Consider the following 115343-nt stretch of genomic DNA (forward strand, 5'->3'; position numbering starts at 1 on the left):
CTCGAGGCTGGCGTTCATGTTCTTCGCGACGGCGGCGGCCGGGCCGCGCAGCGTGACGTCCTCCGGGCCGGCGGCCGGAGCGGCCGGCTCGGCGGCCTTGGCGGGCGCGGCCTTCGCGGGCGCGGCCTCGGCCAGGGCCTCGGCGGCCAGCTCCTGGGCGGCGGGCTTGGCCTCGGCCGCGGGCTTCGCCGGGGCCGGGGCGGCCTGCGGCGCGGCCTGGGCGGCGGGCTTCGCGGGCGCCGGGGCCGGCGCGGAGCCGTTGCTCACCGCCGTCGGCCGGTCGGCGCCGGGACCGGCCGCCCCCGCGGCGGACGGGCCCGGCGGAGCCGCGGCGGACTCGGCCACCGCGGAGCCGGTGTCCTGGCCCGGCTTGTAGTCGGCGAAGAAGTCCCACCAGGCTCGGTCGACCGAGTTCGGGTCCTGGAGGTACTGCTGGTAGATCTCGTCGACGAGCCACTCGTTGGGACCGAACGCGGCGGCAGGGTTACTCCCCTGCCCGTCCTGCTGGTCGGTCGAGACGCTCGAACTGTTGGGGGACTGTGGCGACACGGCGGCAACCGCCCTCTTCCGCTTCCTAAGGTGGTGGACAGCGGGAATAAAGGCTACGCCTCTTGGCCCCTTACGTGCAGGCCGCACTGGTCATCGTCGCGCAAGTCACATTGATCGGCTGGTTTCGCCGCTACGAGTGGCGGGAATCACCGCATGTTCTGCCCGGGTACGGGAACGCGAAAACGCGCCCACACCCCCGGGGATGTGCGCGTCTCACGCCCTCATCCGCTCGGATGTGCGCGACCCTCGACGTCTGTGCGCCGTTGGCGACGACTTTACGTCAATTTTGATCTACCCGGCAGGCTGACCTTGATCCGGCAGCCCCGCGGCGACTCGGCCACACCGATGCGCCCCCCGTGCAGATCGACCGCCCACCGCGCGATGGCCAGACCCAGACCCGTACCGCCGTCGCTGCCCTGCCCCGACCGGCGGCGCGCCCCCGGCTCCCCGCCCTGCGCGGACGGGCCGCCCCGGTTGAAGCGCTCGAAGACCCGGTGCCGCTCGGCCTCCGGGATCCCCGGGCCCTCGTCCAGCACCTCCAGCTCCAGGCTCTCCGGGCCCTCGCCGCGCCGCGCCCGCACCGTCACCCGGCCGTGCGCCGGGGAGTGCTTCATCGCGTTGTCGATCAGATTCGCGACCACCTGGTGGAGCCGCTCCGCGTCGGCGTACGCCGCCAGGTCGGACGGGAACACGTCCAGATTGAGGTGGACGTCCTTGCGGGCGTGCGAGCCGGAGCTGCCGTCCGCGTACGCGCCCTTGGCCATGCTGGCCTCCTTGAGGATCCCGGCCAGATACGGCCAGACCTCGAAGCGCCGCGCGTACAGCGGCACCACACCCTTGTCCAGCCGGGACAGGTCCAGCAGCTGCTCCACCAGCCGGCCCAGCCGCTCGGTCTGGCGCAGCGCGACCCGCATCGTCTCCGGATCGGCCTCCGAGACCCCGTCCACCACGTTCTCCAGGACCGCCCGGAGCGCCGCGATCGGGGTGCGCAGCTCATGGGAGACATTGGCCACCATCTCCTTGCGCTGGGTGTCCACCGCCTCCAGGTCGGCGGCCATCCGGTTGAAGGAGGTCGCCAGGGCGCCGAACTCGTCCCGCCGCTGGGCGGCGCTCACCCGCCGGGTGTAGTCGCCGTGCGCCATCGCCCGCGTGACCTCGGTCATCTCGTCCAGCGGGGCGGTCAGGCCGTGCGCCACGAACTGGGTGATCAGCAGCGAGGCGATGATCGAGAAGATGGTGATCACCCGCAGCTCGGTGTTCGAGTGCATCGCCGCGAACACCAGCAGCGTGGTGATGATCACCGAGCCGATGACCAGCGCGCCGAGCGCCGCCTTCACCGACCGGTACGGGTCGAAGGGCTTCAGCGCCTCCCACAGCCGGTCCCAGTGGCGGTCCCAGCGGCGATTCCAGTGCCGGTCCCAGGCGGCGCGCAAGGTCGCCTGCCAGCTCGCCCGCCGGCTCGCCCATCGGCCCGCGCGGCTCCATACGGCCGTCCAGCGGCCGGACGGCCTCATGCCGCCGGGGTCTCCAGGGCGTAGCCCACCCCGTGCACCGTACGGATCCGCTCCGCGCCGATCTTCCGGCGCAGCGCCTTGATGTGGCTGTCCACGGTCCGGGTGCCCGAGGCGTCGGCCCAGTCCCACACCTCCGCGAGCAGCTGCTCACGGGAGAGCACCGCGCGCGGCGTGTTGGCCAGGCACACCAGCAGGTCGAACTCGGTCGGGGTGAGGTGCACGTCCGTGCCGCGCACCCGCACCCGGCGCTGCGCGTGGTCGATCTCCAGCTCCCCCAGCCGCAGGATGCCGCTGCGCGGGGTGTGCGCGGCCAGGGCCGCCCGCTCCACCCGTCTGAGCAGCACATGCACCCGCGCCGCCAGCTCCCGCATGGAGAACGGCTTGGTCATGTAGTCGTCGGCGCCGACCCCCAGACCCACCAGCATGTCGGTCTCGTCGTCCCGCGCGGTGAGCATCAGCACCGGCACCGGGCGCCTGGCCTGCACCCGGCGGCACACCTCCAGGCCGTCGAACCCGGGCAGCATCACATCGAGCACGAGCAGATCCGGCTGCCACGCCTCGGCCGTGTCCACGGCCGCCGGGCCGTCCCCGGCCGTCTGCACCTGGAATCCCTCGGCGCGCAGCCGGGCCGCGATGGCGTCCACGATGGTCGGATCGTCCTCGACGACCAGGACCCGGCGCTGTGCCCCCGGAGTGGTCGTGGCGGCCCCGTTGTGGCTGCTGTGAGTCTGCTCCATGCGCCCGCCCCTGCTTTGTTCCGTAAACCGCGGCCCCCGGCTGGTCGATCGCCCGGCCGCGTGCGCTGGCAAGCAGCGTAAAGGCAGCGTACGCGGCTCGGCTACGCGCCTCGAACCGCGAGGTGAACCACGTCGGGGACACCTCGGGCAACGCTGATCTCTTCCGTCCGCACCCCCGTGAAACCGGCATTCCGTAGCGCTTCCTCGAAGGCCGGGGAGGGCTGGGCGGACCACACGGCGAGGACCCCGCCCGGCGAGAGGCGGTCCCGGCAGGCGGCGAGGCCGGCGGGGGAGTACAGGCCGCCGTTGTCCTCGGTGACCGTCCAGTCCGGGCCGTTGTCGATGTCCAGGCACAGCGCGTCGTAGGTGGCCGCGGACCCGCCCGGGCGCAGATGGGCGACCAGATCGGCCCGGACCACCTCCGTGCGCGGGTCGGCGAGCGCGGCCCCGGAGATCCGCCCCAGCGGGCCCGAGCGGTGCCAGTCGATGACCGCCTCCTCGCGCTCCACCACCACGATCCGGCCCCACCGCGGCTCGGCCGCCGCCTCCGCCAGCGAGAAGCCGACGCCCAGCCCCCCGATCAGCAGCGCGGGCGCCGGCCGGGCGGCGGGCAGCGCGTCCAGCGCGGCGTGGATCAGGAGACGCTCGGAGCGGCCGTCGGAGGTGTCCATCAGGAAGCACCCATTGGCGATGATCTCGAAGACGGGCGCCCCGGCGGCCGCCTCACCCTCCCGGCCCGCCCCGTCCCCGCCGCGCCGGCGCAGCACCACCTCGCCGTACGGACCCTCGCGGCGGTCGAGGGTCACGGGGCGGTCCCGGTCGGCGGCGGTGTCGTACGGCGGGTGCACGGGTCTCGAGGTCCTTCCGGTGCGCTGGGTCGGGCTCGTGGCCCCGAATCTACCGGGCGGGACGGCCGCGCTCCCCGGGCACGTCGGTCGCGGCTGTGGTGCCATTCACACATGCGGCGCCGGTGACATGGAGCGAGGCCCGGCCGTTGTTGTGGCCGTAAGCGGGCAGAAGAGCGGCGGGGGGCCGACGAGGAAGGAGCCCCGGCGTGACGTGGACGCGAGCGGTCGGCACGGGTGCCGCGGCGGGCGCCGACCCGGCGGTGCGGTCTTCCCATGTGGCGGAAGGCAGCCGCGCCGGGCGGGGCGGGCGCGCGGGGTGGTTGCCGGCCAGGGGGCCGGCGCGGGTGGTGCCCGGTCCGCGGGCGACGCCGTTCACCCTCTGCTACGCCCTGGTGCTGCTGGGCACCGGGCTGTTCTCCCACCTCGCCGATCCCGACCTGGTACGCGACCTGCTGGCCCACTCCAGCACCGACGTCGTGAACCTCGCCCACCGCCCGCTGCTGTCGCTCGTCGCCAGCGGGGTGTGGGTCGCGGGCGGGCTGCTGTCGCCCTACATCGTCGCGTTCCTCGTCGTCGTCGGCGCGCTGGAGCGGCGGCTGGGCGGGCTGCGGACCGCCGGGATCTTCCTGCTCGGCCACGTCCTGGCGACCCTGATGACCGAGCTGCCCGTGGCCGCCTCCGTGGCCGTCGGGCAACTGCCCGACAGCTCACTCCGGCGGCTCGACTACGGCATCAGCTACGGGCTGCTCGCGTGCGCCGGCGCGCTCGCCGGGCTGGTCCGGCCCTGGCTGCGCTGGACGCTGCTCGGCGGGATCACGGCGGCGCTCCTCGCCGACCTGGCGGAGTTCACCGATCCGCTCACCGACTGGGGCCACCTGCTCGCCCTCGCGATCGGCGTCCTCGCCTGGCCGTACGTCCGGCGGGCCGCTCAGCGGCGCGTGCCCGGGCCCTCCGGGCGGGCGCCGCGCAGCGCGTAGAGGCAGGTGCCCGCGGCGAACAGCGCCACCGCCGTCCACCACGCCGCCCGCTGCGCCCCCGGCTGCACCGACCAGGCCCACACCGCGCCGGCGCCGCCGGGCTCGGCCCGCCCGGCGAGGAACACCGCGCTGGTGTGCACCAGCATCGGCAGCCAGCTCAGCCGGGCCCCGATGAGCGCGGCGCCGAGCGCCGTCACCCCCACGGCGCCCAGGACGTTGCGGGCCATGGCGGCCGCCCCGTACGCCTGCGGCTCGCCCGGGACGGCCACCGCGAGCAGCCCCGCCGCCAGCGCGGTGAGCAGCAGCAGATGACAGCCGCGCCGGGACCACCAGGGGCGTACGGCGGTCCGGTCCAGCTCGTCGCCGTGGCTGTACAGGCCCACCCCGATCGCGGCGGCGACGAGCACCGGCGCGAGGACGAGGACGGGCAGCCGGGCCCGCGGCCCGGGGTCGGACCGGGTCAGGAGCCAGTCGGCGCACCAGGCGGTGCCGGGCGCGGCGGCGACCAGGACGGCGATCGTCATGGGCAGGGCGCGGGAGCGCGCGTACAGCAGCAGATTCGAGTTCAGGGGGCTGTTCGGGTTCAGGGGGCTGTTCGAGTGGCGGGGGCTCATGGGGCGCTCACCTCGTTCAGCCGGCAGGAGCGCGCGGCGGCGAAGTACTCGCCCAACCAGCGGGTGCGCTCACCGTCGGGCATGGTCTTCAGCCTCTTCAGCGTGCGGGTGAAGCCCGGTTCGGTCTCGCCGCGGGGCACGTTCTCGGGCCGGGGCATCGGCGCCAGCCACTCGGCCACGGCCTCGCTCAGGTCGCTGTAGCGGTCCGCGTCCGAGACGCCCCGGCAGTGCCGCGCCGTCGCGCCGAGGGCCGCGTTGGCCGCGAACATCTCCGGCTCGGCGATCCGGTTGCGCCGGAAGTACATGTCCCAGCCGGTGAGCGCCGCGTCGGCGCGGCGCGCCTGGGTGTCGACCGGGGCCTCGACGATGCGGGCGGGGGCGTTCGGCACGTCGCGCAGCTTCGCGGTCAGCCCGGCCAGCGCGCGGGAGGCGTCCGGCAGCATCCGGCTGTGCACCCGTGTCGCGCACACGCGCGGCGTCCCCTCGTCGCAGACCAGCGCCTCGTTCGCCGGGTCCGGGCGCCACAGGCCGTCGCCGGTCTGCGCGAGCAGGACGGCGGCGGTGGCCGCCGCGGCCAGCGGAGCGAGGGCCAGGGCGCGGGCGCGGCGGCGGGCGGCGTAGGCCAGCAGCGCGGCGGCCGCGAGGCCGGCCGTCCAGACCATCGAGACGGGCCCGAACCACCACACCGGCCGACCCCAGGTGGAGACGTGCTCCTTGCCGGGACTGAGCCAGGAGACGCCGGATTCCTGGTTGGAGAGGAGGAGTTCGACGTTGTACATGACCAGGGCCACCACGGGCGGGGCGAGACGCCAGGGCACGACCCGGCCCACCACGAACCCCAGCGCGGCGAGCGAACCGATCCCCGTCGCGTCGGCGACGATCAGCGACAGGTGGGGGCCGTCGCCGCCCGCGTACTGCCAGGTCCACGCCAGGCACACCACGGCCGTGAGCAGATACCCGGCCACCGGCCACACGACGGCGGGGGCCGCGGCCAGCAGGGCCTGCCGGAGCGGCGGGCGCGCCACGGTGGCCAGCAGCTCCTCCGTCCGCCGGCGCCGCTCCCGCCCGCCCTGCCAGCAGGCGACCGCGGCTGCCAGCGGCGCGCCGAGCACCAGCCCCGCGACGCGCAGCATGTTGGCGGTCTCCGTCCAGCCCGACAGCCAGTCGTCGGCCTTCGTGTACATGGTGAACAGCAGGACGGCCAGGGTCGCGGCGCCGGCGGGCAGACCGGCGCCGCGGCGGAGTTCGGTGAGCAGCGGGCGGGCGCGGCGCGGGGAGTGCGCGTGGCCCGGGCGCCGCGGCGCGCCGGCCGGGCTCAAGGGCTCGGCGGCTCGCCCCGTGCGGCCGTCGGTGTGGCTCGTGCGGCCGTCGGTGTGGCCCGTACGGCCGTCGGTGTGGCTCGTGCGGCCGTCGGTGTGGCTCGTGCGGCCGTCGGTGTGGCTCGTGCGGCCGTCGGTGTGGCCCGTACGGCCGTCGGCGTGGCCCCCACGGCCGTCGGCGCGGCTCATACGGTGGGTGGTCCGGCTCATCGGCCGACCCCCCATCCGGCGGAGCCGCCCAGCCCGGACCGGTGGTGGCGCAGTGCCACGGCGTACCCGCGCTCGATCGGGTTGTCGCCGAAGTCCTCCGCCCCCGCCTCGGCGGCGAGCGCGGCCAGCGCGTGCGGGGTGCCCCGGTAGGCCACCCGGCCCCCGCCGATGACCGTGACCTCGCTGCACGCCGCGGCGACGTCCTCCACCAGGTGGGTGGAGACGATCACCGTCGCGGTACGGCCAAGCTCCCGCAGCAGCGCCCGGAAGTCCACCCGCTGTTCCGGGTCCAGACCGGCCGTCGGCTCGTCCAGGAGCAGCAGCTCCGGGTCGTTGACGATCGCCTGGGCGATGCCGGCGCGCCGCACCATGCCGCCCGACAGGGTGCGGACCTTCGCGTCGATGCGGTCCGCGAGCCCGACCCGCGCGACCGCGCGTTCGACGGCGGCGGGGGCCTTGGCGCGCGGCACCTCCTTGAGCCACGCCATGTAGGCGACGAATTCGCGGACCGTGAACCCCGGGTAGTAGCCGAACTCCTGCGGCAGATAGCCCAGCCTGCGGCGCACGGAGGTCCGGTGCGCGGGGGCCGAGATGTCCCCGCCGAGCAGCTCCACCCGCCCGGCGGTCGGCGGGGCGACCGTCGCGAGGACGCGGATCAGGGAGGTCTTGCCCGCCCCGTTGGGGCCGAGCAGGCCGTGGACGCCGGTGCCGAAGGAGAGGTCCACGGCGTCGAGGGCGGTGGTCCTGCGGTGCCGGACGGTCAGCCCGTGTGCGGAGACGGGGTGGACGGAGACGGCGCTGGTCATATGCGCTCCAGGTGGTCGAAGGACGTGCGGCGCAGGGCCAGCAGCCCCGCGCAGACGGCCGCCGCGGCCGCCCAGCAGCTCTGGGCGGCGGGGCCGGAGAGGACGGTGGCGAGGGAGTCGGACAAGGCGTCCGCGAGCGAGGACTCCCCGCTCTCACCCGGGCCCGCGAGCAGCGCGGGGGCGCCGACGGCCAGCAGCCAGCCCGCGGTGACCGCGCAGGTGGCGATCCGGCAGCCGACGTACGAGGCGAGGGCGAGCGCGGCGAGCGTGAGCGCGAGCCCCGGCAACAGCCACGCCGGGGTGGCGGGCGCCCCGGCGGCCGCGGGCAGGAGCTGCCCGGCGAGGGTCAGCAGCGGCACGGACACGGCGAGCACCGACGCGGTACGGGTCAGCAGCAGCCGCAGCCCGCCGGACGGGGTGGACGCGGCCAGCTCGTGCATCGGGTCGGCGTGCCGCCCGTACGAGACGGCCACCCCGGCCGACGGCAGCACGGGCGCGAGCGCCAGCAGCAGCGGCCGCACGCCGGACATCCCGGCGGCCCGCGCGGCCCCGGCCGCGACCAGGCCCGTCACAAGCAGCGCGACCAGCCAAGGCCCCCGCACCGCGGGCCCCGCGGCCCACACCATCCACGCCCGGGGGTCCCGGAACGCCCCGCGGCGGCGTGCGCGGACACCGCCCGCGCCGCCGGGTTCCGGCCCGGCGTGCCGTGCCGCGACGGCTGTGCGGCCGTCGGCCGCCGGGGCCGGGGTTGGTCCGCTGTGCCGTGCCGCGGGCGTGTCGGCGTGCGCGGTCGGGGCCGGGGACAGGTCCCCGGCCAACTGGGGGGCAGGGGCTCGCCCGGCACGCCCGGCCGCCGCCGTGTCGGCGGGGGCTGCCGGGAGCCGGGGCACGGCCGGGGCGGGGCGGGGGGCCGAGGCCTCGGCCCCGGCGCCCGGGGCCTCCGCGGGTGCCGTCGCCTCCACCGGCGCGTCCGCCGTCGCGAAGGCGAGCAGTGCCGCGCGGACGTCCGCAAGGGCCGGGGCCGCCGCGCCCGCGCGTACGGCCGCGGAGACGCGGGCCGCGCAGGGCGCGCAGGCCTCGACGTGCTTCTCGACCGACCACGTGTCGGTCTCCGGCAGCGAGCCGTCGGCGTACGCGGCCGCCTGGGGCTGGGTCACGTGCCAGGCGGCGGCGGGCCCGCCGCGCCGGGTGGGTCGGGGGCGCTTCATGCGGTGCCTCCGAGGGCGTCCAGGAGGTGCGGGGGTGTGGCGCGCAGCTGGCTGAGCGCGGCGCGGAGTTCCCGGCGGGCCCGCTGGGCGCGGGTCTTGACCGTGCCTTCGGGGATGCCGAGGAACTGCGCGGCCTCGCGGGTGGTGAGCCCGTCGACGACCGTGGCGCGCAGGACGGCGCGCAGCTCGGGGGAGAGCCGGTCGAGGGCCGAGCCGACGTCGCCGTACTCCAGCGCGTCGAGCGCCCGCTCCTCCGCGGAGGGAGCGGTGGCGCGGGCCGGGTCCGGCTGGTGGCGGGCGTGGGCGGCCTGGGCCTCGGCGGTGCGGGCGGCGGCGCGCTGGGCGTCGACGAGGCGCCGGGCCGCGATGGTCCACAGCCAGCCGCCCGCCTCGCCGCCGCGGTGCGCGCCGGCCGTCCGCCAGGCCGTCACGAAGGTGTCCTGGAGGACCTCCCGTACCGTCTCGGGGTCCTGGCAGCGGCGCGTGAGGCGGGCGTGCAGCCAGCCGGCGTGCCGGTCGTAGAGCGCGGCGAGCGCCTGCGTGTCTCCCGTCGCGACGGCGCGCAGCAGCTCGCCATCGCTTCGGTCTGCCCCCATGGGGCGGAACAGTCTCACGCCCCTCTATCGCTTACCGAGGGGGTGTCGGTTCGCGTTCCCGCGAAATCCCCGCCGCCGGCTGATCGCTCAGAGCGAACACGGGCCCGGGAACATCCGCAGGCGCTCGTGCATTGAGCCTGTACAGCTCAACTTGCCTGCCGAAGGGGAGATCATGGCTTCGACGTCCACACCGCTCACCCTGCCCGTGCTGCCTCTCGATGACGAGGTGGTGCTGCCCGGCATGGTGGTGCCGCTGGACCTGTCCGACAGCGAGGTACGGGCCGCGGTGGAGGCCGCCCAGGCCGCCGCGCGATCAAGCGGGAGCGGCGGCGGGAAGCCGCGGGTGCTGCTGGTGCCGCGCATCGACGGGACGTACGCGGGCGTCGGCACGCTCGGCACCGTCGAGCAGGTGGGCCGGCTCTCCGACGGCGACCCGGGCGCGCTGATCCGCGGTGTGCGCCGGGTGCGCATAGGGGCCGGGACGACCGGCCCGGGGGCCGCTCTGTGGGTGGAGGGCACCCAGGTCGAGGAGATCGTCCCCGACCCGCTGCCCGGTGCCGTCGCCGAGCTGGTCAAGGAGTACAAGGCGCTGGCCACCAGCTGGCTGCGCAAGCGCGGCGCCTGGCAGGTCGTGGACCGGGTGCAGCAGATCGACGACGTCGGCCAGCTGGCCGACAACTCCGGCTACTCGCCCTTCCTGACCGTCAAGCAGCGCGTGGAGCTGCTGGAGACGGCCGACCCGGTGGCGCGGCTGAAGCTGGCCGTGGGCTGGCTCAGCGACCACCTCGCCGAGCAGGACGTCGCCGAGGCGATCGCCAAGGACGTCCAGGAGGGCGTGGACAAGCAGCAGCGCGAGTTCCTGCTGCGGCGGCAGCTCGAGGCGGTCCGCAAGGAGCTGGCCGAGCTCAACGGCGACCCGGAGGACGAGAGCGACGACTACCGGGCCCGGGTGGAGGCCGCCGACCTGCCGGAAAAGGTGCGCGAGGCCGCGCTCAAGGAGGTCGACAAGCTGGAGCGGGCCTCCGACCAGAGCCCCGAGGGCAGCTGGATCCGCACCTGGCTGGACACCGTCCTGGAGCTTCCCTGGAACGAGCACACCGAGGACGCGTACGACATCGCCGGTGCCAAGGCCGTCCTCGACGCGGACCACGCGGGCCTGGAGGACGTCAAGGAGCGGATCACCGAATACCTCGCGGTGCGCAAGCGCCGCGCCGACCGCGGCCTGGGCGTGATCGGCGGCCGCCGGGGCGGCGCGGTGCTGGCCCTGGTAGGGCCGCCGGGGGTCGGAAAGACCTCGCTCGGGGAATCGGTCGCCCGCGCGATGGGGCGGAAGTTCGTGCGCGTCGCGCTCGGCGGCGTCCGCGACGAGGCGGAGATCCGCGGCCACCGCCGTACGTACGTCGGCGCGCTGCCCGGCCGGATCGTCCGGGCGATCAAGGAGGCGGGCTCGATGAACCCGGTCGTCCTCCTCGACGAGATCGACAAGGTCGGCTCCGACTTCCGCGGCGACCCGGCCGCTGCCCTGCTCGAGGTCCTGGACCCGGCGCAGAACCACACCTTCCGCGACCACTACCTGGAGGTCGAGCTCGACCTGAGCGACGTGGTCTTCCTCGCCACGGCCAACGTCCTGGAGGCCATCCCCGAGGCGCTGCTGGACCGCATGGAGCTGGTGCGCCTGGACGGCTACACCGAGGACGAGAAGGTCACCATCGCCCGCGACCACCTGCTGCCCCGCCAGCTGGAGCGGGCCGGCCTGGAGCCGGGCGAGGTGGTCCTGGAGGAGGACGCGCTGCGCAAGCTGGCCGGGGAGTACACCCGGGAGGCGGGCGTGCGGACCCTGGAGCGGTCCATCGCCCGGCTGCTGCGCAAGGTCGCGGCCCAGCACGAGCTGGGCGAGCGGGAGCTGCCGTTCACGGTCGGCGTGGCCGAGCTGCGGCCGCTGATCGGCCGCCCGCACCACACCCCCGAGTCCGCCCAGGACCCGGCCGAGCGGCGCACCGCCGTGCCGGGCGTGGCGACCGGGCTCGCGGTCACCGGCGCGGGCGGGGACGTGCTGTTCGTCGAGGCGTCCCTCGCCGACCCGGAGACGGGCGGCGCGGGGCTGACCCTCACCGGGCAGCTGGGCGACGTCATGAAGGAGTCCGCCCAGATCGCGCTCTCCTTCCTGCGCTCGCACGGCGCGGAGCTGGAGCTGCCGGTCGGTGACCTGAAGGAGCGCGGCATCCACCTGCACGTCCCGGCGGGCGCGGTCCCGAAGGACGGCCCGAGCGCGGGCATCACCATGACCACGGCCCTGGCCTCGCTGCTCTCCGGCCGCCAGGTGCGCCCGGACGTGGCGATGACCGGCGAGGTCTCGCTGACCGGGCGGGTGCTGCCCATCGGCGGCGTCAAGCAGAAGCTGCTGGCGGCGCACCGGGCCGGGGTGACCACGGTGATCATCCCCAAGCGCAACGAGCCCGACCTCGACGACGTCCCCGCCGAGGTCCTGGAGAAGCTGGAGGTCCACCCGGTCTCGGACGTCCGCCGCGTCCTGGAACTGGCCCTCACCCCGGCGGCCGCCCCGGCCGCCCCGGAGGTCCCCCTGGCGGCGTGACGGACGCCATCGGGGCGATGGCCCGGGACTCCTGTTCGCACGGGAGTTCCGGGCCGTCCGTGTCCTGGGGGCCGTCGTATCGTTGTACCAACCGGTCGCGTGCATTCGAGCCGCGGCGGGGAGGAGCGGCACGGTGACCGTCATGGAGATTGACAGGATCGAGATGGCCGACAGCAGCGACGAGCTCACCTTGGACATGATGTTCGAGGCGCTCGAGAAGATGCCCGTCCCCGAGGGAATCAAGGTCGAGATTGTCGAGGGAAACATCTTCATGTCGCCGCAGCGGGACACCCACTGGGAGATCACCCTGGATATTGTCGAACAGTTGCGGACGCGGTATCCGCGAAAGCGGATCAAGTCGGACGTGCGGATCGACTACCCCGGTTGTCTCAACGGCTTCGCGACCGATGTAACGCTGGTCGCCGAGGACGCGGTCAAGGACTCCAAGGGCCATTGGCGCTATGAGGACGTGGAGTTCGTGGCCGAGGTGATCTCGAGGCGCACGAGCATGAATGATTACGGTCCCAAGAAGACTGCGTACGCCACCGCCGGAGTGCCCGTCTACCTGATCGCCGACCCGTACACCGGCCGGTGCCGGCTGTTCACCCAGCCCAAGGACGGCGAGTACCGGGCCGAGATGACCATCGATTTCGGCAGTGAGCTGGACCTGACCGACACCGTCGTCGGAATGACGCTCAAGACCGACGAATTCCCCCGGGACTGAGCGGCCCGAACGCCCGACGCCCCTCGCCGTACGGACAGCCGGATCCGTACGGCGGGGGGCGAAGCGCCTGGGTGGGGCAGGGGCGTCAGCCGTTGGCGAGGGCCTGGACCCGGTCCAGTGCGCCGTTGAACTTGTTGTGGTCGCCGACGGTCGCGCCCGAGGAGGTGTACTGCCAGATGGTGTGGAAGCCCCAGCCGGCCGGGAGTTCACCGACGGAGTCGCCGTAGCGCGGGATCCACAGCGGGTTGATGCTGCCGAAGGCGCTGGAGTTGCCCGTGCAGCTCTTCCACCAGCTCGTGGAGGTGTAGATCACCGCGTCGCGGCCGGTCAGTGACTTGTAGGTGTTGGTGAAGTCCTTGATCCAGCTCACCATCGAGCTGGCGCTCTTGCCGTAGCAGGTCGAACCGTAGGGGTTGTACTCCATGTCGAGCGCGCCGGGGAGCGTCTTGCCGTCCCGCGACCAGCCGCCGCCGTGGTTGACGAAGTACGTGGCCTGTGCGGCGCCGCTGGAGTTGTCCGGCAGGGCGAAGTGGTACGAGCCGCGGATCATGCCGACGTTGTACGACCCGGTGTACTGCTGCGAGAAGTACGGGTTGGTGTAGCTGGTGCCCTCCGTCGCCTTGACGTAGGCGAAGCGGACCCCGCTGTTCCAGAGCGTCGACCAGGCGACATTGCCCTGGTGGCTGCTGACGTCCACGCCCTCCGTCGTGGCGAGCAGCCCGGGCGGCTCGTCGCCGGTCGTGGAACCGCCTTCGTGCTTGAGTATCTGGGAGCCCGCCCAGTGGTCCTCCGGGTGGGGGACTTTCTTCCCGCTCTCGGCGGCCGAAGCCGTACCGGAGAGCGAGAAGCTCATGGTGAGGAGACCGGTGAGAATGCCGATGAGCGCGGTGAGGGCGCGCCGGGTCGTGCCAGGTCTGTGCTTGGGCATGGCTGCCTCCGAGGGCCTCGTGTGGGGAGAGGTGCACATGTCATTGGTATGGCCATGTCATGCATGACGCTACGGGCGTAGATACGCGGCGCGGAAGGGGGATGGGTTGCCGCCGTTGGTCTAATCCTGCGAAATACTGACGGAGCTGCGGCGACGAGCGCGCCTGGCAGAAACTTTCACGCCGTGAAAATCCGGAGAGGGCTCTGACGTGCACGACAACGGGGCATTGCCCCCCGAGGGGGGTGAGGGACGCACCATGGGCGGAATTGGTGTAGACCATGCATTCCTGGCTCTGGAGCGCGAATTGGCGGTTTTCCTGCGCCGAGCCCGCGCCTCTTCGGGCGAATTGGCCCGGGAAGTCCACCCGGACCTGGAATCCGCCGCGTACGGGCTGCTGATGCGGCTGGAAGACGCCGGCCGGCAGCGCGCCACTGATCTCGCGGCCTACTTCGGGGTCGGCAAGGCGACGATGAGCCGCCAGCTGCGCGCGCTGGAGGACCTGGGTCTGGTGGCGCGCACCCCCGACCCCGCCGACGGGCGGGCCTTCCTGGTTCAGTTGACGGAAGAAGGGCGGGCCCGGTTCCGTCGGGTGCGAGGCGCCCGGCGGGCGCGGTACGCGCGCCGCCTCGCGGCGTGGGAGCGCAGCGAGGTGGCCGAACTCGCCCGGCTGCTGCACCGGTTGAACTCGGTACAGCTCGCCGAGGAGCCCGGCCAGGGCACACGTCCGCCGCAGGAGTAGGGCTCTCATGTACGTCAGGATCGGCGAGCCGGGCCGATCCGGCGACGCGGGTGTGGCGACCGTGGTACGCGGCCCGGAACCCCGGCCGGACCCCGGTGGGTGTCCGGGCCGGACCCCCGGCGGGTGCCCGGGCTAGAACTCCGCGAAGACGACCGCCGCGTCGTCGTGGGTCTTGCCGCGCGGGAAGGCGGCCCGCTCCGGGTCGGCGTCCTCCGCAGCCCGGACCCGGTCGATCAGCTCCTGCGGGCCCTCCTTGCGCAGCAGTGCGAAGCACTCGGTCCAGTCGCCCTCACGGAACACCTCCACCCAGCGCGCCGCCCCGTCGCTGAGCGCGGCCACCGCCCGGATCCCCGCCCGGGGGAGGGTGCCGGTCACGGCCCGGCCGGAGACGGCGGGGTCGGCGGCGGCGGTGAAGAAGCCGCCCTCGACATTGCGCAGGGCGGCCAGCGGGCGCCTCCCCGCGGCGCGCAGCCGGTCGATCCGGTCGTCGAGCACGGGCGTCACCGTGCCGTCCGTCCGCTCGATCAGCAACGCCGAGTCGGAGAGCACCAGATGCTCGACCCGCTCCGCGTCCCAGCGCACCGCGACCACCGTCGCCTGGGGCGTTCTCGCGTGAGAAAGGTCACATGTGGTGCCGTGCGCGTCGGCGGTGCGCTCGATCGCCTGGGAGAGGCAGCCTGTCAGCGGCATGTCCCAGCGCGAACCGGACAGTTCGAGCAGCGCCCCGCCCAGGCGGGCGGTGAACCAGGGCACGCCGTGGGCGCATCCGTAGTCCTCCTCGGGGGGCGTCACCCCGTCGAGGAGCACCAGTGCGCCGCCCTGGCCTGACGCGGGCAGCGCTACTGACGCGTAGTCCTCGTTGGGAACTTGGTGATCACCGGGCGCGGTGGCGAGTTCGATGCGCATCCGGCCAGTCTGCCGGACCGGTCCCCGTCACCCCTGGCCGGTCAATTGCCGGATTCGCCGGAATTGACGGTTAGGGGAAGTGGTGAGGGAGTATCTTGCCAGGGGGTCGGGCGATTTCCAACCCGTGAAAGGTTGGAGAAGGGTATGGCCCGCGGCCGAAGTTTGGTGGTCAACTACGCAATGCGGTTCACTCGTTCGGGTGGCGGGGTGGGTGATGCATGCCCGTCCCAAAGCCGTCCTGAAAGGGTCGGGACCCCTGCCAGAGGTGGGGAAACACAATTGTTGAACCGTCGTCACCTCTGGAACCACAGCGGGTCGGGCGAGAAAAGATTGTGAGCACCGGTGCGGAAGAAGCGGCTTCGGGGCGGCAACCACGAGCAGGGCGGCGAGCCACGCGCGCAGCAGGCGGCGCCGCAGCGCAGCACCGCACGCGTCCGTAACCGGCTGGCCGTGTCCGTCGCCGTCGTCTCCCTCGCCGTCCTCGGCGCCGGAGCCCCGGCCGTGCTGGGCGCGCTGGACGACACCACCGACGCCCAGGAGCTCGTCGACCTCGCCAAGACCAACCGCGGCGCGGTGACCCTCGCCCACGCCCTCGCCGACGAGCGCGACGCCATGACCGAGTACGTCGCGGCCGGGCGCAACTCCGCCTCCGGTGCCGGAGTGTCCGAGAGCCAGCGGGCCCGGGTGGACCGCCAGGTCAAGGAGGTCGGCCCGGGCACCCCGGCCGAGGTGCGGCGGCTGCTGGACGCGCTGCCCAAGGTCCGGCAGCAGGCGCTGACCGGCCACGGCTCGGCGCTGGACGTGTACGAGAGCTACACCGAGACCATCCAGGCCCTCGGCGGCCTCGCCGACACCCTGGCCCGCAGGCTCCGGGCGGGCGCCGACGACGGCTCCGCCGCCGCCCTGGCCCCGCTCGGCCGCGCCACCGAAGAGGCCTCCGCCACCCGTGGACTGCTGCTCGGCGCGCTCGCCGCGGGCGGCGCCCAGCCCAAGCTGACCTCGGCCGCCCAGCGCACCAACGTCAGCGAGCAGTCCGCGCTCGCCGACTTCAACCAGCTCGCCCCCGGCTCCGTACGCGACCGCTTCGCCCGCACGGTCAACGGCACCGAGGTCACCACCGCCGAGCGCTACATCGCCCGCCTCACCGACCAGCCCCAGCTCTCCGACACCGACCTGTTCCTCGACGACGAGCGGGTCGAGTCCAGCCTCTCCGCCCGCATCGACCGGATGCGCGGCGTCGAGTCCTCCCTGGCCACCGCCGAGATCGCGCACCTGGAGCAGCTGCGCGACGACGAGGTCACCGACCTCGAGGTGGGCCTCGGCATCCTCGGGGCCTGCCTGCTGCTGGCCATCGGCGCCGGCGTCCAGGCCGCCCGCTCGATGACCCGGCCGCTGGCCGCGCTGCGGCTCGGCGCGCGGCGGGTGGCCGCCGACCCGCTGGCCGAGGAGCCGATCGCCTTCAAGGGACGGAACGACGAGTTCGCGGAGGCCGTACGGTCCGTCAACCAGGTGCACCAGGCCGCGGTGCGCGAGCACGAGCGCGCCGTGAAACTGGAGGCGGAACGGGTCCGCCTGGTCGAGGAGCGGCGGAAGCTGGCCGACGAGCGGTCCGAGCTCCGCCGCGAGCGGGACGAGGTCGCCACCCGCCTCGACGGTCTGCGGGCCCGCGTCCACGGCAGCTTCGTCAGCCTGGCGCTGCGCACCCTCGGCCTGATCGAGCGCCAGCTGACCATCATCGAGCAGATGGAGGAGCGGGAGCAGGACCCGGACCGCCTGCAGACCCTCTTCCAGCTCGACCACCTGGCCACCGGAATGCGCCGCTACGGCGAGAACCTGCTGGTCATCGCGGGCTCCGAGAACAAGGCCGCGCACCCGGGCCCGGTGCCGCTGCTGGATGTGCTGCGCGCCTCGATCAGCGAGGTCGAGCGGTACGACCGGGTGCAGATCCAGGCCCTGCCGCAGCACGCCCAGGTCGCCGGGTACGCCGCGGACAGCATCAGCCACCTGGTCGCCGAGCTGCTGGAGAACGCGACCACCTTCTCCCCGCCGGACACCATGGTGCAGATCTCCGGCTGGCTGCTGGAGAGCGGCGAGGTCATGCTCTCCGTCCAGGACGAGGGCATCGGTATGACGGCCGAGCGCTTCGCCGAGCTCAACAACCGGCTGGCCGACCCGGTGCCGGAGTACTGCCAGGGCCCGCAGCCCGAGGACCCGCTGGGGCTCGGTCTGTACGTGGTGACCCGGCTGGCCGCGCGCCACGGCGTCCGGGTGCAACTGCGCGAGCAGAAGCCGGGCGGGGTCGCGGCCGTGGTGGTCCTCCCGACGAAGATCCTGCCCGCCGGCCCGCCCGGCGCCGGGCTGCCGCCCGCCGCGCCCGCCGGCGCCTCGTACGGCGGCACCTCGGTCCCGTCCTTCCCCGGCTCGGAGGCCGAGGCCAACTCCAACGCGCTCCCGGCGCAGTCCCGCCCGGCCCTCGCCGGCGGATACCCCGCGCCCTCCGCCTCGGGGGCCTCCTCCGCGACCGCCTCCGGGTCCTCCGGGGCGTCGTCCGCGCCCGCCTCCGCGACCTCCGCCGCCGACCTGGAGTCGCCCCGTACGCTCTCGCACCGGCGCGGCGGGCGCATGGGCCTGCCGCGCCCGGGCGCGGAGGAAGGCTCCACCGGCCCGGCCCGTACGGCCGCGACCCCCGGGTCGTCCGCGCCCGGCATCGAGCAGGCCCACGAGCCGACCCCGCCGCGGGGCCACCCGGCCCCCACCGACGGCGGGACGCTGCCCATGCTTCCGCGGCGCACCCCGAAGCAGGCCTCCGACCCGCTGGTGGAGGCCGCCGAGCGGACCATCCAACTCTCCGGGCAGCGGGACGAGTCGGTCCCCGACCCGCGCCGGCCGGTCCGGCCGGCCGGCGGCGAGACGATCGGCGGCGAGACGATCGGCGGCCACGGCATGCGCCCGGTCGGCGCCGACGCCTGGGGCCCGGCCGGCGGCCCGGCACCGGCCGGCGGCCCGGCACCGGCCGGCGGCCCGGCACCGGCCGGCGGCCCCACACCGGCGGGCGGTCCCACACCGGCCGGCGGCTCGGCCCCGACCGGAGGCCTGGCACCCGCCGAGCCCGCCGACGACACGCGGTCGGTCACCGGTCCGTATTCGACCGAGCCCGCCGAACACACGCGGCCCGCGGCGGCGGGCGAGAGGCGCCTCGCCGAAAGGCGCCTCACCGACAAGGGACTTCCCAAGCGCACCCCGAAGAACGTGGCCCTGCCGGAGACCGACCCCCAGGAGCGCACGGGCGCGGTGAACGCCGAGGAACTGCGGCGCAGGCTCGGTGGTTTCCAGAAGGGCGCACGCGACGGGCGCCGCGACGCCGAGGCCGAGATCGCGAATCGCCGCGCGGCGGGGGAGCGGCAGCGGGGACAATCGGGGGCGCAGGACGAGGGTGGCACGGTTGAGGAGGCACGCAGGTGAAGGCGCCCACTAGTACCTATGGGTTGAGTTCCGAGGCCCGCAATCTGCATTGGCTGCTGTCGAACCTGGTCGAGGAGGTGCCCGGCGTCCGCTCGGTCGCCGTCGTCTCCTCCGACGGGCTGATGCTGCTGTCCTCGGACGCGCGGCACCACACCGCGGCGGCCGCCGACCCCACGAGCCAGGACGGCCCGAAGGGGTCGAGCGCGGACCTGGCCACCATCGTCTCCGGCCTCGGCAGCCTCACGCTGGGCGCGGCCAAGCTGATGGACGGCGGTACGGTCAAGCAGACGATGGTCGCGATGGACCAGGGCAGCCTGTTCGTCATGTCGATCAGCGACGGCTCGCTGCTGGGCGTGCACGCCACGCCGGACTGCGACATGACCGTGGTCGCCTACCACATGGCGCTGTTCGTCGGCCGGGCCGGGCATGTGCTCACCCCTGAACTCCGTACCGAGCTGCGCCGGTCCCTGGAGTCCGCACAGTGACGTCCGCGTCCCCCAAGGCCGCCCGCGTACGCCCGTATTCGCTCACCGGCGGCCGGACCCGCTCCGGCCATGTGCTGCTGGTCGAGACCTTCGTGGCCACGCTGGAGACCCCGGACGGGGCGGTCGAGCCCGCGCTGAGCGGGCCGGCCTCCCGGATGGTGCCGGAGATCCGCGCCATCATCGACCTCTGCCGTCGGATGCGTTCGGTCGCGGAGGTCTCCGCGCTGCTCAAGATTCCGCTCGGTGTGGTGCGCGTGCTGCTCAGCGACCTCGCGGACCAGGGAAAGATCCGCGTGTACGGCACCGGGCGCGGCCCCGGGCAGCCGGATCGCGCGTTGCTCGAAAGGGTGCTCAGTGGACTTCGCAGACTCTGAGACGATGACGGCGGCACCGGTGCGGGTGCCGGAGATACCGGGCGCCGACGAGGGGCTCCAGGGGTGGCAGGAGGACCGTTCGCGGGCGCCCATCGCCACCAAGATCGTCGTCGCGGGGGGTTTCGGCGTCGGCAAGACGACATTCGTCGGCTCGGTCTCGGAGATCACACCGCTGCAGACCGAGGCGCTGATGACCCGGGCCAGCGAGGCCGTGGACGACCTCGCCGCGACCCCGCAGAAGCTGACCACGACGGTCGCCATGGACTTCGGCCGGATCACGCTCGACTCCGACCTGGTCCTGTATCTGTTCGGCACGCCGGGCCAGCAGCGGTTCTGGTTCATGTGGGACGACCTGATGCGCGGCGCGATCGGCGCGGTGGTGATGGTCGACACCCGCCGCCTGGAGGACAGCTTCCCGGCGCTGGACTACTTCGAGAGCTGCGGGCTGCCGTACGTCATCGCGGTCAACCACTTCCAGGGCACCCCGCTGTACGAGCCGGAGGACGTGCGGGACGCGCTGTCCGTGCCGGCGAAGGTGCCCGTGGTGATCATGGACGCCCGCGACCGCATCTCGGTGGTCGACGCACTGCTCGCGCTGGTGAGGTTCGCCGTGGACGTCTCGCCCGAGTGAGTCGGGCCGGCCATGCGCAGGATGCTCATCGTCGGGGCCGGCCAGTCCGGCCTCCAGCTCGCCCTGGGGCTCCAGACCCACGGGTACGACGTCACCTTGATGTCCAACCGTACGGCCGACGAGATCCGCACCGGCCGGGTCATGTCCACCCAGTGCATGTTCCGCACCGCGCTGCAGCACGAGCGTGATCTGGAGATCAACTTCTGGGAGGAGCAGGCCCCGCGCATCCAGGGCCTCGGCGTTTCGGTCGCCGGCCCCGTCACCCCGCTGGGGCACCCGCGCCTGGTCGACTGGCTGGGCCGGCTGAACGGCTACGCCCAGTCCGTCGACCAGCGGCTGAAGATGGCCGGCTGGATGGAGGCCTTCGAGCGGCGCGGCGGCCGGCTGGTCGTCCACGGCGCGGCCGTCTCCGACCTGAACTTCCTCGCCGAGCGGTACGACCTGGTGCTGGTCGCCGCGGGCAAGGGCGAGCTGGGCTCCCTCTTCATGCGCGACGCGGCCCGCTCCCCGTACACCACCCCGCAGCGCGCCCTCGCCGTCGCCTACGTCCACGGCCTCGCCCCCCGGCTGGAACACCCCGACATCGAGGCGGTGCGCTGCAATCTGGTGCCCGGCGTGGGCGAGCTGTACATCATGCCCGCCCTCACCACCTCCGGGCGCGCCGACATCCTCTTCTGGGAGGCCATCCCGGGCGGCCCGGCCGATGTCTTCCAGGGCGTCACCGACCCCTCCGAACACCTCGCGCTGACCCTCGAGCTGATGGAGTGGTTCACGCCCTGGGAGTACGGGCGGGCCACCCGGGTCGAGCTGACGGACGCGGGCGGCACCCTGTCCGGGCGGTACACCCCGACCGTCCGCGACCCCGTCGGCCGGCTGCCGGGCGGCGGGCTGGTCCTCGGTGTCGCCGATGTGGTGGTCACCAACGACCCGCTCACCGGCCAGGGCTCCAACTCCGCCGCGAAGTGCGCCGCCTCGTACCTGGCGAGCATCGTCGAGCACGGCGACCGGCCCTTCGACGAGGCGTGGATGCGGCGGGCGTTCCAGCGCTTCTGGGCCATGGCGCGGCATGTGACGAAGTGGACCAACGCGATGCTGGCCCCGCCGCCCGAACACATCGTGCGGCTGCTCGGCGCGGCGGGCCAACTGCCCGCGGTCGCCCACCGCTTCGTCAACGGCTTCGACGACCCGGCCGACTTCGAGAACTACTTCTACGAACCGGACAAGACCGCGGCGTTTCTCGAGGAGGCGGAGGCCGGCGCCACCGGGAACCCCGAGGCCCCCGAGGCCCTGGGGACCGGCCCGGCCGATGACCCGGCTGACGACCCTGCCGAGGAGACGGCCGGCGAGGCCGCCGGGCAGGTGGGCTAGCCACGGAGCGAGTCAGCCCTTGGTCGGGCGCACGGCGCCGCGCAGCGGGTTGGACGCGAGCGGCGACAGCTTGACCCGGGTGCCCGGGCGCGGGGCCTGCACCACCATGCCGTTGCCCGCGTAGATCGCCACATGGCTCGCGCCCTTGAAGTAGACCACCAGGTCGCCGGGGCGCAGCCGGTTGAGCTTCACATGCGGAAGCCGGCGCCACTGCTCCTGGCTGGTGCGCGGAATGGGCCGCCCCGCGTGCGCCCACGCCTGGGAGGTCAGCCCCGAGCAGTCGAAGGAGCCCGGCCCCTCCGCACCCCAGACGTACGGCTTGCCGATCTGGTTCATCGCGTACCGCAGCGCCCGCTGCCCGGCCGCGGCGGAGGCGAGGGGGCGGCGGGGGGCACGGTGGGGGGCGGCCGTGGTCCGGGGGGTGGGCTCCTTGGGCCGCGGCGACACGTGCTCCGGTTCCTCGGGCCCGTCGGTGCCCGTGCCGGTGGCTTCCGGGTCGGGGGCGGAGGTGTCGCGCGCCTCGGGCGAGGGGCCCTCGCCATCGGTGCCGCGGTCCGAATCGGTGGCGGCATCGGGTCCGGCATGGGCGCGGGCCGCCGGAGGGTCGAGGGCTCCGGAGGCGAGCAGATCGCGCTGCGCCTTCTCGGTGTCCCGGCGCTCCCGCTCCTCGATCGCCCTGAGCTGACGCCGGCTCAGCGAGGCCAGGGTCTTCTCGATGGCGGTGAGCCGTTTCTCGACCTTGTCCCGCTGTTTCTTCCGTTTCATGGCGAGGGTCAGCTGTTTCCTGAGCGCGGCCCGGGCCCGTTTGGCGAGCCCTTCCGCGTGCGCCTCACCTCTGGTCAGCCGTTCCACCACGATCGCCTGGCGGTCGGCGGCCCGGCTGAGCTCCCGCGACTGCTCGGCCGCCTGGTCGGGGCTGGGGGCCAGCAGCGCCAGCAGGAAGGAGTACGAGGACAGCGGGGTGCGGTCCTGGTACTGCTCTCGGGCGAGCCGCCCCGCGTCGTCGTGGCTGATGGCGAGCCGGCCGCGGGTGCGGGCCAGGGCGGCGGTCAGCGCCCGGGTCCTGGCGCGCTGTCTGCGCAGCTTCTCCTCGGTGGCGTTGTACTCCTCGGTCGACTCCTCGGCCTTGCGGTACAGCGTCTTGAGCTGCGTCAGCAGCTCCGCGACGGACCGCTCGGCGGGGGGAGCGGCGGCCGCGGGCGCCGACGGAACGGGCGCTGCCAGCGCGGCGGCCGCGGTCAGCGCCACCGCGCAGACCGATCCCACGATACGTCCTGACACGGTCTCACCTCCGGGCTCGACGACCTCGGGGCGATCGTGACATGACCAGTCGTATATTCAGGAGAATTATCCGCGAGTCGGGCCAATACGGTCACCCGTCCGGCGGCCGTCCGCCTGCCCGTTCTGTCGCATGTCCGTACGAGCCGTACGCGCTCGGTGTCCTGCCGTACCGTCAGCCGGGCTTCGACCAGGGCCACTTCGGCCCGGCGTGCGCCCGGCCCTCCGGGTCGTACTCGTACCGCCACCCGCGCACCAGCCCCAGTCGGCGCGAGGTGGCGGCCGGAACCCGGCGGTAGACGTACACCGTCGGCGGCCCTCCGCCCTCGTCCGGGACCGGCACCTCGTACGTCTTCGGCGGCTGCCCGGTCAGTCCGACCAGCACCGGCAGCACCCGGCCGTCCAGCGGCCCGCCCACGAAGGGCGTCTCCTCGCTTCTCACCGCACCAGTGTCACAGCGCTTCTCGCCGCACCGGCGTCACAGCAGGTGGGAGGCGTCGCCGAGCACCGGCAGCAGACGCCGCGCCAGCGCCCCCACCTGGCCCTCCGCGGTCTCCAGCGCCAGCGCCGCCCGCAGCACCCGGGCCGTTCGCGGGTCGCCCGCGGCGGTGGCGGCCATCAGCGCGACGAAGTGGTCGACGAGCCAGTCGCGCAGCTCGGCCACCGGCGGCTGCTTCTCCTCGTCCAGCCACATCAGCGAGGCGGCCTCGACCGCGGTGATCCACGTGCGCACCATCATCCGCAGCCGCGGGCCCGGTTCCGCCACCTCCAGGTGGAGCAGGATCTGGTCGGCCGCGGCCCGCCGGACCTCGTCCACGATCGCGTTGGTCCGCGAGGTCTCCGCGACGCTGCCGCTCTGCAGCAGCGCGCTGAACCCCGCGTCGTGCTCGTCCACGAACGCGAGATAGCGGTCGAGACCCCGGCGCAGCCGTACGGTGAGCGGGCCGCTCCGCGGCTCGGCGAAGCACAGTTCCAGCTCGTCGGCGGCGCTGCGCAGCGCGGCCTCGTACAACTGCTGCTTGCCGCCGGGGAAGTAGCGGTAGACCAGTGGGCGGGAGGCCCCGGCGGCGGTGGCCACATCGTCAAGCGAGACGTCCTCCGGCGCGCGGTGGGCGAACAGCGTGAGCGCGGCGGCGATCAGCTGCGCGCGCCGCTCCTCCACGCTCAGCCTGCGGTAGGCGCCGCGGCGCGCGGGGCGCGTGGCGGCGCCCGCCGCGGTGGCGGCCACCGGCGCGGCGGGTGCCGCGGGGGACGCCACGGCGCGGGTCGCTGCCGCCGGCTGCGCCGGTGCGGTGCCGCTGCCTGTCGTCATGCCTGGCAGCGTAACCGGCCCTGCGTTCGGTTTGCTTCCAGGGGCCCGCGCACCCTCGCTCCCGGCGGCGGCGTGCCGCTTCGGCCACTCCCCGGCAGGCCCGCCCGGCGGCGGCGTGCCGCTTCGGCCACTCCCCGGCAGGCCCGCCCCGCGGCTACGCCAGCAGGCCGGAGCTCTGCCACAACCGGCGCCCCGCGCCGCGCAGCACGCCGATGTCGTCGAGGAAGTCCGTCAGCCGCTTCGCGCCCGCCCGCATCACCTCGCGCCGGTGGCCGCTCGCCCGCACCTGCTCGACCGCCGCGCGCCGGTCGAGCCCCACCTCCGTGTACACGCGCGGGTTGACGAAGGCGCGCGCGAAGATCCGGGCGAACTCGCCCGAGCCGATCCGGGTCAGCTCCGCCTCCCAGCGCGGCGCCGACACCATCTGGCGGCGCAACTCCTCGCGCGCGTACCGCACATGCCGCGCCTCCTCCACGACATGGATCCGGGTGACCCCGCGCACCAGCGGCTGGACCCGCTCGTCGGGGAAGGTCAGCCGCTGCATCCAGTCCAGGACCTCCTCGCCGAGGAGGGTCGCGGTGAACGAGCCGGGGGTCGTGGAGACCGTCTTGAAGAAGCGGCCGAGGTTGTGGTGCAGCCGGGCGGGCGGGTAGGCGGGGGTGCCGCCCTTGGCGATCAGCCGGGCGAACATCTTCGAGTGGCGGCACTCGTCCGCGATTTCGGTGAGCGCGTAGCGCACATGCGCGCTGGTCGCGGGCTTGTCGTAGATATGGCGGGTGAGCAGCTGGATCAGGATGACCTCGAACCATATGCCGAGCGAGGCCAGCGCCGCCGCCTCGTGCCGCGACAGCAGCACGCGCTGCTCCTCGGACATCCGCCGCCACATGGGCGTGTCGTAGAGGGAGACCAGCTCCGGCGGCCAGAACCACTTGCCCGGCTCGTACGGCGCGTCCCAGTCGAGTTCGGTGTCCGGGTCGAAGGAGTGCCGGGCGGAGGACTTCAGCAGCCGCTCGGCCACCGCCTCGCGGTCCTTGAGCGGCCCGAGCGCGTCGCGCGGCGCGGTGGGCCGGATGGTCGTCGTCATGCTTGGCACCTCGGTCATGGCGGGGCCGCCGGGGGGTTACCGGCGGATACATCTTATGAGACGACGTGTCAGCAAGCGCGTCAATCCCCCGCGTACGACCGCCCGACCCGCACCTGGGAAAACCGCGATGCGCACACCTCCCCCCACTGGCACGATGCCCACCATGACCGCGACCCCCGCTCCGAACCCCTCGGCCGCCCGCCGCAGCATGGAGGCCCTCGCCCTCGGCGACGCCTTCGGCGAGCGCTGGTTCCCGCTCTTCCGCGACCGCCGGCGGGCGCACGCCGAGATCCGGGCGCGGGCGGTCCCGGAGGAGTCGCCGTGGCCCTGGACGGACGACACGGCGATGGCGCTCCGCGTGCTGAGCGTGCTGGGCGACCACGGGCGGATCGACCAGACCCGCCTGGCCCGGACCCTGGCCGACACCTTCCTGTCCGACCCCGGCCGCGGCTACGGCAGCGGCATGCACGAACTCCTGCCCTCGCTCGCCGCCGCCCCCGCCTCCTGGCCCACCGCCACCCGCGCCCTCTTCCGCGGCGAGGGCAGCCTCGGCAACGGCGCGGCGATGCGGGTCGCCCCGCTCGGCGCCTGGTTCAGCGCGGACCCGGACCACGCCGCGGAACAGGCCCGCCGCTCGGCCGAGGTCACCCACGCCCACCCCCAGGGCATCGCCGGCGCGATCGCGGTCGCCGTCGCCGCGGCCCTCACCGCCCGCCGCGCCCCCATCCCCGACCTCCTGCGCGAGGTCGCCGACCGCACCCCGCCCGGCCCGGTCCACGACGGTCTCACCCACGCCACCTCCCTGCCCCCCGCCACCACCCCACGCCAAGCCGCCGACCTGCTGGGCAGCGGCCGCCGCATCCGCGCCGACGACACCGTCCCCTTCGCCCTGTGGTGCGCCGCCCGCCACCAGGACGACCTGATCGCCGCCCTGTGGACCACGGCGGAGGGCCTCGGCGACGTCGACACCACCTGCGCCATCGTGGGCGGCGTCGTCGGAGCCGCCACCGGCGTGTCGGCCGTCCCCCCGTCCTGGCTCGACCGCCGCGAACCCCTGCCCGCGTGGGTGGCGGCGCTGCCCTGATGCACGGGATGGAGAGGGGCCTGTCTACGGGATGGACAGGGGCCTGCCGCCCAGGCCGCCCACCTTGTCGAGCAGGCCACCCGCGTTCAGCTTGTCCAGGCCCGGCAGCTTGTCGAGGCCGGGAAGCTTGTCCAGCTGATTCAGGGGGGACAGGGCGGGTGACTGGGGCGAGAGGCCATCGTCGATCCGCAGGTCGAACTGTGCCCACGCCTTGTCGGTCGTCCTCGGGTCGGTGGTGCCGGGCTGGGCGTCGTTGAGCAGCTCGGCCGTCTGCTGCAGAGGCCGGCCGGGAGCGAGGGAGTAGTCCCTGTCCACCTCGCCCTTCTTGCCCATCGTCTGCGCGGTCTCGCCCTCGAACAGCACTCCGTGGACGTGGACATTGACCTGGTTCTCCCGGGCGCCGGCCAGGTTGGAGTTCTGCGCCGGGCTCACATACCGGTAGGTGACGTACCACTCGACGCGCATGGACTCGCCGCAGCGGTCGACGTACTGGCGCTCCAGGGGCGGCGTGTCCAGGACGAGCGTCAGGTCGATCGGGTGGTTCATCATCGGGCAGTCGACGTAGCCGCCGCCGCCCTTGTAGTCGGCGGACCACAGGCTGAGCGTTCCGGCCACATGCCCGGGCGTGGCGGCCGGTGCGGGGGCCGCCGAGGCGGTTCCGACTGTCGCCGCGCAGAGGCCGAACAGGGTGGCGGTACAGGCTGTCAGCAGACGCGGTCGACGCACGGCGAACTCCGATCACTCCAACGCCAGGACAACCACCTTGAGCGATTCACGGGGGAGCGAAGAGCTGTACGCGGCGGCGATGCGATGGATTCACCCGATTGACGGGGTCGGTGCGAGGGGGCCGGGCGTGGACCCCAGCGCGCGCAGAGCCTTGGTCGTGAACTCGTCGAGCGGGTAGAACAGCTCGATCGCCAGCTCGGAGAGCGTCACATCCGCCGGCGCCCCGAACGTGGCCATCGTGCTGAACATCGACAGCTCGCCCATCGGGGTGCGCACCCACAGCGGCACCTGGAAGGTGCCAGGCCGCGTGGCCGGGGTGTCGGGACCGGGGCCGGGGGCGAGGGCCGGGGCTGGAGCCGGGGCGTCCTGGGGCGGGGGCGCGGGCGCCGGGTAGTCGCGCACCTCCTCGTACAGCGCCCGCAGCTCCGCGTCGCCGGTGGCGTCGGCCTGGCGGCGCAGCCGTTGGAGGGCGAGGGCGCGGAACTGGCCGAGGTTGACCAGGCGGGGGGCCAGGCCGTCGGGGTGGAGGGTCAGGCGGTAGACGTTGGGGCGGGAGTCCAGCAGATGGGGCGGCACGCCGTCGGTCAGGACCGCCATGGCGCGGTTGCCCGTGACCACATTCCACAGCCGGTCCACCACGACGGCCGGATACGGCTCGTGGGCGGACAGCATCGTGTCGAGCGCGGCGCGGACGGACGCCATCTCCTCGTCGTCCAGGCTGCTCTCCCGGTACGCCGGAGCCTAGCCGCGGGCGGATCAGCGCGGCCATGACCTCGGAGGGCATTGAGTCCATGACCGCGCGATGTCACGGTTTCCGCACACCAGGGGCCGGGCCGGGCCCGGCCACGCACACGGAGGGGACCCGTATGAGCATTCAGGCCACGCGCCAGTCCACGACCGTGACCCCGGACCTGCTGCGCACCAGCCTGCGCGTGGACAGCTGGGCCACCGCCGCCTTCGGGGCCGTCATGCTGGCCGGGGCCAAGTGGCTCAGGGATCCGCTGGGGCTGCCGGTGGCCCTGTCGGTCGTGTTCGGGATCGTCATGCCGGCCGGGGGCGCCGTGCTCGCGCTGATCGCCAGGTATCCGCGGATCCCGGTGGGGGCGGCGGCGGCCGTGGTCGTGGTCAACTCCCTGTCCTGCCTGGGGATGGTGACGCTGGCCTGCACGGACGTGGTGGCGCTCACCGGGTTCGGGCGGGCGTTCATGGTCGTCGGGGCGGTGGCGGTCGCGGTGTTCGGCGAGTTGGAGTTCGTGGGCCTGCGGCGGGCGCGGCGCATGAGTGGCCGGCCCGCGTAAGGATCCGAGGGGCCCGGGACATAGAGCGGGTGTGGAGAAGATACACACGGGGGACGAGCGCGGGCGCTCGGCTCGGTTCACCGACCTGTACGCCCGCGAACACCCACGCGTCGTCGCCTTCGTGCACCGGCGGGTGGGCGTTCGCGGCGCGGCCGAGGAACTGGCCGCGGAGGTGTTCCGCATCGCGTGGGAGCACACCCTCACCAAGGAAGGCGAGGTCACGGCCGGCTGGCTGTTCGTCACCGCCCGCAATCTCGTACGCAACCACTACCGCGCCGAGGCCCGTCTGAGCGAGCTGCACCGGCGGATCACGGACGAGCTGGGCCGCGCGGCGGCGACCGGCCAGGACTCAGCGGTGCTCGACACGCTCGACCGGCTGCCCGCCCACCACCGCGAGGTGCTGGTGCTGAGCTACTGGGACGGGCTGAGCGCGGCCGAGGCCGGCGCGGTGCTGGGGTGTGGTGCCCCGGCGGTGTGGGTGCGGCTGCACCGCGCCCGCAAAGCGTTCCGTGACCTGTACCGGACCCCGGCCCCCTCGACCATGGAGTCAGCATGATCCGCGTGAAGTCCCTGATGCAGCAGGCCAATCCGGTCCCGGACACAACCCCGGACCAGGCCTCGGACCCGGCCTCGCACACGACCCCGGACACCCCGGCGGCGTCGGCCCGGTGGGGGGTGCGCCGCGCCGGGCTGGCCCTGGGCGGGCTCGCCGCCCTCGCCGCCGCCGTCGTCGCCGTACCCGCGGTGTTCGGCCCCCGGGGCAAGGGGCCCGGCGGCGACCCCGCCCCGCCACCCGCCGCCGACGAGCCGTACTACACGACCACCGCGGACCTGGAGCGGTCCGCCGACCTGATCGTCCGCGCGCGCCTCGACGCCACCCGCGAGACCGAGGAGGACGGGATCCAGGAGACCGTCGCCACGGTGAGCGTGGCGGCCATCGCCCGGGGCGAGACCCCTGACCGCACCCTCCGGGTGTCGTACCCCGCCCCCGGGAGCGGGCAGCCCGACGGGCCTGGGCTCACCGTCTCGCACGAGTACGTCCTGCTCCTGGACCGCACGGACGACGGCGGCTACACCCTGGTGAACACCGACCAGGGCTACTACGGCGTCGACGCCGGCCATGCCGAGGCCGGCCCCGACAACGACGTGGCCCTCAGCGGCGGGGTGCTGGCGGCGCTCGGCCTGAAGCGGTGAGGACCGGCGGCGGTAACGGCTCGAGGTAACGGCTGGACTCTCCCCCCGTGGGAGAGGCCATGCTGAGGCGCGTGAACGACGACGACCCGCTGTCCATCGGACAGTTCGCCCGCCTGGTGCGACTCAGCGTGAAACAGCTGCGCCACTACGCCGACCTCGGCCTGCTGCCGCCCGCCTGGGTGGACCCCGACACCGGATACCGGTACTACCGCGCGCACCAGGCGCGGGACGCCATGTCCATCGGTCTGCTGCGCTCGCTCGACGTGCCGCTGACCGCCATCAAGGACGTGCTCTCCGGGCAGGACCCCGCCCGCGCCCTGGGCGACGTACGCGACCGGCTCGACGAGGAACTCGCCCGGCGCCGCCGGTCCCTCGCCGCCCTGGAGCGGATCCTGGCGCGCGGGCTGCCCACCGCCGAGGTGACGCTGTGGCGGGAGGAGCCGCAACGGGCGGCCGTCGTCCGCGATGTGGCCGACTCGCCGCAGGACATCGGGCGGGTCACGAGCGCGGGTATGCGCAGGCTGCTGGAGCTGGCGGGGCCGCCGGGGGAGGGCGTCCGGCTGATCGGGCTCTTCCCGGCCGACCTGGGCGAGCACGTCCCGATCACCCTCGCGGCCACGCTCCCCGACGGCCGCCCCGCGCCGCCCGGTACCACCCTGGACCTGCTCCCCGGCGGCACATTCGCCCGAGCGGTCCACACGGGCCCGTACGACCAGATCTCCCTGACCGCCCACGCCCTCCTGGCCTGGTGCGTCGAACGCGGCCACACCCCCGCCGGACCCATCCGGGAGGTCTACATCGACGACCCCGCCACCACGGCCCCCGACGACCTGGTCACCCATCTGCTGATCCCCCTGGAGGAGACGTCGTGAATCCCACCGACGCCGGGTACACCGACGCCTGGTACACCGCCGCCGACACGCCCGAGCTCGCCACCTTCGGACCGGTCCACGTCCTGTGCGCGAGCGGGCGGGGCGAACCGGGCGGGGCCGAGTACGGCGTCGGTGTCGAGGCCCTGTACGCCGTGGCCGGCGCGCTGCCCACGCCCCACCTGGCGCCGCTGGAGGGCCGCTGGTGGGTGGAGGACTCCCGCCCGTACCTGGACGTGCCGCGTGACCAGTGGCACTGGCACCTGTTCCTCCGGCTGCCGGACGACCTGGATCCGGCCGCCGTCGACCAAGCCCGCGAAACCGCCCGGCCGTCGGGCGCGGCGGTGGACCGGGTGCAGCGGGTCGTCCTCACCGAGGGGCGGTGCGTGCAGATGACCCACCACGGCCACTACGCCGACGAGCCCGCGTCCCTCGCCCTGCTGGACGCATACATGGCCGAGCAGGGCCTGGCGCGGGCGGGCACGCATCACGAGATCTATCTCTCCGATGTCCGCGAGACCGACCCGGCGAAGATGCGCACGATCCTGCGGCAGCCCGTACGCCCCGCCTGACGCGCGCGCGTTTCGCGTGAGGCCCGTGTGTCCCGCGTGACGCGCGTGCGTTCCCGGGACGCCTCGGGAGGATGATGGGCGCGTGCGGATACGACAGAGCACCATCGAAGAGCTTCCCGTGCTGCAGGACATCGAGCGGGCCGCGGGCCTGTGCTTCCGGGACATCGGCATGGACGAGATCGCCGACGACGAGCCGCTGAGCCTGGAGGAGCTGGCCGGGTACCAGCGCGCCGGGCGGGCGTGGGTCGCGGTGAACGGCGACGACCGGGCCGTGGCCTATCTGATCACCGACCCGGTGGACGGCAACATGCACATCGAGCAGGTCTCCGTGCACCCCGACAGCGCCCGGCGCGGCCTCGGCCGGGCGCTGATCGAACACGCGGCGGGGCGGGCGGCCGCCGAGGGCGCGCGGGCGCTGACGCTGACCACGTTCGTCGACGTGGCCTGGAACGCCCCGTACTACGCGGCGCGGTGCGGCTTCCGGACCCTGGGGGAGGACGAACTCACCCCCGGGCTGCGGGAGATCCGGCGGCACGAGGCCGCGCACGGGCTGGACCGGTGGCCGAGGGTGTGCATGCGGCGCGACGTGGGCTGACGGCCCCCGCCGCCAGTGGATTCGCGGTGAGTACCGGACAGCGACACGCCGACGCCACGGCGTGTCGCTGTCCCGTACTCACCGCGAATCCCGCTGATCACCCGGAGGCGTACAGCTCGGCCACGGCCCGGCCGAACGCCCGTACCCGCGCGGTGTCCCCGCCCCGCCGCCACACCAGCCCGAGGGTCGACTCCGGCAGGCCCTCGACCGGTACGAAGGCGATGTCGCGGCGGCCGTGGAGCGCGGCGGTCGGCGCGCACAGCAGCATCGCGCCCCGGCCCGCCGCCGTCGCCACCAGGCCCTCCTGGAGGGTGGACACGCGCGGGCCGCGCGGGACCGGACGGCCGCCGGGGGTGGTGGCGGGCGCCATGACGTCCCGCCAGTAGCGCGGCGCGGGCTCGCCGGGCCCGATGACCGCGCAGCCGGCCAGCTCCTCGGCCCCGACCACCGCGCCGGCGGCGGCCCGGCGCGCGAGCGGATGCCGGGCGGACACCGCGAGCGTCAGCGGCTGCCGGGAGAAGACCGGGCCGAGGGCGAGGTCGGGTTCGGCCATCGGCAGGCAGACGATCGCGGCGTCCACCTCGCCGCCGCGCACCGCGCCGAACGGGTCCGCCAGCGGGATCTCCACGGTCTCCAGCTCACAGCCGGGGTGCCGGTCCCGGAAGGCGGCGACCGCGTCCATCACCCGCTCGTCGGCGGTCCCCTGGAAGCCGATCCGCAGGACACCCTCAAGCCCCCGCGCGGCGTCGCGCGCCGCCGCCAAGGCGCCGTGCAGCGAGGCGAACGCGGGCCGTACGTCGGCCAGGAACCGCTCGCCGAGCGGGGTCAGCCGCACCCGGCGGCTGGTGCGCTCCAGCAGCCGGGCGCCGATGCGCCCCTCGAGCGAGCGCAGGAGCTGGCTCACCCGACTCTGGGACACGTACAGCCGCTCCGCCGCCCGGCCGAAGTGCAACTCCTCGCTGAGCGCCAGGAAACACTCCACCTCGCGGATGTCCAGACCGCCCGTCCCCACCCCCGCGCTCGTCCCCACCCTCCGGCCGCCTCCTCGCTCACGTGCGTCGATAAGCCCGGCTCATAAAAGGGTGAGCACTTCGCCGTTGTTCCCGCCCGGGACCGGCTGTTCGCTTGAGACATGTCCAACACCACGGAACTCACCACCCCGGAAGGCATGTCCGGGTCCGGATCCGTGCGCTCGCCGCTCAGGAACTGGCTCGCCGTCGCCGCCGTGGCGCTCGGCACCTTCTCCGTCGTCACCAGCGAAATGCTGCCGGTCGGCCTGCTCACCTCGATCGGCTCGGCGCTCGAGGTCTCCGACGGCACCGTTGGCCTGGCCATGACGGTGCCCGCCCTCGTCGCCGCCGTCGCCGCGCCCCTGCTGACCGTCACCGTCGGCCGGCTCGACCGGCGGCTGCTGCTCATCGGCCTGATGGGGCTGCTGGCCGCCGCCAACGTGGCCTCGGCGCTCGCGCCCGGCTTCGCCGTCCTGCTGTCCGCCCGGGTCCTGGTGGGGGTGAGCATGGGCGGGGTGTGGTCCCTCGCGGCCGGCGTGGCCGCGCGGCTGGTGCCGGAGAAGTCCGTCGGCCGCGCCACGTCCGTCGTCTTCAGCGGCATCGCCGTGGCGTCCGTCCTCGGCGTGCCGGCCGGGACGCTCATCGGCGATCTGATGCACTGGCGTGTCGCGTTCGCGGTGGTGGGCGCGGTGTCGCTGGCCGTCGCGGCCGCCATGGCCCTCACCCTGCCGCCGCTGCCCGCCGAGCGGACCATCCGGCTGGGCGAGGTGCCCGGCCTGTTCCGCAACGCCCGGCTGCGCACCGCGCTGATCACCACCCTGCTGCTGGTGACCGGCCACTTCGGCGCGTACACCTACGTACGTCCGGTGCTGGAGGACGTCGCGGGCGTCGGCGCCGGGCTGATCAGCACGCTGCTGCTCGCGTACGGCGTGGCGGGCATCGCCGGGAACTTCCTGGCCGGCGCCACCGCCCACCGCGATCCGCGCCGCACCCTCGTGGTCATCTTCGTCTTGCTGGCCGCCGCCGAACTGCTGGTGCCGGTGTTCGGCGGGACGACGCCGGGGGCCACGGTGCTGCTGGTGGTGTGGGGGCTGGCGTACGGAGGGGTGTCGGTCACCTCGCAGACGTGGGTGCTGCAGGCGGTGCCGGAGGCACGCGAGGCGGCCTCGGCGCTGCTCGTCGGGGTGTTCAACGTGGGGATCTCGCTGGGCGCGCTGCTCGGCGGCCGGGCGGCGGACGGGATCGCCGTGTCGAGCGTGATGTGGTTCGGGGGCGCGCTCGTGGCGCTGGCCCTGGTGAACCTCGTGGTCGCGCGCCCACGGTGAGGCGGGGCCCGGGACCGGGCCCGGGACGCGGCGGGGCGTCGCCGCGTCCCGGGCAGCCGGTCTCAGGAGCGGTTCGCCGGCAGCAGCCGCTCCGAGATCATCTCGAGTACGTGGGGCACGTGGTCGTTGAGGAAGAAGTGCCCGCCGCTGAGCACCGTGAGGTCCATCTCCCCGGTGGTGTGGTTCGCCCAGTCGCGCACCTCCTCGAGCGTCGCCCTCGGGTCGGCGTCCCCCGTCAGCGCGGTGATCGGGCAGCTGATCCGACGCCCGGGCTCGCAGCGGTACGACTCGATGGCGCGGTAGTCGCTGCGGATGGCCGGCAGCGCCATGCGCAGCAGCTCCTCGTTCTCCAGCACCTCGCCACTGGTCCCGTTCAGCAGGCGCAGCTCCCGCAGCACCCCCGCGTCGTCGCGCACGTGCACGGACTCCTCGCGCACCCGGGACGGCGCCCGCCGCCCGGAGACGAACAGCCTGACGGGCTTCACCCCCCGCTCCTCCAGGCGCAGCGCCACCTCGTACGAGAGCGTGGCGCCCATGCTGTGGCCGAACAGCGCGAGCGGCTTGTCGTTCAGCCCGCCCGGTCCCTCCTGCCCGCCCAGGTCCTCCAGGGCGCCGACGATGGCGTCGGCGAGCTTGCCTATGTCGTCGATGCACGGCTCACGGTGCCGGTCCTGGCGGCCGGGGTACTGGATCGCGAGCACCTCGATTAAGGGCGCCAGCGCCTTCGCCACCGGGAAGAAGTAGCTGGCCGACCCCCCGGCGTACGGCAGGCACACCAGCCGTACCGCGCTGTCCGGGGACTTCTCGTACCGCCTGATCCACGCCTCCGCGTCCGCCGCGATGCTCGTCATCGTCCTGTGCTTCCTTCCTCTACCCCTGCCGGTTCCGGGGAAGGTGCGGTCCCGGCCTGTCGCCAACACCCTCGCACAGCCGCCTGATTCCGGGCTTGCTTCGCCCAACTCGGGGAGTGGACCTTGCCGCCTCGGTGAAGACCAGGTCCGCAGGTGAGACCCTGATACCAGGGGGCTCGTCTTCCGGAGTGTCCGATGGCAGTGAGCATGCACGTGGTCTGGAGCACGGCCGAGCCGGGACGCGTCATCTACCAGACGCACGCGATCGAAACGATCACCGACGGCGAAGGCGTCCACGCGACGGTCAACAGCCACACCTATGAGGTCCCCCTCCACAGCCGCGCCGAGGCGGAGTCGATCGCGGAGGAGGAAGGGTACGAGCTGTTCAGGAAGGGGGAGGCCTGGGAGAGCCTCCCGGAGGAGGAGAGCCTTCCGGCAGAGGAGGGCGCCATGGAGGAGTAGCGCTTCCGGGATGGGCGCCGGGCGCTGAGCGCGCCGGCGCCCGGGTCGGCTTCGGGCTCCCTCAGCCGTGACTCAGCAGGAAGTCGACGTCCCGCGCCTCACCGCCCCCGGCGCCGCCGAGCGTGACCGGGGCGGTCGCCGGTGCGTAACCGCCGGCGACCACGGTGTAGCGCTCGCCGGTGAGCCCCTCGAAGCGGAACGCACCGTCCGCGCCGGTCACACACTGCCCGACGACATCGCCGGCCGCGTCCAGCAGCGTCACCCGCGCGTCCTCCACCGGCCGCCCGCCCCGGGCGCGTACGGTGCCGCCCACCTTGGCCGCGGGCCGCAGCTCGGCGTCGATCCGCGGCGGCTGCCCCTGGCCGGTGACCTCCAGCGGCGTGGCGTGCGGACGGTGGCCCTCGGCGGCGAGGGTCAGCGTGTACGAGCCGGGGGCCAGCTCGGGCAGCGCGAAGGCGCCGTGCTCGTCGGCGGTGGCCATGGCGGCGACCGCGCCGTCGGGGCCGGTCGCGGTGGCCGTGGCCCCCGCCAGCGGCTCCCCGCCGAGCGCGCGCACGGTGCCGGCCGGCCCGCCGCCCCCGGCCAGACGTATGTCGCAGGTGACGGGGGCGTCGGACACCAGCAGCGTGGCCGCCTGCGGTCGGCGGCCGGGGGCCGAGCCGATCAGGACGAAGCTCCCGGCGCCGGGCGCCGCGAGCGAGTACCGGCCGTCGGGGCCGCTGATCGTACGGCCGAGCTGGCGGCCGGTGTTGTCGATCAGGGTGACGGCGGCATCCGGCAGCGGGGCGTCGCCGTGGCCGAGCACCCGGCCCTGGACGCCGCCGCCGATGAGCGGCGCGGCGGCGGGCTCCGGGTCGGCGGGCGCGGCGGCCTGCGTCGGCTCGGCGGGCGCGGTGGGCGCGGCGGGCGCAGGGGACCGCGTGGCCTCCGGGGCCTCCGGGGCCTCCGGAACCTCCGGAACCTCCGGAACCTCCGGGGCCTTCGTGGGCCCGGCGACCTGACCCGTGGCACTCTGCGATGCCGGCGGCTGGGCCGTCAGCGGCGCACGGCGCGGGTTGGGCAGGAAGAGCGCGATCAGCAGACCCACCGCGGCGGCCCCGCACGCCACGGCGAACGAGGTCTTGAACCCGTCCATGTTCGGCAGCTCCAGCGGACCGAGGGCCGTGGTCCGGTGCGCGAGGATCACCCCGACCACCGCGCTGGAGGTGGACATGCCGATCGACCGCATCAGGGTGTTCAGCCCGTTCGCCGCGCCCGTCTCCGCGGCCGGCACGGCGCTGATGATCAAGGTCGGCATCGCCGAGTACGCGATGCCGACGCCGACCCCGAGCGCGGTCGAGAGCACGACGACCTGCCAGACGTGGTCCATCATCACGATGCCGCCGCCGTAGGTCCCGCCGATCACGACGAGCCCCAGCATCAGCGAGACCTTCGGCCCGCTCGTGGCGTTGATGCGCGCCGACAGCGGCGAGACCAGCATCATCGCCACGCCCATCGGCGCGACGAGCAGACCCGCCATGACCATGGACTGGCCGAGGCCGTAGCCGGTGGCCTTCGGCAGCTGGAGCAGCTGGGGGAGGATCAGCGACATCGCGTAGAAGGAGAACCCGACCATGATCGAGGCGAGGTTCGTCAGCAGCACCTGGCGGCGCGCGGTGGTCCGCAGGTCCACCAGCGGCTCGGCGGTCCGCAGCTCGACAAACCCCCAGACCACCAGGATCACCGCGGCCGCGCCGAACAGCCCGAGGGTGGTGCCGCTCGACCAGCCCCAGTCGCCGCCCTTGGTGATGGGCAGCAGCAGACACACCAGCCCGGCCGAGAGCCCGAGCGCGCCGACGGCGTCGAAGCGGCTGGGGGTGCGTACGGAGGACTCGGGGACGACGATCAGCACGAGGGCGACCGCGAGCGCGCCGAGCCCGGCGGCCCCGTAGAACAGCACGTGCCAGTTGGTGTGCTGGGCGACGAACGCGGCGGCCGGCAGGCCGAAGGCGCCGCCGATGCCCAGCGAGGAACTCATCAGGGCCATCGCGGAGCCCAGCTTCTTCGGCGGCAGCTCGTCGCGCATGATGCTGATGCCGAGCGGTATCGCGCCCATCGCGCCGCCCTGGATGGCCCGGCCGATCACCATGACCACCAGCTCGGAGGTGACGGCGCACACCAGCGAGCCGACGACCAGCAGCCCGATCGCCACCACCAGCATCCTGCGCTTGCCGAACATGTCGCCGAGCCGCCCCATGACCGGGGTGGACACGGCGCCCGCCAGGAGCGTGGCGGTGATCACCCAGGAGGCGTTGGAGCTGGAGGTGTGCAGCAGTTGCGGCAGCTCGCCCACCAGCGGGACGACGAGCGTCTGCATCACCGAGACGGCGATGCCGCAGAACGCGAGCACGGCCACGAAACCGCCGCCGACCTCGCGCGGGGGCGTTCGGTCGGGCGGTGCGGCGCTCAGGGGCTCGACGCGGGCTGCTGGGGCTGACGGGGACATTCTGCTGCCGCCTCCAAGCGGGTGTCCTGGCAGAGGTGGAGAAGGAGTATGAAGGGGACAAGGATAGGTGAGATGTGCATCCTACACATGATGTGTATCGTGCACATTTCCTAGGGTGGGCGGTCGGGCGACGAGGAGGAAGCGTGCTGGAGAGGCTGGAACGCGAGCTGATGCTGGTGGCCAGGTGCACTCTGCTCACGCCCCGGGACCGCAAGGGGCAGGGCGGGCAGGGCGGCCAGAGCGGCCAGGTCGGGCAAGGCACTGACGGTGCTCAGGCCGGCCAGGGCGGGCAAGGCACGCACGGTGCTCAGGCCGGCCAAGGCGGTCAGGGCGCCGGCGACCGGCTCGACCGCTCCGCGTACTTCCTCCTCTCCTACCTGGACACCGCCGGCCCGATGTCCATCGGCGGGCTCGCCGACGCCTTCGGCCTCGACGTCTCGACCGTCAACCGGCAGACCGGCGCCCTGCTCCGCGCCGGCCTGCTCGAACGCATCCCGGACCCCCAGGGCGGACTCGCGCGCAAACTGCGCGCCACCCCCCTCGGCGCCGACGCCCTCGCCGCCGACCGCGAGCGCCGCCGCGCGGGGTTGGCGCGGGTGCTCGCCGACTGGACGCCCGAGGAGGTGGCGCGGTTCGAGGAGGCGCTGACCCGGTTCAACCGCGAGGTGGAGGCGGACGAGGGACGCTCCTGGCCGCGCCCGGAGGAGGGCGTACGGGAGGACGTACGGGAGGGATGCGACGCAAGGGAGGAATCCGCGGTCCGGAAGACGCGTTGACGCAAGAACGAGCTCCCGCAGGAGGTTCCCATGACGCCCCATTCCCCCGGCACCAGCACCGGCAGCAGCACGGGCACCGGCGCCCACCGCGTGGAGGTGGTCCCCGGCACGCAGCACGTCACGGTCACGATCGACGGCCGGGTCGTCGCCGAGTCGCGCCGCCCGCTGCTCCTCTTCGAGACCGGTCTGCCCGTCCGCTACTACCTGCCCCCGCAGGACGTGGACCTCTCCCTCTTCGAGCCGACCGACACGCACACCACCTGCCCCTTCAAGGGCGAGGCGGCGTACTGGACGTACCGGGGCACGGAGGGCGGCGGCGGCCCGCGGCCCGATGTGGTGTGGGCCTACCCGGACCCGCTCGACACCGTCGCCGAGATCAAGGACCACCTGTCGTTCTACGACACCGTTGCCGACATCTCGGTGAAGGAGACCGACTGAGCGAAACGGATGGCGCGGCGGCGGGAACAGCTGCCGCGTGCACATCCACGCGTACTCCTGGCTGGGCGAGAAGGAGCTGTTCGACCGGGACGCGGCCCGCCGCCTCCCGGACCGCCCCAGACCACCCGTCACCCCGGAGGAGCAGGAGCGCCACCGGCAGCTCGTCGAGGCCTTCAGGCGTTCGGAGCTGCCCCCGATGGAGACCGCCCACTGGCTGCTGAAGTCGCCCCGCCTCATCCGCCGGACCTTCGAGGAGCCGAAGGACGCCGCCGCGTGGCTGGGCGGCCGGCTCACCGAGCACGCCCCGGGCTTCCACTCCCAGCAGGAGGCCAACACGGCCCGGCTGGCCCGCCTGGTCGCCTCGGCCGCGGACACGCTGGCCCACGGGGGAGACGTGTCGCTCGGCTTCTACGTCGGCCGGACGTCCTTTCTGTCCCTGGCCCTGGTGGCGTGCTCGCCGAATCGTTTCGCCCCCGGGGTGCCGTGCCCCCGGGCGTCGCTCAACGGTCGCCCTGCCGGACCTCCGCGCTGACGAGCGCGGGCCGTATGGGGTCGACGACGACGGTCTGCCACTCCTGTCCGTGCTCCGCCTTCCCCTCGGTGCGGAGCCCCGTGCCGTCCTGGCTGCCGCAGACGGCCACGGTCAGGGCGGCCGCCGTGACCAGGGTGAGGGCCGTGATCTGCGCCGCGTGGGCACGGCATTCGGCGAGGCTGAGAGCACGCATGGCGGATCTCCTGCGGGCGGTCGAAGAAGGTCGATCGGTACGACAACCACCCTCGCCCCGGCCGTTGCCGCGCCGCTGCCGCCCGGCTAACGCTCCGCTAACGCCCCCGCCGGCGGCCAACGGCCCGCCGTACTCCTGGCGGGCCGTTGGCCGCTTCCTGATCGTCCCTGGGGCCGGTCAGCCGGTCTTTCCCGTGATCGCCCCTGGGGCGGGTCAGCTTGTCTTTCCGGTCGGCCCGGTGGCCTTGTCCGTCAGGTCGGCGGTCTGGCCGGCCGGGGGCGCTTCGGCGTCGACCTCGGTGCCGAAGTCGGAGAACTCGATGCGGGTGCGCACCTTCGCCTTCCGCGGGGTGTCCCCACTGTCCGACTGACCGGCGGGCGCCTTGATGGTCATGTCGACCTGCTGGCGGCGGATGCGGCCCTTGTCGTCCAGCCACAGATCCATCGGCAGAGTGGGACCGACCTGCCGCTTCAGCTTCTCTCCGGTGGACAGCTTGTCGACATCGACGGTGACCCGGTAGTGGGTGGTGTTGACGCCGCCGATCTTCTCCGTGCCGAGCTTCCGGGTGTCCTTGTCGGTGATGCCCTTGGCGAACGCCGCGGACTCCGCCGGGTCGTTGATCTGATTGCCGCCCTGCCCGTTCTGCTGGGCGGCGGCCTTCTTCAGGTCGATCTTGACCCACGGCTTCTTGCCCGGTACCTGGGCCCGCTGCCGTTCGGGGACCTTCTGGTAGATGACCTGGTCGACGACGCGCTGCTCGATCTTCTGGCCGCCGGCGGTGAGGGTCATGGTGCTCTCGCCGTCCGACAGGTCGATGACGCCCCTACCGGCGGCGGTGGCGCTCTGCCCGGCGGCCGAGGTCTCGGTCCGCAGCGTCATGCGGGCCGTATCGGCCTCGGCGGTCTTGTCGAACGCGGCACGGACGGCCGAACCCTCGTCGCCCCCGCCGCTCGACGTGGTCCCGCCGGCCTTGCGCTCGGGCTCGTCGTCGCTTCCGCACGCCGTCAGCACGGTGCACGCCAGGAGACACGCGACACCGGCCGCCGTGGCCCGACCACCACTCGGTAACTGAGCCATGGATCCTCAACTCCTCCTTCGACGACTGGTTCACCGACAGGGGCGGCAACCGCGCAACCGCGCCCCGGTGTCGAGTGCCCCGCTTCTCGCCGAACACCCCTCCGAGTCATTCGGGGATGCGGGGGTACGCGCAGGAACACCCCGACCCACAAGAACACCCAGACCCAGAAGAACACCCAGACACGCAGAGGAGCCGAGACCTTGTCGTCTTCCCTGGTGGAAACCGTGGACGTCAACGCGCCTGTCGAGCTGAGCTGGTCGCTGTGGAGCGATGTGACGAAGTGGCCGTCATTCCTGAGCCACGTGGAGCGTGTCGATCCGCTCGACGGGCGCTGCTTCACGTGGTGGCTGTCGCTGCCCGGCGCGGACAAGTACTTCACCGCGGAACTGACCGAGGTCATCGAGGAGGAGCGGATCGCCTGGAAGACCGTGGCCGGTGTCCATCACGCGGGCGTGGTCACGTTTCACCGGCTGAGCGACACCACCAGCCGGGTCACGCTCCAGATCGAGTACGACCCCCAGGGCTTCGTGGAACACCTTGGTGCCCTGACCAACCTGGACAAGGCCCTGACCAACTACGACCTGGGCCAGTTCCAGCGCCTGGCCGAGGAACTGGCCGCGCAGTAACCCCCGGGGTTCGCCCCGGCGGGGAGGGCGGCCGGGGGTGAGTCCCCGCGGCCCGCCTCGGTGAGGAGGACGGCCGGGGGTGAGTGCCGGCCGTCCTCCTCACCGGGGCGGGCCTCAGGTGAAGGCCTCATGCGAACACCCCCGCCGTCCTCCCGGCGGCCCTCCCCGAGGTCAGCGCTTCGAGCGCCGAGCAGAGCCGCTCCACCTCCTCCTCCGTGTTGTAGTAGTGCACGGAGACGCGGAGCAGCCGGGAAAGCCCCCTGAGCTGCATGTCATGGCATGCGGCGTTGTCCAGGCACACCCAGGTGTTGATGCCGCGCCGCAGCAACTCCGCCCGGACGTCGAAGGGATCGAGGTCCCGGAAGGTGACGGCCACGTTGCCGCACCGCTCCACCCCCCGGTCCTCCACCCGCACCCCGGGCACCGCGGCCAGCCGCTCGCGCAGCCCGGCCGCGAGGTGGCGAACACGCCGCCATGTGCGCTCCACCCCCCACTGGAGCGCGTAGTCGACCGCCACCCCGAGGCCGATCCGGGCGGCGGCGTCGACCTCCCACGTCTCGAAGCGCGGGGCACCGGGCGCGAGATGGTACGTGCCGGAATGCCAGCTGACCCCGTCGAGACCGAGCACCGCCGGGGTGAGCCGGCTCGCCACCGCCTGACGTACGTACAGGAAGCCGGTGCCGCGCGGCCCGCGCAGGAACTTGCGTCCGCTGCCGACCAGCAGATCGCACCCGATGCGCCGGACATCCACCGGCAGATGCCCGGCCGACTGGCACGCGTCCACGATGAACAGCGCACCGGACCCACGGGCCAGCGCGCCGACCTCGGCCACCGGATTGACGAGCCCGTCGTGCATCGGGACGTGCGCCATCGCTATGAGCTTGACCCGCTCGTCGAGCCGGTTCTCCAGTTCCGCGACGTCCACCAGCCCGTTCGCGTCGAGAGGTAAGAACTCCAGCGACACCCCGAGCCGTTCGGCGAGATGCACCAGCAGGATGTGATTGCTGCCGTATTCGACGGGCGAGGCCAGAATGCGGTCGCCCGCCCGGAAGGGAATGCCGGCCACGGCCATGCCCCAGGCCCGGGTGGCGCTGTCCAATATGGCGATTTCCTGGCGCTTCGCATTGATGAGTGTCGCGATGGCCTCGTGCGCGTGGTCGATGGAGTCCTGAGCCCGCTCGGCGGCCTCGTACGCGCCGATTCTGCTTTCCAGCTCCAGGTGCCGGGTCATCGCCTCGGTCACCACGCGGGGTGTGAGACTGGCGCCCGCGTTGTTCAAATGCACGACATGTGCCACGCCCGGCGTATCGGCGCGGGCCCTTACAAGATCGAATTCCATCGGGACTCTATTCGCCCGGCGCCCGGGGCGGACGCGTGTGTCTTTTGCCAAATGGCGAGATCCTCGGTTGGCGGGGACAAGCGAAGATCGGTTGTGGCCGCCACAGCGTAGACGCTGCCGTTCGGAAGGAATGCCCGGGGGCGGATAGTCCTGATAGCCCTGTTGGGCCTGATAGGCCTATTGGGTCGGATAGATCTATTGGGCCTGATGGGCCGAATAGCGGGGCGCGGTGGGTGCGTTCAGGCCGTGGGGCGGGCCAGCGGAGGAAGCAGACCCCCTGCCACAGCGGCGGCAGGGGTTCACCGGGCGTGGAGGCGCCCTCTGCCTCAGTCTGCCAGAAACGCCGAGACGAGGGCGCTCGCCTCGGGCCGGCACTCCTCGAAGTAGGCGTGCCGGGCGCCGGCGAAGAGGTGCGTACGGGCGCCGGGGATGCGGGCGGCGAGCAGGGCGAGGTTGTCCGGCGGGGCCATCCGGTCCTGGTCGCCGTGGAGGACGAGGGTGGGCGCGCTGATCGTCGGGAGGGCGTCCCAGGCGTCGTGCCGGTTGCTGGCCAGCAGGTGGCCGCGGCGGGCGTGCGGGGGCATGGCGGGGTCGCCGAGGGTGGTGTACGGGCCGGGGTGTTCCGCCCGCCAGGCGGGGGAGTACATGAGGTCGATCAGCGCCTGCCGGGCGGCTTCCGGGTCGGGCTGGGCGAGGGCCCGCCGTACCGACGCGTCCCGCTCGACGGCGTGCGGCCCGCCGGGCGTCGTACAGCCGAGCACCAGGCGCCGGACCCGCCCGGGATGCCGGGCGGCGACCCATTGGGCGACCCGTCCGCCCATGGAGGTGCCGTAGACGTCGGCGCGCTCGATGCCCAGGTGGTCGAGCACGGCGATCGCGTCCTCGGCGAACTCCGGTGTGGAGTAGCCCGCTTCGGGCTTGTCGCTGGCTCCGGTGCCCCGGTAGTCGAGGGTGACGGTGCTGTGGGTGGCGTGGAAGTCCTCGCGTATGCCGTCCCACCAGCGGTGGTTGTTCGCCTGCCCGGCGAGGAGCAGGAGCGGGAAGCCGCGGCCCCGGAGCTGGCAGGCGAGCGCGGTGCCGTCCGCGGCGCGGGCGAAGGTGTGCGGCGGCGGGTCGGTGTCGGTCAAGGCGGTCCTTCGGAGGTGCGGGCGTACAGGTGTGAGGGTACGTACGGGGCCGGCGCGGCTCACCCGGTCTCGGCGGTGGCGGTCTCGGCGGGCTGGGCGGACTGGGCAGGCTCGGCGGGCTGGGGCCGGGCGGAGAGCCAGTCGCCCCGGGCCACCGCCGCGCGGACCTGGCGCTCCAGCTCGCGGGCGACGACCTCCACGGCGGGTGGGGTCCGGCCCGAACGGGGGTGCACTCCGCTCGCCATGATTATCCATGATGGATTTCCGGCACCGGCCGCCGCGTGCGCACCAACGAGATCCGGCGCGACGTCGTCGCGAGCCGGCTCGTGAAGTGGGGAGGACTCGACGCGTGAACGTGCGGCGGGGCGCGCACGGTGGGCTCCGTCGGTTGCCGATCAGCTGTCCGACGGGGTGGTGCTGCCCGCGTCCTGGTCCCGCCAGAAGGCCGGGCACTCGGTCTTCGCCGCCTTGGGCAGTTCGCGCTTGAAGAGGTCCCGCACCATCTTGACGTCGGCACCCCGGTCGGCGACCACCTCCCCATCGGGACGGCCCATGTCCACGAGCACCAGATGTTCGCCCGCCCTGAAGGGCTTCTCTTCCAACCACTCGGGGTCGACGGTGTTGATGTCGACCTCCTTCGCTCCCTGCGCGGGTTTGATCCAGTCCCATACGGCCAAGGTCACGACGACCTGGTGGGGCCGCGAGGTGTCCCGTACCGCGACCACCTCACCCTCGACGGCGAACCGGGCGCAGGCGACTGTCTCGACACCCGTCAGGCCCTGCCCGTCGGCGCCGCCGGCCGACCTGGCCGAGCGACCGTCCGTCGACACGAGCGTCAGCACCCCGATGGTCAGCGCCCCGATGGCCACCGCCGCCGCGGTCGCGAGGACACCTCCGACCGTGGCGCGGCGCCGCCACCCCACAGTGCGAGGGGCGGGCCCCGGAGGTGTGTCGGCCCGGCCGGCCTCCTCCCCGATCATTCTCAGCGCCACCCGCAGGTCGCTCTCCTCCGATTCGGTCAGCTCTGTCGCGTCAGTGGTGTCGGCCATCTCAGATCACCTCCAGGTCCCGGAGTTGCTTCCGCAGCGCGGCCACCGCGCTGTGCAGTCGGCTCTTCACAGTGCCCTCCGGCACGTCCAGCAGCCTCGCGATGTCACGCACGGGCAGATCCGCGTAGTAACGCAGCGTCAGCACCTGCCGCTGCACGGCGGACAGCCCTTCGAGCCCGTTGGCCACCGCCAGCGCGAGGACGCGACGCTCTTCGGGGTGTTCCACCGGAGGACGCCGCGACCAGCGCGCGGCCAGCCGCGCGCGCAGGCCGGCGTCCCTGGTCCTGGCCCGGTGCCAGTCGACCGCGACCCGGGACGCGACCGCCGTCAGCCAAGCCATCGGCTCGCGGATCTCCGGCTGCCCGGGCTTGGCCCGCTCCTCCAGCAGCTTCAGCCTGACTTGCTGCACCCCGTCGTCGAGCTGATCCCAGGGCACCCCGCCCAGAACGAGCATCGCGCGCACCCGCTGGACGTACTCCGGCTCGGTCAGTGGCGACGACTCGTCCGGCCCGACCGGTCTCGCTCTGCGCCATCCAGGCATGCGCGGCCCCCTCCTCGTTTCCCTGGTGACGGAGCAGCCGCGGTAAACGTTCGCCCGGAGCCGGAGGAACCTTCGAGCAAACCGCGTCGGCGGCTCCCGGAGGTGAGTGCCTGCGCTACTCGCCGGACCCCTTCGAGGCCGGCGGCGTCACACCGGGCTCGATCGTCGAACGGACGTAGACGCGTGTGCTGCCCGGGGTGAACTCATGGGCGAAGAGGTCGACGCAGTAGCGGAGGTGCTTCCCCTCGGGGGAGGTCAGGCCGTCGGGGCAGAGACCGATCCGCCGCACGCCCTTGACCAGGGTCTCGGGCTCCGGGAGTCCCAGATGCCCGAAGGGCGCCATCGGTTCGTACCCCTTCCGCGCAGGATGGAGGTTGGCGACCATCTCCTCGTCCTCCGGCACCAGCCGGGAGAGGTACGCGTCCGCCTCCCGGCTGGGCAGCGTGAAGGCCAGGACCCCGACGTCGTAACGCGAACCCGCCTTGTACCCGGCCCGCCGGTCCGAGGCCGCCGCCGGGATGCGCAGGCCCATCGTCCCGCTCATCCAGCCGGGCGTGGCGCCCCGCTTCCAGCAGCACTTCCTGTCCTGCTCCGCCCGGTCGGACAGCGCGTCGCTCCCGAGGAAGGCGAACGCCGCGACGGCCGCGGCGACGGCCGCGAGAACCGCTCCTCCGGCCACGAGAAGTCGATGGCGCACTGCTGGCTCCCGATGGGGTCTGAGGGGTGCGGCTCAACGGCCATTGTTGCGCTGCTGCTCCCGTCCCGGGTCCGTGCGTCCGCCCTCGCGCCCCGGCTCATCGGGGCCCGGGAGCGGCTCGTTGTTCGGGACCGACGCGCCCAGATCGTAGTGCTTGACCGAGCTGCTGCCCGACATGTCGAACTCCTGGGCGAGCCCCGTCTTGTGCAGGCGGGCGGGCTGGCCGTCGGGGATGTCCAAGGGGCCGATACTCACGCCCTTGCCCTCGTCCCAGTTGTACCGGTCCCAGGCGTTGACCTGGTAGTCGAGGCCCACCTTGGGCCGGCCGTCGGCGTCCGGCACGACCGTGACCACCCCGGTGACATTCGACCTGGTGGAGCCCACCGCGTAGAACCAGTTCGGGTCTGTGCCCTGGTCGAAGCTGTAGTCGTGGTTTCTGCTCTCCACGGGCATGGCGACCGGCCTGCCGCCGTTTCTCTTGAACTCCTCCAGCGCCTGCTTGCGCCATTCGTCCTGGTTCTGCCTGATGCTCTGATCGATGTGATTCCTGAACCCCTCGTCGTCCCAGAGCATCTTGTCCACCGGAAGTTTCACCGGGTCGCCGCTATTGCCCAGATAATGTGCCATGTGGCGCGAGGCGTCATTCATCCCCTGCCAGTCCGCGCCCTCGGCCAGCAGGTTCATCTTCTCCCTGGTACGCCGCTCCGCCGCACCGGGGGACTCGGCACCGTGCGGCCCCGACCCCACATCCGGCGCCGCCCGCTTGACCGTAGGACTCAGCAGCCCCGCCGCCAGCAGATCATCCTTGTGCCCCTGCCACAGCGTGGCCCGCGCCTCCGGGCTCAGCGACTCCCACAGCCTCCGCAACTCGGCCCGCTGCTTGTCGTTCGCGTCCTTGCCGAGCGAGGCCAACTGGGTGGCACGCGGCAGCTGTTCCTCGTCGAGCGATGTGTAGGTGGCGTGACCCGCGTTGTTCGGATCCCCACCGTGGCTCTTCCGCAGCGCCTGCGTGACGGCGGCATCGATCTCCGAGGCGTGCGACACCAGACCGGTGAGTGTGTCGGCGTACCACTTCATCAGGTCCAGCGTGCGCTGCGGAGTGTCCTTCGTGGTGCACATGTTCGCGATCTGCACCTTCACCGTCCCCTCGCCCCCGTCCGACGCGACCAGCCCGGGATCCGGCGGCTCCATCGACGGGTTTCCCCGGCGCGCCTCCTCCGTCAGCGCCTTGGCCCGCTTCTGGATGCCCGTCAACTCGGTGTGCGCGTCCTGGAGGACGTTGTAGATGCTCTGCGCCTCCGCGTGCAGATCGAGGAACTCCTTGGCCGTGCTGCGTACGAACTCCTTGGTGACCCCGGCGTTGACCCCCTGCCATCGGGCCGCGTCGGATTTCTGCACCAAGCCGCTGTAGACGCTGGTCCTGAGCGTGTCCAGGTCACCGACCATCGTCTTCCAGTCGCTGACGGCGGTGCCCAGCTTCCCCGGATCCAACGACATGAGGTCCGAGTACGAGAACCCTCCCACGGTTTACGTCCCCCCGTTATTTGACGTACTTCGCTATCTCCGACACCGACACCGCTGCCCCGTTCCGATGGCGCAGCGACGCCGCGATCTCCTCGTCGTCTTTCGCGTGGGCCTTCTTCGAGTAGTCCAGATGGTTGGAGATGTGCGCGCACATCTGCAGAACCGTCTTGACCTGCGTCCCCCAGACCTCGAGCGTGGTGTACAGCTCATCGCCCATGGTGAGCCGGTGCCCCGACATCTCTTTGGCGGCCTGAGCGGTCGAGCCCGCCCCGCTCTTGTCGATGCCCGCCCCGGCGATGTCGGCCTTCTTGCGCAGCACCCCATGCAATTCGAAGGCCTCGTGCCCCACCGCTCCGAGATCGTCTTGATGGACCACAAGATCGTGATCCTTCCCAGAGCCCCCCGACCCCGGCTCGGCCCGATTGAGCCGCATCCCGACCGACTGCTGTTCCTTCGCGGCGGATACGAGCTCCGCCCATTCGCTGTCGAATGTCATCGTTACCCCCCGGATCCGACTGATTCGACCCCTCGCCTCACGCCCGCGAGAGCCGGCCCCCCAGCCAGCCAGGAACACGCCAAGACCCGCCCGGACGGTTCCCGTTCGTCTGTTCTGAACCCTCACCGGGTGCCCCGGGCCGACGGCACGTGCTGGCCCTGCTGCGGACGCGTGAGGCGGTTGCCAGGTGGCCGAGGTGCGGTGCCGCGGAGGAGGCGGGCCGGGCCGCAGCACCTTCGGGACGACGGCGACGCGCTCCTTCAGTCATGGCCTGCGCAACGCACTCACCTTTGCGTACATCCCTGGCTACACTGTGCATCCGGCAGCTCGACCGCGTCGACCGGAGGCATACATGGCCCGTGCCTGGGAGGCTGACCCATCCGCGTTATTCGAGCGTCGGCTGGGGAGATCGGCCGAAGAGCTGGGCAACTCCGACGGCAATGACGAGTGCCCGGACCTCTGGCAGCTCGACAATGGCGATGTCGCTGTGATCGGCAGGGATCTGACAGCCGCCTACCGCGCCCGACTGCCGCACGGCGTGAACCTCGCTCCGGACGAACGGCTGGTCGTCATCCCAGGGAACATGCTCAGCGCGGCCAAGAAGGACATCCCCGATGCTTGATCTCCTCGCCCCTGCCCCTCGTGCCCGAGCAGGGCGAACGACTCACCCGGACCGCCTACAAGCAGGATTTCCGGGAACGGGAGGACGCGGTCCGCAACGGGAGTTCCTGGAAGCTGGAGCGTCGGCAACTCTTCGAGGAGCAGGGCAGCCCGAGTCGGGACGCCCTGCGCCGGGGCGACTGGGACGAGGCGCTGCGCCTACTCGCCGACCGGCGCGACACCCTTGCCGCGGCCGCTGAGGAGGAGGCGCGCAGGGGTTATGCCTTTCACCGTGTGCGGGTGGTCGAGCAGCCGCTGACACCGTATGTGCAGTGGGAACTCCACTCCCAGCGGCAGCGCGCACAGTACGGCCAACGGATCAGGATCGTCCCCGCCGAACAGGTGGCCCCTTCGGAGAGCACCCACCCGCTCCCCGAAGTGGTCGTCCTCGGCGGCCGCCCCCTCTTCCAGGTCCTGTACACCGAGACAGGAGCCGCGAACGGCGCGATCCGCTACACCGACCCTGATCTTGTGACGCGCTGGGAGAACTAGATCAAGGCGCTCTACGCGGTGGGTGAAGACGTGATCTCCTACTTCGACCGTGAGGTGGCGCCCCTGGTCCCCCCACGTCGAGCCCAGGAAGGGAGTAGGCCGATCACAGCGCCAGGCGGAGGGGACGAGCACTCCGGCAGCACCCATTCCGAGCTGTCGGGGTCCTCACGGGACGTCGTCCAGGCGAGGAATGTCCATGGAGGCATCCACTTCCACACGCAGGGCGGCCCGGATCGGGGCGGCTCCTCCAGCCCCACTCCACGCCAGTTACCGGCCGACGTACGCGGATTCGTCAACCGCACCGATGAACTCGGCGAGCTGAACGCCGTTCTCACCAGCGAGGACGGCGGTCCGCTCGTCGTCTGCGTATACGTGATAGCCGGCACCGCCGGCGCCGGCCGAAAATGCCACGCGGCCTCTCGGCGTGACGCCGGAGAGTCGGCATAGCAGCCGAAGGGCCCCTTAAGAGACGGCATCCCGCCGGACCAGAGCGGTGATTCCGCCCAGGCGTGACGGCCGGGGCCGCCCTTGACGCCGCCGACTCAAGCGAGTACGTCGACAGATGACGGCATCGTCGAGGTGTCCTGGACGCAGTACCTGCGCAGAGCGCCGACTGATCTGGGTCAGGGCTTTTCGCCTACCCGATCGGATCGTGAGTCGCAGGCCCGGACACACCGCCTCACCGACTCGCTGTCTTGAATCCCAAACAACGTGCACTCGATGAAAGTGCTGGAACTCCGGGCGCGTTCCCACGGAAATCCCAAACGGCGTGCACCCCGCAGCGCGTGGCCTACGTCTTCTACTGTCCTTCCTGAAGCCCGGGATCACCGGCTCGCTCGTCCACTGGGAGATCCCCCGACCTCAGGAAGGAAACCCGTGCAGCTGAGGCTGATGTACGTGATCATCGCGGTCCTCGCGGCGCTTGTCGCCGCTCTGGCCGGCAGCGTCGTGACCGTCGTCGAGGGAGGGCGTCCCACGGCGGCCTTCAAGGCCGGAGCATTGACCTTCGCCGGCTCCCTGACGCTCCTTATCGTGGTCATGGGCGCCCTGGGTGTGGTGGGCTCGTGAGTGACGTGGGTGCCCTTGGAGGACACGTGCAGGCCGAGAGTCCCTCCTCTCTCGACGAAGTGCTCGCGAAGGTGCGCCGACACCGCACGCATCTCTCGCGACTGATGAACACCCATGATGCGACTCGCCTCGTCCTCGGGCTGCTGTACCTGAGCCGGACCGCGCACGCCACTCCCGGCACCGGCGTACCGACATGGTCGTGGTTGCTGGGTCAGCCGGCAGGGCGCGGTTCGGGTATCCGCGCGGCCGTGAGCAAGTGTCTGAGCCACTGGCTTCCCGCGGCCGACGAACAGAGCGCGGACGTGGACACGAGGAGCCTGATGCCCGTTCCGCCCCCTGGTTCCGAAGGACCACTGCACGCTCTCGTCCAGGCCATCGGCTCCATCCAGCGGGTCGGGCCCCTGCTCGACCACTGCCTCCGTGATCTCTCGGCGGGCCAGGCAGACGGCAGCCACTACTTCACACCGGGTGACATGGCGCGTCTGATGGTCGGTGCGGCCGTCCCCCGCGACGGGCACAGGGTGCTGGACCCGGTCTGCGGTTCAGGGGGGCTGCTCGTCGAGAGTCACCGCTATGTCCGCGAACGCGTCGAGCTGAACCCGGCCATGTCCTTGCATGGAAAGGAACAGCACGCCCACACCTCGCAGGTGGCCCGCATGAACTTCGCCGTGCGGGGGATCACGGCTCACGTCTTCCCGCCCGGGGACAGCCTGGCGGAGCCCGAACCCGAGCCCTACGACATCATCCTGGCCAACCTTCCCTTCAACCAGCGCGACTGGGCGCCGGAGGACAAGACGGATCAGGGCTCCCGCTGGTCGGGCCGCCCGGTCCCTGTCGATCCCCGGTGGCCGGAAGGACCGCCATCCCGAGGGTCCGGCAACTCCGCGTGGATTCAGCACATCGCGCACGCGCTGGCTCCAGCCGGACGGGCTGTCTTCCTGATGGCCGACAGCGTGGCCACCAGCAGACAGCCCGTCCCCCGAAGGCTCCGCGAACGCCTCCTTCGCGACGATCTCGTCGAGTGCGTGATCGCTCTGCCACCTCGCGTGTTCGGTCACGCCAAAGCCCCCGCCTGTCTGTGGGTGCTCAACAGGGACAAGAGCGCGCGCCCCGGTTGGGGTGCCCTGGACCGTCGCCGGCAGGTGCTGTTCGTCAACGCGCGGCGAGCCTTCGAACCGGTCCCGGATTCGAGAGCACGGAGGCTGGGCGACAAGAACACGGCATCGATCCTGGCCACCCTGGCGGCCTGGCGTGGCCTCTCCGAGAACGGTGCTGCGGTCGCGCCGTACCACGACGCGGCCGGCTGGTCCCGAAGCTGCTCCACCGAGGAGATCGCCGATCGCGAGTACAGCCTGATGCCGACCTCGTACGCTGTGGAGCCTCCCAGGCCCGAGCGGGACACACGGAGCCGGGTCGAGCAGCTCAAGCTCGAACTGGCCGATCAGTTCGAGCAGATGCGCGACCTGGAACTCCGACTGCTGGACGTCTTGGAGGAGATCTGATGGAAGCCAATGCCGACCAGGTCGCCTCGGGTAAAACGGCTTGGCAGACGACCTCCGTCAAAATCGAGCGGTTCCGCGGGCGCATCTCCACCACTTCCGGTTTCCTCGACGACGCGGCCGCCGAACAGACCGCAGGAGTCGTCAGCTCGACGTTCGTCCAGAACGGCAGGATCCTCTCGCCCAGGGCCAAGGAGGGTCGGCCGGGCAATTCCGCGCCCAGCAGGGCAACCCTCAAGGAGGGCGACCTGGCCGTCGTACTCGTCCGGCGGGTGGGCGATTCCGCACTGGTCACTGCCGAGCACGCGGGATGTACAGCAACCAGGTCGATCGGCATCATCCGAGCTGAGCCGCACATAGCGCGGTGGCTGCGTATCTGGCTACAGACACCCACGGCGAAGGCTCATATCGACGAGGACGTGACGGCACATGTCGAGCCCACCATCAGCCTCGGCACCCTCGACCGCATGCTGTTTCCGCTGCCTCCGCCAGACGTCGTCACCACATACCACCGGGCCTTCGGCCTCATCGAGGGGATGACCGCCCTCTATCAGGAGACCGCCCGCAAGGCGGTGGAACTGGCCGACGCTCTCCATGACGACTGGGCGTCGGCGCTTCCGCCGTGGGAGACACGACCGCTTGCGAAGGTCGCCACACCAAAGACGGGCAAAGGTTCCGAACGCTCGCTTCCCCCGTTGCCCACAGAACCCACCACCGAGGTAACCGATGTAATCGCCCCCAGAGATCTCTACGACCTCCCTGTGCCCCACGTCCACACGTTCCGTCTGAGTAGGCCGGCGGGCGGCGGCGACGCACATCCGCCCGGCACCCTGATGCTGAGTACTCGCTCCGACGGCGCACACATCGCTGTGCCGAGCCGACCAGCAACACCTCTCAGAGGCGTCGTGGCCGTACGACCTCATGAGGACGAGGACGGTTGGTGGCTGCTCCACGAACTCAGGAGCAGGAGCAGCGACATCACGCGGCTGGCGCAGGGCCAGAACGGCAGGGAAATCTCCGCCCGCGCCCTCAAGCGCCTGGAGGTCACCTGGCCGGACCGGTTCACGCGCACCGACTTCCACACGATGGCCGATCCCCTGCACGCCTTGGCGCGACTCCTTGTCGCCAAGATCGCGACGCTGCACACCCTGCGGGACGCGCTCCTGCGCGACATCTCCGCGAAGGCCGGCGTCCTCAGGGAACCGACAACCGAGCCGGAAGAGCAGGGCACCTTTGCTCCTCGTCCCACTGCGGGCCCCGCACCACGGGGTATGACCGGCGAGGATCGGCCTGATCCGTGAACTTCGGCAGGAAGACGGCGGGGATATCCAGTGGTGGGACGCTGTTGTGCCCTCTTGCGGTATTTTGGTCAGATCATCGCGTTTCATTGGCGAATGCGGCGGCGATTCGTGACATGGCGGTGAGTGCGGCGGGCGGCGAAGAACCCCGTACATCGCGGGCGAAGCGACCCATTGGTGGGCGGGGAACTGGTGATCCAAAGGGTCGTCCCGGTGAATCGAGCGAGCGCGTAGCCGATCGGTGCTTCGACCGCTGCGTACGGGAGCCGCCCCTCGCGGCTCCCCTGCCCGCCCTGGCGTTTCTCGATTTCAGGGGCAGGGTGCCTGTCGGACCCCCGACCGATGCTGGAGTCGCCTGCGGCGCCCGAAGACGCGAGCTAGCATCTAAGTAAGATTCAATCTACGTAAGATCGAATCTATGTTTGATACCGGTCGGTCGGAGGTACGGCAGGGATGGACTTCAAGGGCAGGGCTACTGACCTCGATCTCCTGACCAGGCAACTTGGCGTTGTGACCGGGGGCGCGGGAGCCACCCGGGGCCAGGCTGTGATCATGACGGGGCGGCGTCGGGTGGGGAAGTCTCGGCTGGTCCAGGAGTTCTGCGACCGGTCCGGCGTTCCGTACGTGGTCTTCCAGGCGACCCGGGGCCGTAACGCCGTCGCCGAGCGGGCGGACTTCTCCGCGGCGCTCGCGCAGTCCGCGCTGCCCGGGGCGGAACTGGTGGCCGGGCTGCACGCCGCGGACTGGAACCAGGCGCTGCGGTCCCTGGCCGTCGCGGTTCCGGACGATGCCCCGAGCGTCGCGGTGATCGACGAAGTGCCGTGGCTGGTGGAGCAGGACCAGGAATTCGAAGGGGCGCTCCAGACGGTCTGGGACCGTCACCTGTCCGCCAAGCCGGTGCTGCTGATCCTGGTGGGCAGCGACATGTCGGTGATGGAGGCGCTGCAGTCGTACGGCCGTCCGTTCTTCGGCCGGGCCGCGAAGATGACCGTACGTCCGCTGCACCTGGCCGATGTGCAGGCCATGACCTCTCTGGGCGCGGCGGACGCGGTGGACGCGCTCCTGATCACGGGGGGCTTCCCCGAGATCGTCCAGTCGTGGCGACCGGGAATGGGCCGTACGGACTTTCTGCGCGAGGCCGTGGCCAACCCTCTGTCGCCGCTCCTGGTGGCAGGCGAACTCTCACTCCTGGGCGAGTTCCCCGAAGCCTCGCATTCGCGAGCGGTGCTGGAGGCGGTCGGCAGCGGCGAGCGGACTTTCTCCACCATCGCCGCGCAGGCCGGAGGCGCGGGTGCCCTGCCCTCCGGGACCCTGTCGCCCTTGCTGCACACCCTGCAGGCCAAGCGCATCCTGGCCACCGACCTGCCGCTCTCCGTCAAGGCCGAAACCAAGAACAAGCGCTACCGGATCGCCGACCCGTACCTTCGTTTCTGGCTGGCCTTCCTGCAGCGGGGAATCCCGCTCATCGAACGCGGCCGCGGCGATCTGGCCCTGGAGCGCATCGAGCGGTCCTGGACCACGTGGCGAGGACGTGCGGTCGAGCCGGTCATCCGCGAGTCGCTGCTGCGCCTGCTCCCTGATGGCAGATGGCCCCACACGGAAGCGGTCGGCGGCTGGTGGAACCGGCAGAACAACCCCGAGATCGACCTGATCGGTGCCGACCGCGAACCGGTCGCGGGGGCGGTCCACTTCATCGGCTCCATCAAGTGGCTGGAGTCTCATCCGTTCGGCCGCCGCGAGTACGACGCCCTGGCCCGGGACATGCTCGCGGTACCCGGCGCCGAACCGGACACCCCGCTCGTCGCTGTCTCACGCTGCGGCACCGAGGACAACCTGCCGCTCGCGGCGCACTGGGGCCCGGAGGACCTGGTCCGCGCGTGGCAGTAACCGGGGGAGCGGTGGGCAGGCGACCCAGAGGGCGGATGCCGGGGTCGGCAGACGGCACGAGAGCAGAAGGAAGGCCATGAAAGGGTTCAGCGAGTCGACTCTGCGGACGTTGGCCGGCCCCCGTTCCTACCAGCGCGGGCTCGGCTACCTGGACGCGGTGTCCGGAGTCGAGGTCGGTGACGGCTGGGTTACCGCGAGTGTCCACGGCACGGAGCGGTACGAGGTGGAGTTGGCGCTGGACGGGCCTGGCGGGCTTTCCGGTGAGTGTGACTGCCCGTACGGCATGGAGGGCAACTTCTGCAAGCATCTGGTCGCCCTCGGTCTGACCGTGCTCGCCCAACGGGAGAGCCTTCCGCGGCAGCGGAAGGCGGCCCGGGACCGTGCGCAGAACCTTGACGGGTGGCTGGCCGGCCTGACCAAGGACGAGTTGCTCGCTCTGGTGCGGGAACAAGTCGGCGAGGACCGGCAGTTACGGCGCCGTCTGGAGCTTCGGGCCGCGAGCGCTCGCGGCGACCTCGCCGGGGTCCGGGCCCGTATCCGCGATCTGCTGGACATCTCACCGTTCGCGCAGTACGGGTACGTCGAGTATGCCGATGCCCGCGCCTATGCCGACCAGGCCGGGCAGGCGGTGTCCGCGATCGGCGCTCTCACCGGATCCGGCCGGGCCGAGGACGCGGTCACCTTGGCGCGCGAGGCGATGAGGCTGCTGGCCGACGCGGTGGAGAGCGTCGACGACTCGGACGGATGGCTTGGGGAGGTCGGTGCGGACCTTGCCCAGGTCCACCTGGAAGCGTGCCGTGCGGCACGCCCCGGGCCGGAGGAGCTCGCGCGCTGGCTGGTCGGCCATGCGCTGGGCAACTGTGATGACGGCCTTACGGACATCGATCCGCTCGACTACGAGGACCTCCTCGGCGAAGAGGGGATGGCCGTCCTACGGAAGCTGGTGGTCGAGGCGTGGCGGGGCAACCGCCGCGGCTGGGCGGAGAAGTACCTCATGGAGCGTCTGGCCAAGGCGGGCGGCGACGTCGAGGCGGTGATCGCCGTGCATGCGGCCGACCTCTCACCGAACGGACACACGCACCTGGTCATCGCCCACGAGCTGGACACCGCGCGGCGCCCCGACGAGGCCCTGCGCTGGGCGGAACGCGGCATCCACGACGCCCGCGACCTCGCCGCCGTCGACACTGCCCTCGTCGACTACCTCTGCGACCGCTACGCGCAGGCGGACCGGCTCCCCGACGCCGTGGCCCTGCGCCGCGACCACTTCGGCGCCCGCCGCACCCTGCTCACGTACCAGCAACTGCGAGCCGCCGCCCGAGCCGCGGACTGCTGGGCGGCCGAGCGTGAGGCGGCGCTGGCCCTCCTGCGTGCCGACGCGGAGCAGCAACAGCACTCTCGGCACGGCGGATCGGCCCTGATCGCCGCCCTGCTCGACGACAAGGACACCGACGCCGCCTGGGAGGCCGCCACCGAGACCGGCGCCGACGACCAACAGTGGCTCACGCTCGCCGACCAGGCCCGCCCCACCCGCCCCGCCGACGCGCTTCGTGTCTATCTGCGCCTGATCGAACCGCTCACGGAGCAGACAGGCAACGCGGTCTACGAGCAGTTGACCAGCCTGCTGCTGAGCATCCGCGACTGCCACCGCCGCCTGGGCACCCAGAACGAGTTCACCACGTACCTCACCGCCCTCCGCGCCGACCAGAAGCGCAAACGCAACCTGATGCGACTCCTCGACCAGCACGGTCTGTGAAGCACGCCCGGTCCCCGAAAGCCGCGCCCGTACGACCGGAACCGGATCCGGTGGTGGGGCAGCCGCCGCGTGGCGTGGACCCCCTGCTCGCGCCATCTCCTGGCATGGAGGACCGAGCCGCTTCCTGCGACGGCTGAGGCCGCAACTGGAGTATTAGCTCGGGGGCGACTGACGCGTCGTGAACCTGCTGGGTTCGCGAAGCGACGCGGCCGCTCCTTCGAGATCGGCCAGCCGGGAGGCGAGCGTCGCTTCCGCCAGGCGCTGTGGCAGAGTCGCGCTGAACTTCAGTCCGGCCAGGGCACGTGGGTCCACAGCGGGAAGACACAGATGCTCCGCGCCCTCCGCAACGGCCTTCTTCCACTCCTGCGGGGTGATGTCCTCACGCAGCCGCACATACGCGTCCGTGGGCCGCTGGAAAGGGTCGGCAACGGACGTGAGCGTGGCAGCAAGGGTGGCATTGGCCCGATAGCCGGCCCAAGTCCACCAGCGCACGTTCGTATCACGCCCGCCCCGGACGATCACCGTGCCACCTGGGTGGACCACCTCCGCGCTTCCTTCACGGGACTGAGCGAGGGCACCCTCGGCGCGCCGGGTCAGTGTGACCGGCGGTGTCGCGCCGAGCAGCACTTCTCGCGCTGCTCGCATCAGCTCGTACGAGGCGGCTCGGAGGAGGCCGGCCCCGCCCCAGCGAGCCCTTCCGCCACCGTCTACCGGCTCGACGAAACAGCGGCGCCGCGACCAGTCGATGTAGGTGACCTGCCAACTTCGCCCGGCAAGCAGTAGGCGCCGCGGTCCGACGACCTCGTCGGTGAGCAATGCCGGGTCGGTGGTGCCGATCTGGGTACGGCCGGAGAGCACGGTGAACTCGGGTGCCGCGGTGAACACCGCGGTGAGGTCCATGAAGTGCCGAAAGCCAAAACGCCGTTCCGCCTCAGGACCGATGAACATCAGCCCACCATCCAGATCCAGATAGCCTTCGTCGATCAGATGGCGCACGATCGGCTCCGCCGAAGCGCCGAACGGTCCGAGGCCATGCCACCACTCCCGCCACAAGCGTTCGCCGACCCGGTGTTCCTGAAGGCAGAGGGCGAGGATCTGCTGGGCCGCGATGTGACGGGGCTCCGGCGGAGCGACGACCGGCTCCACCCAGCCGCGAGACCACAGCAGGAGGAGGGCGGCCGCCGACAGCAGGCCTGCTTCGTCCACCGCCAGGAAGAGGCAGTTGCGCTGTGAGCCGGGTCGGCGCCCGGTGCGGCCGAGACGCTGCAGGAACGAGGCGACCGTGGCGGGGGCATCGATCTGGATGACCCGATCCAAGTCACCGACATCGATACCCAGCTCCAGCGTGCTGGTGGAGACGATGACGCAGTCACGGGCCTCGGCGAAGGCTTCTTCCGCCCGGCGTCGCTCGTCGACGGACAGCGAGGCGTGCGAAAGAAAGGTGGTTACCCCTTTCGCGCGCAGCGCCTCGCCGAGCTTCTCGACGTACCCGCGTGACTCGCAGAAGACCAGGCGCTTCTCTCCCCGGTGCAGAGCGGCGATCACCGTCGCGGCATTGGCCAGGGAACCCACATAGTCGAGCTCTATGTCCCCGGGAGGAGGCAGAGCCGGAGCCTGCTCCCTCAGATGCGGAGCGACGACCCGCGCCGTGCGTTTGCCCGCCCCCGAGCCCTGCAGCCACGTCAGCAGCTCCTGTGGGTTCCCCACCGTCGCGGAGAGCCCGACCCGCTGGACCGGCCGACCGGCCACACGCTCCAACCGCTCCAACACCGCCAGCAGATGCCAGCCCCGATCGTCACCGGCGAAAGCGTGAACCTCGTCGACCACGATGGTGCGCAGCCCCGAGAAGAACGCCCGGTGGTCCACGTTCGCGCTGACCAGCATGGCTTCCAGGGATTCCGGAGTGGTCAGCAGCACATCCGGCCGCTCGCGCAGGATGCGCTTGCGGCGGGTCTGGGGGACGTCGCCGTGCCAGAGCGCGGCGGTGCGTCCCAGCCACGATGTGTAGGTCTCAAGGCGGGGCAGCAGATTGTTCAGCAGTGCCTTGAGGGGACAGACGTAGAGCACAGAGGTGCCGGTCCAGTTCTCCTCGGCCATCCGCGACAGCACGGGGAAGCACGCCGCCTCTGTCTTCCCGCCGGCGGTGGGCGCGAGCAGGATGGCGTCCGAACCGTCCATCAGCGGTGCGATCGCTTCCTGCTGGAGGGGCCGCAAGCCGGGCCAGCCCAGCGAGTTCACGATGTGATGGACCAGGCCCCGGTGCAGTCGGTCCAACGGATCGGACAACTCTGACGACTCGGTCATGGAAGGTCCAGCGCGATGTCATCGGCGGTCGCTGCTGCCGCCGCGTTGCGTTCGACCTCGCTCAGCTCCGCCGCGTTCACGGTGAGCGCGTAATGCGCCCGCGGGTCGAAGTCCTCGAACTGATCGATACGGTCCAGAACGTCGCCGACGAGTTTCTTCAGGAACAGCCGGGGTGCGACCCCCACCTTTCCACCGAGCGCTCCACCCACGGCCTTCGCGAGATCGGCGATGTACGTTTCGTCCGCGACGCTCTTGACGCGGTCGGGGTTCGAAGAGCCGCCGGCGTACAGATCGCGGATGGTCAGCCCCAGGCCGATGAGCGAGTCGAGGGTGAAGCCGGAGAGCCGCAGCTGCACCGCGCGCGGATTGTCGAAACGGGGATCTGTGGTGAAGTCCGTGGCCAGCCGTTGGGCCAGGGGAGCAAGCCGCTGAACGCCCTGCTGGCCGTCAAAGAAAGCAGGCGTCCCGGTGATCAACAGATACAGGCCGGGGAAGCGCCCGGAATGCACCTCGTCAATGAGCTGGCGCAGCGCGTTCAGGGCCTTGTCACGTGCGTCGGAGCGAACCCGCTGCAGTGTCTCGACCTCGTCCAGTACGACGAAGAGCCCCGCGTGCCCGGAGTCCCGCAGCACGGTCAGCAGGCCCTGGAGAAAACCAAGGGCGCCGAAGTGGTCCAGATCACCGCGCACTCCGGCGGCCTTGCGGGCTGCGGCGGCCACGTGTGGCTGCCCGCCGAGCCAGGCCATGACCGCGGACGCGGTGACCTCGTCGCCGGCCGCGAGGGCGGCCCGGTATCCCCGTAGGGCCATGGCGAACGACGGAGCGTGTCGCGAGACCTCGGCAAGCCGGGCCGTCATCAGCCGTTCGACCTCGTCGGGCAGCTCCTCCTCAGAGGCTCCGGCGGCGAGGGCGTCCTCTTCCAAGGCGTAGGACCACGCGTCCACCACAGGGCGCAGTGCGCTCGGCGGAAATCCAGGAGTGGTCAGCCGCTCGGTGAGCCGACGGTAGACGGTCTCCAGTTTGTGCAGCGGTGTCTCGTTCTCGGAGATCTGGATCTCCGCGACCGCGAAACGACGTCGCTTGGCGCGTTCGCCCAGCCACCGGGTGAAGAACGTCTTGCCGGAACCGTACTCGCCGCGAACCGCCTTGAAGACGGACGCTCCCGACGCGACGGCGTCGAGTTCCGCGGCGAGGGCCTGCTCGAACCGATCGAGGCCCGTTGCCAGAAGGTCGAGCCCGCTTTCGGGCACGGCTCCCCGTCGAAGGGCGTCGATCACATCACGGCGCCGGGCCGCACTGACGGGGGCGGTTCGGTCGGGGCTGTCTGTACTCACCCCGCCAGTCTCGCACCGCGACGGGCGCCTCTGACCGCTCCGCTACGGCACTTGACGCACGAGTGGCTACTTGGTGCAATCGTCTGTTCACCGTTCAGCTTCAATACGGGAGAAGACCCAGCGTGGCGCTCGACGGCCTCAATCTAGGCAATGTTCTCAAAGACGTCGCATCCGGAGATCTGCAGCTACCCGATTTCCAACGTGAATGGGTATGGGATGACGAACGCATCAGGGCCCTGGTCGCCACGGTGACGCTCGACTATCCGCTCGGCGTCGTGATGGCGCTGCAGACCGGCGGCGCCCCCAAGTTCAAGCCTCGCACGCTCAGCGGCGCGGAGAGCGCGGAAGGCACCGTCCCCGAGTTACTGCTCCTCGACGGGCAGCAGCGTATGACCTCCCTCTTCCAGGCGCTGTACCGGGACGCTCCGGTGGAGACGGTCGACGGGCGCGACAAGCCGCTCAAGCGCTGGTACTACATCGACATCGCCAAGGCCATCGGGGCGCCCGCGGATCGTGACGACGCAATCGTCTCCGTCCCCGAGGACCGGATTCTCAGGGCTGACTTCGCCCGCAGGGTCGTGCTCGACCTGAGCACGACCGAGCGGGAGTGTGCGGCCGGCTTCTTCCCGCTCCACATCGCGTTCGACCCGCATCGTGTGAATCAGTGGCTCCAGGAGTTCGTGAAGGTCGATCCGGCGAACTGGGGTGTCTGGAGCGAGTTCCAGCAGCACGTCCTCAACCATGTGCAGCAGTTCCAGGTGCCGATGATCAAGCTCCCGGCGTCCACCACCATGGACGCCGTGTGCGCCGTGTTCGAGCGGGTGAACACCGGTGGCGTGTCGCTCAACGTCTTCGAACTGCTGACGGCCACGTACGCGGGCAACCAGGAGCACATGGCGGAGCACGGTGACTACTACCGCCTTCCGGTCGAATGGGAGCAGATCAAGAAGGACCTGACCGCCTCCTACCCGGTGTTCGGCCGTATGGAGGCCGGTGTCGAGGACGGCCTGAGCAGCAGCGACTTCCTGCAGGCAGTCGCCCTGGTCCGCACCTGGGAGGAGAAGGAGGCCAGGCTCCGCAGCTCGGTGTCCTGCAAGCGCCGTGATCTGCTGGGCCTGCCGCTGGCGGACTTCCGGCGCCTGGCACCGCGGGTGGCGGAAGCGTTCAAATGGGTGGGCGCCTTCCTGGAGCAGCAGTGCATCGTGCGTGGAGCTGACCTCCCGTACCGCACCCAGCTCGTGCCGCTGGCCGCTGTCCGGGCCATCCTCGGCGAGGCGATGGACACTCCCGGTGCGGGCGAGCGGATCGCTCAGTGGTACTGGTGCGGTGTGCTCGGTGAGATGTACGGCGGATCGACCGAGAGCCGGTTCACCCGCGACGTGGAACAGCTCATCGGCTGGATCGTGGACCCAGGGGAGACCACCCCCGACACGGTCACCGAAGCGGTCTTCCTGGACGACCGGCTGGACAGCCTGACCACGCGCAACAGCGCGGCCTACAAGGGGATCTACGCGCTGCTGGTCAAGCAGGGCGCGGTGGACTGGTACTTCACCGAGGCACCCCTCACCGCCGGCCGACTGATCGAGCACAACGTGGACGTACGGCAGATCTTCCCCAAGGGGTGGATTGCCAAGAATGCCCCCAGCAGTGCCGCGAGGGCGAACTCGATCGTCAACAAGACGCCGTTGTCGTATCGGGCGAGCCGGAGCCTCGTGGGGTCTCCCGCTGTGTACCTCAAGTCGCTCACGTTGGAGTCGGGGATGCGTCCCGAGTGGTTCGACGATGTCCTCGCCACCCATCTCGTCGATCCGGCGGCGCTGCATGAAGCGGACTTCGAGCGCTTCTACGAGAACCGCGCCCGGCAGCTCCTCGACCTCGTGAAGACCGCCATGGGCAAGCGCACCGTCTTCCGTGACACGGCGGGTTGGTGAGTGTGGCGATGACCCAGACGCCGTCCGAAGAACAGCTTCGTGCGCTCAAGGGCGAGAAAATCCCTGTGAAAGACCTCCTCGCGCTCTTCGGGACACGGGTGCGAAGCGATCAGGCCGTGCTGTTCATCACGGAGACGCTGAAGGACGCCGGCCTCTCCACCGTTCCCTACTTCGCCAACTGCAACGGCCGGGCCGATGTCCACATCGTGCCGATCGAAACCGTCGCGGCTTCGGAGGAGGAGCCGGACGATCAGGAGGAAGAGGAGGAGACGGATGGGCTGACGCCCGGAGCACTGCCTCCGCACTCCTTCCGGATCGGGGATCTCCCGGCCGCGTCCGGCGGGGTCGACTGCGTGCCGTCGAACGCACAGGTCACCACAGCCACCTATCTCATGCGCACCAAGAACTACTCGCAGGTGCCCGTCATCGACGGCAGGACGACTCTGCACGGCGTCGTCACCTGGAGCTCGGTGGCCAAGATGTATGAGACCAACAGAGCCATCACCCTGGCCAACGCCTTAGTGGACGACCCGCCGATCGCCGGCCCCCGTCAGGACTTCTTCTCCCTCCTGCCGATCATCTGCGAGTACGGCTATGTGCTCGTGAGGGACAACAGCGGCCAGTTCACCGGAATCGTCACAGGCGCTGATATCACCGAGCGTTTCGACGCGACGGCATGGCCCTTCTTCGTGGTGGGAGAGATCGAGTTCCGGCTCCGCAAGTGCCTGGGGGCGGCCCTCGAGCCCGACAACATCCGCGCGGTGCAGCGGAAGGGCAAGAAGACCGGTCAGATAACCGACTTGATGTTCAACGGCTATGTGAAACTCCTCGACGGCCACCAGCAGGACCCGGCTCTTTGCCCCCTCGCCGACCAGAACTGGCAGGCCCTTGGGTGGACCGGGGTGGATCGCACCCAGTTCGTGCACCAGCTCGACCGGGTGCGGGCGGTCCGTAACATGATCGCGCACTTCGATCCCGAACCGCTGTCCAAGCGGCTGAGCGACGAACTGCGCCAGTTCGTAGGGCTGCTCCGGCAGCTCACCTGACGCCGGTCGCCGCGGGGCCGGTTACGCCAGCTCGAACTGGTCCCGCAGCAGACCCGCGTGCAGCCGTAGCGTCCGCCCGTCCGGCAAGGTCTCCAGGACCTGCACACCGTCGTGGTTGAGCAGCTGCCGCAGCACGGCGGCGAAGCCGTCGGCCGCCCTGGTGGCGGGCAGCCCGATGCGCTGGGCGAGAGCCGTCACGGGGAGCGTGCCTCCCGCCTCCAGCAGCGCCCGTACGGCCTTCTCCACCCGAACCAGCTCCGGCGGGCGGGGCCTGCGGGCGAGCAGCTCCACCTGGGCCTCGAAGATTTCGGAGGACATCAGGCCGCTGACCAGCGCTTCGTCCGGCGAGACCGGCTTGGCGGAGAGCAGGGCGTCGTCCCCTTCCGCGGGGACCAGCACCACGTCGAAGAGCGAGTCGTGGCTCTTGGCCAGCTCGGCCTCCTTCTTGGCCCGGCCGGCCGGCTTCTTCGTGGGCGCGGCGGCCGGGACAGGCCGCGCGGGTGCCGACTCGACAGCGTCCGGGGTGAGCGACCACCACGGCGGCTGCTGGCTGCCCAGTTCTCGCCAGCCGCTCGGCGGCTCGGCGCCGAAGGGGAGAAAAGCGAGCACCGGGATGGCCACCTCGGCCAACGCGGCCCCACCGTGATAGCCGGCCTTCTGCGAGGTGTAGCGGGAGTCGGCGTCCCAGAGCGCCACGATCCGGCCGTCAGGCTCCGGGGCGGCCACGCGCGGCCCCGAGAGCAGGATCTCCGTATCCGCGAGCGGGCCCCCCACCGCACGGTGCCGGGCCGATTCCACCCGGTCGGGGTCGGTGTCGACCCGCACCCCGTGCCTGTCGACGACATGGCCGTGATCGCTGGTGAGAATCACCGCCCGGCCTTGGGTGGCGGCGAAACGCAGGAGGTCCAGGAGCCCTCCTATCTCGCCCAGCCGCCAGGCGCCGTCACCGAGCTTCTGCTCTGTGGCGAGCCGGTCGTCGATGGTGTTGAGCACCACGGCGACATGCGTACGGTCACTGACCAGGGCCTCGTGCAACGCGGGGCCGAAGGGAGCGCCGCTGGTCTCGCCGCGCAGGTCGTCCTTGTGGAAGACGGCGGCCTCCTCCTCACCCCAGAAGCGGTGCTCGGGGAAGAGCCTTCTCTCGTCGGCCTGGGTGCCCCTCATGAGCCGGGCGGCGAACAGGGAGGTCCGCGACACGGCCGTGACGGTGGGCAGCGCGGCGGCCATCGCCCGGCGCCGCGGAGTGTCCTTCGCCTTGGGCAGCGGGTCGTACTCCACCCAGTGGTCGCGCAGTTCCTCGCCGAGCTGGGCGGCGATGGCGGCGCTCATCCCGTCGAGGACGAGAAGCAGCACCCGGCGCTTCCCCGCCTTCACGACGGGAGCGACGACCTTGGGCAGGAAGGTCTCCACCGTCAGCATGTCCTCCGGGGGCCTGCCGCCCGCCGTCCAGGCGGCGAGCGACCGGGCGAAATGCCGGTCGATATCCCGGCGGACGGCCCGCACGGAATCGCCGAGGGCGTCGTAGGCCGACTTCAGCGTCGGGTCCGGGTCCCCACCCGCCTCGATGTGATCGAGTGCCAGGTCCACCCAGCCGGTGTCCGCGACATGCCGACCGATGCCCGCCCGCACACTCTCGCTCTCCAGCTCACTCCCCACCGTCGGTTTCGTGGCGAGCCACTGGGTGAGCCGCTGCGCCATGCGCGTTCGCTCGATGCGGGGACGGGCAGCGGGGTCGGAGGCCAGCCGGTGGTCCTCCAGCGCCTTCACCGCCTGCGCCAGCCGCGCGGGCTGGCCCGCCACAAGCGCCTCCCCGACGGCGGTGAAGCGGGCCTCGAGACCCGCGTCCAGCAAGGGACTCTTGCGGATGGCCTGCTCCGCCCCGAGCTGTCGGGCAAGCGTGGCCGCCCGGTCGCGTACGGAACCGGAGAGGCGGCGCGCGGTCGCCGCCGACTCTTCTTGGACCGACCGCCCGGTCAGCAGTAGCCCCGTGACGAATTCCTCGCAGGACCGCCCGAAGGCTGCCACCAGCGCGTCGAGGGCCCGCTCCTGAGCGGGCGGCTCCTCCCCGAACCAGCGCTCCGCGCGCCCTCGGGCCCGGTAGTTCTCCGCGCCCGCCGCCGCGTCGTCATGCCCCCACAGCGAGGCGCAGACAAGACCGAAGGCAACGGCATCCGGCCCGTGTTCGGCCTCGACCAGGGCCAGCAGCGCCCGCCCTGCCTGCCCCGCCTGGTCCGACTCGCCGAGGAATTCCCGGATACCGGCACGCTCGGGCGCGCGCAGCGCCAGATAGCGGTCCGGGCCGCCGGACGCGAGCGACCACCTCAGCAGGGTGTGGATGTCGAGTGCGTCGCTGTTCGCCGAAGGGGTGTGCTGGTCACGGTCCGGGTCGTAGCGGCCGATGCCGAGCCGGCGGAGCGTGAGTTCGCTGAGTGCCTTGTCCCGCGACAGCACACCACCCGGCAGGTGAGGCCAGCCACCCGGCGGGGTGGCGTCCAACAGCGCCTCGGCGGCCCAGTTCTCGTGGACCAGCCGACGGTCGGTGCTGATCGCCCGGAAGGTCTCCCGGACGACGTCCCAGGTGTCCACCGCGTTGACACGGTGCCGGTGCACCTTGGCCAGCAGATCCGGCCCGAGTTCGGCCTCCTCCCGGTCGGTGAGGACCACCAGCACGTCGGGGCCTGACGCCGAGGGCGTCTGGTGCGCCAGCACCAGCTCGTACGCGGCGAGCGGCGAGGGCGCGACGGCGACGGACGCCTGCCGCCGTTCGCCCCACGTCAGCTCGGCCGGGCCGTCCCACGTCGGCGCGGCGCGCAGCAGCACGGCCCGGCGCTTGTCCGGGGTCAGACCGCGCTGCGATGCCAGGTACTGGGTGATGGTGGCGGCGTTGAGCCGTACCGCGCTCGTGGTCGTCACCGAGCTTGTGGTCGTCACCGCGCTCGTGCTGGTGGTCACCGCGCACTCCTCATTCCGCTCATTCCACGACCCGCCAGGTGATCTCGATGGTCGCGTCGGGCTCGGTGGCCGTCAGTTCGTCCAGCTCGGCCCGAAGCTGGGCGATCGCCTGGGACGCCTTCGCCCGCCCGCCGCCCGAGCGGCGCACCGCGCGCTGGCCGGGCAGCGGGTGGTTGGTGGACACGGGCGGCCGGGCGGTGTCGCTGCTCAGACTCACCTCATCGGGCGTGGTGAGCTGGGCGGCCGGGGGCGTGGGGGCGGGCGTGGCCACGGGCGGCTGCGGCCGGGCGGACGCCTGGCTGCGCTCGATGACGGCGACGATGGACTTCCGCGCGTTCCGCAGCGCGTCCTCGAGCCGCATCGTGTGCTGATCCGCACGTGCCGCGCCGCGCAGCTCCTCCAGCACCGCCTCGCCATGGGGCCCGTAGTTGGGCGCGAGCTTCAGCATGTCCCAGGCCGCAACGACCAGCGCGTCCGCGACGGCCTTCGCCTGCTTGATCGAGGCCCCGTAGCGGCCGGGGGACGCCTCTCCCAGGTCGAAGCTGGCGAAGGCGGTGATGACCTGCTTGGCCGCCGCCGTACCCCCGACCGAGCCCTGGGAGATGCCGTACAGCTGGGCCAGCAGGTCACGTGAGCGACGAGCGAGGGTGAGCCTGCTCGTCGCGGATTCCTCGGCTCCGTCCAGGCCGAGCAGCCCCGCGTGCTTCTCCAGCTCCTCGACGAGGGTGTCCACATGCGGCTTGTAGTCGCGGGCCTTGGTCGTGATCTGCCGGGCGAAGTGGCTGACCAGCCGGCCTCGGCGCAGCTTCGGGGGCTGCTCGCCGAAGATGTCCCAGAACCGGCGTCCCGCCTCCTCCCAGACGGATTCCTCCGGCAGCGGCTGGGAGCGCAGGGCGTCCTGGGGCTTGATCGCCGACAGCTCGGGCGCGGGGTCGAGCAGTGAGCCGGCGCGCACCCATACCCGGTCGTCCATCTCCGCGTAGGAGGCGATGACCAGGTTGGCCAGGAAGGGCTCCAGGCCCATCGGCTCGGGCCGGTCGATCCACTCGGCGAGCTTCACCACGCTCAGGTCGCCCGGGCCCCCGTCGGTGCGCGCCTGCAGGTTGAAGTGGTCCACCCAGCGGCTGGAGAGCCGGAAGTAGACCTCCTTCTGCTGGCCGAGCCCGAGCGGGGCGGCGATCCGCCGCATCCACACCCGGTCCTTGGAGGGGACCTCGACCTGTCGCTCGGCGGACTCCGCCGCCGTCCGGATGTGGGTGAAGACCGTACGGGCGTTGGCGGGCGTCACTGCGATGTTGGTGCCCTCGGGGTCGAGGTCGGGGTGCGCGGGGAACTGGTGCGCCAGCAGCTTCTTCACGATGTGCCGGGCGCCGTCGGCCAGCGTCTGGCCGATGGAGACCTTGAGCTCGGGAACATCGCGCAGCGACTCGAAGTGGTCGTCGAAGGACACGTCGACATCGGTCGCCTTCTTGTCCGCGCAGCCGTACGCCTGCTTGAAGGCGGCCTTCACCGCCTTGGTCAGGGACTCCCGCTGCTCTTCGAGGAGCACCCTGGCCCGTGCCCGGTTGTCGGCGTTGAGGTGCTGGGCGTAGTGGGTGTCGAAGCGACGCTGATCGGCCAGCGCGTAGTCGATGACGACCAGCTTCTGGAAGTCCTTGTACCGGGCGGCCGACAGGTAGGAGGGGATCCAGCCCACGGTCCGGGGCCCGGTGCCGAACTGCTCCCGCAGGCCGCGCAGGCGGTTGACCGCCTCGACGGAACCGTGCTCGCTCTCGTGGTACGGCAGGTCGATCACCAGCCGCCACAGACCGTCCTGGCTCGGGGAGAACTCATGGTCGGCCATGTTCTCCTGGTCGTTGACATCCCCGATGACGACCTCGGCCGTGCGGTTCGACCCGCGCCAGACGAGCGTCAGCTCGTCCGAGCCCAGCCGCTCGTGCACTTCCAGACCCAGTTCCTTGGCGAGCAGCCGCTTGGCGAGGGCCCGCCGGTTGGAACGGTTGTTGTTGACGTTGGCGTTGGCGATGACGGAGTCGACGTCCACCCCCGCCAGTTCGAGGCGTACGCCCGGGTTGGCCTTGGTGCCGGTCGCCTTGATCTCGACGAAGCGCGTGGCCCACTCGTCCACCTTCGCCTGGATGAGGCCGACCTCGGCCCCGGGGATGGGGGAGAGGACCGAGCCGTGGTTCAGCGCGCCGAGCCGCCGGATGGTGAGATCGCGGAGGGCGGGCACACCGGGGGCGAGGGCGGACAGCAGCAGCGTGCACATCAGTCGGTTGTCGCCGACGAAGCCCCTGCAGCGGCCGAGGAGCTGCTGGTCGGTGATCGTCTCGCGGCGGTGCTGGTAGCGCTCGATGTCCTCCTCGGTGATCTCGTACGTCGCGAGGAGGTGGGGCCGCAGTTTGGTCCGGTACAGCTTGTCCGCGACCTTGAACTCGACCTTAAGGCTGTCCACGAAGGGCTTGTCGCCGCCGTCGGCGATGACCGGGTAGAGGTCGCCGAGGGGGATCAGGTTCTCCAGCGTCGCGTCGTCCCGGTGGTTGGCGAGCAACTGGCCCATGAGCTTGAGGCCGGTGCGGGAGCGCTGGAGGGCGGAGGAGATGTGGACCAGGGTGTCCATGAAGGCGGGGGAGAAGGGATACGTCAGCCGGAACGACTCCTCGTCCGCCCCGGTCGTCGCCTCGTCCGAGCCGAGCAGCACGTCCCAGATCTGCGGCCCGACCCGCTTGATCTTCGCGAAGGCCGCGTCCAGCTTGGCGGCGGCCTCCGCGTCCTTGGGCTTCAGGAGGCGCGCGTGGGCGATCTGGGGGAGGTTGCGGTCCTCCAGCGTGATCTTGTCGAAGCGGCCGGAGGCCAGGTTCAGGCTGTCCTGGATCGCGGTCTCGGCCGCGCCGGAGGTCTCCTCGCCGACCAGTTCCCGCAGGTCGCGCTGGCGGGCGATGAAGGAAACGATGGGGATGGCGCGGCGCGAGTCGGCGCCCTCGACGAAGTTGGTGATCTTGTCGGTCTCGCGGGAAACGAACTTCTGGTCGTGGATCCGGTTGGCGAGCCACAGGATCAGCTCGTCCATGAAGAGGATCAGTCCGTCGTAGCCGAGCGACTTCGCGTGCTCGGCGATGACGGCCAGACCGGCGTCGAGGGAGATGAAGCCGTGCTCGTCCTCGGCGGCGTTCCTGGCGAACCCGGGGAACCAGGTGACGCTGGCATCGTGCACCAGCTTCGCGCGTAGCTCGGCCGGGGTGCTGGGGTTGACGAGGTTGAGGTTCACCTCGCCGCCGTCCAGCTCCTCGGCGGCCAGAGCGGTGTCGAGAAGCTCCGGGGTCCAGGCGAACGGCTCGCCCCACTCGTCGTCGTCCTCGTCGTCGGCGGTGGCCCCGGGGGTGGGGGCGTCGGCCAGGCCGGCGATGAAGGTTTCGTCGCCGACGCGGCGGCGGTGGGAGCGGATGTCCTCGAAGAGGGCGTCGGTCCGGTAGACCTGCGGGGTCGGGGCGTCTTTGTGTAGGGCCTTGACGTGGCTGACGTATCCGCCGAGGACGCGCTGCTCCAGGGACTTCGCGCCGAGCATGTGGTACGGGACCAGGAGGAATCGCTTGCCCTCGGTGGACAGCCACTCGTGCTTGGCGAGCACCGGGTCGAAGTCCCCGCGGCTGCGGACGGCCGGGTCGCCTCGGAGGAGGGCGTGCAGCACGGCCATGAAGTGGGACTTACCGGAACCGAAGGAGCCGTGGAGATAGGCGGCCTTTGAGGTGTGGCCGTCGAGGGATGCCTTGATGAGGCTGAGGGCCTCGTCGAAGTTCTCCAGGAGGCGCTCGGTGACGACGTAGTCGCGGAGGGCGCGGGCCGCCCCCTCCTCGGTGACGGCCTCGGCGAGCTTCAGAACGAAGTCGGAGGTCGAGATCGACGGCTTGATGTCGATCACGTCGCGGAGCAGTGGGGCCGTGCCGGTGGCGTTCGGGGCCATCTGTGTCTCGCTTCTCCTGGTTCCTGCGTCCTGTTGTTACGTGGGCCTGGACAGCAGGGTCCTCCCCCCTGGCCGGGTGCCGTGATGGTCACGGATTGATTCCATGTGGTCCCGGTGTGTTGTCGTCAGTCGTCGCGCGGACGGCTGTGGCCCGCCCCCGATCGTAATGGTTTGCGTATGGGAGAGGGTGAGCGTGCGCGGTGAGCTGGATGCGACTGGGGGGAGCGGCGGGATGGACGACTACAGGTTGTCGAAGTCGCCGGCGGCCATTCCGGCCTTGAAGGCCTTCCACTCGCCGCAGGTGAAGCAGAGGTGGGGGTTGGAGGGGTTCTTGGAGTCGCGGACGGCTACGCCTCCATCAGGAAGGGCGGCCAGTTCGAAGCACTGGCCGTTGTTGGCGGTGAAGCTGCTCTTCTGCCAGGAGAGCGAGGCGGGGTCGATCGCGTAGAGGTCTGCCTTCTCCATCAGTCAGAGTTCCTCCGTCCGTGGGTGGCCCTTGCGGGCGGGATGGTGCGGGCTCTGGGCTGTACCGACGAGGATGGGGTGGGGGGCTGGCTCAGCGCAGGTGTGTGATGAATGCGGACCAGGCCGCTCGATTGACGCGTATGACGGGCCCGGCTGGGCGCTTGCTGTCCCGGACATGGACGAGTTCGGGGAGGTTGTCCGCGATCTCAACGCACTCATTGTTGCCACCGCTGTACGTGCTCCTACGCCATCTCGCGCTAGATGAGTTCGCTGCTATGTGGTGGGCGCTCTTCACGCTCTGTGCTCCTTGGCCCTGCGACGGATGATGGCACGGGACTCCATCGGAGAGAGCGCAGATGTGCGTGCAGCGCCGAAAAGGTCTTGGTAGCGGGCGACCTCGGCCTCCTGCTCGAACCACGTGGAGCCGGTTGGGTTGTCCGCCAGCACGACGTCGAGTGCCCCCTCCTCGGGAAAACCGAGCACTACGTACGGCCCGAACATACTCGCATGTGCTCCCCGCGCGAACGGCAGCACCTGAATGGTCACGTTGCTGTTCTCGGAGAGGTCCAGTAGGTGCTGTAGCTGTGCCTTCATCACCTCAGCCCCGCCGACCTGTTGGAGAAGCACGGCCTCTGAGAGAACCGCCCAGACTTGCAGAGGGGTGTCGCCAGTAAGGCGTTCCTGCCGAGCCAGACGCACCTGGACGAAGGCTTCGATCTCGTCTGCGGTCTGCCACTGCTGCGATGCAACGGTGACAGCTCGGATGTACTCCGGGGTCTGAAGCAGGCCGGGAACGAGCTGAGCCTGAAACGTGCGGATGGAACTGGCCATGGCCTCCAAGGCGATGTAATCGCGGTAGGTGTCGGCGAGGACTGAGCCGTACTGGTTCCACCAACCCTGCCTGCGTCGGCGATTGGCCTTGCGCGCCAGCGCAGCCAGCCGCCCTCTCACCCCGGCATCAGTCACGCCGTACGCCTGCAGCATCGCCGTCAGATCCGGGAGCCGCACCGCCACCCGTCCGTTCTCGATGCGGCTGATCTTGCCCTTGGTGCAGTCGAGGGCCTCGGCGGCTTGGGCCGTGGTGAGGCCCGACGCGTCTCGCAACCGCTTCAGTTCATCCCCAAGCTGGCGGCCGAGAACGGTGGATGGGGTCGGGCTGGTGCTCTTCGCAGGCATGTGTACAGCTCTAGCAAATCGGCGGTGACGGCGGGCTGAGATTAACCCGGAAGAGGGAAGATTAGCATGATGCCGGTTGGCAACGTTGCAGATTCGCGTGGCGCCTTGTCATTCTGCTGGGTATGGACATCGGCGTCCTGAGGCTGTCAGCCCTGGGATTCCGGGCGAACTTGACCTCCTGGGGGCCGACATGGCTGCACCGAACGAAGTCACCTTCCGGCTGTCCCGTCGTCGCAGCAGCGTTGGACGGGCGCGGGCCCTGTTGTACGCCGCACTGGGCGAGTGGGGCGTCGGGCAAGATGCGAGGGAGACGGGTGAGTTAGTCCTCTCCGAGTTGGTGACCAACGCGCTGCGGGTGCGTGTACCGCGTGACCGACTGGTGGGCGTACGGATCGCATGGCTGGCGGAAGAAGGCTTGCTGCGCCTGGAGGTCAGTGATGCTGGCGAAGGAAAACCCGAGGTGCGGGCGCCTTGCGAGGACGAGACAGGCGGACGTGGACTGCTTCTGGTGGAGGCGCTGGCTCATCGCTGGGGGTTTGAGCAACGCGCCTGTGGGATCGGTAAAACGGTCTGGGCAGAACTGAAGGCCCCGCACCTCGCGCCGGAACGCGACGGGACCGAGATCGCTGCGGTGGCGGTCCGTCCAGGTCAGTGCGTGCGGGTGCGAGACGCGTGGCAGGTGGTCCGGAGCGTGGGCACTGAGCGGTCCGCGTCGGACTGCGGGCAGACCGTCGTGCTTGGGCTGGATGACGGCTCTGCGCTGCGGATCGATACCACCGCGCCGCTGACTGTGCGGGACGCCGGTGTCTCCTCCCCGCAGGGAGGCGGGGAGGAGACACCGGGGTAACGATCAGCTCTTGGCCGCGCGCCGGCCACGGGTGGCCGGGGCGGGCCGCCAGGCCCGCAGGTCGTCGTCGGTGAGACCATGTTCACCCTGCTGGGTTGCGCGGTAGCCCGCGAAGAAGGCTGCGGGAGAGCTGCCGTAGAGCGGATCGAAGTCGTTGTGCCATTGATCGAGCCACCGCTGCAGTTCCAGCAGGCCCGCGAGCAGCGGCGTCATCTCCTCGGAGGACAGCCCGTCGTGGTTGGTGAAGTACGTGGCGAGCGCCTGCGCCTGCTCCCGGTGATCCCAACCCGCCCAGCCGAACAGCTTGGGCGTCCCGGAGATCGCACCGGTCGCGTACGAGATAAACCGCTCCTTGGGCACGTCCAGCTTGCCTCGGGCACGCCAGTAGGACGGCTTGAGGAAGTCTGCTGAGGTGTACTTGGGCGGCACGGGGATCGAGTCCCGGATCTTCCGCTTGGTGGGCTCATCCGGGGCGGCGTCTTCTTGCCGCTGGAGGTCCCAGACATGCTCCCAGTCGGCACGTTTCTTGAGCGCGGCGGGCTTGTAGCGGAGCGCGGCGAGGAACGGCACGTGCTCGTCAGCGAGGAGGTCAGCGACGACGGTCGCCAGCTCGGTGCGGGGCGCGTACAGCTCCGCGACGGATACGAAGTCCTCATCGAGGGAGAGGGCGGAGGTGAGCTGGTCGCGGGTGAGGATGGTCGGCTGCCCGTCCGGGAACCACAGCTCGCGGTTCTCCATTCGGTCCAGCAGCCAGGACTTGAGCGCGCGCTCCTGGAGTACGTCCCACCCCTCGGTCGCCCAACGGCGCTTGTATTCGGGGCGCTCGATCATCCCGATTGCGCGGGAGGTCTCAATAACGTCTATGCGCTTTTGGACGACGGCCTTGTAGGCATCCGGCCAGTGGGCAGGCAGTTCAGTGATAGGTGTGGAGTTGTGGCGCTTAAACCACTCGCCGGACGCTTCTCCCTTCTCGACCCGCCGAGCCAACACGATCTCGAAGGCACGCTCGCCAAGGGCGAGTTCGGGAACTTCGGTTTCTGGGGCGCGTAGGTCCTCAGCGTGCAGTGCGTAGAGATAGTAGACTTGCCAGTCCAGTTCCTCCTGCAATGCGATCATCTGGGAACGGATGGATGCCCAGTTGGTGCGAAATTCGCGGAGGGAAGAAGCATCCGGTGCGGGTGTCCCAGATGCAGTCAGTGCTGAGGGGCTAACGATGCCAAGATTTCGGGCGAGAGTGTCCATGGCAGAGCCAAGCGCGGTGGGATAGCTTGCGGGAAGGGGGAACCCCTCCAGCTTGGTTCCGGTGAACTCGAATCGGTGCTCCCAAAGTTCATCAGAGATGCCGCCACCGATGCCGCCGTTTCCTTTAGACTGGCTAACCTGCTTAAGCCAGAAGCATGCGGTGGAGCTGTTGAGCAGTCCTAGTAGCTGCAGGTGGTCCTCCTGGCTCGATTCCTTGCTTAGCTTGATGACAGGGGCAGATTGTTTGAATACCTTTCCCCCTCTATCCAACACGAACTGATTATGTGTGGAAACGGTCGCGAATGCGATGGAAAGTGGAACCCGATATCTCTCGGTGAAGAACATGGAGTACTCGAACCAGGAGAGGCCTCTTGCGATTTGCGTTTTGCCGAACGCTACACGGGTGCGAAGTTGGACTTTGAAGGGCCACAATGTGCGTTCAACGGCCGTGGGGGCCTCGGCGGTGAGGTCCTTGCTGGAGTAAGGCCAAAGCGACATCGATGGATCCAAGATGAGGTAGTCTCGGATCTCGGCGCCTGCCACAATGGGGCGTTGGTGCGTGGACGGTACACCTTGGCGACGGAGTGCTCCACCGCCAAGTTCGTAGGCTTCGTGTTCACGCGGTACCGCGCCAGCCCCGATATCGTCTATGGTGTCACCCAGTCGATTCTGTTTAACTGATTCGATCTGCTCGATGAGTTCGAGCCCGCCGTCAAGGAGAATCCAAGGGTGTTTCTCAAAATAGCGATGACGGGCGAGGTTGTCTACCGATACCCATTGGCTAAATGAACCCGGCTTGTCGATCTGGTCGACAATGGCTCTCCAGACGAATCCCTCGCTGGCCCTATCCGGTACCTTCGGCTCGCCTTGAATGCTACGCACTGTGCGGACCATCTCCGGGCGCCCGCTACCCGCGCGGCGTCTGCCGATCAAAATGACTGTCGGAGTTCCATGATCGGGGATGTAAGCGCCTGAGGTGTCGATAACCTCGTTCAGTTCAATCTTGTGTGCAAAGTACTCTTCGATCAATTTCGCGCCGAACCCTTGCTTCATGAAGGAGTTCGCTGTAATTTGGCCAACCATTCCATACCCGCGCCCATCGGCTCTTCCCGCCTTTGCCAGTTGAAAGAAGCGCTCAGCGAACGGCACTGACAAGGCGTATGTGCCCGCGCAGGATGCGTACAGCTCTCTATACAACGCGTTCAGCTTCTTATCCTTGACCGTGATGTAGGGCGGGTTACCCACCACCACGTCATACCGCCCCTGCTCGAGAATCCCCGGATACTCGTGCACGTCCTCCGTCGCATACGAGAACTCCGCCAGCGGGTCCCCCGACTCCTCACCCAACAGCGTCAGCTCAAGCTGTCGCGCCTTGATAAGCGAGTCCCCCACCGCCAGGTGAATCGGCCACTCGTACCTACCCGCCTCCGCCAGCGTCCGCATCCCCGCCGCCGCCATCCCAGCCACCAGCAACCGGAACCGCGCAATAGCCACCGCAAACGGGTTGATGTCCACCCCGTGCACCGCGTTCAGCGCATCCCGCACCCGCTCATGCACATCCCGCCCCGGCTCCCGCTCCGCGAACAGCCGCACCATCCGCCGGAACGCACCCAGCACAAAGTGCCCCGAGCCACACGTCGGGTCGATCATCTTCAGCTCGCCGAACTTGCCGCCCAGCTCCCGCACCACCGGGTCCATCGTCCGGTCGAGGATGAACTCCTCCACGAACTCCGGCGTCTGAAGCAGCGCATACGTCTTCCGCGCCGACTCCGACAGCCACTGGTACAGGTCACCCAGGAACCGGGTGTCCCACCCCTCCGTACCGTCCTCATTCAACGGATCCGTGAAGTCATGGGCCAGCCGATCCCCGTCGTCCCCCTCACCCCGCTCACGCCAGAACTCGACCAGCGCCCGAGCAGCGTCATGCGACAACGGAATCTGGTACAGGGGATTGCGCCGCTTGTCGAACAGCAGCTTCCCGGCCTGCCCGGCCCCCAGCTCCTCGAACGCCCGCTCCAGCCAACCCCGGTACGTCGGGTCCGGATCCTCCTCCACGTACTGTGCGTACCGCGCCTCTGCCAGGTCCCGCCGCTCCGCGTCAGGCCCCGTGAGGTACGGCTCCGCAATCAGCCGGTTGTCCTCGCAGAACCGCACGAACACCGTGCCCAGTACCCACGCCACCGCGACCTGCGTGACCCGCTCGTCCAGCCACGCGTTCCACGTCGCCGCCGTACGCCCCAGCTTGCGCGCCTCGTCGTACTCCGCCCGCAGCCGGCCCGCGACCGAGTCCGCCGCGCGCAACTGCTCCACTCGGTCCGCCGACAGGTCATCCTCAGCCAGACGCGCATCCAGCCACGCACTCCACCTCGGAGTCGCCGGATCTGCTTTGCTCGCCTTCTCGTACTCCTGCCGCAGCGGCTTGAGGACCGACTCCCCCTCCTTGACCTGCTTGGCGAGGTCCACCTCGATCGCCTTGACCTGCTTGATCAGGTCGGCTCGCAGCGCGGCAGCATCAATCACTTAGTCTCGTCTCCCCTGATCCCCGTTGTCCCCATTGCCTCAACAGCATCAGCATCAGCATCAGCGCCAGCACCGGCGCCGAAGCCCCCACTCGCGCCACCACCCGCCGCCGACCACTCGGCCCGGTGCGCGTTCGCCACCCACGAATCCGGCAGCTCGACCCATTCTCCCAACCCCGCCTGGTACGGAACAGCCACCGCGCCCAGCCGAGGCGGTCGCGCCGGGTCGTTCTGCGGGCACAGGAGCCACAGCCCGCGCCCCCCGTCCCGCGCGACCTCGGCGAGCCGCTCCAGCACCGCCATCGCGTCGTACCGCGCGAACGCGCCCGCGTCCGTGAGCAGCACAGGAGTCCCAGCCGCCCCCCGGGCCCCCGACACCAGCTCCCGCAGCCGGGGCTCCACCGCTCCCCAACTGGTCCGCGCGTACTCGGCGAACCGCATGGCCGCCTTCGATCCCGGCTCCGCGCCGTCCGCGCGCAGGATCGTCTCCCACGTCGGCTTCGGTCGCGGGTCGACCTGCTCGTGTAGGGCCCGCAGGAAGAGATCGGTCACCGATACCACCTCGGCGCCGAAGCGGTCCGAGGCCAGCTCGCGCACCGCCTGGCCGGCCACCACGGTCCGTACGGTCAGCACCCGGAAGCCGTCCCGGCGGGCGGAGGCCAGCAGCCGCTCCTCGGTGACCGCCGCGTCCGCGAGCTGCGGGTCGTCGGAGTAGCGGTGCGCGGTGAGGGTGCCGGTGGCCTGGCGGGCGGCGTCCGACGAGAGGTAGGAGGAGTCACCGTCCGGCTGGCGCGGGATGTAGCGGAGCGTGCCGTGGCCCTCGCGGGTCTTCAGCTCCAGGTCGAAGCCGGCGTCCCGCAGCGCCCGTGTCAGGGGGCCGCCGGTCGGCAGCGCGTGCCCGCGCCGCTCGTTCAGCAGCTCCGGGAAGCGCGACCGTACCCGCTCATGGATGTCCTTGGGCGTGAGCCCCGGCTGCCGCTCATCAGGCAGACCCGGGATGAGCGGTACCAGTCCTGCCTGGGTGAGGCGCAGCGCCCGCACGAGCGGGAGATTACGGGGGTAGATCTCCAAACGGGGCGTCGCTGCGGCGTGGCGCGAGGCGGCGGCGGCGATCTCGACGATGCGCCGTTCGTCCCACTCCACAGTCGTGCTCGGAGGAGGAACGGCGCCCAGCTCCGCGAGCACCGTAGTCGCGGTCGGCAGGGTGTCCAGTTTCGCCAGCCGGTCGGCGACCTTGCCCAGCTTTTGGGCGTAGTTGAGCAGGCCGGGCCCGGACGGGGTCTCGGGGGCGTCGTCCGGGCCGACTTCGAGGGCCAGCAGGCCGGCGCCCATGCCCTCGTCCGCCGCGTTGCGGTTCGGCGCGTGCTGGAACTCGGCCTCGTCCGGTACGAGTTGCTCGACCTCCACCACCGCTCGCACGGCGGCCAGCGCCAGCGCCCGGCGCTGCTCGCGCTCGGGAAGCTCGGTGCCGCGGCGCAGCGCGAGGGCGTCCGCGATCTCCGCCGCGGAGGCGACCCGGCCGAGGTTACGGAGAAGCTCCAGGATCTCGGTGCGCAGCACCTGGACGGCGGGATGCCGCTTCCAGCGGGTGCGCTGGGTCTTCAGCATCTGGGGGATGCGGCCCGCCGACAGTCCCAGGGCGCTCGCCACGTCCTTCTGCTTGGGCCAGACACCGATGTCGGGCAGCGCGCCCCGGTCGTCGGGGATCCGGAGCAGCAGCCGTACCATCTCGCACTCGTTGCGATTCGTCCCGTCCTTCTTCAGCTCCGGGACGAAGATCGTGGCCAGTGTGTCGAGGCTGACCCTGCGCAGGGCACGCTCGGGTAGCCCTTCCGCGCCGCCGCTTTCCGCCATCGCGTTCGCGAGCGCGGCTTCGGCAACCGACAGTTCATCCTTGGCGGCCTTGCGCCCCTCGGGAGTGAGGGGGGTGGCGGGCTGCTCGGCGAGCCGCTGCCGCCACTCCTTGATGCGGCGGAGGACTTCCTTGCGGGTCTTGGCGCCCAAGCCGGGCGCGTTGACGAGCTGATGGCGGCTGTAGTCGAGCAGACCACCGACATCGTTGACGCGCAGGCCGTAGACGAAGGACTGGGCGGCGGGGCTGAGCCCCGAGGCCGAGATGGGGGTTTCGCGGTCGGCCTGGGCCGCCAGCCGATCGCGCTGCTGCTCGGCGCTCTCCTCCTCAGCGGCGGGGATCGGGGCGTCCTGCGCTTGCGCCGCTGCCTCTCCGGGCGCGTCCGTGCCGCCGGGCGCAACAGCGGCGGGCTGGCGGGAGCGGCGCGACGACGGCTTCGCCTCGTCCATGGCCAGGAAGATCCTCTTCCAGGCGTCGCGCATCGGCTTGAGGTCGGGGAAGCGCTGTGCCGCGTCCCGGTGCAGTGCCCGCCGGAAGAAGTCGACCAGGCCGTCCCTCACCGCCGGGTCGAAGGCGTCGGCCGCGATCTTCGGGTACGGCTCCTTCTTGGCGTCGGTCTGGCGCGGCGACACCTTTCCGTCGCCCCACACCGGAAGCTCGCGCGAGGCCATCTCGTGCAGGGTGACGGCAAGGGCGTACCGCTCGGCGTGGCTGTCGTACACCGAGCGCTCGGTGAGGGTGCCGATGAAAGGGTCCAGATAGCCGTCCGTCCCGGCTCCGGTCTCCTGGACGGGGTAGCCGGCCAGGGAGAAGTCGATCAGCACCAGCTCACGGGTGCGGTTCGGGCGGATGCGGATCGCGATGTTGTCGGGCTTGATGTCGCGGTGCCACACCCCCTCGCCCTCGAGGAAGTCCACGGCGCCGAACAGGTAGTCGCCGTACGCCTCGAGCTGGTCCACGGACAGGCGGCCGAACTCCCGGAGCTGCCGGGCCACGGTTTCCTCGCGGCGCCTGCTCTTCCGCTCGCCGGGCGCGGGGGGCTCGCCGTCGGCCTCGCGCTCATCACCGACGTACTCCATGACGAGGACCGTGCGGCCGCCGATGCGCTGCGGCTCCGGCTCGATGAGACGGATGATGCGTGAATCGGGGCGCAGCCGTCCCATCACCTCGGCCTCGCGGGCCAGCATCTCGCCACGGCTGTCGGAGATGGCGACCTTCAGCACCGCCAGGGTCTTCGAGAAGCGCACGTCCGGGCCCGCAGCCAGGTCCCGGACGAGGAACGCGCGACTGGTGGACCCGGTGCCGAGGCGGCGCCGGACCTCCCAGCGGCCGGCCAGCACGTCGCCCGCGACCGCTTCCAGGGGGTCCTTCTCGGGCGCGGCCGGCCGTATGGGCTCCGCGGGGGCGGGCTCGGTCAGGACCGACTCGACGACCTCGAGCATCTCCAGGAAGTCGTCGACCGAGTCCAGGCGGTCGTTGACGTGGTAGGCGGTGGCCGCCTGGACCAGCTCGTCGATGTACTCCGACAGCCCGTCCACCACCGCGCTGGGGCGCAGCCCCTCGCCCGCCTCATAGCGGGCCAGCAGCTCGGCCTGGCTGGCGGCCGGGGCCTTGCCGGTGGCCAGTAGGTAGGTGAGGACGCCGAGCCCGTAGATGTCCAGTGCGACGGGGTCGGCCTTCAGCGCGGTCAGTTCCGGGGCGAGGTACGGATCCGCGCCTTCCGCGAGGTGGGCGCCCGCACGGGAGAGTGTGGTGGGCGCGAAGCGCTCGCCGCCGCTCGGCGCGCCGGTCCCCGGGCCGCGCTGGACGGCGACCTGCCAGTCCGAGATCTGCAAGTACGGGCTGAGCCAGCCGGCCTCCTCACCGTCCGTGCCCGCCGCGCGCCCCCGGGGGCGGGGCAGTACGTGGATGGCGCGGGCGGCGAGGGTGCGGTGGTAGATCCGCCGGCCGTGTGCGGAACGCACGGTCTCGGCCAGTTGCCGAACCAGGGCCATGCGGCTCAGGATGTCCAGCTTCTCGCCGTACTGCGCCAGATACTCATCCAGGCGCAGGGTGCGCGGATCGAAGTCGAAGATCAGCGCCGGCCCGGCCGAGTGCCCGGAGGGGTCGTACTGCTTCAGCTGTACGACACCGGGGTGCCGGAAGCGCCGCAGCACGGCGGCCTCGCGCCGCGCCGCGCGCTCCACGGAGGCCCGCAGCTCGGCGTCCGAACCGCGCTCGCGCAGATAGACGCGGATGCGGGCGGCCTCCGGCAGCTCGCTGTGCCGGGCCAGATAGTCGGCCCAGGTCGGGCCGGAGTCGAAGGACTTGCGGTGCAGCAGATAGGGGCCGACCTTGTACTCGGCGTCACTGCGCGCGATGCCCACCCGCTCCAGGGCGGACGCGATGCGGCGCGACCGCGTCCTGTCGATCCGCCGGCGCTCCTCGCGCGGGGGCTCGGCCAGCATCTGCGCCAGTTGGTGGACGGTGTAGAGGCCGTGCTGGTCGTGGGCGGGCAGTCGGTTCCGGAGCGAGGAGTCGGTGAAGCACACGGCCTCCGACACGTACACCCGCTCGCCCTCCTGGGCCAGAAGCCCGGCGAGTTCCTTGGCCTTCTTGTTCGCCAGGTGGAGCGGGTTGCCATGGGTGATCTGCCGTCCGCTGGGCTGGGTCTGCAGCCAGGTGCCGTTACGGGCCTCGACGGAGCCGTGCCAGTCCTTCAGCTCGATCAGGTACACGCCGCCGGGGGCGACGACGAGCAGGTCCACTTCCCGCACGTGGCCGCTGTGCGCGGTGAAGGTGAAGTTCGACCAGGCACGCCACGGATCGTTGTCGGGGAGCTTCTCGCGGATGGCCTCCAGCCCGCGGCGCTCGTGCTGGAACTCGGATTCGGTGACCGTGACCCACCGGCCGTCCCGCATGCGCCATCCCCGCTTCGCGTCGATCTGTACTGATTGGGGCTGCTCGGCAGCAATATTCCCGGCTCAGATCGTATCGGGTACCGGAGCTGGGTTCGGAGGCTTCGTGGCATGGGGGGCTGGGCCGGTTCCATTTCGGGGAGCGGTGGGGCATCGGATCGCCGAAGGCCGAGACGTATGGGGTTGCTCGTCCCGTTCGTGGCGGTATCTCGCTGGCGCGCTTTCGGTGGTGACTCAAAGATGTTTGGATCGCACGCACAGTGGTCGCACGGGCGGTGGGAGAAGCGGGGGCGTGTGCATGACGGGGATCAAGCAGCCGTATCCGGTGGCGGAGCTGCTCGCAGCGGTTCGCGCGGAGATCCGGGCCGAGCGGCGCGGCGACGGCAACGACGCGCAGAAGGTGTCCCTCTCCAGTGGTCGGCCTGTCTCGTCCTCCGCGGGGCGATTCGAATACATCTTCACGTGCAGGCGGTGGAACGAGTCGCTCGACGGTACGTCCGTGCTTGTGAGGGCCGCCCGCTCCCGCGGCCCCTGGGCGACGGCGGAAGTGTCCCGTATGCCTGACGGCAAAGTGCGGCTCATCGCCACCGAGGCCCTGGGGAAGCCCGTGCCCAACGTCCAGATCCGGCAGGACGACACGGCCGGCCTGACCTTGGTGGCCGAGCGACTCGAAGCGGTGGGGCAGGCCGACAGCCCGGTGCGCGTGGAGAGTGCCGGCTGGATCATCGGGCAGGGCAACCCTGTCGTCGTCCGGGAAACCGATGCGGCCCGTTGGGTGTCCAACTGGCAGGGCCTGAAGCTCAACCCCCGCCAGCGGCTCGCCGTCGAGCAGGCCCTCGCGAGTCAGATTCTCTTCCTTTGGGGACCGCCCGGCACGGGAAAGACCGATGTCGTCGGGCACATCGTGGAGGGCTGTTTCCGGCAGGGGCACACCATCTTGTTCCTGGCACCGACGAAGGTCGCCGTCGACCAGGCGCTGGAGCGTATGTGCGATCTCCTCAAAGCGCAGGACGGCTTCGCGGAAGGGCTGGTGCAACGCGCGGGGGACATCGAAGTGCCGTCCCTGCGTGACCGGTACGGCGAATTCGTCGACACCGCCCAGATCACCGCCCGGATCGCCGTTCAGCTGGATGAGGGCCTCACCCAGGCGACAGAGGCGTTGAAGACCGTGCGGACCGCGATCGCCCTGCATGACGACGTCCAGTCCTTGGAGCAGGCGCTCGCGGCGGCCCGTACGGCTCGCTCCGCGGCCGTGACATCGAAGGAGGCTGCCGGAAAGGACGGGCTGCGAGCTGAAGCCGACGCGGCGCGGCTCCGCCTCAAGATCGGCCAATTGGGGGCCCCGAGCGGACTGTTCGCAAAGCGGAAGGAAGCCCAGCTCGCCACCCTGCGCGGCGAACTCGCCCAGGCTGAGGCGTCGGCCCGGAGCGCCGCCACGCAGGTCGCGGACGCGGAACAAGAGGCGGGGCAGGCAGCGGCGGCCATTGGTGAGCTGACCGGGCAGCTGGCCGGCGCTCGGGCCAGGCTGGCCGGGGTGGCGGCGCGCCCGGTGCTCTCCCGGCAGGCCGAAGCCCTGCAGAAGCAGATCGACGACCTCGACCAGCAGCGCAGGAAGATCCACGACACCGTGCGTTCGCGGTGCCGTGTGATGGGTGCCACCGTCGCCAAGGCGGTCCAGTCGCGGAAGCTTCTGGATCGTGTGGATGTCGTCGTCATCGACGAAGCGGGAATGGTCGATCTTCCTTCCGCCTGGCTCGCCGCCGGCCTGGCGGGTAAGCGCGTCGTCGTCGCCGGAGACTTCCGGCAACTGCCCGCCGTGACCAAGGGGGAGGGCGACCAGAAGGCGACGGAGCAGGAGCGCGCGCACTCCCGGCAATGGGCGGCCCGCGACGCCTTCCACGCGGCCGGTCTCGTGACCGCGTCCGGGGCGGTCTGCCAGGATCCGCGGCTTGTCGCTCTGGACACGCAGTACCGCATGCGCGAGCCGATCTGTGCCCTGGTGAACGTCGTCGCCTATCCGGACGCGCCCCTCGCCACGGGTCGTGACGACCGCAGCCGCATCCCCTTCAACCCGCTTGTCGACGCGCCCGTCATCCTCGTCGACACCTCCAAACAGCGCATCCCCGGCCCCGACCACAAGGCCAACACGGTGAACGAGGCCGTCGTGCACGAACTCGTACGCGGACTTCAGTACGAGGGGGTGCTCCCGGGCCGGAAGTGGGAGAACGTCGCGCCGGGCGAGCGCGCGACCGACAGGCTGGGCGTCATCGCTCCCTACCGGGCGCAGGTCCAGGCCCTGCGGGGCAGCCTCAAGTACCGGTTCGGTGAGGAGTACGAGGGGCTGGTCGACACCGTCCACCGGTTCCAGGGCAGCCAGCGCCCGATCGTCGTACTCGACACCGCGGTCGGCGCGGGCAGGGACCCGGGCTTCTTCTACCGAGGGACGGGCCTGTCATCCCATACGTGCCGTCTTCTCAATGTCGCCCTCAGCCGGGCCCAGGACCATCTGATCGTGGTGGCCGACGTCGACCACCTGCGGCAGCACCTCGCACCGCACAGCGAGGCCCGGGCCATGCTCGACCACCTGGAAAGTCACGCGCAGCTGATGTCGGCCGATCAGCTCGTGCCCACAAGGGACGCCGCCCAGCTCTCCGCCCTGTCCGAGGAGGAACTGGCACGGCCCGCCTTCTTTCCGGCGGACGAGGTGTACCAGGCGGTGGAATGGGACATCACACGCGCGGTCAGGAGCATCGAGCTGTACTGTCCGTTTCTCGATCCGCAGCCGGTCCGTAAATGGTCGGCTCTGCTGGGACAGCGCGTCGCTGAGGGCGTCAAGGTCGTCGTGTACACAAGGGCCGCCGAAGAGCAGCGGGAGGAAGCCGCCGCTCAGCGTCATCAGCAGCGGATCGACCAGCTCAGGGCGGTGGGCTGTGAGGTGGACTTCCGGGAGCGCATGCACGAGAAGGTCCTCATCCTCGACGGCTCGGTGCTCTGGCACGGGTCGCTCAACCTGCTCGCCAACACCGGCCCGACGGATCTGATGATGCGGTTCACAGACCCCACGTCATGCGAGCGGGTCAGCAGGGTCATCGAGCGTGCCCGCAAGGACCGCGCGGCGTGGAACCCGCGCGCAGCGGGCGGCCACAGCGGCAGGGAGCGCGGCGCGGCCGAGCCCGCGACACCCTCGCCAAGCGGAATCTCGCCCGGCGATGTCGTCGACGGACGTCTCTATCTCCAGGTCTCCTACGAAGAGAAGGACGAGGCGAAAAAGGAGCTTCGCGCCAGATGGGACGCGCGGAACCGCTTGTGGTATGTCGACGCGACACGCGTCAGCCGTCACCAGGCGAGCCGGTGGCTCCCCTGAATCCGCCCGCCGGGGAAGAAACCGGCCGTGTGGCAGGACAGAGCGCATCACCTTCATATCGCATGTGCATCGAGGCCACCGTTTGCGCCATGTCGTGCCTCCTGGGCTGGTAGGTACGGTATGAGGGGGGCTTCTCGGCGGCGGAATGCCCCCATGTGTGCGTTCCTGCCTCTGGAGGTACCGCCCGTATGACATACCGGCATGCGACCGGCGCTGGATATCCCGCGATCAGCGGTCCGGGTCTCAACCGGTTGAGGACCGTTCTGGACAGCTGGCGCGGTTCCCTGCTCGACATGGGCGGACGCAACAGGCTGCTCAACTTCCGTCACACCGGGACGGCCACGCTGGAGATCACCTCCCCCGATGCCGCCGCGGTCCTGGCCGGACTGACGAAAGGCTGGTCCTTCGCTCCCATCGAGGACAGCCATGAGGATGATGAGCCGTTACGGGACGGCCTCTCCCCCTCTGAAAAACCGGGGCCGACGCCCGCGGCCTCGGGACTCGTCACCCACAAGACCCGGCAGTCGGCCCTGGACGCGGCGCTCCGTCGGCTTCGCCGCAGCTCAGGCCAGATGTACAACGACTACGGCCTGTGGGTGCTGTGGCTCGGTGTCGGCATGCTCGACTGGCGGGAAGTCGGCGCTCACGAGAGCAGCTCGGCTCCGCTGTTGCTCGTCCCGGTCGAGCTGCGCCGCGACGGACAAGGCAACATACGGCTGCGTGCCGCCGAATCCCAGGAGCGCATGCACAATCGGGCGCTTGAGGTGAAGCTGGACCAGCTCGGCGTCGACTGGTCGCCGGTGCTGGACGCCGATGTGGCCGACCACGCCGCCGTACTCGCCGCCGCCCGAGCGATCGCAGCGCGGCGGAGCGGCTGGTCGGTCGGCGAGCGGGTGGTCCTCGGACTCTTCTCCTCGTACAAGGAGGCCATGTACCAGGACCTCCGCCAGAACGAGGAGCGCATCCTGGCGCACCCCCTGGTACGGGCTGTCGCCCTCGGCCCCGACTCCGAACTCCCGTCCGACGCGGTCTCCTTCGACCCTCCCGAGCTGGACCGCATCGACGAGATCCAGCTACCCGAGCAGACCCCGCTCGTACTCGACGCCGACGCTTCCCAGCGGCAGTGCATCGCGGCCGCGCTGGACGGCCACTCGTTCGTGATGAACGGCCCTCCCGGGACGGGGAAGAGCCAGACGATCACCAATATGATCGCCGCTCTCATGCATGCGGGCCGCAGTGTCCTCTTCGTCAGCGAGAAGGCCGCGGCCCTCGACGTCGTACGCAATCGGCTGCGTGGCGTCGGCCTCGGGGATTTCGTCCTGGCTCTGCACAGCGGCGATACCACCAAGAAGGCCGTGGCCACGGAACTCGCCCGGGTACTCACGACCGCGGCGCGAGTGAGCGGAGCCGCGGAGCACGAGCTGGAACGGGCGCGTCGGCTGCGCGAGGACCTGTCCCGCTACGCGGCGGCGATGAACCAGCCGCGCGAGCCCCTGGACCGCACCCTGCACGATGTGCTGGGCCGCCTGGTGCTGCTCGAACAGGCCGGCACTCCGCGGTTCACCCTGCGGGCGGACAATCGAAAAGCGGTCCATGCCCTCAGCGCCGGGGTGCTGCAGGACATCATCGCCGCCGCCGAGGCCATCAGCCGGGCCTGGCGGCCGGCCGCCGAGGGGGAGTCGTACGCGTGGCGCGGACTCGTCGGCTCCGCGGGTTCCTCGGCCCTCACAGCGGCATCGGAGGCGGCGGAAGCGCTGGACGCGCTGCGCACGGCTGCGGAGCGCAGGCCCTTCGCGGCCGGGACTCCCGAGCCCCGCACGGTGCATGACGTCCGGCAGACCGTGCGCTCCCTCCGCGACGGACTGCCGGACCGGGCGCCGGTACCGGAAGTCGCTCTCCCCGAGGACGTCTCGGGCGTTCTCGCACAGCTCGCCGACAGCCTCGGCGCGCGCAAGCCGGATACGGCCGGAGCCGCCTTCGCACTGCTGGAACTGACGGATCTGGCCTCCACCGCCCACCGCCCGCCCAGCGGATGGTTCGACCAGGACACTCTGCGCCGGGCCCACCACGCGGCTGGGGAGTTGCGTGGCGCGTTGTCCGCGCTGGCAGAGGCACGCAGTGCGGCCGAGGACGTCTTCGGCGACCGCCTTCTCGACGTGGACGATCTCCCTGCTCTGGTGCGGCGCTTCACAGCGACGCGCGGGATCACCAAGGGCCGGTTCTCCGCGCAGCACAAGGCGGACCGCGAGGCCGTCGCCGCCCTCACGCGGGACGGCGTATGGAACAGGAAGCGGACGGGGCGGCTCGACCAGGCTGTGGCGTGGCATCAAGCCCATGCCCAGGTCACGCGGCTCGCCGATCGGTACGGCGAGCTGCTGGGCCGGTACACGCCCCGCACCGGGGGCGACCTCGTCGCCCTCGATCAGGCATTGGCCACTGCGGATCGCGTCGCCGCACTGTCGGGAGGAGTCGAGCGGCCGGAGCTGCTGATCGCCCACCTGGCTGACGGCGGACACTCCGATGAGGATCTCGGCGGCAACCCTTTCCCCACGCTGCTGGCGCGCAGCGCCCGGGACACGCTGGGTGACTGGTGTAACGCCGCCGCCCAGCGCGTCGAGCGCTGGACCGAGGCCGCGAACGCGCTTCTCGCTCTCTTCGACGACGCGCGGCGGGCACAGCTGTTCCCGGCGCTCCTGGGCACGCTCGACCAGGCCCACCAGGTGGTGGCCACTCTCCTCGCCGACCCGCAGGGCCCGGAGGAATGGCAGGCGTACCGGGGCGGGTTGACCGTACTGGCACGGCACGGAGCCGGGGACCTGGTGTCCCGTGCCGCGGAACGCGCTATCTGCGCGGAACAGTTCCCCGCCGCCGTGGAGTACGCCGTCCTCAAGTCCTGGGCCGACGGCCACCTCGACACCGACGAACGACTGCGTACGACCCGGTCGGCCGACCTCGACGCCCGGGTCGCGAAATTCCAGGAAGCCGACCGGCGGTTGCTTGAGGCGGCGGGCGGCGCCGTGATCGAGGCATGCAACAAGCGCAGACCGCGGAGTTTCCAGTCAGGGGCGGGCAAGCTGATCGTCCGGCAGGCGCAACTCAAACGGAAGCACATGCCCGTACGCGAGTTGCTCAGCCGCACGCGGGAAGTGGTGCGCAGCATCAAGCCGTGCTTCATGATGAGCCCACTGACGGTCAGCCAGTTCCTTCCCGCCGACTACCACTTCGACGTGGTCATCTTCGATGAGGCGTCCCAGGTCCGCCCCGCCGACGCGATCAACTGTATCTATCGGGCCGGATCGCTGGTCGTCGCGGGTGACGAGAGGCAGCTGCCGCCCACCTCCTTCTTCGACTCGGCCGTCGAGGACGACAGCGACGAGTACGACGAGGACGTACCGGAGTCCTTCGAGTCCCTGCTCGATGCCTGTAAAGCCGGCGCGTTGAACGTCCTCCCGCTGCGCTGGCACTACCGCAGCCGTCACGAGGATCTGATCACCTTCAGCAACCGGGAGTTCTACCGGAACTCCATGGTGACCTTCCCCGGGGCGACGGAGCACGGCAACCACGTCGGCGTGGCGTTCTACCACGCGGAAGGTGGTACGTACGACCGGGGCGGCCGGCGTGACAACCCCGTCGAGGCGGAGCTGGTCGCACAGCGGGTCATCCACCATTTCGACACCCGGCCCGACCGCACTCTCGGTGTCGTCGCACTCTCCCAGGCGCAGGCGTCGGCCATCGATCTCGCGGTCCAGCAAGCACGCCTGTCCCGCCCGGACCTCGACGACCGGTTCACCGAGGATCGGCTCGACGGCTTCTTCGTCAAGAACCTCGAATCGGTGCAGGGCGACGAGCGCGACGTCGTGATCATGTCGGTGGGGTATGGCCCCGATGAGCACGGCAAGCTCACCCAGCACTTCGGTCCCATCAACAAGGGTGGAGGCTGGCGCCGCCTCAATGTGGCCGTCACCCGCGCCCGCTATCGCATGGAGGTCGTCGCCTCGTTCCACGGCGACATGCTGGGCGACAGCCAGAACGAGAGCGTCCAGTACCTCAAGCGCTACCTCCAATACGCGAAGGACGGCCCGTCCGTCCTCGCCCAGGACGTGGTGCAGCCGGACGATGCGGCACCCGAGAGCCCCTTCGAGGAGTCGGTACTCAACGTGCTGCGCGACTGGGGCTACGACGTGCAGCCGCAGGTCGGCGTCGCCGGCTTCCGTATCGACATGGGCCTGCGGCATCCGGACGCCCCCGGTTCGTACGCCTTGGGCATCGAGTGCGACGGGGCGATGTACCACTCGTCCAAGGCGGCCCGGGACCGGGACCGGCTGCGCGAAGAGGTCCTCAGGGGGCTGGGCTGGAAGCTCCACCGCATCTGGGGCACGGACTGGTACCGGGGGAGGGCCGCGGCTGAGCAGCGACTGCGGGAAGCGGTCGAGCAGGCGGTCGCGGCGGATCCGCTGATGGCGTCGGTGCGAGAGCAGGCGTCGGCTCCGGCTGCCGGCGCCGGGCTGTCGGGCGAGTCGCCAGGAGAGCCGGGACGCCTGGCGGTCGAGCACGAGCGGGTGCCGGTCGACACCGAGCCGGACCGGCCCTGGAGCGCCTCGTACGAAGTGCCCGAGCTGTATGTGACGCCCTCCGCCGAACTCCACACCCCCGAGGCCCGGCCCGCACTCCGCAGGCTCCTGACCCGGGCCGTGGAGACCGAGGGGCCCATCCACGAGGAGCTGTTGGTGCAGCGTGCCCGCGAGGCATGGGGCGTGGCCAAGGCAGGCCCCCGGATCCGGGAGAACATCCGGCAGGTGGTGCGCGGCCTCAAGCGGTCCGGCACCGTCAGCATGAGCGGTGACTTCATCGACCTGGCCGGACGGGCGGACCTCAGGGCCCGCCATCCGGCTGCCGACGACACGCCGCGCAAGGTCATGCACATAGCCCCCGCGGAGCGACGACTGGCCCTGCGGGAACTCGCGGCGGAGAGCCCAGGTGTGACCGCCGAGGAGCTGATGCGCCTTGCTTGCGACTTCTTCGGCTGGAAGCGGCTGGGTCCGGACATTCGCGCCGCTCTGCAGGCGGATGTCGCCGAGCTGTACGCACAGGGCGTGTTCGTGGGCGCGGAAGGGCGCATCACCGTGGTGGAGTGAAGCGGACTTCCGCCGCAGGGGTATGGGGCAGGGCAGCGGCTGTCGCACGTTGCCCTGCCGCCAAGGAGCCATGCGCCCACCGATCGCCGAGGAGTCCAGCTGTCCGGCAGCACCGGACAGCGACGACAGTCAGCCCCCCGCCCGCCGAGCCGCCGCGTCACACGGAGGCGGGGACGCGGTCCTCGGACTGGATGAGCTCGCGCAGTTTGTCCCGGGTCTCGGCGTCCGTGGAATAGACGACCGTGCCCTTCATACCCCGGGTCAGCAGCACCTTGTACGTGTTGCGGATCAGCCGCGCCACATCTTCATCCGGGGTGGACTTCTTGAACACCGGGTCCTTTGACGCCGACCGGTCGACCACCCAGCGGTCACCGCGCCACACCAGATCCGGACCTAGGATGACGCCGCTCCAGTCGTACTCGAATCCCTGCGCCGTGTACACGCAGCCAACCTGACCGAACCCCGCCGGGTCGGTGGCCCACAGGGCGGACGGGGGTGCGCCCGCCACTCCCCGCTCACCGAAGACGTTCCACGGCCGTGCCCAGTCGCCGATCACCACATCCGCCGGAAGTGCCTCACCTGGGGCGATTTTGGTGGTCCACTTCCAGCAGTAGCCGGCGGACATCCGCGCGCTGTACCCCTGTGCACGTCGGCCATCGAGGTACGCCTCCATGTCCTGAGGGGTCTCAGCCACCAAGAGCTCCATCTTGGCGTCCGGTTCCCAGTGGATGGGTCCGCCGTCCTTCAGCCCCAGCAGTCGCTCGACCCACCGCAGATAGGCGTCGCTGCCGCCACAGCGGAACTGGCCGTTGAGATCCACCCTGGTCACGCGCAGCCCCTTGGCGGTCGCCGCGTCCTCGATCTCGTGAAGCGATCCCATTTCGCCAGGTCGGACGACCTGATGCTCGTCGAGGAGGAAGACCGGAACACGCGCGGCGTCGATCAACTCTTCGACCTGGGGCTTGCCGGTGCGGTTGGCCGCGGGCGTGTAACGGTTGGCGGACGTCTCGCGCATGCGATGCGCTTCATCGCAGATGAGCACGTCTAGACCGTTGCGCTCGGCAGTCATGAAACTGTTGAAGTACTTGAAGAGGTCCTGCACTTCGCGCTTTCGGGTCCCCGCGACCTTACGCATGGTCTTGGTGAAGGAAGCTGACCCCGTGGCGTGCAGCGCGGACCGTCCCTGGCGGTAGAGCTCGCCGAGAAGGGACAGGGCGATGACGCTTTTCCCGCTGCCGGGTCCACCGGTGATGACGATGACTTCCTTGTTGTCCGCCTGCCGGGCGTTCCGCACGGCCTTCAGCACCAACTCGTACGCCACCTTCTGCTCGCTGAGCAACGTGAACTGTTCCCGATTCCGGATCTCGTCGGCTGCGACAGCGATGAGTTGGGTGGACGGCTTGATCTGCCCCGCCTGGAGCGCGTCAGCCATCGACGCACCGGACTGCGGCGCCAGCTGTTCCTGGAGGAACGTGATGAACTCACCGCGCCTGTCACCGGTGAAGAACCGACCGCGCGGACTCTGCCCGGCGACGTCCAGTGCGCCGGCTCCGAAGTCCGTCGCGTTGTGGAGGTACGCGGCGCCGGTGATCCGGTGCTCGTGCCCGTCCAGCGCGCCGTTGAACTTCGCCAGGTACTCGCAGTACCCCCGGACCTGCTCGATCGGGTTCAGTAGCTGACGGCCCCGTATCCCCACCACCTGGCACAGGTTGGGCGCTTCCTCGTCCGGGTGAGCCTCGCTCCACTGCTTCAGCTCGATGACCACGTAAGAAGGTTCGCCGGTCTTCGGATGTACACCGGCGAGTATGGCGTCGGCCCGCTGACTGGTGAGCGGCAGCGAGTACTCCAGCATCACCTCGACCTCGCCGAGGCCCGCATCCAGTACCGCGTTCACGAGGGCCGGGATGGAGTGCTCCCATGAGCGCATCTCGCTCTTGCTGGGCTTGTACCCATGGACGTGCACGAACCGGTCCGCCAGGCGGAAGTACAACCCCCCGGAAAGGATCTCGGCGGCGATCGAGGCGGCGGACTCGCGGATCAACAAGGAAGGCCCCCAGGCAGCACGGAGTTGCTGGAGCGGGTAGGGGCATGTCCTTCGACTTCCCGATGGGTGGATCCCATCAAGAGCGGAAGCCCGGCGGGCCGCGTGAATTCGATGTCAACTCTAGCTCGGCCAAGTGCGGTGCTTTCTGCCGATTGGGTACGAGGGGCGGTGCTCGATGAAGGAGTGGTGTCGGCGAGGCGACGAGGCGGCGCGGCAACTCCTGTCTGGAGGTTGTGCCTGTGCCATGCACTGTTGAACAGAGAGCGTCAGGACGGGGCGTGCGGCAGTACTGTCCGGAGGTACTGCCGGGTCGCGGCGTCGTCGGAGTAGAGACGTGTGCCGCGCACTCCGCGTGTGGCGAGGACGCGGTAGGTGTTCAGCGCGTAGGGCAGGTACTCCTGAGGGGTGAGGCTTCTGAGAGCCGGATCGTGGCTTTCCTCTGGACGCGCCTGCCACCCGTGGGCGGTCCGGGTGATGTCCTTGCCGAGGATGACCGCGCTGTAGTCGTATTCCATCCCCTGGGCGGTGTAGACGCATCCGACCTGGTGCTGCCCGCCCTCGTCGGTGGCCCAGAACGCGCGGCCGGGCACCCCTTCTCCCGCGATGAGCCGGTCGGCCTTGGAGTTCCAAGGACGCGCCCACCGGTGATCTCCCGAAGCGTCGCTCCAGGAAAGGGACACCTCAGGCGACAAAGGGGGTTCGGGCGAGGAGTCCCAGGGCCAGCAGTACCCCGCGGTGATGCGAGCGCTGTGTTCCCGGCGGATGTGACCGGCGACCCATTTCTCGAGCTGTACGGGACTGTCGGCCAAGGCCAGGTCGTAGTCGGCACCAGCCCACCGCGGTGGACGTCCTCCTGGAGAGAAAAGGGCATCCAGCCAGTCCATGTAAGCCCGGGAACCGCTGCACCGGAACTGGGTCGGCAAGTCGATGCATTCGAAGCTGTGATTCATACGGGCAGCCATGCGCCGCAGCTCGTCCACGGTGGTGCCCTCGCCGGGGCGGACGATCTGGTCTTCGTCGAGGAAGAGAACGAGAACGGCGCAGTTCTCCAGCAGCTTGGCCAAAGCATCAGGGAACTCGGCCCTGCGCCAGGTGCGGCCGGTGCGCGCCCGATGTGCTTCATCAAGCAGTACGACGCTCCTGTCCTTGTCCAGGACGCGCGGAAGGCCGCTGGTCCAGGTGGCGATCAGACCCTTGGCCAATTCACCTGCGGCGCGGTTGAGCTGCTGCGTCAGTGTGGCCGAGGGGGACAGTAGCCGGGGGTTCGCCTCGGGGTGTCCGCAGAGATCGCCCAGGAGCCGTAGGGCGATGGCGGTCTTTCCGGTGCCCGGCCCGCCGGTGACAACGACGACGTGCCCGTCATGACTGCCGCGGCCGGCGCGGATGGCCTGGTAGATGAGCTGGCGCGCCTTGTCCTGTTCTCCGATGAGACGAAACGCTTCGCTGCCGGCGATGTTCGCGGCCACCTTCGCCAGAAGCTTCGGGGACGGACGGTGGCGCGCGTCCAGGAACGCGGTGATCCTCTCTGGCGCTGCCATGCGAAGGCCCGAGCAGCGGAGGCGTTCGGCGAGCACGTGCGGAGCGGCATCCAGGGAAAGGTCCTGGGCGCCGAGCACTGGGTAGCTGGCACTGGGCCCCGAGCCCAGACGCTCACGCAGGTGAGCTATCAGATCCGGAGGCGCTTCTTGGAGCAGGGCGACGCCTTCCACTTCCAGGTCCAGCTCGGCGGGGAGCCAGTCGTTGAGGTAGTTCACATAGCCGCCGACCTGACGAGCCGGGTGCAGCACCGCTCTCTCCCCGACCTGGAGCATCCCGGGCCCCGCGGCATGGGGCCGTGCGTGGGTCCACTGCTTGAGTTCGATGACCACGCTGGTCAGACCCTTGGCAGCGGCCTGGTGACCGAGCAGGAGCGCATCGATGCGTTGGCTCGTGCCGGGCAGCTCGTACTCCAGCAAGAGATGCAGGTCACCCAGCTCGGCCGCCGACAGGATCCGGAGCAGCGAGGGCCAGCTCCGCGACCAGCTGCGTTGCTCGGCTTCCCCTGGGGGACGACCATGGATCTCGGCATACGTCTCGGCGCACTCGGCCACGAAGGCCGGATCGGCCACTCGCGCGGCCGCCTCGGTCACCGTTCCTCCGAAAATATGCATGCCGACGATCTATAGCAGGCCCCTCCGTAGGGCGGCCACGCCAAGATCTCAGCCATCACACGCTGCTTCCGGTCACCCGTGCGATGGCCTCAGGAAACTCGCTGGTGACTGGGGCTGACGTCCTGAACGGCTTGTCCGCCGGACCTGACCCTCGGTCGGCAAGCAGTGGACCGAGTCGGGGCAGACCCGCCATGTCCGCGGTGTCGGGGCGGGTGCCCCCCCCTGCGGCACCGACTGCGACGATGCGCGGAGACCTGGCGATCCAGTGTGGAGCGGCCTTGTCATATCTTCCTACTAATCTTCCTGGCATGGGACTTGGGGATGTGACGCGTGCAGGAGTGCTGGCGGCTGTCAAGGAGTGTCAGTACTTGGGGCGCGAGAATTTTCGCCGCAGCCACGGCTTTGGCCGGGCCAAGACCTACGAGCTTGTCCTGGACGGAGTCCGCTATGACTCGAAGGCCATCGCGGGTGTAGCGCACCTGTACTCGGTCGGCAGCCCGCTGTCGGCTGGTGACTTCAGCGGTGGCGCTCGAACAGTGGCACATCGTCTGCGTGCACTCGGCTTCACCGTGGAGGACGGCACTGCCGGCGAGGACGGGCCGCGGCAGGCAGCAGCACAGTTGGTCCTCCAGCCCCGTGGCGGAGCTCGGCATCGCGGGCGGCAAAATTTTGTCAAATCAGTACGGCGAGGCGTTGAGATAGCAACACTTGAGGATGCGCTTGGGGAGCAGGCGGATGTGCTTGCCGCGTTGTACCCGGACGGAATCGCTCGGCTGTGGGGAGCCACTCCCACCCAGCAGGCCAACAACGAGAAGGTGAAGGCCTTGCGGAACCGGCGCGTTGGCGACGACGTGCTGTTCTATACAGAGAACCATTTCATCGCCCGCGCCCGCATCATCCACCTGTTCGACAGTGCGCAGGTGGCACAAGCGGTCTGGGGGATCGACGAAGGCAATGCCACCTGGGAACACATCATGGCGCTGGGGGACGTAGAGGAATTCTCCACCCCCGTTCTCGCGGCGCCGATACTACGGATCCTGAATGTGCGAGCGCCCTTGCGGAGCCTCACCCTGCGCTCCGCAGAGGACTACCGCCGCGTTGTCGATCAGCTCCCGGAGAGGCGTCAATCGCTGCTTTCCGCACCTTCGGTAACACCCCCTGCCGCCTCTTATCCGCGACTGACTGCTGGAGATTTGCTGGACCGGATTGGCTCCCTCAACACTCATCGGCATCCGAAGCACCGTGCCCCCAGCCGTCACCAGCCATTGGCTCTGTTGTGGGCGATTTCTCGGATCGCCGCGGGTAAGCCGCGCCTGGCGCCGTGGGCACAGTTCAGCACGGAGGTCCGCCCGCTTCTGGCCGAGTTCGGCCTACCCAACTCAAAGATCACGCCCGAGTATCCCTTCTGGCATCTACAGGGAAACGACCTGTGGGAGGTGCACGGGATTCCGAGTGAGGCCGGTCCCATGCCGCAAGTCGGGGTTTTTAACGCGGTGCAACCCGTGGCAGGCCTGACATATGAGACCGCCGAACTGCTGCAGAACCCTTTGGTCCGCCTGCAGGCTGTGGTCAAGCTGTGCAGCACCTACCTCGACGGTGTCGATCAGAGGGTGTTGCTCAGCAAGGTCGGTCTCGCGGGGTATGCGACAGCCGACGGTCTCCTCGATGGCGTCGGGGACGATCACAGCGAAGAGCTCCCCGACGAGGAGAGGGCACCCGGCGCAACTGCCCGGAGGGATGTCACTACCTCACGACTGGTCCGCGATTCCGCCCTAGCGAAAAAGGTCAAGGAGCTGCACGATCACTCTTGCCAGGTATGTGGCACCCGCCTGCAGTACAAGGGCAGGCCATATAGCCAGGCCTCTCACATCCGTGGCCTCGGCTCTCCGCATGACGGCCCGGACGAGCTGCCGAACCTGCTGTGCCTGTGCCCCAACCATCACGTCCTCTTCGACGGACTGGAGATCTACATCGACGCTGACGGTGTCGTGAGGCAGACCCAGGGAGACGAGTCGCTGGGGCTCCTTCGCCGACACGCTGGCCACCGGATCGATGAAACGTATCTGCGCTATCACCGGACTCTGTGTGAGCTCACCAAGCTGGCCGGAGAGTGAAAGCTCACGTACGACCTTCCCGCAGAGTTAGATTTGTCCGCCAGTACGCGGCAACCAGCAGCACCCGGTCCTCCCCCGTCGGCCCCCAGGGTTGGTCCCTGCCGGCCGGATCCGCATCCTCACGCCGCAGTGCGGTGAACGGCTTTCCGAACTGCCGCGGGCTCAGCCCCGTGAACGGGTCACCGGGAGGGCTCCGACGCCGTGATCACACCGTCCACGACGAGATCGTCTCACCGGCGGGGCCCAGGTCAGGAGCCGCGGCGGCCCTTGGACAGAACTCAATGGTCCCGTCGGCATCGTGGCGGTGAGCATCATGACCGGATTAGGAAGGGCCTGGGGGAGGAGCCGGGGCCGGAGGAGTAGAGCGGGGCGGTCTGCCGCCCTTGAAATGCCCGTAGGAATCAGGGGATTACGTGCTGTTACCGCACGTCAGAGGAGGCAAGCTTTACGAAGTGCTCCAAGGCATCTCGTGCCTGCGCACCAAGGGCGCTCAGTTCTGCCCTGTCGTCTGCTTTGTGCGTCTCGTTCGTCAGTTCATAGGCGTGGCGTGCGGCTTCGATCACTGTTGCACTGCTGGCTATGAGTTGGACGCGGAACAGCGCGTGGAGGGCGACGCCGCGAAGGCGGTATGCCTCAGTGCGAGCTTGGAGGCAGGCGGAGCTGGTCCGGTCCTCGTTCTTCCGGTGCCAGCGGTCTTGCTGCCCCCGCCTGAACTCGGTCACCGCTCCGGCAAAGTCGCTGTACACGGTCATGCGTTCTGAGCGGAGTTGCTGCTGAGCCGCGAACGCTTGGTCGCGGGCAGCTGTTCGACGTTGAAAGAGGTATGTCATGCCAACGCCGAGCAGCGTCCCCAGGACTGCGATCAAGGCTGACAGCACACCGTCCACAATGGAGCAGCACATCACAAGATCGCCTGCATGCCCAGAGGGCCGAGTTCTCGTGGGTCCACCGAAAGTAGTCCTGAGCTGCCCAGAAGCCCCTCAAGATCATTACGTGGTCATTGCATGATCACTGTCATAGGGCTGCCTTCGGCGGCATCCGGCTGTGCATACACCAAGACCCCGCATCCAGCGTCTTGGCTGATGGCGGGGTCTTGCGACACTTACACAGAAGTGCCCCCGGCAGGATTCGAACCTGCGCACACGGCTCCGGAGGCCGTTGCTCTATCCCCTGAGCTACGGGGGCGGTGTCGTTGCTGTTCGCTCCGACGGGTAGAACCCTACCAGCTCGGTGGGGGTGGTCATGAACGCTTTCCGAGGGGCGGGGGAGGCGGGGTCGCTGGCGGAGGTGAGGGTGGGGAGCGGCGGCGGTATACCGCATTCCGGGCGTGCGCGGTGGCGTCTTGCGGAAAGGTCCCCCGCACGTGGCGGAAGTGGGCAAAACCCGGACGCAGCGATGGGTGCGCGCCTACCCTTCGAGATGTGCCTGGCTTGTCCGGCCGGGTCCTTGTTGTTGATGACAACAAGGTCATCCGGCAGCTGATCAGGGTCAACCTCGAGCTTGAGGGCTTCGAGGTCGTGACCGCGGCCGATGGTGCCGAGTGCCTGGAGATCGTTCACCAGGTGCGGCCCGATGTGATCACTCTGGATGTCGTGATGCCCAGACTGGATGGGCTGCATACGGCGTCCCGGTTGCGTGCTGATGCTCGAACGTGTCATGTGCCCGTCGCGATCATCAGCGCGTGTACGCAGTACGAGGTGGATAACGGCAGGGCGGCGGGGGTGGATGCGTTCCTTGCGAAGCCCTTTGATCCCGCTGCGATGGTGGACCTGGTGCGACGGTTGATGGCGCGGGCCGCCGAGGCGGCCGGTGCCGTGGCGCCCGGGGGTGCGGAGTCGGAGTCCGTGGTGGGCCCCACCGGCTGAGTCCGGAGGGTTCCCCCGAGCCTCCCGAGCCCCCAGCTCCACCTGCTGGGTTCCCCGGGGCCCACTGGCTGAGCCCCGGGGGTGGGCCTGCTTCTGTGGCGGGTCGGCTTTGGGCGGTGCTTGCCTCCCGGCTTCGGGGGCAGGGCGGCTTCGCTTCGGTGCTTGCCTCGCGGCTGCGGCTTCGCGTCCGTTCCGGCGCCTCCGCCTCCGCCCCTGCGCGCTGCCCTGCGCCTTCGCGCCGTTCCTGCTTCCGCGCGCCGCCCTGCCCCGCCGTCCGCCCTGCGAAACCCATTCGCGGGGGCGCCCCCCTCCTCCCATACGCTTGTGCCGTGACACCCGCCCAGCTCTCCCGCACCGTGCTGCAGACAGTGCGTCGTGCCGTCGAGGCCGACGAGCTGCGGCTGGCTGTGCTGCCGGAGCGGGTGAAGGTGCGGACTCCGCCGCGGGCGGGGTGTGGGGATTACGCGACGAATGTGGCGCTGCAGCTCGCCCAGGGCCTGGATGGCGGAGGGCCGGCGGTGGCGTTGCGGGTGGCTGAGGTTTTGCGGCGGCGGCTGGTGGGGGAGCCCGGGATCGCCGGGGTGGAGATCGCCGGGCCTGGGTTCTTGAACATCACCGTCGAGGCTGAGGGCCATGCCGAGCTGGTGCGGGGTGTGCTGGAGCGTGGTGAGGACTACGGGCGCTCGGACGCCTTGGCCGGGGGGCCTGCCGTGAGGCTTGCGCCCGGGCGGGATGTGCGGGCGGCTGTTGTCGGGGCTGCTGTGATTCGGCTGGTGGCTTTTTGCGGGGGTGAGGCCCTGGTCGTCGGCACCGGTGCCGCTGCCGGTGGTGAGGTCCCGGAGGGCTATCCGGTCCCGGAGGGCGACTCCGGCGAGGTCCTGGCCGTGCGGCCCGTCGAGGACGGCCCCCGCCAGGTCCTGGCTGTGCCGCCCGTCGAGGACGGCCCCCGCCAGGTCCTGGCTGTGCCGCCCGTCGAGGACGGCCCCCTCGAGGTCCTCCCCATGCGCCCCGTCGCCGTCAGCGCCCCCGAGCTGCTCGCCCGGCTCGGGATCGACGCCGCCCGTTGGGCGCTGCTGCGGCCCGCCGCGCATGATCTGCCCGATCTGGAGCCGCGTCGGCTCCTCGCCCAGCGGGAGAGCAATCCGCTCTTCCGCGTGCGGTACGCCCACGCCCGCGTACGGGCCCTGGTCAGGAATGGGCGGCAGCTGGGCGTTCACAGCAGCCCTGACGGGCCCTACCGCCATCCCGCCGAGGTTGCGCTGATCGCGACGATCGCCGACTGTCCCCGGCTCATCGAATCTGCCGCCCGCCACCGCGCTCCCGACCGGCTCGCCCGGCATCTCGAGGCTGTCGCCGACGCCTTCTTCCGCTTTCATGACGCGTGCCCGCCCCTGCCGTGCGGCGAGGAGAAACCCATGGCCGCCCACCGTTCCCGGCTGGCCCTTGCCGAGGCCGCCGGGGCGGTGCTCGCCGGTGGCCTGCATCTGCTCGGCATCAGCGCACCGGAACATCTGTGAGACACCTGAGAGAGACGCCATGAGCCGTTCCGCACACCCCGCCGGGCCCCGTTACGCCGATGTGCTGCCCGAGGGGCACTACATCGCGCCGCCCACCGATCTCAACGCGCTCGATCCGCGGGTGTGGGCCCGTACGGTCGGCCGGAACGCCGACGGGGTGGTCACCGTCGGCGGGGTGGATGTGAAGACGCTGGCCGAGGAGTTCGGGACGCCCGGGTACTTCCTCGACGAGGCCGACTTCCGGGCCCGCTGCCGGGCGTGGCGGGAGGCTTTCGGTGCGGATGCCGATGTGTTCTACGCCGGGAAGGCCTTCCTGTGCCGCGCCGTGGTGCGCTGGCTGAACGAGGAGGGGCTGAACCTGGACGTGTGCTCCGCTGGGGAGCTGGCCACGGCCCTGGCGGCCGGGATGCCGGCCGAGCGGATCGCGCTGCACGGGAACAACAAGAGCGAGGCGGAGATCCGCCGGGCCGTCGAGGCCGGGGTGGGACGGATCGTGCTGGACTCGTTCCAGGAGATCGTCCGGGTCGCGCACATCGCGGAGCGGCTGGGGAAGCGGCAGCGGGTGCAGATCCGGGTCACCGTGGGCGTCGAGGCGCACACCCATGAGTTCATCGCGACCGCGCACGAGGACCAGAAGTTCGGCATTCCGCTGGCCGGCGGGCTGGCCGCGGAGGCGGTGCGGCGGGCGCTGAAGCTGGACGGGCTCGAGCTCATCGGTGTCCACTCGCACATCGGGTCGCAGATCTTCGACACCTCCGGCTTCGAGGTGGCCGCCCACCGCGTGGTGGGGCTGCTCAGGGAGGTCCGCGACGAGCACGGCGTCGAGCTGCCCGAGATCGACCTCGGCGGCGGCCTCGGCATCGCGTACACCTCCGAGGACGACCCCCGCGAGCCGCACGAGATCGCCAAGGCGCTGCGCGACATCGTCCACCGGGAGTGCGAGAGCGCCGGGCTGGCCGTGCCGCGGCTGTCGGTGGAGCCGGGGCGGGCGATCGCCGGGCCGACGGCGTTCACGCTGTACGAGGTGGGGACGGTCAAGGAGCTGCCGGGGCTGCGGACCTACGTCAGCGTCGACGGCGGGATGTCCGACAATATTCGTACCGCCCTGTACGACGCCGAGTACTCGGTGGCGCTGGTCTCCCGCACCTCCACCGCCGAGCCGATGCTGTCCCGGGTCGTCGGCAAGCACTGCGAGTCCGGCGACATCGTCGTACGGGACGCCTTCCTGCCCGCCGACCTGGCGCCCGGGGACCTGATCGCCGTCCCCGCCACCGGGGCGTACTGCCGCTCCATGGCGAGCAACTACAACCACGCGCTCCGTCCGCCCGTCGTCTCGGTGGCGGACGGACGGGCGCGCGAGATCGTCCGGCGGGAGACGGAGGAAGATCTCCTGCGGCTTGATGTCGGTTAGCACGGCCGGCGGCCGGCCTGGTGAGCGGTCGGCTCGGCTGGCGAGAAACAAATCTCGGATACTGGACCAGGGATAGAAAGTCCCATCCAGTGCGTGAGACTGGAGCACCACCTAGATGGATGAGAAAGAGGTCGGATGATGCGTACGCGTCCGCTGAAAGTGGCGCTGCTGGGCTGTGGAGTGGTCGGCTCAGAGGTGGCGCGCATCATGACGACGCACGCGGCCGACCTCACGGCGCGCATCGGCGCCCCGGTCGAGCTGGCCGGGGTCGCCGTGCGCCGCCCCAACCGGGTGCGGGAAGGGGTGCCGGCCGAGCTGGTCACCACCGACGCCACCGCCCTGGTCAAACGCGGGGACATCGACGTGGTCGTCGAGGTCATCGGGGGCATCGAGCCCGCCCGCACGCTCATCACCACCGCCTTCGAGCACGGCGCCAGCGTGGTGTCCGCGAACAAGGCGCTGGTCGCCCAGGACGGCGCGGCGCTGCACGCGGCCGCGCAGGAGCGTGGCGCGGACCTGTACTACGAGGCGGCGGTCGCGGGCGCGATCCCGCTGGTGCGGCCGCTGCGCGAGTCCCTGGCCGGGGACACGGTCAACCGGGTCCTGGGCATCGTCAACGGCACCACCAACTTCATCCTCGACCGGATGGATACCAGCGGCGCCGGGTACAGCGAGGCGCTGGACGAGGCCACCGCGCTCGGGTACGCCGAGGCCGACCCGACCGCCGACGTGGAGGGCTTCGACGCCGCCGCGAAGGCCGCGATCCTGGCCGGGATCGCCTTCCACACCCGGGTCACCCTGGACGATGTGCACCGCGAGGGCATCACCGAGGTCACCGCCGCCGACATCGCCTCCGCCAAGCGCATGGGCTGCACGGTCAAGCTGCTGGCGATCTGCGAGCGCGCGGCGGACGGCCGGTCGGTCACCGCCCGGGTGCACCCCGCCATGATCCCGCTGAGCCATCCCCTCGCCTCCGTCCGCGAGGCGTACAACGCGGTCTTCGTCGAGGCGGAGGCCGCCGGGCGGCTGATGTTCTACGGGCCCGGGGCCGGCGGCTCGCCGACCGCCTCGGCCGTCCTCGGCGACCTGGTCGCCGCCTGCCGCAACAAGCTGGCCGGGACCACCGGGCCGGGCGAGTCCGCCTACACCCGGCTGCCCGTGAGCCCCATGGGCGATGTGATCACGCGCTACCACATCAGTCTGGACGTCGCCGACAAACCGGGTGTGCTCGCCCAGGTCGCGACGGTCTTCGCCGAGCACGGCGTGTCCATCGACACGGTCCGGCAGCAGGGCAAGGACGGTGAGGCGTCCCTCGTCGTGGTCACCCACCGGGCGAGCGACGCCGCCCTCACGGCGACCGTGGAGGCGCTGCGCCGGCTCGACACGGTCCGCGATGTCGCGAGCATCATGCGGGTCGAGGGCGAGTAGGCGCCCAGGGGACATCAGCCCAGGGGAGATCAGGGGACCAGGGGAGTAAAGGAAGATCATGAACACAATCGCCGACGCCGGGCCCGCGATGTCCGGCACCCGCCAGTGGCACGGCTGGCGGGGCATCATCGAGGAGTACCGCGACCGGCTGCCGGTCAGCGCGACGACCCCCGTCGTCACCCTGCGCGAGGGCGGCACCCCGCTCGTCCCCGCCCAGGTGCTCTCCGAGCGCACGGGCTGCGAGGTGCACCTCAAGGTCGAGGGCGCCAACCCGACCGGGTCTTTCAAGGACCGCGGCATGACGATGGCCATCAGCATGGCCAAGGAGGCCGGCGCCCAGGCCGTCATCTGCGCCTCCACCGGCAACACCTCGGCCTCCGCCGCCGCCTACGCGGTACGGGCCGGCATGGTGTGCGCCGTGCTGGTGCCGCGGGGCAAGATCGCGCTGGGCAAGATGGGCCAGGCACTGGTCCACGGCTCCAAGATCCTCCAGGTCGACGGCAACTTCGACGACTGCCTGACGCTGGCCCGCGGGCTGTCCGAGAAGTACCCGGTGGCGCTGGTCAATTCGGTCAACCCGTCGCGCATCGAGGGGCAGAAGACCGCCGCGTTCGAGATCGTCGACATGCTCGGCGACGCGCCCGACATCCATGTGCTGCCGGTCGGCAACGCGGGCAACATCACCGCCTACTGGAAGGGCTACAAGGAGTACGCGGCGAACGGCCCGCTCGGCGCGCCCGCCTCCCGTACACCCCGGATGTGGGGGTTCCAGGCGGCCGGCGCGGCGCCCATCGTGCGCGGTGAGCCGGTCAAGGACCCGAGCACCATCGCCACCGCGATCCGCATCGGCAACCCGGCCTCCTGGGTCTTCGCCGAGCAGGCGCGCGACGAGTCGCACGGCCTCATCGACGCGGTGACCGACCGTCAGATCCTGGCCGCCTACCGGCTGCTCGCCGCCCAGGAGGGCGTCTTCGTCGAGCCGGCCTCCGCGGCGAGCGTCGCGGGTCTGCTGAAGGCCGCCGAGCAGGGCCTCGTCGACCCCGGTCAGCGCATCGTGTGCACGGTGACCGGAAACGGGCTCAAGGACCCGGACTGGGCGGTGGCGGGCGCGCCGCAGCCGGTCACGGTGGCGGTGGACGCGGACGCGGCTGCCGAGCGGCTCGGGCTGGCCTGATACGCGCCTCGGGCCGGTCTGATGCCGGGTGGCCTGAGCCAGGCCGGCCTGGTCCCGGGTGGCCTCCCGGGTGGCTTGAGCCAGGGTGGCCTCATCCCGGGTGGCCTGATACGCGGCCCCGGCCGGCCCGATCCCCGGCCTCAGGGCCTTTGACGCATACGGCGCCGGGCCCCGGCGGAGACTCTCCCCGGGGCGCCCGGCGCCGCTGCTCAAGATCCACTAGAGTGTGGGCGGAGACGCCCGGGAGCGAGGAGGGCGCGCAGAACGCTCCAGTAGAGTGGTCGCGGGCGGCGAGAGGGAGCGCGACACGCACCGTGCGCCTCCCGTGCGCCCTATGTCGCCACAGAACCTTCCTTCGATAGGCTGTACTGAATCCGCCCCGACGCAGAGCAGCCGCCTCTGCGCGGCGTCGCCGTACTCCCGTCACGGCCCTCGCGGTGTTCCGTACCTCTTCGAGCAATCCCAGTCACACAAGGAGAGTCATCGAGCGATGGCCGGTCCAGCGTTCCGCGCCGCCGCCGTCCGAGTGCGCGTGCCCGCCACGAGCGCCAACCTCGGTCCCGGCTTCGACGCCCTCGGCCTGGCCCTTGGGCTCTACGACGACGTGGTGGTCCGGGTCGCCGATGCCGGTCTGCACATCGACATCGCGGGCGAGGGCGCCGAGACGCTGCCGCGCGACGAGAGCCATCTGCTCGTACGATCCCTGCGTACCGCCTTCGACCTGCTGGGCGGACAGCCGCGCGGTCTCGAGGTCGTCTGCGCCAACCGGATCCCGCACGGCCGGGGCCTGGGCTCCTCCTCGGCCGCCATCTGCGCCGGGATAGTCGCGGCCCGCGCGGTGACCATAGGCGGCGCCGAGCGGCTCGACGACGAGGCGCTGCTGGAGCTGGCCACCGAGATCGAGGGCCACCCCGACAATGTCGCCGCCTGTCTGCTCGGCGGTTTCACCCTCGCCTGGACGGACGCGGGAGCCGCCCGGGCGATCAGAATGGGCCCCTCCGATTCCATCGTTCCGGTGGTCTTCGTGCCCGGTCGGCCGGTGCTCACGGAGACCGCGCGGGGGCTGCTGCCGCGCACCGTCCCGCATGTGGACGCCGCCGCGAACGCGGGGCGGGCGGCGCTGCTGGTGGAGGCCCTGACCAGGCGTCCCGAGCTGCTGCTCGCGGCGACGGAGGACCGGCTGCACCAGGAGTACCGGGCTCCGGCGATGCCCGAGAGCGTGGCCCTGGTGAACCGACTGCGCGCGGACGGCGTCCCCGCGGTCATCTCCGGCGCGGGCCCCACGGTGCTCGCGCTGGTCGAAGACGGTGCGGCCGACAAGGTCGCACGGCTGGCGGGCGAGGGATGGGCGGCCAATCGGCTGGCTCTCGACGCCGGGGGGGCGAGCGTCCTGCCGCTCACCTGACACCGCGGACACCGCGGACGCCGGGGCGGCCCAGGCGGCCTCGGGGTCCGAAAAACTCGATAGCCGGTCTTGGAGAGGGGGAATGTTTGTTGGATCCGGTAGTGTTAATCTCAAGTCTGCACTTGATGCCTCATGCTCGGAGTGATCGCCGGGCTGGAAGGCGCAGTGCTCAGTGTCCCCATCCGGGACCACCCTTCTTCCGGGAGCCTCCCACACTGCCTGAGCAGCCTGCCTGAGCAGTACCGAGCACGCTCCGGAATCGGCGTGGCGGATCAAGGCGAAGCCATCCGTCGCGTCGGGAACCAATGAATTGATCTCTCCGCCGTACCTGGCGGACCACCGCCCCGGCCGGTCCGCACGAGAAGGACCACAGCCGGACAGCACAACCGGTCGCCGAGCCAGACAGGCCGACGCCCGCTCCAGGGAAGGACCCTTCGTGAGCGACACCACCGATCTGATGGGCGTGAACGCCTCCGGCACCTCCGACAGCGGTGTCGGCAATGCCGCTCCCGCCACGGACGCTCCCGCCGCGCCTGCCACCGGTGCTGCCACTGGCGCTGCCCCGCGGCGACGCCGCTCGGGCACCGGCCTCGACGCCATGGTCCTGGCCGAGCTGCAGCAGCTCGCCTCGAGCCTCGGTATCAGGGGCACCGCGCGGATGCGCAAGAGCCAGCTGATCGAGGTCATCAAGGAGAAGCAGGCCGCCGGCTCCGGCGCCTCCGCCGAGGCCGCCCCCGCCACCGCGGAGGGGGTGACGAAGCCCAAGCGCCGCACGACCTCGCGGGCCCGTACGGGCGACGAGGGCGGCGAGCCGGCCGCGGCCAAGGCCGACGGCAAGACCGAGGCCGCCAAGGACGAGAAGGCCGCGAAGGCGGAGAAGGCCACCGCCCAGCAGCAGATCGAGATCCCGGGCCAGCCCGGCGAGCCCGCCGCCGACGAGCAGCCTGCCGAGGGGCGCCGCCGCCGTCGGGCGACCGCGCCGGTCACCACCACCGACACCGCGGCCACCGCCACCGCCGTCGACACCAGGACGGAGGCCAAGGCCGAGGCCGCCACCAAGACCGAGACGAAGGCCGACGCGAAGGCCGAGGCCGCCGCGGACACCGCCGAGGGCAAGGGCGGCAAGGGCCAGGACCGCGCCGAGCGCGGCCAGAAGGGCGACCGCCGGGAGCGCGGACAGCGCGAGCGCGACGGCCGTGAGGGCCGCGAAGGCCGTGACGGTCGTGAGGGCCGCGAAGGCCGTGACGGTCGTGACCGCCGCGGCGGCAAGGGCGAGGACGGCGCCGCGCAGGGCGGCGGCCGCCAGCAGCGCGACGGCCGTGGCCAGGGCCAGCAGCAGCGCGCCGAGGACACCGACGACGACTTCGACGGCGGGCGCCGCGGGCGCCGCGGCCGCTACCGCGACCGCCGTGGCCGCCGTGGCCGCGACGACTTCGGCAACGAGCCGCAGGTGTCCGAGGACGACGTCCTGATCCCCGTCGCGGGCATCCTCGACATCCTCGACAACTACGCGTTCATCCGGACCTCCGGCTACCTGCCGGGCCCGAACGACGTGTACGTCTCCCTCGCCCAGGTCCGCAAGAACGGCCTGCGCAAGGGCGACCACGTCACCGGCGCGGTCCGCCAGCCGCGCGAGGGCGAGCGCCGCGAGAAGTTCAACGCGCTGGTCCGCCTCGACTCGGTCAACGGCATGGCGCCCGAAACCGGCCGCGGGCGGCCGGAGTTCGGCAAGCTGACCCCGCTCTACCCGCAGGACCGACTGCGTCTGGAGACCGAGGCGGGCGGGCTGACGACCCGCATCATCGACCTGGTCGCGCCGATCGGCAAGGGACAGCGCGGTCTGATCGTGGCCCCGCCGAAGACCGGTAAGACCATGATCATGCAGGCGATCGCCAACGCGATCACCCGCAACAGCCCCGAGTGCCACCTGATGGTCGTCCTGGTCGACGAGCGTCCGGAAGAGGTCACCGACATGCAGCGGTCGGTCAAGGGCGAGGTCATCTCCTCCACCTTCGACCGCCCGGCCGAGGACCACACCACCGTCGCCGAGCTGGCCATCGAGCGGGCCAAGCGCCTGGTCGAGCTGGGTCACGACGTGGTCGTCCTGCTGGACTCGATCACCCGTCTGGGCCGCGCGTACAACCTCGCCGCGCCCGCCTCGGGCCGCATCCTGTCCGGTGGTGTCGACTCGACCGCGCTCTACCCGCCGAAGAAGTTCTTCGGCGCCGCGCGCAACATCGAGGACGGCGGCTCGCTGACCATCCTGGCCACCGCGCTGGTCGAGACCGGCTCGCGGATGGACGAGGTGATCTTCGAGGAGTTCAAGGGCACCGGCAACATGGAGCTTCGGCTCGACCGGAAGCTCGCCGACAAGCGCATCTTCCCGGCGGTCGACGTCGACGCGTCCAGCACCCGCAAGGAGGAGATCCTCCTCGCGCCGGAGGAGCTGAACATCGTCTGGAAGCTGCGCCGGGTGCTCCACGCGCTCGACTCGCAGCAGGCGATCGAGCTGCTCCTGGACAAGATGAAGCAGACGAAGTCCAACGCCGAGTTCCTGATGCAGATCGCCAAGACCACGCCCACCCCGGGCAACGGCGACCGCGACTGACCAGCGGCGCGCGCCTCATGTGACGAGGGCCTCCCGGCACCGGCCGGGAGGCCCTCGTCGCGTCCGTCACGTCGCCATGAGATCTGGGACACATCTCCCGCCTCACCCGCCGACCGGTGCGATCTCGGTCATACGCGAGGAATCCGCAGGTCAGCGGGGTGGGCCCGGGAGGACGACCGGTGGCGGGGGCGAGCGGGCGTCCGCCGGGCCGGGAAACCCGCGTATGCAACCCTGGCGCTCGGCCTGTCGTCTGTCAGGTCGAATCACGGCGAGACCAGGCCTGACCGTGATGGTGGGGGGTACCCGGACAGCGAGGACTGAGGAGCCCATGGCTGACGACAGCAACAGCACACCGGACGCGCGCCGACCACGTGCCCGCGGGGGCTCGGGCCGCCGCCGCAAGGCCCCGGAGCCCCGCAGCACACGGCGCAAGGCGCTGGTGGGCACGGCCTGGACGATGGGGACCGTGCTGGTGCTGGGCGGCGTGGGCGCCGGCTACCTCTACTACAAGCTCAACGGCAACCTCACCAGCGTCAACATCAACAACGCCCTGGGCTCCGACCGCCCCGAGAACGTCGACAACGGCTCGATGGACATACTCGTCCTCGGCTCCGACTCGCGGGCCGGCAAGAACGCCAAGTACGGCAAGGACGAGGGCACCTCCCGCTCCGACACCGCGATGGTGGTGCACATCTACAAGGGCCGCCAGAAGGCGAGCGTCGTCAGCATCCCGCGCGACACCCTGATCCGGCGCCCCGCCTGCGTCAAGGACGGCAAGACGGTCCCCGCCCAGCGCATGGCGATGTTCAACTCCGCGTACGAGGTCGGCGGCCCGGCCTGCGCGGTCAAGACCGTCGAGTCCCTCACCGGCATCCGCATGGACCACTACCTCGAGGTCGACTTCTCCGGCTTCAAGCACCTCATCGACGAGCTGGGCGGCGTGAACATCACCACCACCCAGCCGATCCACGACAAGCAGAGCCACCTCGACCTGGACCCCGGCGAGCACCGGCTCAACGGCGAGCAGTCCCTCGGCCTGGTGCGCACCCGGCACGCCGTCGGCGACGGCAGCGACCTCGGCCGGATCCAGCTCCAGCAGGCGTTCATCAAGGCGCTGCTGGAGCAGGTCAAGTCCGTGGACCTGTTCAGCAGCCCCAAGAAGCTCTACGGCCTCGCCGACACCTCCACCAAGGCGCTGACCACCGACTCCGAGCTGGCCTCCGTCAGCAAGCTGTACGACTTCGCCAAGGGCCTGAAGAACATCGGCTCGGGCGACATGCGGATGGTGACCCTGCCCGTGCGGTACGACCCGGCCAACCCGAACCGGGTGCTGCCGATCGACAGCAAGGCCCGGGAGGTGTGGCGGGCGCTGCGCTGGGACCGGCCGATCCCCGCCTCCGCGACCAAGGGCTCGGCGGGCGACAGCACCAGCGCCGACAAGGTCGTCCGGGGCTCCTGACCCGGGCCACCTGACCGACCTCCTGACCCGGGCCTCGGAAGCCTCCGGGGGCCCGGGAATACCGGGGCCCCACCCCCGGTTTTGGGGGATGCGGCCAGTCCTGGCAGACTGGACCGTCGGCCCCGGTTCACGTCAGGCAACCCGCCCGACGACCCGGCGCCCTCCCGAACCTAGGAGATTCCCTTGAAGCGCGACATCCACCCGGAGTACGTCGAGACGCAGGTCAGCTGCACCTGTGGCGCCTCGTTCACCACCCGTAGCACCGTGGCGGGCGGCACCATCCGTGCCGACATCTGCTCCGAGTGCCACCCGTTCTACACGGGCAAGCAGAAGATCCTCGACACCGGTGGCCGTGTGGCGCGGTTCGAGGCCCGCTTCGGCAAGAACGCCGGGTCCGCCAAGAAGTAGCGACCCGCACGGCGCCGGTCTTCGGCCGCCCCTCCCCTGGGGCGGCCGGACCGGCGTTTTGTCGTCACGGCTTGCCGTCACGGCCTGTGCTCACGGCCTGTCGTCACGGTCTTCCGGTACCCGCGGCCCAGGCACCCCGCAGCCCACCCCCACCCACCCAGGAGCCCTTGATGTTCGAGGCGGTCGAGGAACTGATCGGCGAACACGCCGACCTCGAGAAGCGGCTCGCCGACCCCGCGGTCCACGCCGACCAGCGCGAGGCGATGCGGCTCAACAAGCGCTACGCCGAGCTGACCCCCATCGTCGGCGCCTACCGCTCCTGGAAGCAGACCGGTGAGGACATCGACACGGCCCGCGAGCTGGCCCAGGACGACCCCGACTTCGCCGACGAGGTCAAGGAGCTGGAGGCGCGGCGCGAGGAGCTGACCGACCGGCTCCGGGTGTTGCTGCTCCCGCGCGACCCCAGCGACGACAAGGACGTGATCCTCGAGGTCAAGGCCGGCGAGGGCGGCGAGGAGTCGGCGCTGTTCGCGGGCGACCTGCTGCGGATGTATCTGCGCTACGCGGAGCGCGTCGGCTGGAAGACCGAGATCATCGACGCCAACGAGTCGGACCTCGGCGGCTACAAGGACGTCCAGGTCGCGGTGAAGGCCAAGGGCAGCCCGGAGCCCGGCCAGGGCGTATGGGCCCGGCTGAAGTACGAGGGCGGGGTGCACCGCGTGCAGCGGGTGCCCGCCACCGAGTCCCAGGGCCGCATCCACACCTCCGCCGCCGGCGTGCTGGTCACCCCGGAGGCCGAGGAGGTCGAGGTCGAGATCAACCAGAACGAGCTGCGGATCGACGTCTACCGCTCCTCCGGCCCCGGCGGCCAGTCCGTCAACACCACCGACTCGGCGGTGCGCATCACCCACCTGCCCACCGGCATCGTGGTCTCCTGCCAGAACGAGAAGAGCCAGCTCCAGAACAAGGAGCAGGCCCTGCGCATCCTGCGCTCGCGGCTGCTGGCCGCGGCCCAGGAGGAGGCCGAGCGGGAGGCGTCGGACGCGCGCCGCAGCCAGGTCCGCACGGTGGACCGCTCCGAGCGCATCCGCACCTACAACTTTCCGGAAAACCGGATCTCGGACCACCGGGTCGGCTTCAAGGCGTACAACTTGGACCAGGTGCTCGACGGCGCGCTCGATCCGGTCATCCAGGCGTGCGTCGACGCCGACGCCGCCGCCAAGCTCGCGGTCGCGCAGTAGGGGCCCCAGGGCCGCACTCCCCAGGGAAGCTTCACAGCTCTACGTCCGGACCGGCTGGAGGAACTCAGTGAATGTGCTGCTCGCCGAGGTGGCGCAGGCCACCCAGCGGCTGGCCGACGCCGGCGTGCCGTCCCCGCGCTTCGACGCCGAGGAGCTGGCCGCCTTCGTGCACGGCGTCAAGCGGGGGGAGCTGCACAGCGTCGCCGACGCCGACTTCGACGCGCGCTACTGGGAGGCGATCGCCCGCCGCGAGGCCCGCGAGCCCCTGCAGCACATCACCGGCCGCGCCTTCTTCCGCTACCTGGAGCTCCAGGTGGGCCCCGGAGTCTTCGTGCCCCGCCCCGAGACCGAGTCGGTCGTCGGCTGGGCCATAGACGCCGTACGGGCCATGGACGTCGTCGAGCCGTTGATCGTCGACCTGTGCAGCGGCTCCGGGGCCATCGCCCTCGCGCTGGCGCAGGAGGTGCCGCGCTCCCGGGTGCACGCCGTGGAGCTGGACGAGGGCGCCCTGCGCTGGGCCCGCAAGAACGTCGAGGGGTCCCGCGTCGTTCTCCACCACGGGGACGCCCTGACGGCCCTGCCCGAGCTCGACGGACAGGTGGACCTGGTGATCAGCAATCCGCCGTACATCCCGCTCACCGAGTGGGAGTACGTGGCCCCGGAGGCCCGCGACCACGACCCCCAGGTGGCGCTGTTCTCCGGCGAGGACGGGCTCGATGTGATCCGCGGCCTGGAGCGCACCGCCCACCGGCTGCTGCGCCCCGGCGGGGTCGTGGTCATCGAGCACGCCGACACCCAGGGCGGCCAGGTGCCGTGGATCTTCACCGAGGAGCGTGGCTGGGCGGACGCCGCCGACCACCCCGACCTGAACAAGCGGCCCCGCTTCGCCACCGCGCGGAAGGCCCTCCCGTGACCCGAGCGGACGGAAAGTAGCGATCCGGTGACGTACCGCACTACCGGAGACCCAGCGAAGGAGAAATGATGGCACGGCGATACGACTGCGGCGACCCGACCGACCGCAAGACGGGCCTGCGTGAGGCCGCGTCCGCCGTCCGCCGCGGCGAGCTGGTCGTGCTGCCCACCGACACCGTCTACGGGATCGGTGCGGACGCCTTCAACGCCGAGGCCGTCGGCGATCTGCTGGAGGCCAAGGGCCGCGGCCGCAACATGCCCACGCCGGTCCTCGTCGGCTCCCCGAACACCCTGCACGGCCTGGTCACCGACCTGTCCGAGCAGGCGTGGGAGCTGGTGGACGCCTTCTGGCCGGGCGCGCTCACCCTGGTCGCCCGGCACCAGCCGTCGCTCACCTGGGACCTGGGGGAGACCCACGGCACCGTCGCGGTCCGGATGCCGCTGCACCCGGTCGCGATCGAGCTGCTGAACGACTTCGGCCCGATGGCGGTCTCCAGCGCCAACCTCACCGGCCACCCCTCGCCCCAGGACTGCGACGCGGCCCAGGAGATGCTCGGCGACTCGGTCTCGGTCTACCTCGACGGCGGGCCGACCCCCGCCGCCGTCCCGTCCTCCATCGTCGACGTGACCGGCAAGGTGCCGGTGCTGCTGCGCGCGGGCGCCCTGACCGCCGAGCAGCTCCGGGAGGTCGTACCCGACCTCGAGGTGGCCAATTGACAGCCCCTGAGGGGCGTGGCATAGCGGAACACCGTCACCACAGCGCCGAGCACACCTTCCGCATCCTCCACGTCAGCACCGGCAACGTCTGCCGCTCGCCGATCACCGAGCGGCTGACCCGGCACGCCCTCGCGCACCGCCTCGGCAGCGAGCGCACCAGCGGGCTGATCGTGGAGAGCGCCGGGACCTGGGGCCACGAGGGCGCGCCCATGGAGGCACACGCCGCCACCGTGCTGACCGACTTCGGGGCCGACCCGGCCGGGTTCATCGGCCGCGAGCTGCTCGACGAGCACGTCATCCGCGCCGACCTCGTCCTCACCGCGACCCGTGACCACCGCGCCCAGGTCATCTCGATGGGGCACTCGGCGGGGCTGCGCACCTTCACGCTCAAGGAGTTCACCCGGTTGGTACGGGCCATAGACCCCGCGACGCTGCCGGACCCGGAGGAGGCCGGCGGCGTGGTCGACCGGGCCCGCGCCCTGGTGCAGGCCGCGGCCGCGCTGCGCGGCTGGCTGCTGGCGCCGACCGAGGAGGCGGACGAGGTGCACGACCCCTACGGGGCGCCGATCACCTTCTTCCGCTCCATCGGCGACGAGATCCACGAAGCCCTGGACCCGGTGGTGACGGCCCTGACGGGGGTGCCCGCTCCCGCGTAGAGGTGTCCCCTCGCCGTCCCCTCGCCGCGGGGCGGGCCCGGGCCTACATTGGGAGGACGCACCACAGGCGCTCTCTCCCCCCGAGCCCGTTCTACCTGAGGCTGTGAGCTTGCGATGGCCGCTACCCCCGCGCCGCCGCGCGGCACCCCGGCCGGGCCGCCCGGCGCGGCCGGTCCCGCCTGGGAGCCCGACTTCGAGGCGCTGCGCCGGCAGGACCCCGACATCGCCGGGGTGGTCCTGGGCGAGCTGGACCGCGTCACCGGCGGACTCCAGCTGATCGCCGCGGAGAACTTCACCTCCCGGGCCGTGCTGGCCGCGCTCGCCTCGCCGCTGGCCAACAAGTACGCCGAGGGCTACCCCGGCGCCCGCTACCACGGCGGGTGCGAGCTGGTCGACGTCGCGGAGCGGATCGCCGCGGACCGGGCGCGGGCCCCTGTTCGGCGCCGAACACGCCAATGTGCAGCCGCACTCGGGCTCCTCGGCGGTGCTGGCCGCGTACGCCGCGCTGCTGCGGCCCGGCGACACGGTGCTGGCGATGGCGCTGGCCCACGGCGGCCACCTCACCCACGGCTCCCCGGCCAACTTCTCCGGCCGCTGGTTCGACTTCATCGGCTATGGCGTCGATCCGCACACCGGGCTGATCGACTACGGGCAGCTCCACGACCTGGCGCGGGCCCACCGCCCCAAGGCGATCGTCTGCGGCTCGATCTCCTACCCCCGCCACCTGGACTACGCAGCCTTCCGGGAGATCGCCGACGACATCGGCGCCTATCTGATCGCGGACGCCGCCCACCCCATCGGCCTGGTCGCCGGGAAGGCGGCGCCCAACCCGGTGCCGTACGCGGATGTGGTGTGCGCCACCACCCACAAGGTGCTGCGCGGGCCGCGCGGCGGGATGGTGCTGTGCGGCGCGGAGCTGGCCGAGCGCGTCGACCGCGCGGTCTTCCCCTTCACCCAGGGCGGCGCGCAGATGCACACCATCGCCGCCAAGGCCGTCGCGTTCGGCGAGGCCGCGCAGCCCGCGTTCACCGCGTACGCGCACCGGGTGGTCGCCAACGCCCACGCACTCGCCGACGCCCTGGCCGCCGAGGGCGTCCCGGTGACCACCGGGGGCACCGACACCCATCTGATCACCGCCGACCCCGCCGCGCTCGGCCTGGACGGGCGGGCCGCCCGGGCCCGTTGCGCCGCGGCGGGCATCGTGCTGGACAGCTGCGCCCTGGCGTCCGCGACCGAGCCGGGCGGCTGCGTCAAGGGCATCCGTCTCGGCACGGCGGCGGTGACCACGCAGGGCATGGGGGAGCGGGAGATGGCGCGGATCGCCAAGCTGCTGGTGGCCGCGCTGGGCGAGGACGAGTCGGCGCCCCGGATCCGGGGGCTGCGCGCCGAGGTGCGCCAGCTGGCGGCGTCCTTTCCGCCGTATCCGGCATGATCCGCGCCTCTTCGGGGCATGATGCGCGGTTGCCCGCCCCCGGCGCGCGGGGAACCGGATCAGGCTAGGGTGAGGTCTCCTAGAGTGAGGCCCTGATCCACCCGCGCGACTTCTGGGGAATAGGTGCGTGAATACCTGCTGACTCTGTGCGTCACGGCCGCGGTCACCTACCTGCTGACCGGACCGGTGCGGAAGTTCGCCATCGTGGCCGGCGCGATGCCGGAGATCCGCGCCCGCGACGTGCACCGTGAGCCCACGCCGCGGCTCGGCGGGATCGCGATGTTCGGCGGGCTGTGCGCGGGGCTGCTGGTCGCCGCCCATCTCACCAACCTCAAGGGCGTCTTCGAGCTGTCGAACGAGCCGCGCGCGCTGCTGTCCGGCGCCGGGCTGATCTGGCTGCTGGGCGTCCTGGACGACAAGTGGGGCGTCGACGCGCTGATCAAGCTGGGCGGCCAGATGATCGCCGCGGGTGTGATGGTGCTCCAGGGACTCACCATCCTGTGGCTGCCGGTGCCCGGGGTGGGCCCGGTCTCGCTGACGCCCTGGCAGGGCACGCTGCTCACGGTCGCGCTCGTGGTGATCACCATCAACGCGGTCAACTTCGTGGACGGCCTGGACGGTCTGGCCTCCGGCATGGTGTGCATCGCGGCCGCCGCGTTCTTCATGTACGCGTACCGCATCTGGTACGGCTACGGCCTGGAGTCGGCCGCCCCCGCGACCCTGTTCGCCGCCGTCCTGATGGGGATGTGCCTGGGCTTCCTGCCGCACAACATCCACCCGGCCCGGATCTTCATGGGCGACTCCGGCTCGATGCTGATCGGCCTGGTGCTGGCGGCGGGCGCGATCTCCATCACCGGCCAGGTGGACCCGGACGCGATGAAGCTGTTCGTCGGCTCGGAGACCGCCGCGGTGCACGCCACCGTCCCGGTCTACATCCCGCTGCTGCTCCCGCTGACCGTGATCGCGGTGCC

The 115343-nt window shown here is 71.0% G+C and carries 91 protein-coding genes, 1 tRNA gene and 2 pseudogenes (1 of these 94 running past the window's edge); 50 read left to right on the top strand and 44 right to left on the bottom strand.

The window, feature by feature from the left end; translation table 11 throughout:
• The 4 genes from ABFY07_RS14595 to ABFY07_RS14610 form a co-directional block, all read right to left on the bottom strand.
• Nucleotides 1–549, bottom strand: a 549-nt coding sequence (locus ABFY07_RS14595; RefSeq protein ID WP_428836928.1) for a 2-oxoglutarate dehydrogenase E1 subunit family protein, incomplete at its 3' end; no start/stop codon positions are given.
• Between the two features lie 275 nt (nucleotides 550–824).
• A complete protein-coding gene (locus tag ABFY07_RS14600) occupies nucleotides 825–2063 on the bottom strand; it encodes a sensor histidine kinase (RefSeq protein WP_346174916.1) in 1239 nt (412 codons plus the stop codon).
• Complete coding sequence (locus ABFY07_RS14605) at nucleotides 2060–2800, bottom strand: response regulator transcription factor (protein WP_065964469.1); 741 nt, start codon at nucleotides 2798–2800, stop codon at nucleotides 2060–2062. The genes ABFY07_RS14600 and ABFY07_RS14605 overlap by 4 nt, the downstream gene beginning before the upstream one ends.
• A gap of 101 nt (nucleotides 2801–2901) precedes the next feature.
• Complete coding sequence (locus tag ABFY07_RS14610) at nucleotides 2902–3648, bottom strand: spermidine synthase family protein (RefSeq protein WP_346174917.1); 747 nt, start codon at nucleotides 3646–3648, stop codon at nucleotides 2902–2904.
• Between the two features lie 206 nt (nucleotides 3649–3854).
• Between ABFY07_RS14610 and ABFY07_RS14615 the strand changes: the two genes are divergently transcribed.
• Entirely contained in the window at nucleotides 3855–4625 is a 771-nt protein-coding gene (locus ABFY07_RS14615) for a rhomboid-like protein (protein WP_346174918.1), read from the top strand.
• Here the strand turns inward: ABFY07_RS14615 and ABFY07_RS14620 are convergent.
• The 5 genes from ABFY07_RS14620 to ABFY07_RS14640 are packed head-to-tail and all read right to left on the bottom strand — an operon-like array spanning nucleotide 4577 to nucleotide 9378.
• Nucleotides 4577–5239: a hypothetical protein gene (locus ABFY07_RS14620; RefSeq protein WP_346174919.1), complete on the bottom strand. Its 663-nt coding sequence runs from the start codon at nucleotides 5237–5239 to the stop codon at nucleotides 4577–4579. The two genes, ABFY07_RS14615 and ABFY07_RS14620, sit on opposite strands and share 49 nt — an antisense overlap.
• Nucleotides 5236–6747 (bottom strand): hypothetical protein, encoded by a 1512-nt coding sequence (locus tag ABFY07_RS14625; protein WP_346174920.1) that lies wholly within the window; start codon nucleotides 6745–6747, stop codon nucleotides 5236–5238. The genes ABFY07_RS14620 and ABFY07_RS14625 overlap by 4 nt, the downstream gene beginning before the upstream one ends.
• 17 nt (nucleotides 6748–6764) lie before the next feature.
• Nucleotides 6765–7574: an ABC transporter ATP-binding protein gene (locus ABFY07_RS14630; RefSeq protein ID WP_346174921.1), complete on the bottom strand. Its 810-nt coding sequence runs from the start codon at nucleotides 7572–7574 to the stop codon at nucleotides 6765–6767.
• The gene (locus ABFY07_RS14635; protein ID WP_346174922.1) at nucleotides 7571–8782 is read right to left on the bottom strand and encodes a zf-HC2 domain-containing protein; all 1212 of its coding nucleotides are present in this window, start codon (nucleotides 8780–8782) and stop codon (nucleotides 7571–7573) included. Before ABFY07_RS14635 ends, ABFY07_RS14630 begins: the two co-directional genes overlap by 4 nt.
• Nucleotides 8779–9378, bottom strand: a complete 600-nt coding sequence (locus tag ABFY07_RS14640) for an RNA polymerase sigma factor (protein ID WP_346174923.1) — start codon at nucleotides 9376–9378, stop codon at nucleotides 8779–8781. Before ABFY07_RS14640 ends, ABFY07_RS14635 begins: the two co-directional genes overlap by 4 nt.
• 172 nt (nucleotides 9379–9550) lie before the next feature.
• Between ABFY07_RS14640 and lon the strand changes: the two genes are divergently transcribed.
• Nucleotides 9551–11971: an endopeptidase La gene (gene lon, locus ABFY07_RS14645; RefSeq protein WP_346174924.1), complete on the top strand. Its 2421-nt coding sequence runs from the start codon at nucleotides 9551–9553 to the stop codon at nucleotides 11969–11971.
• 133 nt (nucleotides 11972–12104) lie between these two features.
• On the top strand, nucleotides 12105–12695 hold the full coding sequence (locus ABFY07_RS14650; protein ID WP_346174925.1) for a Uma2 family endonuclease: 591 nt from the start codon (nucleotides 12105–12107) through the stop codon (nucleotides 12693–12695).
• Nucleotides 12696–12780: 85 nt separating this feature from the next.
• Here the strand turns inward: ABFY07_RS14650 and ABFY07_RS14655 are convergent, their stop codons facing one another.
• A complete protein-coding gene (locus ABFY07_RS14655; RefSeq protein WP_346174926.1) occupies nucleotides 12781–13623 on the bottom strand; it encodes a lysozyme in 843 nt (280 codons plus the stop codon).
• 256 nt (nucleotides 13624–13879) lie between these two features.
• Here ABFY07_RS14655 and ABFY07_RS14660 point away from each other — a divergent pair, with 256 nt between their 5' ends.
• Nucleotides 13880–14362 carry a MarR family winged helix-turn-helix transcriptional regulator gene (locus ABFY07_RS14660; RefSeq protein WP_346174927.1) on the top strand — a complete coding sequence of 161 codons (483 nt, stop codon included), beginning with the start codon at nucleotides 13880–13882 and terminating at the stop codon, nucleotides 14360–14362.
• 132 nt (nucleotides 14363–14494) lie between these two features.
• Here the strand turns inward: ABFY07_RS14660 and ABFY07_RS14665 are convergent, their stop codons facing one another.
• The gene (locus tag ABFY07_RS14665) at nucleotides 14495–15268 is read right to left on the bottom strand and encodes a hypothetical protein (RefSeq protein WP_346174928.1); all 774 of its coding nucleotides are present in this window, start codon (nucleotides 15266–15268) and stop codon (nucleotides 14495–14497) included.
• Between the two features lie 342 nt (nucleotides 15269–15610).
• Between ABFY07_RS14665 and ABFY07_RS14670 the strand changes: the two genes are divergently transcribed.
• From ABFY07_RS14670 to ABFY07_RS14690, 5 genes are read left to right on the top strand one after another with little or no spacing between them, the layout of a single operon-like run.
• Complete coding sequence (locus tag ABFY07_RS14670) at nucleotides 15611–18730, top strand: nitrate- and nitrite sensing domain-containing protein (RefSeq protein ID WP_346174929.1); 3120 nt, start codon at nucleotides 15611–15613, stop codon at nucleotides 18728–18730.
• Entirely contained in the window at nucleotides 18727–19215 is a 489-nt protein-coding gene (locus ABFY07_RS14675) for a roadblock/LC7 domain-containing protein (RefSeq protein ID WP_065964495.1), read from the top strand. The genes ABFY07_RS14670 and ABFY07_RS14675 overlap by 4 nt, the downstream gene beginning before the upstream one ends.
• Nucleotides 19212–19589: a DUF742 domain-containing protein gene (locus ABFY07_RS14680; RefSeq protein WP_065964496.1), complete on the top strand. Its 378-nt coding sequence runs from the start codon at nucleotides 19212–19214 to the stop codon at nucleotides 19587–19589. The genes ABFY07_RS14675 and ABFY07_RS14680 overlap by 4 nt, the downstream gene beginning before the upstream one ends.
• Nucleotides 19590–19593: 4 nt before the next feature.
• Complete coding sequence (locus tag ABFY07_RS14685; RefSeq protein WP_065964498.1) at nucleotides 19594–20220, top strand: GTP-binding protein; 627 nt, start codon at nucleotides 19594–19596, stop codon at nucleotides 20218–20220.
• Between the two features lie 12 nt (nucleotides 20221–20232).
• Nucleotides 20233–21588, top strand: coding sequence for a styrene monooxygenase/indole monooxygenase family protein (locus ABFY07_RS14690; RefSeq protein WP_346174930.1), 1356 nt, complete (start codon nucleotides 20233–20235; stop codon nucleotides 21586–21588).
• Between the two features lie 12 nt (nucleotides 21589–21600).
• Here the strand turns inward: ABFY07_RS14690 and ABFY07_RS14695 are convergent, their stop codons facing one another.
• From ABFY07_RS14695 to ABFY07_RS14710, 4 genes are all read right to left on the bottom strand, one after another.
• Nucleotides 21601–22869 (bottom strand): C40 family peptidase, encoded by a 1269-nt coding sequence (locus tag ABFY07_RS14695; RefSeq protein WP_346174931.1) that lies wholly within the window; start codon nucleotides 22867–22869, stop codon nucleotides 21601–21603.
• Nucleotides 22870–23041: 172 nt separating this feature from the next.
• Nucleotides 23042–23308: a hypothetical protein gene (locus ABFY07_RS14700; RefSeq protein WP_346174932.1), complete on the bottom strand. Its 267-nt coding sequence runs from the start codon at nucleotides 23306–23308 to the stop codon at nucleotides 23042–23044.
• A gap of 36 nt (nucleotides 23309–23344) precedes the next feature.
• A complete protein-coding gene (locus ABFY07_RS14705) occupies nucleotides 23345–24178 on the bottom strand; it encodes a TetR/AcrR family transcriptional regulator (RefSeq protein ID WP_346174933.1) in 834 nt (277 codons plus the stop codon).
• A 154-nt stretch (nucleotides 24179–24332) separates the two neighbouring features.
• A complete protein-coding gene (locus ABFY07_RS14710) occupies nucleotides 24333–25262 on the bottom strand; it encodes an AurF N-oxygenase family protein (RefSeq protein WP_245738150.1) in 930 nt (309 codons plus the stop codon).
• 154 nt (nucleotides 25263–25416) lie between these two features.
• On the opposite strand from ABFY07_RS14710, the gene ABFY07_RS14715 reads away from it, so the two are divergent.
• Nucleotides 25417–26346 carry an ADP-ribosylglycohydrolase family protein gene (locus ABFY07_RS14715; protein WP_346174934.1) on the top strand — a complete coding sequence of 310 codons (930 nt, stop codon included), beginning with the start codon at nucleotides 25417–25419 and terminating at the stop codon, nucleotides 26344–26346.
• A gap of 24 nt (nucleotides 26347–26370) precedes the next feature.
• Here ABFY07_RS14715 and ABFY07_RS14720 read toward each other — a convergent pair whose 3' ends face one another.
• Nucleotides 26371–27072: a hypothetical protein gene (locus tag ABFY07_RS14720; protein ID WP_346174935.1), complete on the bottom strand. Its 702-nt coding sequence runs from the start codon at nucleotides 27070–27072 to the stop codon at nucleotides 26371–26373.
• Between the two features lie 90 nt (nucleotides 27073–27162).
• Nucleotides 27163–27774 (bottom strand): MmyB family transcriptional regulator, encoded by a 612-nt coding sequence (locus tag ABFY07_RS14725; protein WP_346174936.1) that lies wholly within the window; start codon nucleotides 27772–27774, stop codon nucleotides 27163–27165.
• Between the two features lie 164 nt (nucleotides 27775–27938).
• Between ABFY07_RS14725 and ABFY07_RS14730 the strand changes: the two genes are divergently transcribed.
• The 6 genes from ABFY07_RS14730 (at nucleotide 27939) to ABFY07_RS14755 (ending at nucleotide 31600) form a co-directional block, all read left to right on the top strand.
• Entirely contained in the window at nucleotides 27939–28370 is a 432-nt protein-coding gene (locus ABFY07_RS14730) for a hypothetical protein (RefSeq protein ID WP_346174937.1), read from the top strand.
• Between the two features lie 31 nt (nucleotides 28371–28401).
• Nucleotides 28402–28926, top strand: coding sequence for an RNA polymerase sigma factor (locus tag ABFY07_RS14735; RefSeq protein ID WP_065964519.1), 525 nt, complete (start codon nucleotides 28402–28404; stop codon nucleotides 28924–28926).
• A complete protein-coding gene (locus ABFY07_RS14740; RefSeq protein WP_346174938.1) occupies nucleotides 28923–29564 on the top strand; it encodes a hypothetical protein in 642 nt (213 codons plus the stop codon). The genes ABFY07_RS14735 and ABFY07_RS14740 overlap by 4 nt, the downstream gene beginning before the upstream one ends.
• Nucleotides 29565–29635: 71 nt before the next feature.
• Nucleotides 29636–30436 carry a MerR family transcriptional regulator gene (locus ABFY07_RS14745; protein WP_346174939.1) on the top strand — a complete coding sequence of 267 codons (801 nt, stop codon included), beginning with the start codon at nucleotides 29636–29638 and terminating at the stop codon, nucleotides 30434–30436.
• Nucleotides 30433–31005, top strand: a complete 573-nt coding sequence (locus tag ABFY07_RS14750) for a GyrI-like domain-containing protein (RefSeq protein ID WP_346174940.1) — start codon at nucleotides 30433–30435, stop codon at nucleotides 31003–31005. The genes ABFY07_RS14745 and ABFY07_RS14750 overlap by 4 nt, the downstream gene beginning before the upstream one ends.
• Nucleotides 31006–31087: 82 nt before the next feature.
• Nucleotides 31088–31600, top strand: a complete 513-nt coding sequence (locus tag ABFY07_RS14755; RefSeq protein WP_346174941.1) for a GNAT family N-acetyltransferase — start codon at nucleotides 31088–31090, stop codon at nucleotides 31598–31600.
• A 97-nt stretch (nucleotides 31601–31697) separates the two neighbouring features.
• Here the strand turns inward: ABFY07_RS14755 and ABFY07_RS14760 are convergent, their stop codons facing one another.
• A complete protein-coding gene (locus ABFY07_RS14760; protein WP_346174942.1) occupies nucleotides 31698–32630 on the bottom strand; it encodes a LysR family transcriptional regulator in 933 nt (310 codons plus the stop codon).
• Nucleotides 32631–32732: 102 nt separating this feature from the next.
• Here ABFY07_RS14760 and ABFY07_RS14765 point away from each other — a divergent pair, with 102 nt between their 5' ends.
• On the top strand, nucleotides 32733–33935 hold the full coding sequence (locus ABFY07_RS14765; RefSeq protein WP_346174943.1) for an MFS transporter: 1203 nt from the start codon (nucleotides 32733–32735) through the stop codon (nucleotides 33933–33935).
• Between the two features lie 62 nt (nucleotides 33936–33997).
• Here ABFY07_RS14765 and ABFY07_RS14770 read toward each other — a convergent pair whose 3' ends face one another.
• A complete protein-coding gene (locus ABFY07_RS14770) occupies nucleotides 33998–34786 on the bottom strand; it encodes a thioesterase II family protein (protein ID WP_065964525.1) in 789 nt (262 codons plus the stop codon).
• A 195-nt stretch (nucleotides 34787–34981) separates the two neighbouring features.
• On the opposite strand from ABFY07_RS14770, the gene ABFY07_RS14775 reads away from it, so the two are divergent.
• Complete coding sequence (locus ABFY07_RS14775; protein ID WP_065964527.1) at nucleotides 34982–35248, top strand: hypothetical protein; 267 nt, start codon at nucleotides 34982–34984, stop codon at nucleotides 35246–35248.
• Between the two features lie 61 nt (nucleotides 35249–35309).
• On the opposite strand, the gene ABFY07_RS14780 is transcribed toward ABFY07_RS14775, so the two are convergent.
• A complete protein-coding gene (locus ABFY07_RS14780) occupies nucleotides 35310–37733 on the bottom strand; it encodes an MFS transporter (protein ID WP_346174944.1) in 2424 nt (807 codons plus the stop codon).
• Between the two features lie 143 nt (nucleotides 37734–37876).
• Here ABFY07_RS14780 and ABFY07_RS14785 point away from each other — a divergent pair, with 143 nt between their 5' ends.
• Genes ABFY07_RS14785 through ABFY07_RS14795 form a run of 3 tightly spaced genes read left to right on the top strand, consistent with a single transcriptional unit; the run spans nucleotide 37877 to nucleotide 39479 of the window.
• Nucleotides 37877–38509 (top strand): MarR family winged helix-turn-helix transcriptional regulator, encoded by a 633-nt coding sequence (locus ABFY07_RS14785; protein ID WP_346174945.1) that lies wholly within the window; start codon nucleotides 37877–37879, stop codon nucleotides 38507–38509.
• A gap of 30 nt (nucleotides 38510–38539) precedes the next feature.
• Nucleotides 38540–38947 carry a DUF427 domain-containing protein gene (locus ABFY07_RS14790; RefSeq protein WP_346174946.1) on the top strand — a complete coding sequence of 136 codons (408 nt, stop codon included), beginning with the start codon at nucleotides 38540–38542 and terminating at the stop codon, nucleotides 38945–38947.
• A gap of 37 nt (nucleotides 38948–38984) precedes the next feature.
• Nucleotides 38985–39479: a hypothetical protein gene (locus ABFY07_RS14795; RefSeq protein ID WP_346174947.1), complete on the top strand. Its 495-nt coding sequence runs from the start codon at nucleotides 38985–38987 to the stop codon at nucleotides 39477–39479.
• Here the strand turns inward: ABFY07_RS14795 and ABFY07_RS14800 are convergent.
• Nucleotides 39448–39672, bottom strand: a complete 225-nt coding sequence (locus ABFY07_RS14800; RefSeq protein WP_346174948.1) for a hypothetical protein — start codon at nucleotides 39670–39672, stop codon at nucleotides 39448–39450. The two genes, ABFY07_RS14795 and ABFY07_RS14800, sit on opposite strands and share 32 nt — an antisense overlap.
• Before the next feature lie 213 nt (nucleotides 39673–39885).
• A complete protein-coding gene (locus tag ABFY07_RS14805) occupies nucleotides 39886–40749 on the bottom strand; it encodes an SCO4651 family lipoprotein (RefSeq protein WP_346174949.1) in 864 nt (287 codons plus the stop codon).
• A 201-nt stretch (nucleotides 40750–40950) separates the two neighbouring features.
• On the opposite strand from ABFY07_RS14805, the gene ABFY07_RS14810 reads away from it, so the two are divergent.
• Nucleotides 40951–41376, top strand: a complete 426-nt coding sequence (locus ABFY07_RS14810; RefSeq protein WP_346174950.1) for an SRPBCC family protein — start codon at nucleotides 40951–40953, stop codon at nucleotides 41374–41376.
• A 127-nt stretch (nucleotides 41377–41503) separates the two neighbouring features.
• On the opposite strand, the gene ABFY07_RS14815 is transcribed toward ABFY07_RS14810, so the two are convergent.
• From ABFY07_RS14815 to ABFY07_RS14850, 8 genes are all read right to left on the bottom strand, one after another.
• Nucleotides 41504–42715 carry an aminotransferase class V-fold PLP-dependent enzyme gene (locus ABFY07_RS14815; protein ID WP_346175058.1) on the bottom strand — a complete coding sequence of 404 codons (1212 nt, stop codon included), beginning with the start codon at nucleotides 42713–42715 and terminating at the stop codon, nucleotides 41504–41506.
• 326 nt (nucleotides 42716–43041) lie between these two features.
• On the bottom strand, nucleotides 43042–43842 hold the full coding sequence (locus tag ABFY07_RS14820; protein WP_346174951.1) for an alpha/beta fold hydrolase: 801 nt from the start codon (nucleotides 43840–43842) through the stop codon (nucleotides 43042–43044).
• A 59-nt stretch (nucleotides 43843–43901) separates the two neighbouring features.
• Nucleotides 43902–44087, bottom strand: a complete 186-nt coding sequence (locus ABFY07_RS14825) for a hypothetical protein (RefSeq protein ID WP_346174952.1) — start codon at nucleotides 44085–44087, stop codon at nucleotides 43902–43904.
• A gap of 150 nt (nucleotides 44088–44237) precedes the next feature.
• Nucleotides 44238–44891, bottom strand: coding sequence for a hypothetical protein (locus ABFY07_RS14830; protein WP_346174953.1), 654 nt, complete (start codon nucleotides 44889–44891; stop codon nucleotides 44238–44240).
• A 1-nt stretch (nucleotide 44892) separates the two neighbouring features.
• A complete protein-coding gene (locus ABFY07_RS14835; protein WP_428836929.1) occupies nucleotides 44893–45432 on the bottom strand; it encodes an RNA polymerase sigma factor in 540 nt (179 codons plus the stop codon).
• Nucleotides 45433–45547: 115 nt separating this feature from the next.
• The gene (locus tag ABFY07_RS14840) at nucleotides 45548–46129 is read right to left on the bottom strand and encodes a hypothetical protein (protein ID WP_346174954.1); all 582 of its coding nucleotides are present in this window, start codon (nucleotides 46127–46129) and stop codon (nucleotides 45548–45550) included.
• A 33-nt stretch (nucleotides 46130–46162) separates the two neighbouring features.
• Entirely contained in the window at nucleotides 46163–47626 is a 1464-nt protein-coding gene (locus ABFY07_RS14845) for a hypothetical protein (RefSeq protein ID WP_346174955.1), read from the bottom strand.
• Nucleotides 47627–47669: 43 nt separating this feature from the next.
• Entirely contained in the window at nucleotides 47670–48149 is a 480-nt protein-coding gene (locus ABFY07_RS14850) for a hypothetical protein (protein WP_346174956.1), read from the bottom strand.
• Between the two features lie 352 nt (nucleotides 48150–48501).
• Here ABFY07_RS14850 and ABFY07_RS14855 point away from each other — a divergent pair, with 352 nt between their 5' ends.
• The 7 genes from ABFY07_RS14855 to ABFY07_RS14885 all read left to right on the top strand — a co-directional run bounded on the left by ABFY07_RS14855 (nucleotide 48502) and on the right by ABFY07_RS14885 (nucleotide 56806).
• Nucleotides 48502–48771 (top strand): hypothetical protein, encoded by a 270-nt coding sequence (locus ABFY07_RS14855; protein WP_346174957.1) that lies wholly within the window; start codon nucleotides 48502–48504, stop codon nucleotides 48769–48771.
• Nucleotides 48768–49301, top strand: a complete 534-nt coding sequence (locus ABFY07_RS14860; RefSeq protein ID WP_346174958.1) for a DUF6879 family protein — start codon at nucleotides 48768–48770, stop codon at nucleotides 49299–49301. The genes ABFY07_RS14855 and ABFY07_RS14860 overlap by 4 nt, the downstream gene beginning before the upstream one ends.
• An 876-nt stretch (nucleotides 49302–50177) precedes the next feature.
• The gene (locus ABFY07_RS14865; RefSeq protein ID WP_346174959.1) at nucleotides 50178–50369 is read left to right on the top strand and encodes a hypothetical protein; all 192 of its coding nucleotides are present in this window, start codon (nucleotides 50178–50180) and stop codon (nucleotides 50367–50369) included.
• Nucleotides 50370–50617: 248 nt separating this feature from the next.
• A complete protein-coding gene (locus ABFY07_RS14870; protein ID WP_346174960.1) occupies nucleotides 50618–51871 on the top strand; it encodes an N-6 DNA methylase in 1254 nt (417 codons plus the stop codon).
• Nucleotides 51871–53169, top strand: coding sequence for a restriction endonuclease subunit S domain-containing protein (locus ABFY07_RS14875; protein WP_346174961.1), 1299 nt, complete (start codon nucleotides 51871–51873; stop codon nucleotides 53167–53169). The genes ABFY07_RS14870 and ABFY07_RS14875 overlap by 1 nt, the downstream gene beginning before the upstream one ends.
• Before the next feature lie 450 nt (nucleotides 53170–53619).
• Complete coding sequence (locus tag ABFY07_RS14880; RefSeq protein WP_346174962.1) at nucleotides 53620–55053, top strand: ATP-binding protein; 1434 nt, start codon at nucleotides 53620–53622, stop codon at nucleotides 55051–55053.
• Nucleotides 55054–55129: 76 nt separating this feature from the next.
• Nucleotides 55130–56806 (top strand): SWIM zinc finger family protein, encoded by a 1677-nt coding sequence (locus ABFY07_RS14885; protein WP_346174963.1) that lies wholly within the window; start codon nucleotides 55130–55132, stop codon nucleotides 56804–56806.
• Nucleotides 56807–56959: 153 nt separating this feature from the next.
• On the opposite strand, the gene ABFY07_RS14890 is transcribed toward ABFY07_RS14885, so the two are convergent.
• Both ABFY07_RS14890 and brxD read right to left on the bottom strand, forming a co-directional pair.
• Nucleotides 56960–59110: a DEAD/DEAH box helicase gene (locus ABFY07_RS14890; RefSeq protein ID WP_346174964.1), complete on the bottom strand. Its 2151-nt coding sequence runs from the start codon at nucleotides 59108–59110 to the stop codon at nucleotides 56960–56962.
• Nucleotides 59107–60444 carry a BREX system ATP-binding protein BrxD gene (brxD, locus tag ABFY07_RS14895; protein ID WP_346174965.1) on the bottom strand — a complete coding sequence of 446 codons (1338 nt, stop codon included), beginning with the start codon at nucleotides 60442–60444 and terminating at the stop codon, nucleotides 59107–59109. Before brxD ends, ABFY07_RS14890 begins: the two co-directional genes overlap by 4 nt.
• Nucleotides 60445–60566: 122 nt before the next feature.
• Between brxD and ABFY07_RS14900 the strand changes: the two genes are divergently transcribed.
• Together ABFY07_RS14900 and ABFY07_RS14905 are read left to right on the top strand one after the other, a co-directional pair.
• Nucleotides 60567–62375 carry a GmrSD restriction endonuclease domain-containing protein gene (locus ABFY07_RS14900; RefSeq protein ID WP_346174966.1) on the top strand — a complete coding sequence of 603 codons (1809 nt, stop codon included), beginning with the start codon at nucleotides 60567–60569 and terminating at the stop codon, nucleotides 62373–62375.
• An 8-nt stretch (nucleotides 62376–62383) separates the two neighbouring features.
• Nucleotides 62384–63421 carry a CBS domain-containing protein gene (locus tag ABFY07_RS14905; RefSeq protein ID WP_346175060.1) on the top strand — a complete coding sequence of 346 codons (1038 nt, stop codon included), beginning with the start codon at nucleotides 62384–62386 and terminating at the stop codon, nucleotides 63419–63421.
• A gap of 21 nt (nucleotides 63422–63442) precedes the next feature.
• Here ABFY07_RS14905 and pglZ read toward each other — a convergent pair whose 3' ends face one another.
• The 5 genes from pglZ to ABFY07_RS14930 all read right to left on the bottom strand — a co-directional run bounded on the left by pglZ (nucleotide 63443) and on the right by ABFY07_RS14930 (nucleotide 71975).
• Nucleotides 63443–66373, bottom strand: coding sequence for a BREX-2 system phosphatase PglZ (gene pglZ, locus ABFY07_RS14910; protein WP_346174967.1), 2931 nt, complete (start codon nucleotides 66371–66373; stop codon nucleotides 63443–63445).
• Nucleotides 66374–66392: 19 nt separating this feature from the next.
• Complete coding sequence (pglY, locus tag ABFY07_RS14915; protein ID WP_346174968.1) at nucleotides 66393–70334, bottom strand: BREX-2 system ATPase PglY; 3942 nt, start codon at nucleotides 70332–70334, stop codon at nucleotides 66393–66395.
• Nucleotides 70335–70574: 240 nt separating this feature from the next.
• Nucleotides 70575–70799, bottom strand: a complete 225-nt coding sequence (locus ABFY07_RS14920; RefSeq protein WP_346174969.1) for a DUF397 domain-containing protein — start codon at nucleotides 70797–70799, stop codon at nucleotides 70575–70577.
• A gap of 91 nt (nucleotides 70800–70890) precedes the next feature.
• The gene (locus ABFY07_RS14925) at nucleotides 70891–71094 is read right to left on the bottom strand and encodes a DUF397 domain-containing protein (RefSeq protein ID WP_346174970.1); all 204 of its coding nucleotides are present in this window, start codon (nucleotides 71092–71094) and stop codon (nucleotides 70891–70893) included.
• Nucleotides 71091–71975 (bottom strand): helix-turn-helix domain-containing protein, encoded by an 885-nt coding sequence (locus ABFY07_RS14930; RefSeq protein ID WP_346174971.1) that lies wholly within the window; start codon nucleotides 71973–71975, stop codon nucleotides 71091–71093. The genes ABFY07_RS14925 and ABFY07_RS14930 overlap by 4 nt, the downstream gene beginning before the upstream one ends.
• A 190-nt stretch (nucleotides 71976–72165) precedes the next feature.
• Here ABFY07_RS14930 and ABFY07_RS14935 point away from each other — a divergent pair, with 190 nt between their 5' ends.
• Nucleotides 72166–72822 (top strand): ATP-binding protein, encoded by a 657-nt coding sequence (locus tag ABFY07_RS14935; RefSeq protein ID WP_346174972.1) that lies wholly within the window; start codon nucleotides 72166–72168, stop codon nucleotides 72820–72822.
• Nucleotides 72823–72825: 3 nt separating this feature from the next.
• Here the strand turns inward: ABFY07_RS14935 and pglX are convergent, their stop codons facing one another.
• Both pglX and pglW read right to left on the bottom strand, forming a co-directional pair.
• Nucleotides 72826–76416 carry a BREX-2 system adenine-specific DNA-methyltransferase PglX gene (pglX, locus tag ABFY07_RS14940; protein WP_428836933.1) on the bottom strand — a complete coding sequence of 1197 codons (3591 nt, stop codon included), beginning with the start codon at nucleotides 76414–76416 and terminating at the stop codon, nucleotides 72826–72828.
• A 164-nt stretch (nucleotides 76417–76580) separates the two neighbouring features.
• Nucleotides 76581–81335 carry a BREX system serine/threonine kinase PglW gene (pglW, locus tag ABFY07_RS14945; protein WP_346174974.1) on the bottom strand — a complete coding sequence of 1585 codons (4755 nt, stop codon included), beginning with the start codon at nucleotides 81333–81335 and terminating at the stop codon, nucleotides 76581–76583.
• A 322-nt stretch (nucleotides 81336–81657) separates the two neighbouring features.
• Here pglW and ABFY07_RS14950 point away from each other — a divergent pair, with 322 nt between their 5' ends.
• Nucleotides 81658–84696, top strand: a complete 3039-nt coding sequence (locus ABFY07_RS14950) for an AAA domain-containing protein (RefSeq protein WP_346174975.1) — start codon at nucleotides 81658–81660, stop codon at nucleotides 84694–84696.
• A gap of 293 nt (nucleotides 84697–84989) precedes the next feature.
• Nucleotides 84990–89831 (top strand): DUF3320 domain-containing protein, encoded by a 4842-nt coding sequence (locus ABFY07_RS14955; protein ID WP_346174976.1) that lies wholly within the window; start codon nucleotides 84990–84992, stop codon nucleotides 89829–89831.
• A 157-nt stretch (nucleotides 89832–89988) separates the two neighbouring features.
• Here the strand turns inward: ABFY07_RS14955 and ABFY07_RS14960 are convergent, their stop codons facing one another.
• Nucleotides 89989–91875, bottom strand: coding sequence for a DNA/RNA helicase domain-containing protein (locus tag ABFY07_RS14960; protein ID WP_346174977.1), 1887 nt, complete (start codon nucleotides 91873–91875; stop codon nucleotides 89989–89991).
• 266 nt (nucleotides 91876–92141) lie between these two features.
• Complete coding sequence (locus ABFY07_RS14965; protein WP_346174978.1) at nucleotides 92142–94025, bottom strand: DNA/RNA helicase domain-containing protein; 1884 nt, start codon at nucleotides 94023–94025, stop codon at nucleotides 92142–92144.
• Nucleotides 94026–94333: 308 nt separating this feature from the next.
• Between ABFY07_RS14965 and ABFY07_RS14970 the strand changes: the two genes are divergently transcribed.
• Complete coding sequence (locus ABFY07_RS14970) at nucleotides 94334–96139, top strand: HNH endonuclease (protein WP_479685635.1); 1806 nt, start codon at nucleotides 94334–94336, stop codon at nucleotides 96137–96139.
• Nucleotides 96140–96155: 16 nt separating this feature from the next.
• On the opposite strand, the pseudogene ABFY07_RS14975 reads toward ABFY07_RS14970, so the two are convergent.
• The 3 genes and pseudogenes from ABFY07_RS14975 to ABFY07_RS14985 form a co-directional block, all read right to left on the bottom strand.
• Nucleotides 96156–96357, bottom strand: a pseudogene (locus tag ABFY07_RS14975) (IS5/IS1182 family transposase); the annotation flags it as partial.
• Between the two features lie 201 nt (nucleotides 96358–96558).
• The gene (locus ABFY07_RS14980) at nucleotides 96559–97005 is read right to left on the bottom strand and encodes a hypothetical protein (RefSeq protein WP_346174980.1); all 447 of its coding nucleotides are present in this window, start codon (nucleotides 97003–97005) and stop codon (nucleotides 96559–96561) included.
• A 247-nt stretch (nucleotides 97006–97252) separates the two neighbouring features.
• A tRNA-Arg gene (locus ABFY07_RS14985) sits at nucleotides 97253–97324 on the bottom strand.
• Between the two features lie 236 nt (nucleotides 97325–97560).
• Here ABFY07_RS14985 and ABFY07_RS14990 point away from each other — a divergent pair.
• The 15 genes and pseudogenes from ABFY07_RS14990 to ABFY07_RS15060 all read left to right on the top strand — a co-directional run.
• Complete coding sequence (locus ABFY07_RS14990) at nucleotides 97561–98004, top strand: response regulator (RefSeq protein ID WP_346174981.1); 444 nt, start codon at nucleotides 97561–97563, stop codon at nucleotides 98002–98004.
• A gap of 329 nt (nucleotides 98005–98333) precedes the next feature.
• Nucleotides 98334–99521: an ArgS-related anticodon-binding protein NrtL gene (nrtL, locus tag ABFY07_RS14995; RefSeq protein ID WP_346174982.1), complete on the top strand. Its 1188-nt coding sequence runs from the start codon at nucleotides 98334–98336 to the stop codon at nucleotides 99519–99521.
• Nucleotides 99522–99540: 19 nt separating this feature from the next.
• Nucleotides 99541–100932 carry a diaminopimelate decarboxylase gene (gene lysA / locus ABFY07_RS15000; RefSeq protein WP_346174983.1) on the top strand — a complete coding sequence of 464 codons (1392 nt, stop codon included), beginning with the start codon at nucleotides 99541–99543 and terminating at the stop codon, nucleotides 100930–100932.
• Between the two features lie 135 nt (nucleotides 100933–101067).
• Nucleotides 101068–102360, top strand: a complete 1293-nt coding sequence (locus ABFY07_RS15005) for a homoserine dehydrogenase (RefSeq protein WP_065964597.1) — start codon at nucleotides 101068–101070, stop codon at nucleotides 102358–102360.
• An 88-nt stretch (nucleotides 102361–102448) separates the two neighbouring features.
• Nucleotides 102449–103534, top strand: a complete 1086-nt coding sequence (gene thrC, locus ABFY07_RS15010; RefSeq protein WP_346175061.1) for a threonine synthase — start codon at nucleotides 102449–102451, stop codon at nucleotides 103532–103534.
• A gap of 490 nt (nucleotides 103535–104024) precedes the next feature.
• Nucleotides 104025–104939, top strand: a complete 915-nt coding sequence (thrB, locus tag ABFY07_RS15015; RefSeq protein ID WP_346174984.1) for a homoserine kinase — start codon at nucleotides 104025–104027, stop codon at nucleotides 104937–104939.
• A gap of 436 nt (nucleotides 104940–105375) precedes the next feature.
• Nucleotides 105376–107547: a transcription termination factor Rho gene (gene rho / locus ABFY07_RS15020; protein WP_346174985.1), complete on the top strand. Its 2172-nt coding sequence runs from the start codon at nucleotides 105376–105378 to the stop codon at nucleotides 107545–107547.
• A 328-nt stretch (nucleotides 107548–107875) separates the two neighbouring features.
• Nucleotides 107876–109006 carry an LCP family protein gene (locus ABFY07_RS15025; RefSeq protein WP_346174986.1) on the top strand — a complete coding sequence of 377 codons (1131 nt, stop codon included), beginning with the start codon at nucleotides 107876–107878 and terminating at the stop codon, nucleotides 109004–109006.
• Between the two features lie 183 nt (nucleotides 109007–109189).
• Nucleotides 109190–109414 carry a 50S ribosomal protein L31 gene (rpmE, locus tag ABFY07_RS15030; protein ID WP_014176386.1) on the top strand — a complete coding sequence of 75 codons (225 nt, stop codon included), beginning with the start codon at nucleotides 109190–109192 and terminating at the stop codon, nucleotides 109412–109414.
• 170 nt (nucleotides 109415–109584) lie between these two features.
• The gene (prfA, locus tag ABFY07_RS15035; RefSeq protein WP_346174987.1) at nucleotides 109585–110655 is read left to right on the top strand and encodes a peptide chain release factor 1; all 1071 of its coding nucleotides are present in this window, start codon (nucleotides 109585–109587) and stop codon (nucleotides 110653–110655) included.
• Nucleotides 110656–110722: 67 nt separating this feature from the next.
• Complete coding sequence (gene prmC / locus ABFY07_RS15040) at nucleotides 110723–111568, top strand: peptide chain release factor N(5)-glutamine methyltransferase (RefSeq protein ID WP_346174988.1); 846 nt, start codon at nucleotides 110723–110725, stop codon at nucleotides 111566–111568.
• A gap of 68 nt (nucleotides 111569–111636) precedes the next feature.
• The gene (locus tag ABFY07_RS15045; RefSeq protein WP_065964777.1) at nucleotides 111637–112284 is read left to right on the top strand and encodes an L-threonylcarbamoyladenylate synthase; all 648 of its coding nucleotides are present in this window, start codon (nucleotides 111637–111639) and stop codon (nucleotides 112282–112284) included.
• Complete coding sequence (locus tag ABFY07_RS15050; RefSeq protein ID WP_346174989.1) at nucleotides 112281–112940, top strand: arsenate reductase/protein-tyrosine-phosphatase family protein; 660 nt, start codon at nucleotides 112281–112283, stop codon at nucleotides 112938–112940. The genes ABFY07_RS15045 and ABFY07_RS15050 overlap by 4 nt, the downstream gene beginning before the upstream one ends.
• Nucleotides 112941–113054: 114 nt before the next feature.
• A pseudogene (locus tag ABFY07_RS15055) lies at nucleotides 113055–114372 on the top strand (serine hydroxymethyltransferase).
• 123 nt (nucleotides 114373–114495) lie between these two features.
• Nucleotides 114496–115343, top strand: partial view of an MraY family glycosyltransferase gene (locus tag ABFY07_RS15060; protein ID WP_346174990.1) — the 5' portion only. It continues 505 nt past the right edge of the window; the window shows 848 of its 1353 coding nt (coding positions 1–848); its start codon is at nucleotides 114496–114498; its stop codon lies off the right edge, out of view.

The sequence above is a fragment of the Streptomyces sparsogenes subsp. cuspidosporus genome (genome assembly GCF_039532705.1).
In the GTDB taxonomy this organism is placed as follows: Bacteria; Actinomycetota; Actinomycetes; order Streptomycetales; family Streptomycetaceae; genus Streptomyces; species Streptomyces sparsogenes.

Excerpts from the sequence above, each read along its gene's own strand:
- ABFY07_RS14600 (WP_346174916.1), bottom strand. The coding sequence starts at position 2,063 with ATGAGGCCGTCCGGCCGCTGGACGGCCGTATGGAGCCGCGCGGGCCGA.
- ABFY07_RS14605 (WP_065964469.1), bottom strand. The coding sequence starts at position 2,800 with ATGGAGCAGACTCACAGCAGCCACAACGGGGCCGCCACGACCACTCCG.
- ABFY07_RS14620 (WP_346174919.1), bottom strand. The coding sequence starts at position 5,239 with ATGAGCCCCCGCCACTCGAACAGCCCCCTGAACCCGAACAGCCCCCTG.
- ABFY07_RS14625 (WP_346174920.1), bottom strand. The coding sequence starts at position 6,747 with ATGAGCCGCGCCGACGGCCGTGGGGGCCACGCCGACGGCCGTACGGGC.
- ABFY07_RS14630 (WP_346174921.1), bottom strand. The coding sequence starts at position 7,574 with ATGACCAGCGCCGTCTCCGTCCACCCCGTCTCCGCACACGGGCTGACC.
- ABFY07_RS14635 (WP_346174922.1), bottom strand. The coding sequence starts at position 8,782 with ATGAAGCGCCCCCGACCCACCCGGCGCGGCGGGCCCGCCGCCGCCTGG.
- ABFY07_RS14640 (WP_346174923.1), bottom strand. The coding sequence starts at position 9,378 with ATGGGGGCAGACCGAAGCGATGGCGAGCTGCTGCGCGCCGTCGCGACG.
- lon (WP_346174924.1), top strand. The coding sequence starts at position 9,551 with ATGGCTTCGACGTCCACACCGCTCACCCTGCCCGTGCTGCCTCTCGAT.
- ABFY07_RS14655 (WP_346174926.1), bottom strand. The coding sequence starts at position 13,623 with ATGCCCAAGCACAGACCTGGCACGACCCGGCGCGCCCTCACCGCGCTC.
- ABFY07_RS14660 (WP_346174927.1), top strand. The coding sequence starts at position 13,880 with ATGGGCGGAATTGGTGTAGACCATGCATTCCTGGCTCTGGAGCGCGAA.
- ABFY07_RS14665 (WP_346174928.1), bottom strand. The coding sequence starts at position 15,268 with ATGCGCATCGAACTCGCCACCGCGCCCGGTGATCACCAAGTTCCCAAC.
- ABFY07_RS14685 (WP_065964498.1), top strand. The coding sequence starts at position 19,594 with ATGACGGCGGCACCGGTGCGGGTGCCGGAGATACCGGGCGCCGACGAG.
- ABFY07_RS14690 (WP_346174930.1), top strand. The coding sequence starts at position 20,233 with ATGCGCAGGATGCTCATCGTCGGGGCCGGCCAGTCCGGCCTCCAGCTC.
- ABFY07_RS14705 (WP_346174933.1), bottom strand. The coding sequence starts at position 24,178 with ATGACGACAGGCAGCGGCACCGCACCGGCGCAGCCGGCGGCAGCGACC.
- ABFY07_RS14710 (WP_245738150.1), bottom strand. The coding sequence starts at position 25,262 with ATGACGACGACCATCCGGCCCACCGCGCCGCGCGACGCGCTCGGGCCG.
- ABFY07_RS14715 (WP_346174934.1), top strand. The coding sequence starts at position 25,417 with ATGCCCACCATGACCGCGACCCCCGCTCCGAACCCCTCGGCCGCCCGC.
- ABFY07_RS14725 (WP_346174936.1), bottom strand. The coding sequence starts at position 27,774 with ATGGCGTCCGTCCGCGCCGCGCTCGACACGATGCTGTCCGCCCACGAG.
- ABFY07_RS14730 (WP_346174937.1), top strand. The coding sequence starts at position 27,939 with ATGAGCATTCAGGCCACGCGCCAGTCCACGACCGTGACCCCGGACCTG.
- ABFY07_RS14740 (WP_346174938.1), top strand. The coding sequence starts at position 28,923 with ATGATCCGCGTGAAGTCCCTGATGCAGCAGGCCAATCCGGTCCCGGAC.
- ABFY07_RS14765 (WP_346174943.1), top strand. The coding sequence starts at position 32,733 with ATGTCCAACACCACGGAACTCACCACCCCGGAAGGCATGTCCGGGTCC.
- ABFY07_RS14770 (WP_065964525.1), bottom strand. The coding sequence starts at position 34,786 with ATGACGAGCATCGCGGCGGACGCGGAGGCGTGGATCAGGCGGTACGAG.
- ABFY07_RS14775 (WP_065964527.1), top strand. The coding sequence starts at position 34,982 with ATGGCAGTGAGCATGCACGTGGTCTGGAGCACGGCCGAGCCGGGACGC.
- ABFY07_RS14780 (WP_346174944.1), bottom strand. The coding sequence starts at position 37,733 with ATGTCCCCGTCAGCCCCAGCAGCCCGCGTCGAGCCCCTGAGCGCCGCA.
- ABFY07_RS14790 (WP_346174946.1), top strand. The coding sequence starts at position 38,540 with ATGACGCCCCATTCCCCCGGCACCAGCACCGGCAGCAGCACGGGCACC.
- ABFY07_RS14800 (WP_346174948.1), bottom strand. The coding sequence starts at position 39,672 with ATGCGTGCTCTCAGCCTCGCCGAATGCCGTGCCCACGCGGCGCAGATC.
- ABFY07_RS14805 (WP_346174949.1), bottom strand. The coding sequence starts at position 40,749 with ATGGCTCAGTTACCGAGTGGTGGTCGGGCCACGGCGGCCGGTGTCGCG.
- ABFY07_RS14815 (WP_346175058.1), bottom strand. The coding sequence starts at position 42,715 with ATGGAATTCGATCTTGTAAGGGCCCGCGCCGATACGCCGGGCGTGGCA.
- ABFY07_RS14825 (WP_346174952.1), bottom strand. The coding sequence starts at position 44,087 with ATGGCGAGCGGAGTGCACCCCCGTTCGGGCCGGACCCCACCCGCCGTG.
- ABFY07_RS14830 (WP_346174953.1), bottom strand. The coding sequence starts at position 44,891 with ATGGCCGACACCACTGACGCGACAGAGCTGACCGAATCGGAGGAGAGC.
- ABFY07_RS14835 (WP_428836929.1), bottom strand. The coding sequence starts at position 45,432 with ATGCCTGGATGGCGCAGAGCGAGACCGGTCGGGCCGGACGAGTCGTCG.
- ABFY07_RS14845 (WP_346174955.1), bottom strand. The coding sequence starts at position 47,626 with ATGTCGTTGGATCCGGGGAAGCTGGGCACCGCCGTCAGCGACTGGAAG.
- ABFY07_RS14850 (WP_346174956.1), bottom strand. The coding sequence starts at position 48,149 with ATGACATTCGACAGCGAATGGGCGGAGCTCGTATCCGCCGCGAAGGAA.
- ABFY07_RS14855 (WP_346174957.1), top strand. The coding sequence starts at position 48,502 with ATGGCCCGTGCCTGGGAGGCTGACCCATCCGCGTTATTCGAGCGTCGG.
- ABFY07_RS14875 (WP_346174961.1), top strand. The coding sequence starts at position 51,871 with ATGGAAGCCAATGCCGACCAGGTCGCCTCGGGTAAAACGGCTTGGCAG.
- ABFY07_RS14880 (WP_346174962.1), top strand. The coding sequence starts at position 53,620 with ATGGACTTCAAGGGCAGGGCTACTGACCTCGATCTCCTGACCAGGCAA.
- ABFY07_RS14885 (WP_346174963.1), top strand. The coding sequence starts at position 55,130 with ATGAAAGGGTTCAGCGAGTCGACTCTGCGGACGTTGGCCGGCCCCCGT.
- ABFY07_RS14890 (WP_346174964.1), bottom strand. The coding sequence starts at position 59,110 with ATGACCGAGTCGTCAGAGTTGTCCGATCCGTTGGACCGACTGCACCGG.
- ABFY07_RS14905 (WP_346175060.1), top strand. The coding sequence starts at position 62,384 with ATGACCCAGACGCCGTCCGAAGAACAGCTTCGTGCGCTCAAGGGCGAG.
- pglY (WP_346174968.1), bottom strand. The coding sequence starts at position 70,334 with ATGGCCCCGAACGCCACCGGCACGGCCCCACTGCTCCGCGACGTGATC.
- ABFY07_RS14920 (WP_346174969.1), bottom strand. The coding sequence starts at position 70,799 with ATGGAGAAGGCAGACCTCTACGCGATCGACCCCGCCTCGCTCTCCTGG.
- ABFY07_RS14930 (WP_346174971.1), bottom strand. The coding sequence starts at position 71,975 with ATGCCTGCGAAGAGCACCAGCCCGACCCCATCCACCGTTCTCGGCCGC.
- ABFY07_RS14935 (WP_346174972.1), top strand. The coding sequence starts at position 72,166 with ATGGCTGCACCGAACGAAGTCACCTTCCGGCTGTCCCGTCGTCGCAGC.
- pglW (WP_346174974.1), bottom strand. The coding sequence starts at position 81,335 with ATGCGGGACGGCCGGTGGGTCACGGTCACCGAATCCGAGTTCCAGCAC.
- ABFY07_RS14955 (WP_346174976.1), top strand. The coding sequence starts at position 84,990 with ATGGGCGGACGCAACAGGCTGCTCAACTTCCGTCACACCGGGACGGCC.
- ABFY07_RS14965 (WP_346174978.1), bottom strand. The coding sequence starts at position 94,025 with ATGCATATTTTCGGAGGAACGGTGACCGAGGCGGCCGCGCGAGTGGCC.
- ABFY07_RS14970 (WP_479685635.1), top strand. The coding sequence starts at position 94,334 with ATGGGACTTGGGGATGTGACGCGTGCAGGAGTGCTGGCGGCTGTCAAG.
- lysA (WP_346174983.1), top strand. The coding sequence starts at position 99,541 with ATGAGCCGTTCCGCACACCCCGCCGGGCCCCGTTACGCCGATGTGCTG.
- ABFY07_RS15005 (WP_065964597.1), top strand. The coding sequence starts at position 101,068 with ATGATGCGTACGCGTCCGCTGAAAGTGGCGCTGCTGGGCTGTGGAGTG.
- thrC (WP_346175061.1), top strand. The coding sequence starts at position 102,449 with ATGTCCGGCACCCGCCAGTGGCACGGCTGGCGGGGCATCATCGAGGAG.
- thrB (WP_346174984.1), top strand. The coding sequence starts at position 104,025 with ATGGCCGGTCCAGCGTTCCGCGCCGCCGCCGTCCGAGTGCGCGTGCCC.
- ABFY07_RS15025 (WP_346174986.1), top strand. The coding sequence starts at position 107,876 with ATGGCTGACGACAGCAACAGCACACCGGACGCGCGCCGACCACGTGCC.
- prfA (WP_346174987.1), top strand. The coding sequence starts at position 109,585 with ATGTTCGAGGCGGTCGAGGAACTGATCGGCGAACACGCCGACCTCGAG.
- ABFY07_RS15045 (WP_065964777.1), top strand. The coding sequence starts at position 111,637 with ATGGCACGGCGATACGACTGCGGCGACCCGACCGACCGCAAGACGGGC.